The organism is Acinetobacter brisouii CIP 110357, assembly GCF_000488275.1.
GTDB lineage: Bacteria > Pseudomonadota > Gammaproteobacteria > Pseudomonadales > Moraxellaceae > Acinetobacter > Acinetobacter brisouii.
In genome coordinates, this window is record NZ_KI530762.1 from 1,219,893 (window position 1) to 1,334,870 (window position 114,978).

A 114,978-nucleotide genomic window follows, 5' to 3' on the forward strand; every position below is an offset into this window, starting at 1 on the left:
CCTGAGCCTGAGCCTGAGCCTGAGCCTGAGCCTGAGCCTGAGCCTGAGCCTGAGCCTGAGCCGATTGATGAAGAACAGTCACAAGCTGATTTGCCACAAGGGTTGGTACAGTTTGATGCACTTGATGAAAGTACCTTGATCGAAGTGGATTTACCTTCCGCTCAGCAAACTGTGATTGCCGCAGATATTTATGCTGAAGATAATCTGTTTCCGTTTGAACCTGAATATGTTGAGCCAACACCACAGTTGGCTGTAGAACAACAATCCGTTTTTCCAGATCAACATGAGGCATTGAGCTTATTTACAGAGTCTGCTCCCGAAGCAGTTATGCCTATTGAGCAGTTGACCGTGAGTGAGCCACCTGTTGCACAAAACCTGATGCCACAAGACATCTTAAAGTTGCCTAAGCAGCAACTTGAAGGGGAATGGACAGTTGAAAAATGGGAATACTGGTTTAGAAATAGTGCGTTATCACCTGCGGTGCAGGAACTGGCACAATATGGCTTAATGTATGGTCAGATTGATGGTGTGAGTACCTTTCATATTCCACAGCAATATGAGCAGCTTTTAACCCAGCAACAGCACAATTTAGAGCAGGCATTGAAAGAGCAGTGGGCAAATACCCGCTTTTCAGTCCAGTATGGTGACGTTACAGAGGTAACGCCTTATGCCATGCAGCATCTGCGCCGTGAAAAAGCACAGCAGCGAGCTGCTGAACTCATCCATCAGGATCAGGTGGTTCAGCAACTGTTACGTACTTTCGATGGGGATATTCAACAGATTGAACTCAAGCATGAATAATCTTGTTGGGTTTTAACATCATGAGATACAGCATTGTTGATTTTTTTACAAGAAATAGCATTTGTTTAAATAAAGTCTATTAAGCTGTATTTCATCGTGGAAATGAAAAGAATACAATTGATATTTAAGCCATTATTGAGGTCAGACATGTCTTCGCAACAACCTTATAAGGTTTTGTGTGTGTGCTTGGGAAATATTTGTCGTTCTCCCACTGCCGAAGCTGTATTGCGACATTTTTGCCAACAGCATCAATTGAATGTACATGTCGATTCTGCTGGAACAGCAGCCTATCATATTGGTGAAGCGCCTGATTCACGCAGCCAGCAACATGCACGTCAGCGCGGTTATGATTTGTCAGTGTTACGTGCGCGACAGTTATCTCTCAACGATTTTCTGGATTTTGATTTAATTCTGGCGATGGATGAACAAAATCTAAAAAATATTCAGAAAATTGAATACCACGCCCAACAGCAATTCGTTCAGCTTCGTGCTCAGGTTTGTATGATGACTGAACATGCAACCGAGTTGCAGCGTCAAGCCATTGCCGATCCATATTATGGTGGTGCAAAAGGGTTTGAACGGGTGCTCGATCAGTGTGAAATTGCCAGTCAGGCATGGGTCAATGTATTTAAGTCTTCACAAAAACAATAAGGTTCTGTGTCAGTGATTCAAATTCAACAAGCGTTTCAACTACAAGCATTCAATACATTGCATTTACAGGCAGTTGCTTCGCATTATGTCAAAGTTGCTTCTGTGGAGGCGTTGCAAGAAGCTTTGGACTATGCCAGTGCGCAGCAGTTAAATGTGCTGATTTTGTCTGGCGGTAGTAATATTTTATTGCCCGAATATGTACATGCCTTGATTATTCATATGGATATTCAGGGAATAGAAGTGCTTGCAGAGACAGATTCGCATGTTTCTGTACATGTCGGCGCAGGGCAAAACTGGCATGAGTTTGTATTGTATAGCACAGCGCATCACTGGTTTGGCTTACAAAACCTAGCCCTGATTCCTGGGTTGGTTGGTGCATGTCCCGTACAGAATATTGGCGCGTATGGCGTTGAGGTTGGGGAATTTATTGAGCAGGTACATGTCTATGACCGTGAGTTGCAACAGTTAACGCAACTTGCTGCCGAGCAATGTCATTTTTCTTATCGCCATAGTATTTTTAAAGAGCACCCAAACCGTTATGTGATTGTCGGTGTGACATTTAAGCTGCGTAAAACACCAGATTTACAGTTGGCATATGGTGATTTACGTCAGGCAGTTGGCGAGGAACAAACCGCAGAAAATCTGCAAAAACAGGTCATTGCCATTCGTCAAAGCAAGTTACCCGATCCTGCGGAATTTCCAAATGTCGGAAGCTTTTTTAAAAATCCGCTCATTTCACAAGCGCAATATCAGCAACTTGCTCAGTTATACCCTAACTTGCCTCATTATCCGCAAAAAAATGGTGCAGTCAAAATTGCAGCAGGCTGGCTGATTGATCAGGCAGGCTGGAAAGGTAAGCGTTTGGGCGCTGTTGGTATGTTTGCCCGTCAGGCACTGGTTTTGGTCAATTATGAATCGGCTAACTTGACTGACGTACAACAGACTTATCGTGCTGTTCAGGCAGCAGTCCAACAAAAATTTAATATTGTTCTTGAGCCAGAGCCTGTATTGTTTAATGAATCTGGTTTAATTCAATCGCATGTGAGCGTGTAGCGATGACTGATAAACAACATTGGATGATCAGCTTTGTGCGAATGGCTGCTGTGCTATTCGCTTTGCTGGCATGTCTGACAGTGTTGATATATACCCCATTTTATTCCAAATTTATTGTTTTCCTGTTGAATCGGTTTACCCCTGTTGAAGTTAATACTGTAGCAGCGCGCAGTCAGCAAATGGCGGCTTTAAGTGAGCATGATGATTTAGAACCTGGTTCTGACTTATGGGTGGCTCGACAAGCATATTTAAAAGTCATGCAAGAGGCTGCACGGCGGCAAGATGCGGCAAGCCTGAATTTGATTCAGGCACGCTATGATCTATTGCAGTCAGAGATTAAGCATAATCAGGAACACGAAGACAGTTTGCAGTCTGACCAGCAGATTGAGCAGGTCATCAAACATAAAAAACATGAGTTACGTGAGGAGCTTGAGGCGGATAATACAAAGCTTGCCAGTGAAATAGCGAGTTTGGATATGCCTGATAATTTGGCACTCATGGACAAATATATTCATTTTTTAAAAACTTTTCCTGTCAATACCAGTGTGAGCCAAGCTGTAAATCAACAGATGTATAGTGAATTACAACAGGAAAATAACAGTCAGTCTCGCCGTATCGATACAACGCGACCTTCAGCAATTGTTGTTTTGGGTGGGGGTCTGACTTTATCAAAAAACCGTAAGAATATTGTGGTGAATGATTATACGCGGTTGCGTTTAGAAACAACCTTGGCATTAGAAAAACAAAACAATTTACCGATTGTATTGAGTGGTGTAGAAGCACCGTATATGCAAAGCTGGCTCAACCAGCATGGTGTTTCTGCGAAATTGTTAGAAAATCGTAGTATGAATACCTGCGAAAACACTCGGTTTAGTTCACTATTATTACAAAAGAAAGGCGGAGCACCCAAAGTGATGCTAGTCACTGATGAATATCATATGCCGCGAACCCGGCGTTTATTTGCCATGAATGGGATTGCGACGATTCCAGTCAATGCACCCATGCCGATGCCACTAACCATGTGGAAACCATCGGTACAAAACTATGACCATAGCCGCCGTGCCAACTATGAATTACTTGCTACCATTCGTGATGCACTGTTTGGTGTGAGTGATTGTCGGGAGGTGCCTTAAATGGCTGATATTCCATTCTTAACGCCATCAATTTTAAAACAGCTCAAACTGCCTGTGCCGAGTCGTGAAGTCACATCCAGCTTATTGCCTGCACTCAATTTAAACCGCCCTTATGAGCCTTCGGATGATTTGCTGGCTTATCAGAAACTGTATGGTCTAGACCAACTACAATGTAATCACTGGCAGGGGTATATTGAAATGCCTTTGTTTAAATTACATACTCAGGTTTTTGAGCCCCAAATAACACCTGTGCGCGGTACGGTATTTTTGCTACATGGTTATTTGGAACATAGTGGAATTTATCAGCCGATTATTCAGGAAATTTTATCGCAAGGCTTTAGTGTTCTGGTGTTCGATTTACCTGGTCATGGCTTAAGTAGTGGTTCACCTGCCAGTATTCAAAATTTTGACCATTATCAGGATGTACTTAGCGCTGTTTATCATTATGTAAAAAATGCTGATCAACTTCCGAAACCATGGTTGGGTATTGGGCAAAGTACGGGCGGTGCAATTTTTATGCATCACTTACTGGTATATGCTGAGCAGCGCAAAAACCCATTTGTTGATCGAGTTCTGTTGCTGTCGCCATTGGTTCGACCTGCTAAAACGGCATGGTGGCATAACCCTGTTGGGCTAGGGATTATTCGTCGTGTGCGCCGTCAAGTGCCGCGCCATTTTCGCCGCAATAACCATAACCCTGAATTTTTGCGTTTTATCCGTTTAACTGACCCATTGCAACCACGCATCATGGGGATGGACTGGATTTTGGCCATGTCGAAATGGATGCAGGAAATGGAGGATCGCCCAGCTTGTCGTATTCCTGTATGGCTGGCACAAGGTGCGCTCGATCAGACCGTAGACTGGAAATACAATATTGAATTTGTTCGTAAAAAATTCCGCCTACAGACTTTATTGATGCTTGAAGAAGGTTCGCATCAATTAATCAATGAGCGTGCTGATATTCGTGCTGCACTCACAGGTCTAATTCCTGCATTTTTACATGCCAGTCATAGCCAACTTTACTTTGAATAATCAAAAGTGATTAATATTGATAAGATGCTGAGTCCTAAAAGGATTCGGCATTTTTTATCAAGGAACCAACATTCTGTCATGAGATAGCTTCTTAAAATTAAAAGGCGAAAGAAGGAGCTGCTGAGTCAATATATTAAATTTCTTTCATAAATCCTTTTTATTTCTCTTGCGCTGTATTGGAATATATTCCAATTTCGCTCAGGGAGGAAAATAAAGAGGGTGTAGACAATTATGAAAAAATCTATTGTGTTTTTATATTTCTATTTATGTTAATGTTTTGTAACCAATAATAACACTATATATTCATTGACTTATGCGAAATTTATTTTTAATTGTCGGCGTGATTTTTGCGATTTTTTATGGATTAAATCGTTTTTCACAATCAAAATCAGATCAAATACCTCAAAATAATCCGATTGCACAACGTGAGCAAAAGCTCGGTCAGTTGGTGCTGTTACAACCATTGAAGCAGCATGATGCTAAGTCTTATGAAGAAGCCTTACAAATTGCTAATTCGGCACAGCCAAATGAAGTTGATACGGCGGTAGCGAGTTCATTGTGGTGGTCATTACGCCGTGTGATTGAGCAACAGGCAGATGATCAGGGGCAATATCTTTGGGCACAAGCTTATGTACAACAATTATATGATGCACGACAAGCAGATCGTTGCTTTGCGATCTCATTTCCTTTGTATAGTAAAAATACACCGCAGCAATTACGTGAATTTCTTGCACAATCAACCCAAAAGCAGTCTGCTGATGCTTTGACTTATATATTGACTCATTCAGGGTCACGGTCTGTGGTTGAGCGTATGCAAGTTCCAGCTGCATGGATGGGTATTGCTCAGCATTTGCGTCAAGAATATGGTGCAGACGCAGACATGATTAATCAGGGTGAAGTGGCTACAGATAAACGCAAGCAATGTGATGTGGTAATTCGAGCCTTTGAATATAGCTTGTCTCTACCCGAACAAGACCGTGGCAAAGTACTACGCTGGTTGTTGGGTGGGCATATTAGTGTGGCTGTATTTTGATTGAACGATGAAAAAATAGAGTAACAACATGAATCTTAATATTATAAAAATACCAGTCTGCTTATGGTTATGCATGATTTTTTCTGTATTGCTTTCGGGATGTGTGCGAGTCGATCATGAGCCACATGCTGGAGAATATGGTCAGACTTTAGTGAATTCCATTCAGTTGACATCTGAACAGATTGCAGCCATTAACCGTAGTGAAATGCCCCGAATACAAGATGCATTTAAACGCCCAAATATTGCAATTGACTTCCCAACCAGTCAAGAAAACCCTTATCGTTTTGTCATTGTGGTGAAAGGACACGCATTGCAACAAGGCAAAGTGAATATGCGTTGGCTTGGCGGAATTCGCCCAAGTGAAAGTGCACAATACCATCCTCAAGTATTTGGTGATGAAGATGACCATCGTTATAAGAGCAATGAGCCAGTATTGCTGGTGATCAGTTCAGATCCATTTTCGATTGCTAAAGAAAATTTCAATGTACATTATACAGCGCTGGCAGAACTGACAGAACGTGAAAATTTGGTAGTAGACTCTATACAACTACAAGTCTGGCAGGGTAAAGGTTCACAATATTCATGGGTACGCTATGCAGGATTTTTTGTAGTGTTAATGATGGCATTATTACCGATCTACCGCATACTCAATCGCTAATTGATTTAGTGTGACCTAAAGTAAACTTAGGTCACACGGTTGACTTATTCAGCGTCTTCGTCAGGTGGCAGTAGCATCAAAATTGAATCATTTAGCAATTGTGCTAAATCCACCAAAATTTCTTCGGAAGCAAATTTCTGATTTAATTCAAAACATTGACCATCGGCAATTGCTACAAGCATTTCAGCAAATTCAGGTGAGATGCACAGTGCTTCACCATTACCCCAAAACAGTGTTTCATCGTCCTGTTGTTTGTAGAGTAAGCGTGAAGCAGGTTCGAGCTGTAATAAATAGCCTTGATCAAGCACAGCTTCTAAATCAGCCACTTCAATTTCATCAGGTTCAGGCACGTTGTCTGGGTACTTCGGCTCACTCATCAGCGACATAATCGCAGCATCGAGCAGAGGCGAATCTTGTAATTGGGCGAGAACTTGCTGTTTAAGGTAGCTGAGTTCTTCTGCATCAATTTGACCGACTCGGTGAGGAAGTGTGCGCTGAATATCTGGCAATGGATTTTTGAGTCGTGCATTGTCGGCAAACTGGTCACTGACGCGATCCATCATGTTGGCGACATTTGGCATACGGAAACCAAATGAGAAGGTTAGACAGTCATCTTCTGCGACACCGTAGTGTGACAAACCTGGTGGCACATACAACAAGTCACCCGGGGCAAGCACTTCATCAAAATTGATGTCCATATCTGGCAACAGTTTCAGCGGTTGATTGGGTACAAAAGCCGTGTCTGCATCGCACATTTGTCCAAGCTGCCAGCGGCGATGACCATAACCTTGTACCAAGAACACATCATAGAAGTCGAAGTGTTTGCCGACTGAACCGCCTTTGGGTGCATAAGACACCATAATGTCATCGCGACGCCACTGTGGAATAAAGCTGAACTGTTGCCAAAGTCCCGCCAAATCCATTGAATAGTGGTCAACGGCCTGAACCAGCAGCGTCCATAATTTTGGCATTTTCTGGAAATCGCTTTTGGCTAAAGGTGAGGATTTCACCGACCACTGGTTTGGATCACGGTCTTTTTGCTTAATCAAACGTGCGCTGACATTGTCTTCGAGTGCCAGTTCCAAAACATCATCTGGTTCTAAAATGTTGGCAATTTCAGGTAATGCACGACGAACTAGCAGTGGTTTTTTCTGCCAGTATTCATTGAGAAATTGTTCTGCGGTAATACCGCCTAAAATGGTTAAAGGTTGAGACATGCGAGTACCTTTAAAAATTAAGGAATTTGAATATTGAGTTGGCGCAGTAGTTTACACAGTTGAATCATTGGCAGCCCCATCAAAGTGGTTTGATCCTGTCCAGTCATGCTGGAAAATAGGCTAATTCCTAGACTTTCACATTTGAAACTGCCCGCGCAGTGTAATGGTTGATCTTTTTCAATATAGCGCTGAATTTCGTTGAGGCTGAGTTCTCGGAACTGAACTTGGTAGCGCTCAACCAAAGTCTGTTCAAAGCCTGAAGCCAGATGTTGCACGCTTAAACCCGTACTAAAGTAAACTGTCTTACCTGAGTTAAGTTGTAACTGCTGAGTGGCATTTTCAACAGTCAACGGTTTCCCAATAAAGTCTTGCGGTGCAGTTTCACGCCATGCCACCTGATCTGAGCCAATCACAATCGCGTCAGGGTATTGTCCAGCAATTACACGAGCCTTTTCAAAAGCCAGACGTTTTGCCAGATCATCAGCGTGTGTTTCTTGCTGACTCGATTCGTCAATATCAGGAGCAATGGCGAGATACTCCAAGCCTAACCGATCCATCAATGCTTTTCGGGTCTGACTGCTTGATGCCAAGATAATCTGAGGTTGTTTCATTAGAAGGCAAAGTCCATCAGTATGTCGAGAGGAACATAACTCAGCACAGATTGATGGCAAGCCTGTAGTTTGAGTTGGGGTGCATGACCTGCTTCATAGGCTTCCACCCAGCGGGTGACACAGATACACCAAAAATCACCAGGCTTAAGTCCAGGAAAACCAATTTCGGGCAGTGGTGTAATCAGATCATTGCCAATTTTTTGTGAAAAATTCAGAAAGTCCGCGCTCATTTTAGCGCATACCGTATGTTGCCCTAAGTCAGTCGTTGCCGTATGGCAAAAACCATTGCGAAAATAGCCCGTAATTGGGTCAAAACAGCAACTTGCCAGTGCATCACCAAAGACATTCAGGCGGTTGATTTTTGGATCTGGATGAATAGACATACATGTTAATTTTTTTTAAAGATGCTTTATCATAATCAAAACCACATATTTCTACAGCTTTTCTACTAAAGAAGCTAATTTTTTTTTGCATAATCATTTAAAATGGCGCGATTTTTAATTTCCACAAACGCAAAAGAGAGCATTCCATGAATTTTCAGCGCATGACAGACCTTGATTTAACGGAGAAACGCGTCCTTATTCGTGAAGATTTAAACGTGCCTGTAAAAAATGGTGTGATTACCAGTGATGCACGTTTGCGTGCTGCACTTCCAACAATTAAAGCTGCACTTGAAAAAGGTGCTGCGGTCATGGTGTGTTCACACCTCGGTCGACCAGTGGAAGGCGAGCCAAAACCTGAACAATCTTTAGCGCCTGTTGCAGCATATTTAACTGAAGCACTCGGTCAAAATGTACAACTGATCACTGAATACCTAGATGGCGTTGAAGTTCAAGCAGGTCAGGTGGTATTGCTTGAAAACGTTCGTTTTAATCACGGCGAAAAGAAAAATAACCCTGAACTTGCACAAAAATATGCTGCACTTTGTGATGTATTTGTGATGGATGCTTTTGGTACAGCACACCGCGCAGAAGCGTCAACTGAAGGCGTGGCACGTTTTGCTCCTGTTGCTGCTGCAGGTCCTTTACTTGCTGCTGAACTTGATGCTTTGGGTCGCGCTTTACAGACTCCTGCGAAACCGATGGTGGCAATTGTTGCGGGCTCTAAAGTATCGACTAAGCTCGATGTATTGACTTCACTTTCAACCATCTGTGATCAGTTGATCGTTGGTGGTGGTATTGCCAATACCTTCCTTGCAGCGGCAGGCTTCAATGTAGGTAAATCATTGTACGAAGCAGACTTAATTGACACTGCAAAAGCCATTGCTGCAAAAGTATCTGTACCTTTGCCAACTGACGTTGTGGTTGCTGATGCGACTCAAATTAACTTTGAAGACTTCTTGGGTTCTTTAGCCAATACGCCTGCGGTTGTGAAAAAAGTTGAAGATGTTACTGAAAACGATATGATTTTGGATGTTGGGCCAGAAACAGCAGCAACTTTTGCAACATTATTGAAACAATCCAAAACTATTTTATGGAATGGACCTGTCGGGGTGTTTGAAGTCGATCAATTTGGCGAAGGTACAAAAGCGCTATCATTGGCGATTGCGGAAAGTGAAGGCTTCTCAATTGCGGGTGGTGGTGACACATTGGCTGCGATCGATAAATATAACGTTGCATCTCAAATCAGTTATATTTCAACAGGTGGTGGTGCGTTCTTAGAATTTGTAGAAGGTAAAACTTTGCCAGCAGTTGCAGTCTTGCTTGAGCGTGCCTAAGCCTATTAGGAGCGTTTTATGAAAAAACAACTGATCATTGCATTGGTGTGTCTTGCATCACTTGCGTTCACTGCATGTTCAAAAAAGTCAGAGGAAGCCAAAACTGGGCAGGCATCTGTGATTGTATCAGAAGATGACAAACCAACGACACCTGAACAGCAAGCGCAAATCAATGCTTTAGATAAACCTGTACTGGACGAAAAAAATACAGATGTCAAAGATGCTGATGCGCCAGTTTCCGATGCAAAAGCTCAATGATTTGTTGATTTTTTAATAAAAGTCCCTGCCTATGCAGGGATTTTTTTTTAAATGATGTTTTTTGATGCTGAATTGCTATTCAGCAACATGTAGAATAAGGCCCACTACCTGGGAGGATACTATGGCACTTATTTCGTTGCGCCAGCTCTTGGATCACGCTGCAGAACATAACTACGGCGTACCAGCATTTAACGTAAACAATCTAGAACAAATGCGTGCAATTATGTTAGCTGCAGATGCAACTAACTCACCTGTTATTGTGCAAGCATCTGCGGGTGCTCGTAAATATGCAGGCGCACCATTCTTGCGTCACCTGATTTTGGCAGCAGTTGAAGAATGGCCACATATTCCAGTGGTAATGCACCAAGACCACGGGACTAGCCCTGACGTGTGCCAACGTTCAATCCAGTTGGGCTTTAGCTCAGTCATGATGGATGGTTCTTTGGGAACTGATGGTAAAACACCAACGAGCTATGACTACAACGTTGATGTAACGCGTCGTGTTGTTGCAATGGCACATGCGTGTGGCGTTTCTGTTGAAGGTGAAATCGGTTGTTTAGGTAGCCTTGAAACAGGTATGGCAGGCGAAGAAGATGGTGTGGGTGCAGAAGGCGTACTTGACCACTCTCAATTGTTAACTTCAGTTGAAGAAGCGACTCAGTTCGTTGCTGACACCAATGTTGATGCTTTGGCAATCGCAGTTGGTACTTCACACGGTGCGTACAAATTTACTCGTCCACCTACAGGTGACATTTTGGCGATTGACCGCATTAAAGAAATTCATGCGGCATTACCAAACACACATCTTGTGATGCACGGTTCAAGCTCAGTTCCTCAAGAATGGTTGAAAGTAATCAACGAATTTGGCGGTAACATTGGTGAGACTTACGGTGTGCCAGTAGAGCAGTTGGTTGAAGCAATCAAGCACGGTGTACGTAAAATCAACATCGATACCGACTTACGTTTGGCATCTACAGGTGCGATTCGCCGTTTCTTGGCAGAAAACCCTGCTGAATTTGACCCACGTAAATACTTCGCGAAAACTGTTGATGCAATGAAACAAGTGTGTATCGACCGTTATGAAGCATTTGGTACTTCGGGTAATGCTGACAAGATTCGCCCAATTTCTTTAGAGAAAATGGTTGAGCGTTATTAATTGAGTCGTTGACTTGATTCTAAAAAACCGTCTGAAAGGGCGGTTTTTTATTTTAAGGTGTACTGGCTTTAAGCAAGATACTGTATCGACACTGAAGCATGGGTCATTCAACAAAACTGATGCAAAAATTAGCACGTAAAAACTTCATGTTTCATCGGTTGATTATTCTCTATACACAGTGATTTAAAATGAAAAATCAACGATTGTAATCATGATTTTTTTATCTTGGATCATTCAGCAAACCACACCAATATTTTTCTTCCAATGTATCAAAATTCGGATGTGTATACATGAGTCTCATTTTTTTTGCTGCGCTGTGTAGCGTTGCTGTGTCTATTGTCTTGAAAAAATTTAAGCAACGAGATTACGCAGTCTTACAAATGATTGTCTGGAATTATGTCACGGCGAGTATTTTATGTTGGTTATGGTTTAAACCTGACTTTACGCATCTGAGTTTACAGGCAACACCGTGGTGGTTGATTGGCTTGTTAGGAATGTTATTGCCGACAATTTTTTTCTGTTTGGCCAAATCCTTGCAACATGCAGGCATTATCAAAACCGAAGTGGCTCAGCGTTTATCCGTGGTTCTGTCGTTAATGGCAGCCTATTTTGTTTTTCATGAGCAATTTTCTAGCCTAAAACTGCTTGGTGTGGTATTGGGTGTTGTGGCGGTGCTGAGTCTGATCGCTGCGAAAACACAGGCGATGCCACAAGAACAATCTAGCAAAGCAGGGCTGTTTCTTGCCTGTGTTTGGGCAGGTTATGCACTGGTCGATATATTATTGAAATACAATAGCAGTCTGGGACAGCAGTTTGCTTTGAGTCTCAACTTGATGTTTATGCTGGCAGGCATAACTTCAGCAGTTTTTGTGAGCTTATCTAAGCAGCAATGGCAACCGAAAAACTTCCCCGCGGGCATGTTACTTGGTGTACTGAACTTTGCCAATATTGCCTTATATGTCCAAGCCCATCAGTTACTCAAAGATGCACCTGCGGTGGTGTTTGTGGTGATGAATGTCAGTGTGGTGACATTGGGCGTACTGAGCGGTTTGCTGTACTTCAAGGAAAAGCCAAATCTAATGACTGTTGTGGGCTTGCTGTTGAGCCTCGTCGGCGTGGCGTGTTTAGCGATGAGCATGGCTTAAACGTGATTTTGGTAATTTTGCATTAAAGTCTTGCTCACTGCGATAGCCCAAAGTGAACATGACTGAACAATCATAACCCAGATTGACTAAATTAAACTCTTAGTTCAATTGCATCATCAAAACCGCCAATCGGAAAGGCTAAATTCCTCAAAATCTGCGTGGGCAAAAGCAATTCATTGAATACAATAAAGGTCTGGGTTTCCATTCAGTTAATTTTTAATGCCGAATGAATATAAGTATTTTTATAAATTTAAATTATTAAATTTATTTACTATTTTATTTATCATGCGATAAATTTTTGTTTGAAAATTCTCCAGTTTAACTATGTTTTGCTACACAGATAATGCTATTCTTTGCACCAATTATTACGTGAAATTTATTTAATTTATGTATACGGGACTAGATCAGATGATTGATAAGGATCTTGAACGTCAACGCTTAGAGCGAAAGCTAAATTTTCTGAGAAATGTGGTCATCCAGCGGGGTGATAAAATTCAATCATTAAGGGTTTTGATTAAGAAAAAAAATATCATCTTAAGCGATGAGGAACTTCTGGAAAGGGTTGAATTTTTGCAAGAGCAAGTAAAATATCAAGAGTTTTTAGAAAAAAAGCTCGTTGAAATTATTAAACTTATTCCATAAACCATATTCACATTCTTTTTGTTTTTCCTATATGGAGAAATAATAAAATGGATTAATTGCGATTTATCTATAAGGTTGAGATAAATTTTAAAAAATATAATCAGGCTAAGAATCGGTAAAGATTGTTGCATCGATGCAACAAACCGTTTTATCTATAACAGTGTAATTTTTGGATGAAAGTTTAGAATATCTCTCATATAGTTTATCACGAGACAAACAAAATGAATTTCAAAGCATTATCCCTTGGTTTAGCAGTTGCAGTTGCGAGCTCATTGACTGTAGCAGCACCTGTAGCTTATAAAATTGACCCTACACATACAGCAACAGTTTTCTCTTGGAATCACTTTGGCTTTTCTACACCAAGCGCAAACTTTTCTGCTATTCAAGGTGTGATTAATGTTGATAACGCAAAACCTGCTAATTCTTCAGTAAACGTAACTATTCCTGTAAGCAGCGTAAACACTAACGTTCCTGCTTTGGATAAAGAGTTTCAGGAAGAAGGCTGGTTTAATGCAGCAAAATATCCAAACATCACTTTTGTAAGTACAAAAGTTGAAACTAAAGATAAAAAGCACTTTAACATCACAGGTAACCTGACTGTTAAAGGCATTACTAAACCAGTGGTTTTAAAAGCTGTTTTAAACAAACAAGGCATTCACCCAATGACTAAAGCAGAAGCGGTTGGCTTTAATGCAACAACCAGCTTTAAACGTTCAGACTTTGGCATCGCGAACTATGTGCCAAACGTTGGTGATTTGATTACTGTAAATATTACAACTGAAGCACAAGCTGCTAAGTAATCGCTTAAAATACAGTGATGTCATTTAAAAAAGCCCTTGAGATAAGGGCTTTTTTATTGCTGAAAAATTTCAAACTATTTTTATATTAGAAATATTTAATACAGTCGATAGCTTCCATTCAAAACAGCTTTTATATGTTTAAATGGGTAAGATAATGTTTCAACACTTCTGCCGATTTCGACATAAGCTCTGGTGCATAACGATGATTATCTTGTCGTAACTGTGGAATATTGATATTGGCTTTGCGCAGTTCACAAGTGTGCCCGATTAACCATTTTTCCAGATCTTCTTCTGCCACTTCAATATGAAACTGAAATGCCAGAATATTTTGTCCAATCTTAAATGCTTGATTCGGATACAGTTCAGAACTTGCCAGTAATTCTGCTTGGGCAGGCAAATCAAAAGTATCACCATGCCAATGTAATACAGCAGTATTTCCAAGTGCTGCCAAAGGATTATGGCTTGCTTCGGATAGACTGAGTGAACTCCAGCCGATTTCTTTGGCGTGACCTGCATAGACTTGAGCACCTAAAGCATAGGCAATTAGTTGGGCGCCAAGACAAATTCCTAAAGTTGGTTTGTTATCGGCAAGGCGCTGTTTTAAGCCTGAAATTTCATCGACTAAAAATGGATAATCATCCTGCTCATAAACCCCGATAGGGCCACCCAAAATGATGACTAGACCATCGTAGGCAAGCGCGGCTGATAAATCATCAACTCCCGCATCAAAATAGCGGACGCGAAAACCATATTGATAAAATACGTCTTCTAGTGCGCCTAAATCTTCAAAGGCAAGATGCTGAATGGCGTAAACTGTTTTGGGTAAATTGGGATGAAGTATTGTTGTCATAATCATAAAAACAGGCGAAGTAAAATAAAAACATAAACAATCAGTGGAAAAAATCAAGTCCATCAAATGTTATTTTTAAAATGCATTTTATAGGTTATAGGAAAAGACAGGACATAAAAAAGCTGATCTAAATTAAACAATCGTGAATTGTTACATCTAGATCAGCTTGGAATAAAAAATACAGCGAATCGAGGTTCGCTGTAGAGTGTAGCAAATTTGCTACAAAAGGCTAAAACTAAATTAGAAGAAACCCATTGCCTTAGTTGAATAGCTTACCAACAAGTTTTTAGTTTGTTGATAATGGTTCAACATGTCTTTGTGGTTTTCACGTCCGATACCTGAACGTTTGTAACCGCCGAACGCTGCGTGAGCAGGGTAGATATGGTAACAGTTGGTCCATACACGACCCGCTTCAATTGCGCGACCTGCACGGTAAGACGTGTGTGCTGAACGTGACCATACACCTGCACCTAAACCATAGATAGTGTCGTTTGCAATTTTCATTGCATCGTCAAAGTCTTTGAATGTAGTTACAGACAATACAGGTCCGAAGATTTCTTCTTGGAAGATCTTCATGTTGTTTTCGCCTTTGAAGATTGTTGGCTCGATATAGAAACCACCTTCAACGTCATGGCGAGGAGAACCACCTGTCAATAATTGAGCGCCTTCGCTGCGACCTGTTTCGATGCAACCCAAGATTTTATTTTGCTGTTGAACAGAGGCTTGAGCACCGATCATGGTATCTGTGTCAAGTGGGTGACCTGTTTTGATACGTTTTACACGCTCGATTGCTTTTTCAAGGAATTTGTCAGCAATGCTTTCTTGAACAAGTGCGCGAGAAGGACAAGTACAAACTTCACCTTGGTTAAGCGCAAACATTGCAAAACCTTCAAGCGCTTTGTCTAGGTAGTCATCGTCTTGATCCATAACGTCTTCAAAGAAGATGTTTGGTGATTTACCACCAAGCTCAAGTGTTACAGGAATAATGTTTTCTGTTGCATACTGCATGATCAATTGACCAACAGCAGTTGAACCTGTAAATGCAACTTTTGCAATACGTGGGCTAGTTGCAAGTGGGCGACCTACTTCAGCACCAAAGCCGCTTACAATGTTTAAGATCCCTGGTGGGAGAAGATCTTGAATCAATTCAATGAGAACCAAAATACTTGCTGGTGTTTGCTCAGCTGGCTTCATAACGATACAGTTACCTGCAGCCAATGCTGGTGCAATTTTCCATGCCGCCATCAAGATCGGGAAGTTCCAAGGAATGATTTGACCCACAACGCCTAGTGGTTCATGGAAGTGATACGCGATGGTATCTTCATCGATTTCAGAAATGCCGCCTTCTTGTGCACGGATACAGCCTGCAAAATAACGGAAATGGTCAATTGCAAGAGGGATATCTGCAGCAAGTGTTTCACGAATTGGCTTACCATTGTCCCAAGTTTCTGCTACCGCAAGAACTTCCAGATTTTCTTCTAAACGGTCAGCAATTTTAAGTAATAAGTTAGAACGAGTTGTAGGAGATGATTTGTTCCATGAAGCTTTTGCTTTATGTGCAGCATCTAACGCAAGCTCGACATCTTCAGCACTTGAGCGTGCAACAGTTGTAAAAACTTTACCATCAACTGGAGAGCTATTTTCAAAATACACGCCTTTTACAGGTGGAACCCATTCACCACCAATAAAGTTCTCATATTGAGATTTGAATTGAACTTTTGAACCAGGTTGATTCGGATCAAGATAGCGCATGTGAAAATTCCTTTGCTTTATTTTATATCATCTAACAAAAGCATACTGCTTCTGATAAAGTACTTCTGGTACATTACGGATATAATAATAATCATAAATTAGGTTGGAAAAAGGTTGGAATTTGCCAGCTATACAAGGGATATACAAATGTTTACGAAGAAAGATTTATCGCACCACCGAGGTGCGGTAGAGCAGTTAAGGCAGAGCATCTCCTGGTCGCCTCAACAAGCTCAAGAAGTAGGTCAGAGCATTATGAGCTCCTGGCAACGAAGTATTTCTGCATGCATTCCAAAAGAGCGCATGGCTGCGCCATTGGTAGACAATACTGCATTTAAGGGCAACACCCTAGCTTCAGCGCTACAACGCTGTGAGGCTGAATTAAGGCACGTTGCACAGCAATCCTCAATGGTTCTGGCAATTGGTGACGTTGGTAGTACCATTGTCTGGACAGCCGCAAGCCGTGAAATGCAGGCTCAGGCTGAGCAGGTACATTTTGTGTCTGGTGGCAAATGGAGTGAAGATGCGGTAGGTACCAATGCCTTGGCACTGTCGCTGAAAACTCGACAATCATGCTGTGTTTTTTCCAGTGAACACTATATGGAATCGGTGCATGACTGGGTTTGTTATGCGACACCAATTGTTGATCCATATTCAAATCAGTTGCTTGGCGTAGTAGATTTATCCACCACATGGAAAAATCATAATACTTTAGGCGTACTCGCGGTTGAGCGTTGTGCTTCGATCATTCAAACCGCACTGCTCGAACAGCAAAAACAACGTTTGTATATTCGTGCTTTTTCTGTTTCGCAAGTGTTGTTTAATGGCAAAGTGTTGGTGCTGACTCCACGCCAATTCGAAATTATGACCATTTTGGCACTTTGCCCACAAGGGATGAATCTCGACAAGTTGCACAGCGCACTCTATGGCGAACGTAAGGTCAGTATGGGGACGTTAAAGGCAGAAATGTCACAGCTACGTGATTTGCTCGGTGGAATGCTAGGTTCGCGCCCATATCGCTTGTTAGCGCAAGTGGAGGCGGATTTTTTACAGGCAGAGCAAGCACTGGATGCAGGCTATCTGGAATCAGCTTTACGCTTGTATACAGGCGTCTTTTTAGCGAAAACCGAAAGTCCATTTTTATGCGCTTGGCGTGATTGTTTAGAGTCTCGTTTAAGTGATGCGATTTTTAAAGCCAAAGATACGGATACGCTACTGAAACATATTGCACATGTGCCCGATGCCATTGATGCGGTTGAGCGCCTGATCGAGTTGTTGCCAGAAACTCATCCTGCTCATCAGGTCTTAGAAAAGTATAAAGATGCGTAAGTCATATAAAACCAAATCGAAAAATTTAAACAATAAATAATAAAAACAAAAAGTTAAATAAATAACAATAATAATTTTTGCGTTGCTCAGGCATCGCATTGTCTTCTTTTGTTTTTTAAAATAAAAAAAGCCCCTCACAAAGCGAACTTTGTGAGAAGCCTATCTGGAGAAAACTTACAGCATTTAAAAGAGATTACAAAGCAGCTTTAAAAATATCTACAACTTGAGCATGTGTTGCTTTACGTGGGTTAGTTAACATACAAGCATCTTTCTGAGCGTTTTCAGCCATCACATCAAGATCTTCAGTTTTTACACCAAGCTCAGTCAAGCCTGAAGGAATACCGATAGAAGAAGACAATTCGCGAATGGCAGTGATTGCAGCATAAGCAGCTTCAGTCACAGTTAGACCATGAGTATTTACACCCATCAAGTGCGCAATACGTGCATAACGGTCAGGACAAGCAATCAGGTTAAACTCACAAACGTGTGGTAGAAGTACCGCATTACATACACCGTGTGGCAAGTTATAGAAACCGCCTAACTGGTGAGCCATTGCATGTACATAACCTAAAGATGCATTGTTGAATGCCATACCTGCAAGGTACTGTGCATAGCTCATTGCATCACGCGCTTCAAGGTTTTGACCATTGGCAACCGCAGGGCGTAACCATTCACTGATCATGGTAATGGCTTTTTCAGCACATGCATCTGTAATTGGGTTTGCAGCAGTAGAAACATAAGCTTCAACAGCATGCGTCAAGGCATCCATACCTGTTGCAGCAGTCAAGCTTGCTGGCTTAGCAATCATGAGTTTAGGATCGTCGATTGCAATCAGTGGAGTACAACGCCAGTCTACAATTGCCATTTTAACGTGAGTATCAGTGTTGGTAATGATACAGAAACGAGTCATTTCTGAAGCAGTACCTGCAGTTGTGTTGACTGCGATTAACGGTGTCATTGGAACTGTACTTTTGTCAATGCCTTCGTAATCACGAATATGACCGCCACCTGCAGTAACAAGGCCAATACCTTTTGCACAGTCATGTGAAGAACCGCCACCGAGTGAAACGATAAAATCACAACCATTGTCAACGTATTCTTTTACACCATTGTGTACGTTAATGTCGGTTGGGTTTGGCTCTGCGCCTGGGAAAATATGGCTCTCTACACCAGCATCTGTTAAGTATTGAGCAATTGTGTCTGCTACACCAAACTTAAATAAACCTTGGTCAGTAACAATCAGTGCTTTTTTTGCACCTAGATTTTGCGCTTTAGTTCCGATTTCTTTTGCACAACCTGGTCCAAATAAAGACACGCAAGGGATGTAAAAACCGTTAGTTTGGTCAGCAATATTTTTAAAAGCCATGGAGCGATTCCTTCTTCCATTATTCCATTGTGTTCTTTTGTAGGCGATTAACTTCACCATGTCGCTAGTATTGTTAGCTGCTCTAAAATTTCCTACCTACCAAATACCTACCAACATTTTATTTGGTAGGTTGTCTAATTATATCTTTAATTTTGAATGATTTTATTTTTATTTGTTGCAAAAATCTGAGTAAAAAACTCAGATTTTTACTGGATTTATAAAGTAAAAAAATAACACTTCAAACAGGAAATTTCCCTTATGTTTAGAAACTGGTTAAGCTATGCAAGATTGTTGAGATTTTGATGGGCTTATGAAACAAGAGACAGCGCTGAAACTTTTAAAAGCAGGCGAAAATGTTTTTTTAACGGGTTCGGCTGGTGCAGGTAAAACTTATACACTTAATCAATATATTCAATATCTTAAAATAAGAAAAGTACCTGTTGCGATTACTGCATCGACAGGTATTGCAGCAACACATATGAACGGTATGACCATCCATACTTGGGCGGGTATTGGGATTAAAGATACGCTGAGCGATGATGACCTAAAGCGTATGAAAGAGCGTAAATATCTCAAAGAGCATCTGGAAAATACACAGGTGCTCATTATTGATGAAATTTCGATGCTACATGCCAAACAGTTAAATTTGGTCAATCAGGTTTTAAAATATTTTAAAGAAAGTGACGAAGCATTTGGTGGCATACAGGTCGTGGTTGCGGGAGATTTTTTCCAGTTGCCACCTGTCAGTAAAAATGAAGAACGTAACCGTGATAAATTCTGTTTTATGTCAGAGGCTTGGGTTGAAGCAAAATTTCGGGTTTGTTATTTGACCGAGCAGCATCGCCAAGATGATGAAACTTTAAACCAGATTTTAAATGCGATTCGGGCACAGGATTTACAGCATAATCATATACAAGCCTTGACCAGTGTACGCCAGCAAGATATTGGCGAAACCTTTACTCGTTTGTACACGCATAATCTGGATGTTGATAACTTGAACTTTCAACATTTAAATGCGATTGATGGCGAAAGCCACCAGTTTAATGCGGTGTTGGATGGTAATGAAAAGCTGCTGGAAACTTTAAAATCTTCTGTGCGTGCTCCAGAAGAACTGACCTTGAAAAAACATGCCAAGGTCATGTTTGTTAAAAATAATTTTGACATGGGATATATCAATGGCAGCTTGGGTGAAGTCATTGGTTTTGAAGAAGATGATGAACATGGCTTATTGCCCAAAGTTCAACTGAGCGATGGTTCGGTGCTTTTGGTCGAACCAGAAACTTGGTCAGTTGAAAATGATGCAGGTAAGGCGATTGCCAGTTTTCAGCAAATTCCACTGCGTTTGGCATGGGCAATTACCATTCACAAAAGTCAGGGCATGACCTTGGAAGCTGCGGAAATTAACCTGAGCCATACCTTTGAGAAAGGTCAGGGTTATGTGGCACTGTCCCGTTTAAAATCTTTAGAAGGGTTACGTTTGACTGGATTTAACGATCAGGCATTGGAGCTAGACAGTTTAGCCATAAAAGCTGATCGCCGTTTTCAGGAACTTTCGGAAGAAGCTGAGCAGCATTTTGCCAATATTGATTTGACTGCCCAACATCAAACATTTATCCGCCACTGTGGTGGGACGCTCAACGCCAGTGAAATTGCACGAAATGAACGCAAGTTCGCCAAAAATGCCGATAAAAATAGTTATGCAAGCAGTACTCTGGATGAAACCAAAGAGCTGTTTGAAAATGGCTATGAAATTATGGATATTGCACAGGAACGTGGCTTGACACCTGCCACGATTATTAACCACTTGGCAAGATTACATAAAGAACAGGGGCTTGATATTTCTGTGGCACATCCTGGAGATGAAGTGGTTGAGCAAGTTCGCAAGATTTATAAGCGCTTGAAAAAAGGACAACGTTCTGAAAACTTTAATGAAGATGGTTCGATTAAGTTGCGTCCAATTGTTGAAGCAACCCAACCGAAAATGGGCTATGATCAAGTAAGATTAGCCTTACTCTTTATCGAATAAAAAGGACAAGCGTATGCCACATTTAGTGATTGGATATTCACGTAACATTCATAACTTGAGTCAGGAAAAACTCCTTAAACATGTAAATCATCAACTGATCGCAACAGGGTTATTTCAAGCGAAAGACCTTAAATCACGTATTCATAAAGACGAAGTGTTTGTGATCGGGGACAATGATGATACTCAAGGTTATATTCATGCACAATTATCGGTGTTAAGTGGGCGAACAGAGGAACAAAAGCAGCAACTGAGTCAGATTTTGCTACAGGCTTTATTGAGTTTTAAAGATTATGAAGCCTATACACTGTCAGTGCAGGTGTGTGCAGAAATCTTGGAAATGCCACAAAATCAGTATGCGAAACAAAGTATTCAATATTAACCAATAGGGTGGAGGGCAGTCTCCACCCTTTATTTTTTAGTCTTTATACAATCCTAAACGTAGCCCTAACATAATAAAAATACTGCCGCTCAAATAACGAAATATATGTTGTCCACGTCCTGAAGTTTTTAATTTTTTCAGAATCAAATCTGCACAAAACACACAAACTACATCTGCTGAACTAAAAGCCAAATTGACGATTGTGCCAAGGATCAAAAACTGTAACCAAATCGGAAATGTGGCTTGAGCATCAATGAATTGAGGTAAAAAAGCGAGATAGAAAATAGCAGTTTTGGGGTTAAGGATTTCAACCCAAATACTTTCAGAAAAGGCACGTTGTTGCTGATGGTTCTGTAAATCTGAAGACGGTTTTGAGTTACGGGCAATCAGCAGTTTTAACCCAAGCCAAATGAGCCAAAGAGCACCACAGATTTTGACCAGTGTATAGGCGACGGGAATAGCATGAAATAAAATTGTCAAACCTGTTGCAGCAATAACGATATGAGCATATCCCCCAAAATGAATCCCTAAAGATGCCATGAGCCCTGCCTTGCGTCCGCGAGCAAGAGTTTGTGCTGCGGTATATAGCATGGCAGGGCCTGGTAGATAGGCAAAAATTAAGGTGGTGAGCAGAAATGTACTGAGTAATTGGAATGAGGGCATGTTATTGTTCCTGTTATTTTTGCCCAAATTCTACACATAAATGTTTGGTTTTCTAGCCCAGCAACTCAATATCTGCATATTGCACGATTTTCTCGGCATTCAAACTGAACAATTCATCCATAAATGCCACGGAAAACTGTCCAATCAGTGGTGCGCGTTCAGCTGCTAGTTGTCCTGCAATCGCAAAATGTACATGTGCTGTAACGCACGCAAGCATTGGTGAGGTCACAGAACAATAAGCCGCGATCAATGCACCTAAAGCGCAACCTGTTGCCGTCACTTTAGGTTGTAGTGCTGAACCACCATTGATTTTAATCACTTGACGGATTTCATCACTCAAAATGTAGTCACTTGCCCCCGAGATTGCAACACAGTCACAATGCTGCAATAAATTCTGTGCCTGTGCATAAACAGCATCACTGCTGAGCGTGCTATCTACACCTTTGGATGAACTTTGATTTCCTGCCAAAGTGCTGATTTCAGAAGCATTACCACGAATAACTGTCGGGTGATATTGCAGTAGAACATCAACCATGTCACTACGCCATTTTAAAACTGAGCTATAGCCGACAGGGTCAAGTACCCACGGTTTTTGATATTGCTGAGCGGTTTGTGCCGAAATTTGCATGGCTTGCATTTGTTGTTCAGTCGGTGTGCCCAAATTAATACTAAGCGCTGAACTAATGTGGGTAAAACTTTGTGCTTCAAACGGGTTATCAATCATGGCAGGCGATGCGCCGCAAGCGAGCAAGACATTTGCAGCATAGTTGCTGGCAACCTGATTGGTTATACATTGTACCAGTGGCGTATTTGCCTGTAATTTTTGCCAAGCTTCAATCACTTGTTCAATCAAAAATGAACGTTCAAGCATAAAAATGTCCTGTGAATTTCTTGGTGTTTAATGGGTAAAATAATGATCCTGATGCTGGCATTTGCGGCAAGTCAGAGTCACATAATCTCCTGCATCGTATTCGACATCCAGTTCATTTGAACCGCAGTGCATACAGCGTTTGTCAGAGTAAAAATTTAGGCGAGGCTGGATTTTTTTCCAGAGATGCCAGATAGGTTGGCTAAAAATACGTTGGTCATAATTGAGAAAACGGAAATATAAAATCTGACTCATTTTGCTCATCGGCAAATGTTCAGGTCGTGGGAAACTTGGCGTTTCCCATTTTTCAGCAATGGCACGTTCACGATATTGAGTGATGGTTTTTTTCAAACGGTGTGTATTAATAAACCCATCATTGCGTGCTTCCAAAGCTTTTTGTTCATGTAAATACAAGAGTGCCGTATGTGCCAAATAGAAAATCTGTTCAACAGAAAGGCTTTCTAACAAGCGATAACATAACTGTTGAAAAGACGCATGTGAAGTAAACTGTACTTTCCACATCTTACAGATGGACTGAATAAATTGTATAACTTCTTGATATAACAAATCATAAAGCACAGCTTTCACTTCATCGCTGCTTTTAAATGGAATGCCCAGCGTCAAATTAAAATAGAACCAATTGCGCAGTTGCTGAGTAATACTAAACAGGCTTGGTTCGCTATAACCATCTAAACGAACATTTAAATAAAATGTAGTTGGCTCATCACAGGCAGTTGTGGCACAGAAGATTTGCTCTTTTTGTAGTTGCTTCGCCAGTTGTTGTTGAAAATGATAATTTGGCGAAATATTGGAAAACTTGATTTTTTCCCAGTGAATATATTCATCGTGTTGAGAATCTTCACGTACATAGTCATCGAGCAGTGCAAGTAAAAAGAGTTTTTGTAGCAAACTCAACTGTTCTAGAGAGGGAGCAACCAGATCTTTTTTTCGGTATTTTTGCAGTTCTTGTTGACGCGTTTCTTTTAGAATTTTTTTACGTTGCTGGCTACAGCGAGCACAGTGACAAGTAAAGTTACCTGTTGGGAATACTCTATGTTCACAGTGACTGCATTGATAAAATTGAATGTCTTGATCAAATTGTTCCGCATCTACCCAAAACATGGCAGCATGACAAAGCGGGCAAAGTGTGCTGGCATCGAGTTGTTTATTTAAAACCTGAAACAAGGCAATGACCCATTCAAATAATAGCTGAACCCAAAATTATACACCGCCTGCCATAAAAAATATGCGAAAAAAAGCCAGTCATAGACTGGCTCTAGAGAAGAGGGGTTATACAGGGCAAGGGAAACGGTCGTCATATTGTCCAAGTTTTTTGGCAACAATCATGGCTTGAACTTTTTTTTGCGGTATTTTGACTTTGCCACAGTCATCGTACAGATTGATAAGTAGAGTCACATCTTGCTCGTTGAGAGAAAGCCCTTCACTGGTCATGAATAGGGCGATCACTTGATGCTGAATACCTGCTTTATGCAAGCAGTGTAAGGCTTTGAGGTTTTCAGCACGGTAGATTTGGTCTTTAATCGTCATTGTCGCTGACCTCCTTAAAGAGAACCTTATTCTACTTTGACATAAATTATCTGATTGCCGCGTGAAGAAATGTAAGAATGCGAAAAGTATAGTAATGACAAATGTCAAGATTATTTTTTGAATGTAACGAAATATATTGCATGGTTTTTATTCTTCAGTTTCATTTCATTGGCATAAATTTTAATTTTGCTTAGGGTGTTAAAATAAGGTCTGAATCGTGATACAAGAAGCCGATTAATTTTTTTTGTATATTTTTTATTATAAATAAATATAAATTTCAATTGGTTATTTTATGGTAGTTAAAATATATATAATATCTATTATGATAGGCAACCGAATGCTTAACAATAAAATAGGATTGAATCTATGTTGACTACTTTAAAAAAAATGACGTGTGGAATGATGATTTTATTCTGCTGTAAAAGTAGTTATGCGGAATTAAATGCTGAATTGAAACAAAGTATTGGGAAAAACTGTCAAGAAAAATCTGAAATAGCAGCTCAAGTGATGACTGAGCGTCAGAGTGGAAAAGAGTTTGTTGAGATGGTACAAACGGCTGCTGCTATACAAAAAAATGCTGTAACGAATGATCAACACGCGCTTGCTCAACTTTATGCAGCACTCGCTTTAAAAGTATCACGTCAGCCTGTGGAAAGTAGTAATTCTGCCAAACAAGAAAAAATTGGAGAATTGCGTCAACTGGTTTTAAGTTCTTGTCAGAACAATCAGATCTAATGATTTGATTCCTTCGTTTTAATCTAGCCTGCTTTAATTAAGATTAAAGTAGGTTTGGTTTTGCATATAGTGTTCTAAAGTATTTATATTCAGCGAGTGAACCGATCTTTTAAATGAGAAATTGCAGGTTTAGAGCTTAAAGGCTTTTTAATTTACTTGTACCAAGTTGCTACACCATGATGTCGTGAACATGTTCCACGATGGTGTTTGCTAAAGCTATATGAGCCATCACGACATTTTGCAGAAGCTCCATTTGGACGTTTACCATTTTTACTATGTGCTGGTGAATGGACAATACGACCATTTACATTACGGTAGTGATGATGTTCAACGAGGTTTTGCTCATTGGGTTCGCTATAAGGAAAATTTTTAGAAAATGCTGTTGTCGTGAATAATACGATGAATAATAAAGAAATATATTTCATAATAAGGATGTAGGTCTTTGTCAGGACTCTAAAAATAATCTTCCTTATTTTAAAGTTTGTAAACAAAAAAATGGTCGTAATTTATACAAAATGAAATAAATGCACATAAGTAAAAAAATCAGTTCTTTTTTTCTGTGGGGATACTTATATCAGTGGATTTTTAAGCTGCCTATCTATATGGTAGTGAACCGACCATAAGTAGTGATGCTTCCTAATTTTGAGTCTTCACTGGCTGCGATTAGGTCTAACATCGTTCTAACATTTGGATTTGCATATGTTTGCTGAAACTGTGCGAATGTTGTCATATTTTCACCTGACCATAACAAACCGACCTCAATGGGTCAGTTCTATTAGTTAGTACTTTATTTCAAATCATCTTTAGTAGCTTTGTTGGGTTAATTAATCCAAGAGTTATAAAATCAATAATTAATAAAAATATCGAAAATGCTACTCCAAAGAAAACAACCTTATCTATAAGCTATAAGCGGTGGGTAATCCTGAAATGGAATTGAAAAAAGTGTAAAAATTGTTCCAAAAACAATCAAAACCCAGCATAAGATTAAAAATCTGATATAGATTGTTTAATTTTATTTTCCAATGAGTTGATCGACTAAAGGATTTATTTTTGATTCATTGCTTTTGTATTTGGTTGGGTTTAGCAAACCACCTGCATGCAATTTGTATTCAGCATCAGCTATTTTGCTATCTCTTTTATAAAGTCTAAGCTCCGCTTGAGTGAGTACCATTGAAAAATCCCATTTTTGGTATGCAACATATTTTATTGAATACTCACAGTACGATGGCTTATTTCCTTTGATATATGTTTCTGTAGATATTCCATTATCTTCTAAGCGATTAATAACAATATCCTCAAATCCATTTACAACTACTCTAGAATTATGCTCAATACAAATTCTTTTTATTTTCTCATTTGCATTTAGATTCAAAGGGCTAACTTGTGTTGTTGCGCAACCTGACAATATTAAAGCAGTTAAAATTATGAATTTTTTCATTATAAATCCCTCATTGAAACAATGGATTTATAGCATAATTAATGATCAAATAGAATGTTGTTTAGTTTGACAGTATTTGTCTGAGATTGTGGTTGGTTTTGACGGGCAGCCATAGCTTTATACTTGTTATTCAGATTGCTGATAGATTGAAGTGTAGCCATCCGAGTCTGAATTTTTCTAAGCTGCCTATATGGCAGTGAACAATAAAAATATTACAACAAGATCAGAAATAACAGTAGCTTAAATCCTAAAAGTAAAGAAATACCCAAGTTTTTTAGCTAGGTTATAACTGTTTGATTTTATTAAACTGTTAAAGAGTATGAAAAATATTGGGTCAAAATCATTCATCTGTCAAAGCAAAAAAGATGCAAAATCCTTTTCTATTCAAATCTGAAAAGGTTTAAACATGGTACAGGCATTAAAAATCAAGCTAAAACAGGGTAGAATACCGAGCATATAAATTTATAGATTTGGAGTTCTGAGTGGAGCGATTGACGATTAGCCCTGAAAGTTTGAATGAAGCGGCTGAAAACTTAAGCACGATTCGTGATTTTATTCGCTTTGGGGTCACAGCACTGCGTCAATACGATGCTCATTTAGGGCAAGGTACAGAAGACTTTTTTGCAGAAAGCTCGGCTTTGGTACTGCAAACATTGTCTTTAGATTGGGCGGCAGACAGCGAAATTCTCGATGCAAAACTACTCCCAAGTGAAAAAGCAGAATTTTTAAGCCTTTTGGAACGCCGTATTAATGAACGCGTCCCAACTTCTTATTTATTAAACCTTTCTTATTTTTGTGGTAAGCCATTTTATGTCGATGAACGTGTGCTTATCCCACGCTCACCAATTGCAGAACTCATCGAACAACGCTTTGCACCATACTGTTTGGATGAAAATGGGCAAATGCGTGAAGCATTAAACAACTTGCCTGAAAATGCAAACCCACAAACTCCACGCCGTATTCTAGATATGTGTACAGGTTCAGGCTGTATCGCAATTGCACTGGCCTATGCTTATCCAGAAGCGGAAGTGGATGCAACCGATATTTCTCGTGAAGCACTTGAAGTAGCTGCAATTAATGCTGAACATCACAACATGCAATATCAGGTTGCGTTATTAGAGTCAGATTTATTCTCTAAAATTCCTTCAGAAAATAAATACGATCTCATCATCAGCAATCCGCCATATGTGGATGCTGAGGATATGGCGGATTTGCCAGAAGAATTTTTGCATGAGCCAGAACTAGCGCTTGCTGCTGGTCAAGATGGTTTAGATTTAGTACGTAAAATGTTGGCACAAGCGGCAGACTATTTGACTGAAGATGGTCTCATTGTGATTGAAGTGGGTAATTCTGAATGGGCAATGCGCCAGAATTTCAATACAGTTGACTTCCACTGGTTAAAATTCCAAAAAGGTGGTTCGGGTATTTTTGCTTTGACTGCTGCACAATGTCGTCAATATCAACAATTATTTCAAGATTCAGTAAATGCATAAGGAATTGTCATTATGGCAGGAAATAGTATTGGGCAACTTTTTCGTGTGACGACTTGTGGTGAGTCGCATGGCGTTGGCTTAATGGCAATTGTTGATGGTGTACCACCAGGTCTTGAATTGGTTGAAGAAGATTTACAAAAAGATCTTGATCGCCGTAAACCAGGTACATCTAAATTTGCGACTCAACGTAAAGAGCCTGACCAAGTTGAAATTATTTCAGGTGTTTTTGAGGGTAAAACCACAGGTACACCTATTGGTTTATTGATTCGAAATACAGACCAGAAATCAAAAGATTACGGTAATATTGCGCAAACTTTCCGCCCTGGGCATGCTGATTATACTTACACACAAAAATATGGTTTCCGTGACTACCGTGGTGGTGGACGTTCAAGCGCCCGCGAAACTGCAATGCGTGTCGCCGCAGGTGCAATTGCTAAAAAATATTTGGCAGAGAAGTTTGGTATTGTGATTCGTGGGCATGTCACCCAAATCGGGACAGAAGTTGCAGAAAAACTGGACTGGAATGAAGTTCCAAATAACCCGTTTTTCTGTGGCGATGTCGATGCTGTTCCTCGCTTTGAACAGCTTGTCACGTCACTGCGTGAACAAGGAACAAGCTGTGGTGCAAAACTGGAAATTTTAGCTGAAAATGTACCAGTCGGTTGGGGGGAGCCTGTATTTGACCGTTTAGATGCCGACATTGCGCATGCCATGATGGGTATTAATGCTGTCAAAGGTGTAGAGATCGGTGATGGTTTTGCCGTTGCAGGGCAGTTTGGTCATGAAACGCGGGATGAATTGACTTCACAAGGTTTCTTGGCAAATCATGCAGGCGGTATTTTGGGTGGGATTTCAAGTGGTCAAAACATTCGTGTGGCGATTGCACTCAAGCCAACGGCGAGTATTACCACTTCAGGAAAAACCATCAACTTAAACCGTGAAGACACGGACGTATTAACCAAAGGTCGACATGACCCTTGTGTTGGTGTTCGTGCTACACCGATTGCAGAAGCAATGCTTGCAATTGTGTTGATGGATCATTTCTTACGACATCGTGCGCAAAATGCCGATGTAGTTGCGCCATTTGCGCCAATAGCACCTTAAAAAATCAGCAAAATCTGGATGGCTTCATGAATATGAGGCCATTTTTTTTAAGTGCTATTTATTCAGGCGATTTATACATAAATAGCGTTTCATTTCTTATTTAAACCTGTTAAAACAAAAATAAAGCCTAAAGGAAATGAGTTGAAGACAATGAAAACTATAGTGAAATATATTGCGTTAAAAAATAAAGATTATCAGTTAGGTCATGCACTTTTTGAAGAAGAGCTTGAGGAAACAGGCGATTATTTTGATCGTATTCCAAGCCATATTCAGTTTCAAAATCTACAGTTCAAAGTAAAATCTAAAGAATTGACACGTAAGCAAGTATTCGATGACGTTGAGGAATCTCAAACGATTATTGTCAAGGTGATCGCGGTGACTGAAGCCTAAGTTAGTGCTGATTTAAACAGTCAAAATACATAATGCGACACGATTCAAATCAAAACAGGCTTATTACTGATTTATCGCGCTGAATTCAACTTTAAAGTGTTGTGAAAATGCGATGTAGGGTTGGATAACTTTAAATCCGCGATGAAAAACAATATCTTAGACATATATAGTTTTGCAATAAGTGATACAGTCTAATCTTGCGGTATCGGGTGAAGGGTAAGTGGAAATGAAATCTTAGAGTTTTTTAACGCAGTTTAAGAGCTTTATTGATACTTAAAATAAAACGCCCGATGAACTTCATCAGGCGTTTTTAACTGAAATAAGAATAAACTTATTAAGCAGGTTTCTTTTCTTCTGTTGCAGGCTCAAGTTGCTTTAACAAATGAGTCTCAAGATAGTGAATATCCATCGCTGTTTCACAGAAATCTTTATCTTGTAAGATCAGATCTTTATGCAATGGAATATTGGTTTTCACGCCTGTGAGAATCATTTCATCTAGCGCTTGTCTCATACGTGCAATTGCAGTACTACGATCTTTACCATGCGCAATCAATTTTGCAATCATCGAATCATAATACGGCGGAATGCTGTAACCTGAGTAGATATGGGAATCTAGACGGATACCTGCACCACCTGGCGCATAAAAAGTCTCAATGCGACCTGGAGATGGTAAGAACGTTGTTGGATCTTCAGCATTGATACGGCATTCAATCGCATGACCACGAACTTCAATATCTTTTTGCTCAAGGTTCAGACCTAAACCAGATGCAATACGGATTTGCTGTTCGATAATGTCAACACCTGTGACCATTTCAGTGACAGGATGCTCTACCTGAACACGTGTATTCATCTCAATAAAGAAGAACTCACCATCTTCAAACAAGAATTCGAATGTTCCTGCACCACGGTATTGCATGAGTTTACATGCATGTACACATGCTTCAAGAATGTCTGCACGTGCTTGTTCTGGCAAGTCTGGTGCTGGCGCTTCTTCAAGAACTTTTTGGTGACGACGCTGTAAAGAACAGTCGCGGTCATAGAGGTGAATGGCATGACCATTACCATCTGCCAAGACTTGAACTTCAACGTGACGAGGTGTTTGTAAGAAACGTTCCATATAGACCGTATCGTCACCAAACCACATTTCGGCATCACGTTGAGCTGCTTGTACAGACTCAAGCAAAGTGTCGATGCGTTCAACAATACGCATACCACGACCACCACCACCTGAAGCTGCTTTAACAATCAGTGGAAAACCGATTTTTGCTGCTTCTTCTTTGGCATTCGCTGGAGTTACCGCATGTTGTGAACCTGGTACAGTAGGTACACCAGCTTTACGCATTGCTGTAATTGCAGAAACTTTGTTCCCCATGAGACGAATATGCTCTGGGCGTGGGCCGATAAACACATAGCCCGAAGTTTCGACCATTTCGGCAAATTCAGCATTTTCAGACAAGAAACCATAACCTGGGTGGATGGCATCTGCACCTGTAATTTCAGCAGCAGTTAATAATGCTGGAATATTTAAATAACTTTCGCTTGTTGAACCAGGACCAATACATACAGCTTCATCGACAAAACGCAAATGCATCAAGTCTTTATCAGCGCTAGAATACACGCCAACGGTTTTAATCCCTAGGGCCTTACAAGCGCGGGTGATTCGCAAGGCGATCTCACCACGGTTTGCAATCAGTACTTTTTGCAACATTGTGAGTCCCTGTAATTATGCGCGGTAACGGAATAATGGTTGACCAAACTCAATCACTTCACCATTTTTTACCAAGATTTCTTCAATCACGCCGCTTTGAGTTGCTTCAATCGGGTTCATAATTTTCATTGCTTCGATAATACCAAGTGTATCACCTGCAGAAATGGTTTGACCGACTTGAACAAATGGTGCTTCACCTGGGCTTGGAGCAGCATAGTACACGCCAACCATTGGAGCTGTTTCAACCACGCCACGTGGAGCTTTTGCTTTTGGAGCACTTGCTTCAGCAGGAGCTGGCATTGCAGCTACACCCATTTGAATTGGTGCTGGGCTACGGCGAGTTAAAGCAATCGATTGATCACCTTCTTTTACTTCAATCGCGTGAAGATCAGATTCAATCATCAAATCGATGAGCTTTTTGATTTTACGAATATCCATGGTGTTCGTATTCCTTATGAAGATTAATGAGAAGGTTGAAGCTTAGAAACAGCATAATTGAGTGCAAAGTGATAGCCTTGTGCACCTAGACCACAAATCACACCCACAGCTTTGTCGCTGAGATAAGAATGGTGGCGAAAGGTTTCACGGGCATGCACATTAGATAAATGCACTTCAATAAATGGGATATTGACTCCAAGCAATGCATCACGGAGTGCCACAGAAGTGTGGGTGTATGCCGCAGGGTTAATGATAATAAATTGTATAGCTTGTTCTTGTGCTAAATGAATTCGGTCGACAATGGCGCCTTCATGATTGCTTTGAAAAGTATCTAAATCGCAATCGTGTTGTTTGGCTTGTTCAATCAGGCTTTGGTTAATGTCATTTAAGGTGAGGTGCCCATATACTTCAGGTTCGCGCTTTCCGAGCAAATTTAAATTTGGTCCATGAATGACCAAAATACGTGAAGTCATATAGTTCACTCCAATCTGAAATTACAGTCATTTTCTGCAAGATCTTTACAAAGTTTGCGGATTTTTGCTTTGAATTCTGTAATTATTTTGCAAGTTGTACTTATCTATACAGAATAAACAAATCAAATTATGCGTATATCTTGTAAATTTTTGGGAAAATTAACAATGTTAAAAAGTTCCATTTTCAAAACTTAAAACTTGCTTGAATTGATAGTTTTTCTTAAATTTCACCGAGTCTGGTTGCTGCTTACACTATCATTAAACAGAAGCAATTGGAATGGACGGTTTTACAAAAAAACCATAAAAACATCGAGGGTAAAGATCGTTGTCAGATCTCTTGTTATTTTTATTTAATTATATGAATTTAAACAATTATATTGGTTGTAAATAAAGGAAAATTTTGAAATATTATCTCAGTAAATTATGGTTGTTACATGATATATACATCTTAAATAGCCTAAGTATTACTATGTTGTACGCTCATAGACTCAATAAAAAGAAGCTTATGGTTTTGTTTTCTCTGACTGAAATTTGCAAAGAACAGTAAAAGGCATTGACCATTTTGTTCAGATTGGCAGGTATTGTAAAATAAAGACATGAATTAAGTGTTTATAGAATGTGCAATAGGTTGTTACATCTTATAGATTGTCTTGCTTGTTGATTTGAATAATTGATATTTGATGTTGATATAACAGTGATTTTCTGATGATTTCTTCTGATCTATATTGATAAACGATTCTGTTAAGTTATCGGTAGAAGATAATTTTTATCTGCTCACTACGCGAGATGGTTACATGATACTTGTAGTGAGCCACTTTTTAACTGACTGAGAATTTTTTGGCATAGCTTACACAGCCAACCACCAACAAACTGGTGAGAAACATCGACCAGCCTACAGGCTCATGCAAAAGAATTGCCGATAAACCCAGACCCAAAAAAGGCTGTAACAACTGTAACTGACCAACAGCAACCACGCCACCTGTGGCTAAACCGTGATACCAAAAAATAAAACCGATAAACATGCTAAACAGTGAAACATAAAGCAATCCTAAAGATGCGCTCAATGTGACATGGCTAAAGTCTTCAGGGAAATAATAAAAGCTAGCCAATAGCATGAAGGGTAGGGTTAAGATAAGTGCCCATGAAATCACCTGTAAACCGCCCAAATCTCTCGATAATCGCCCACCTTCGGCATAGCCTAAACCGCAGAGCAAAATCGCAGCCAGCATATATAAATCCGCAGAAAGAGGATGTTGCTCCTGAGGTGACATGTAAATAAAAGCAATAATGCTGCTGCTCCCTAGCACGGCAAATAGCCAAAATTTATGCTGTGGTCGTTTTTCACCGCGTAAGATTGCAAAAATAGCCGTCGCTAAAGGCAGCAAGCCAATAAATACAATGGAATAGGCAGCACTCATCTGCTTGAGTGCCAATGCTGTAAATAAAGGAAAACCCAGTACGACCCCAACCGCAACCAGAATCAATGATTTGAACTGAGCAATAGAAGGTAAGCGCTGCTTCATGCAGAGTACCGTGCATAAAGCCAATATGCCTGCAATTAGGGCACGAATTGAGGTTAGGAATTCAGGGCTAAAGCCTGTTACTGCCAAACGGGTTGCAGGCAAAGAACCTGCAAAAATACAGACACCGCATAAACCACTTAACCAGCCACGTGAAATATTCAACATGTTTACTCTCCCCATAGACTTATTTCATTTATAGAGAGTAGAGGCCACTGACTTGTTGAAACAGCTACAAAGCAATACAATTTAACCAAACTGTTAGGGTGTGAAAAATAAAACTGTTATGGAAAAATTAGCACCATCAAGCAAAATTGAACGTGTGATTACTTTTATTCAGCAACAAATTGATGATCGCGTCTTGGTTGCAGGCGCGCGTTTACCTTCACTTCGTCAGCTTGCGCAGCAGTTAGGAGTATCTATTTCAACCGTGATCGAAGCCTATGCGCGTTTGGTCACTGCACAGCGTATTGAGGCAAGAGCAGGTGCAGGCTATTTTGTCACAGGTATTCGGGCATCATATGCTTTTACAGCCATTGCGCCACGTTTAGACCGAGAGGTCGATCCATTATGGATTTCTCGGCAGTCTTTGGAAGCCAATTCAACCCATTTAAAACCAGGTTGTGGTTGGTTGCCTGAGCACTGGATGCCAGAAGATTTAATCCGAAAAGCGTTAAGAACTGTTTCGCGCTCCGCAACGTCACATCTGGTTGGGTATGGTCAGCCTTTGGGTTTTACTGAACTTCGGCATTTGATCGCGCAGCGTATGCAAATGACAGATGTTATGGCACATCCAGATCAAATCTTACTCACCGATAGTGGCACACATGCCATTGATTTGGTTTGTCGGTTATTTTTAAATCCAAATGATGTAGTGCTGATTGATGATCCTTGTTATTTCAATTTTCATGCCTTACTCAAAACGCATCAGGTCAAGACAATTTCGATTCCTTGGACAACGACAGGACCAGATCTTGAGCAGTTTTCTGCAGCTTTGGCACATAAACCTCGACTGTATATTACCAATTCAGGCATTCATAACCCAACAGGCGGGCAGTTGTCGTTAGCGATAGCGTATCAAATTTTAAAAATGGTCGAGCAAACTGATTTAGTGATTGTTGAAGATGATATTTTTGCTGATCTGGAATATGTGCCTGCACCGCGTTATGCAGCACTCAACGGTTTTGCTCAGGTGATTCAGATCGGGAGTTTTTCTAAAACACTTTCTGCTTCAATGCGTTGTGGTTATATAGCGACTCAAAATCAATGGGTTGAGCAACTAATTGATCTAAAAATAGCAACCTGTTTTAACAATAACCAGTTGAATACAGAGCTGATTTATCATGCATTAACTGACCATGCTTATCGTAAACATGTGGAATGGCTCAAGCAGCAATTGGCATTGGCAATGAGTAAAACCATACAAAATTTACAACCACTGGGAATTGCTCCTTGGATTATTCCTCAGGCTGGTATGTTTTTGTGGTGCCGATTGCCTGATGGATATAGCGCCAAAGAAATTTCCAAAATATGTTTATCCCAAGGTGTGATTTTGGCACCTGGAAATGCTTTTAGTACCCATCAATCTGCTGAACAGTTCTTACGTTTTAATGTGGCGCAGTCTGCAGATCAGCGTATTTATCAAGCATTGCAACGTGCGATGCAACAATTAAACTGATGTAAATCATCAAGTCATACAAAATATTAGCGTAAAAATAAACAGAAAATCAGTTTCTGTAGCCATGTACCATACGGTGGGTAAATCAGTTTCATTAAACTGAATTTTGGACGGACAAAGACTGATTTGGCATGGCTAAATGTCAAGAAACCTTCATGTCCATGATAGTGCCCAAGTCCCGAAGCGCCGATCCCACCAAATGGCAAATCATCCTGTGCGACATGTACCAAGGTTTCATTTAAGCAAATACCACCACTATGTGTATGCTGTAAAAAATGCTGTTGTTCCTGTTGGTCATAACCAAAATAATACAGTGCCAATGGGCGATGCTGCTGATTGATGTAGGTCATGACTTCATCAATATTTTGGTAAGTCAAAATCGGTAAAATTGAACCAAAAATCTCATTTTGCATCAGAAGCATATCATCATTTACATCGCAAACTAGATAATGCCCAAAATGCGTCTCATCTTCAGGGTAAATACAAATCACTCGTGCGCCTTTGGCCTGAGCGTCATCTAAATACAACTTTAAGCGTTGTTCTTGCCGTTGGTTAATGATTTGAGTGTAATCAGGATTGTTGGATAATTCGGGGTAAAATTGACGAATGGTTTTGATATAACAATCAACAAATTGCTGTAATAAATCTTGCGGCACAAAAACATAGTCGGGCGCGACACAGGTTTGTCCCGAGTTAATGGTCTTACCAAAAACAATACGACGTACAGACTCTGCTAACGGTGCATCTTTACCAATCACACTTGGAGATTTTCCGCCAAGTTCCAGCGTTACAGGTGTTAAATGCTCCGATGCCGAACGCATCACTTGTCGACCAATCGATGTTGCCCCTGTAAAAAGTAAATGATCAAAGGGCAGTGCAGAAAACTGCTGTGCGACGTTATGATCGCCTGTTACGACGCTAACTAAATCTTCAGGAAAAACCTGTGCAATTATTTTTTGGAAAAGCGCAGAAAAATGCGGGGTAAATTCACTCATTTTTAGCATGACCCGATTGCCTGCGGCCAATGCTTGGCATAACGGACCAACGGCTAAAAATAATGGGTAATTCCACGGTACAATAATACCGACAACACCGAGTGGTTGATACATGACATAGGCTTGAGCAGGTTGAAAGAGAATACTGACTTGACGGCGACTAGGTTTCATCCATTTTTTTAAGTGTTTGAGCGTATGTTGAATCCCCATCACACTCGGTAAGAGTTCAACCAAACGAGTCTCATCTGCACTACGATGCCCAAAATCTGCTGAAATCGCATCAATAATGTATTGCTGATGTTCAATCAATAGCGTTTTTAACTGTTTAAGCCACATACGGCGTTGTTGCAAACTTGGATATTGGGTGGTTAAAAAAGCCTGTTTTTGTTGTTGTAGCAGGTGATTTAAATACTCGGCAGAATCAGTCATTAGTTTGTGTATTGTTCCTTCAACGTTCAGACGTCATGTTAACTGAAAATTCTGAACTGCAAAATTTAAGTTGTGCATTTCACGGTCAATGATTTTGTTTGTAATAAAAAATACAGGTCTTTGGTTTGCAAACATGATTTTAGACTAAAGTCGCAAAGCACTCGCAGTTTCATCGTAACACGTTTCATTCATTTTATATGTTTCTGATATATCAGTGTTATTTAAAAGATACAAGGCTGTATAGCTGTAGAAAATGCAGGAAAATTAAAATAATATTGGTATGACCATTATTAAAATATTCAGACCAATATTGATCTTTAAGTTAGCATTATTTACTATTTGGTGACAAATAGGTGCTTTTTGATTTAAATTGGTATGACCAATATGTGAAAAAGCATTCTGGAATTCACGAAATAAGTACCGCCGAAGCATTTCAAGGAGAAGAGAATGCTACAACAATGGCAACAAATTTATGACCCTATTGGTAATATCTGGCTATCTAGTTTGGTAGCTCTGATCCCAATTATTTTCTTCTTTCTTGCGCTCGCTGTATTTCGCCTAAAAGGTAGCGTGGCAGGAACGATTACTGTTGGACTGGCATTATTGGTATCGCTGTTTGCCTATCACATGCCAACCAGTATGGCTTTCGCATCAATTGTTTATGGATTCTTTTATGGGCTCTGGCCAATTTCATGGATCATCATTGGTGCAGTATTCCTGTATAAAGTCTCTGTAAAAACAGGGCAGTTCGATGTCATTCGTTCGAGTATCTTATCGATTACGGAAGATCAGCGTCTGCAAATGCTATTGGTCGGCTTTGCTTTTGGTACTTTCCTTGAAGGTGCTGCAGGCTTTGGTGCACCTGTTGCAATTACCGCAGCGTTGCTTGTGGGTTTAGGCTTTAAACCACTCTATGCAGCAGGTTTGTGCTTGATTGTGAACACGGCACCAGTTGCGTTTGGTGCAATGGGAATCCCGATTATTGTGGCGGGTCAGGTTTCAGGTGTTGAAACGCATGAAATTAGCCAAATGGTTGGTCGTCAATTACCGTTTGTTGTGCCAATCGTATTGATCTGGATCATGGCGATTATGGATGGCTGGCGTGGTGTCAAAGAAACTTGGCCTGCAATTTTGGTCGGTGGTGGTGCATTCTCATTGGCACAATACCTGACTTCAAATTTTGTTGGTCCTGAGCTTCCAGATATTACTGCGGCAATTGCTTCTTTGATCAGTTTAACTGTTTTACTTAAGTTCTGGAAACCAAAACATATTTTCCGTTTCTCAAATGAAGATGGCACGGTTATTGATGCTGCAGTTCTAGAGCAACAAAAGCAAAAACATACAGCGGGTCAAATCTTTAAGGCATGGTCTCCATTTATGATTTTGACTGCAATGGTCACTATTTGGAGTATCAAGCCATTCAAGAGCTTGTTTGCCAAAGATGGTGCTTTGCATGACTGGATCATTGCGATCAAAGTGCCTTACTTGCATCAAATGGTACAGAAAATGCCACCTGTGGTTGGAAAACCAACTGATTATGATGCCATTTTTAAATTTGACTGGTTCTCTGCAACAGGTACAGCGATTATTTTCGCGGCAATTATTTCAATTATTGTCTTAAAAATGCGTCCTTCGGCAGCAGTTGCAACCTTTGCGGAAACTGTCAAAGAGCTAAAAACACCAATTTACTCAATTGGTATGGTCTTGGCATTCGCGTTTATTGCGAACTATTCGGGCATGTCGGCAACATTGGCATTGGCATTGGCGCATACAGGTCAGGCATTTACCTTCTTCTCGCCATTTTTGGGCTGGATGGGTGTGTTCCTTACTGGTTCTGATACTTCTGCAAATGCGTTGTTTAGTGCATTACAAGCTACTACAGCACATCAGATTGGTGTACCAGATGTGTTACTTGTCGCAGCCAATACTTCTGGTGGTGTAACAGGTAAAATGATTTCGCCACAGTCGATCGCAATTGCGTGTGCTGCCGTTGGTCTGGTGGGCAAAGAGTCAGATTTATTCCGCTTCACAGTGAAGCACAGTATCGCATTTACTGTGATGATTGGTATTATCATTACCCTTCAAGCCTATGTTTTTCCATGGATGATTCCATGATTGCAGATTGACCGAAGGAAAATGAGATGAAAATAGCCGATCGCGTAGTACAAAGTTTGTATGATTTGATAGAACAGCAAAGCATGCAGGTGGGTGATCGGCTGCCTTCGGAGCGTCAACTGTGTGAACAACTGAGTGTTTCGCGTTCATCGCTACGTGAAGCATTGCAAAAGCTCTCAAGTCTGGGTGTGGTTTCCAGCCGTGTAGGTGCTGGAACTTACCTTGCAAAGCGTCCACAGAGTGACTGGTCAGACCAGTTTATCCTTCAACCGTTAAGCGACTTGATTGATCAAGACCCTTTATATCGTTTTGATGTTCAGGAAGCGCGTCTGATTTTAGAAGGTGGTACAGCATGGTACGCTGCCCAGCGCTCAACGGAAGAAGATCGTGCCAAGATTCATCATTTCTATGATCAGGTTTTGTATTTCCAGTCGATTGGCGATGCAGATAAGGCTTCGGCATCGGATGCTAACTTTCATTTGGCGATTGCAGAAGCTTCTCACAATATTGTGCTGACGCAAATGATGCGCAGCCTGTTTGATTTACTGCAATACAATGTCGTACTCGGTCGACGCAAAATCTATACCGACGTGCATCAGTTTGAGCAACTCCATTTACAACACTTTCAGGTGATGGATGCGATTGATCGGCAAGATCCAGAATTGGCACGTTCATCGGTGTGTGACCATATCGAATTTATTATTCAACAAGTGCGTGCGATTGACGAAGCAGAAGCTCGTCTAAAACGCTCGTCTCGCTTAAAAAGGATCGATTTAAAATGATCATTTCTTCTTCTAATGACTATCGTGAAGCAGCACGCCGTCGTCTACCGCCATTTTTGTTTCACTATATCGATGGTGGTGCTTATGCAGAATATACTTTAAAGCGAAATGTAGAAGATTTATCGCAAATTGCGCTGCGTCAGCGTGTATTAAACGACATGTCGCAGTTGAGTCTTGAAACCAAGATTTTTGATGAAACACTTTCTATGCCTGTTGCATTGTCACCTGTCGGTTTGACGGGTATGTATGCGCGTCGTGGTGAAGTGCAAGCTGCCGTTGCTGCAGACAAAAAAGGCATTCCATTTACCTTGTCTACCGTATCGGTATGCCCAATTGAAGAAGTGACACCTGCCATTCAGCGCCCTATGTGGTTCCAGTTGTATGTGTTACGTGACCGTGGCTTTATGAAAAATGCGTTGGAACGTGCCAAGGCAGCAGGTTGTTCAACTTTAGTGTTTACGGTGGATATGCCAGTACCAGGGGCGCGTTACCGTGATGCACACTCAGGTATGAGTGGCCCAAATGCGGCAATGCGCCGTTATTTGCAGGCTTTTGCACATCCACATTGGGCATGGAATGTGGGCTTGCTCGGTCGTCCACATGACTTGGGCAATATCTCTAAATACTTAGGTAAACCGACAGGCTTGGAAGATTATATTGGCTGGTTAGGTGCGAACTTTGATCCATCTATCTCATGGAAAGATTTGGAATGGATTCGTGATTTCTGGGATGGCCCAATGGTCATTAAAGGTATTTTAGACCCTGAAGATGCTAAAGATGCTGTACGTTTTGGTGCAGATGGCATTGTGGTGTCCAACCACGGTGGTCGCCAGCTTGATGGTGTGTTATCAACCACGCGTGCTTTGCCTGCAATCGCCGATGCGGTTAAAGGTGATCTGAAAATCTTGGTCGATTCAGGTATTCGTAATGGTTTAGATGTTGTACGTATGCTGGCAATGGGTGCTGACCTGTGTATGTTAGGGCGCGCTTTTGTCTATGCATTGGGTGCAGAAGGTGGGCAGGGCGTATCGAACTTACTGGAGCTGATTGATAAGGAAATGCGAGTTGCCATGACGTTGACGGGCGCGAAAAGCATTCAGGATATTAACTCAGACTGTCTTGTTCATTTAGATCATCTAGCCAAATAAAGTAAGAGAGCTCCCATGTCACAGGCAAAGCATAACAATACGATTCAGCAGTTAAAAAACATTGTTGGTGAACAGCACGTATTGACGGATGATCAGCATACTCGCATGTACCGTCAGGGGCGTCGTTTTGGTGAAGGTAAGGTCTTAGCCGTAGTTGTGCCAGGAAACTTGCTAGAACAGTGGCAGGTTTTGCAAGCCGCGGTCGGTGCCGATTGTATTGTGATTATGCAGGCGGCCAATACGGGGCTAACAGGGGGCTCAACGCCTTATGGGGCAGATTATGATCGTCCTGTGGTGCTTATTAGTACGCGGCGCTTGGCAGGGATTCAGGTGATTAATCAGGGTAAGCAGGTGATTTGTTTACCTGGTGCAACCCTTGACGCTCTGGAACGTGAACTGGCGCAATATGACCGTGAGCCTCACTCGGTGATTGGCTCATCGTGTATTGGTGCTTCGGTGCTAGGTGGTGTGTGTAATAACTCGGGTGGTGCACTGGTACGCCGTGGGCCTGCCTATACGGAGCTGGCACTGTATGCGCGGGTGAATGAACAGGGAAAACTTGAACTGGTCAACCACTTGGGCGTCAATCTGGGGCAAACTCCTGAAGAAATTCTGACACGGTTACAGCAAAACAATTATCAGGCAACAGATGTTGAAAACTCGGAGCATCGCTGTGCTTCTGACCAGCATTATGTTCATGATGTATGTCAGGTCGATGAAGAAACTCCTGCACGTTTTAATGCTGACCCAAGTCGTTTGTTTGAAGCTTCAGGTTCGGCAGGCAAAGTTTGTGTCTTTGCAGTGCGTTTGGACACTTTTGAAAAAATTAAAAGTCAGGTGTTTTATATCGGTTCCAATTCAATCCATGACTTGACTGAAATTCGCCGTTATTTGTTGCAAGATTTACCTCGTATTCCAATTGCAGGTGAATATATTCACCGTGTTGCTTATGATATCGGGGCAAAATACGGTAAAGATACCTTTGTCTTTATTGAAAAATTTGGAACAGCCAAAGTTCCTCAAGCCTTTGCCATGAAAGACAAGGTTGATGGCTTTTTGGAAAAATTCGGTGTGCGCGGCTTGACCGATAAAGTCTTGCAAATGATGACGCATTTTTTACCAGATCATTTGCCGAAACGCATGAACCAGTTCCGTGACCTGTATGAACATCATCTGATTTTACGTATTGAAGATCAGGATGTGGCTCAGGTTCAGCAATTTCTGGCTGACTACTTTAATCAAAATACTTCAGGTAATTATTTCTTGTGTGATGCCGATGAAGGTCGCAAGGCATTTTTACATCGTTTCGCAGTAGCAGGTGCAGCAATCCGTTATCGGGATACACATCGTAGTGAAGTGGAAGATATCGTGGCTTTAGATATTGCACTGCGTCGTAATGACCGTGAATGGCTAGAAACCTTGCCTGAGGAAATGGATCAGCAAATTATTCATAAACTGTACTATGGGCATTTTTTGTGTCATGTGTTCCATCAGGACTATATCGTGAAGAAAGGTGTTGACCCTTTAGATATGGAACATCAGATGTGGAAACTGCTTGATCATCGCGGGGCAGAGTATCCTGCAGAACACAATGTCGGGCATTTGTATGTGGCTAAACCTGCACTGAAACAGCATTACCAAAAACTAGATCCGACCAATAGTTTCAATGTCGGGATTGGACATACCTCTAAGTTGAAATATTGGAAATCTTAAGTCTGAGAGAATAAAAAACCGAGTCAAGACTCGGTTTTTATTATTAGGGCTTTTTGAGATAACCCGCTTCTACGGATTTTGGATATTGTTTCAGTAGTTGCTGGCGATATAGGTTGGCAGAAACGCTATTGTGATCAACATTCTTGGCAATACTGTAAAGCTGATACAGTGCCCGTGGTGCTTTGGCAGATTGTGGATATTGCTTATTTACAACTTCGTAATTTTTCTTGGCTTCTGCATAATTGGCTGGTTCAATTGCTAAATAAAACTCGGCAAGCCAAAAGTGCGCATTACCAATATAGATGCTATTGGGATACTTTTTAATAAAATCCTGCATAGGCTTGATCGCCTGTTTAGCACCACCTTGTTTGTAAGCATCGAGTGCTAAGGTATAGGCATCCTTCTCATTTAACGGCTTTTTTGCTGGGGGCGCTCCCGTAGACGAGCTGGTTGTATCATTAGCAGGGGCAGGCGGTGGTGTCGTATTGGTTGCTGTTCCAGACTTACTTGAAGCATCGTCACTACTTGCAGTATCGGATGCTGCCGAGCCATCATCACCATCCACTTTTTGTTGAAGTAGCTGTAAACGCTGGTCTAGGTCGTTGTAGTGATTGTCTAGATCTTGGCGCTGCTGGTCAATGGTATGTTGCTGTTCTTCAATGACGCCACGCAGACTACGCACCTGATTTTCAAGTTGATCAACACGTTGCATCAGTTCCCAGTTGACATTGGTTGGAATGTTGCTACTCGGCGAATTGGTTGTTGTATTGTTGCTTGATCCGCTATTGTTTTGGCTAAGTGATACATTTTCAATGGGTGCAGCCAACACAGCATATGTGGTCGTACATGCCAGCAATCCAAGCGCTAACTTTTTAAGCTTCATAATGAAGAACCTGAAGAAATCGAAATGAGAATGACAAGCCGAAGAGGTTTGTACAAGATTCTAGCGTTTATTTATCAACTTTACTTTGTTGAAAGCAAGCAAGCTTTACAATATTTCAGCATTTCTTCTGTAAATTTTCAAAGAAATTTTGTTGTAAGTGTCATGAATTGATCAAAATGTTTCTTTAATAATCAAACGCATCGCTTTTTATAGAAATCCACAGTTTTAGTCTTGCATGTTAAATAAAAATCTCTATACTTGTCCTTGCAATGGTAGCCCTGCTGGTAGCCTCGCAATTATACTCTGTGAACCCCGCCAGGACCGGAAGGTAGCAACGGTAGCAGATCTATGATGTGCCGAAGTTTCGCTAGTAGGGTTACCACCATTATTCTTCTTGCGCTTCTCGACGCACTGCTTTTAAAATCACATCCATATCAAAACCCCGATACTGCAAAAAACGAATTTGTTTTGCCTGTAATTTTGGGTCTCTTGTTACTTCTATTCCATATTTTTTGACTTTTAACTGATAGGCTTGCTCTAGCCAGTCAACTTCCTGTACCTGTTCCTGAATATAATCCTGATCTACCTGTTTTTGTTGCAAGGTTTGATAAATTCGCCGTGGTCCTTTGCCTTTACGCATCTGGCTCGCAAGAACAAGTTCAGCAACGCGTTGATCACTCTGGTATTGATACTGACTAAATTCTTCAAGTAACTTTTCTACTTCTTCCGAGTCTAAAGCATAGCGATTGAGTTTTTCGCGTAGCTCGGCTTTTGAGTATTCACGTTTGCAGAGTAGGGCATAGGCATAACTACGCAAACGTGCGCCTGTTAATGTCTTTTTTACTTGTTGATCGGTATCAATATTTTGCATATGGGCTTCCATAAAAATCAAAAAACGCCCCGTAGGGCGTTCTATTGTTAGGTGAATTAGCTTTCTAAAAATTCTGCTGGTTCTTCATTGTCCTGACTTACAGGTGCATTAGAAGTCGTTAGTAACTGTTCGCGAATCATACGTTCAATTTCTTGAGCAATTGCTGTATTTTCTTCTAAATAACGGATCACGTTATTTTTACCCTGACCAATTTTATTGCCCTGATAAGAATACCAAGCACCTGCTTTTTGAATGATTTCTTGTTGCACGGCAAGGTCAATGAGTTCACCAAGCTGGTTCACGCCTTTACCATATAGAATCTGGAATAGCGCTTCTTTAAATGGAGGCGCCATTTTATTTTTGACGACTTTGACTTTGGTTTCAGAACCAATAATCTCATCACCTTCTTTGACCTGACCAATACGGCGAATGTCTAAACGTACAGAAGCGTAGAATTTCAGTGCATTACCGCCTGTTGTAGTTTCTGGGCTACCAAACATGACCCCGATCTTCATACGAATCTGGTTAATGAAAATCACCATGCAGTTTGAGCGTTTGGCATTACCTGTGATTTTACGCAAGGCTTGGCTCATTAAACGTGCCTGTAAGCCCATGTGCGAGTCACCCATTTCGCCCTCAATTTCAGCGCGTGGTGTAAGTGCAGCAACGGAGTCGACAACGATGAGGTCGATTGCGCCTGAACGAACCAGCATATCTGCAATTTCAAGGGCTTGTTCGCCATTGTCAGGTTGAGAAACCAAAAGATTGTCAATATCTACCCCAAGCTTACGGGCATATTGCGGGTCAAGAGCATGCTCGGCATCAATGAAGGCACAAGTGCCACCTGCACGTTGACATTGCGCAATTGCTTGCAAGGTCATGGTAGTTTTACCAGAAGATTCTGGCCCGTAAATCTCGACAATACGTCCTTTAGGTAAACCGCCAATGCCTAGTGCAATATCTAAAGTCAGTGAACCTGTTGAAATTGCTTCTACTGCCTGTACGGTGTTGTCACCAAGGCGCATTACAGTATTTTTACCGAACTGTTTTTCAATTTGGCTTAAAGCTGCATTGAGCGCTTTACTTTTATTCTCATCCATCTTACAACCTCAAAACGATGCAAATGTCACTATATACTCAAAGTGGATGTCTTTCATCAATCTCGTTTCCACAGGGTGCATAGTGACAGAAATAATCTGCATTTTCTATGTTAAATTACGATGCCGCGACATAGTATGTCGTACTAGACACCATCCTGATATGACCAGTATTCATCATAATGTTGATCATTTTCTTGTTTAAATTTACCAATTTGTCGCCGATCTTTTTTGTTGGGACGATGATCTGGTCTTGCTAAGTTATTCATTTTTCGCTGGGTTGCAATCAGTTCCCGACGAGCAACACTCACAACTGTCTCTTCATAGAGTTGCTGTGCAATCGGTGCAGAACCACGTGTTCCTGAAAGAGCAACAACGACAACGGTTTTTTTATCAAAGCCTTGTTGAATGGTGAGTTCCATACCAGCTCTGATTTCTTTAGAGACTTTGACGCGCTCGCCTTGATGGTGAACTTTACCACCTTCAATGGCAGCTTTGGCTAAAGAACGGGTTTTAAAAAAGCGTGCGACCCAAAGCCACTTGTCAACACGCATGCTGTCAGCAGGAGCAGTTTCATGCTGTTTTGTCATGGATATCCTTGTATGCATTGAATGAAAACAAACCCAGTAAATCAGGCAGGTGTTGAATGACTGGATAACCTAGTGTAGCACTCTCTCTTGCAGGCTCAAGGCTAGAGGGTTGAGCAATGCTATACAGATGTTGAATTCCAAAGCGTTTAGCACTGTCGAGGACGCGGACGGTATCATCAATAAATACGGCATGCTCTGGCGTAAAAGGATAGCGTTGTTGTAGCGTTGACCAAAATTCAGGATGCTCTTTTGGGAAGCCGATACTTTCACTACTGATAATGTGTTGAAAATATTCACTTAATCCTGTCATTTGCATTTTAAGGGCAAGGCTTGAGCAATCTGCATTGGTCACAATCCAGCATTTTTGCTGATGCTGTTTTAAGGCTTTCAGTAGTTCATGGCAACCAGATCGTGGCTGAATTTTATGGCGAAACTGATGCTGTAATTGCATAACGTCACTGCCGACCACTTCAGACCAGAATTTGGATGAATACCAGTTGAGCGTATGCTGATGCTGCTCATAAAATTCATATAACCGCGTTTTACTTTCGATCAACGAACATTGATGTTGTGTCGCATAATGCTGTGGTAAATGCTCATTCCAGATAAATTGATCAAAAGCTAAATCCAGTAAAGTGCCATCCATGTCGAACATGAAGACTGTGTCAGTCATTGAGTGATCCTCAAAATATTTCAAAATTCAGTAACTCTCCATAAAAATACCTTTAGCTGTTTGAATCATAAGAAAATTATTTTCAAATTTAACGCTCAAAATTCAACTAAGAATTTCATGTTCCGAAGGTTATGTATGTGTATTTAAGCAGATATATACCTGAATTAAAATTATATATCATTTCATTATGACAAAATTAATATGGCAATACTGCAGAGTAAAGGTGTTGGATAGGTTCTGAAGTTATCACAGAAGATTGGGGATTTGGTGGGTAAAGGAACTCAAGGGGAGTTGTTGTGATGCTCAGTGAATAACATCACACATATTTCTTCAATTGTTAAAATGAAGTTGTAATCATTGTTAAAAAACAGGATATAAATTTATGTCATCAATAAGAAACTATTTGGGAAAAATAGATACTTCAACATCAGAAGGTATGGCTCAAAAAGAAACCTTGGATATACTTGTTCAGTTGGGGAATGCAAAAGCGGACTTTTTTCAATCTAAAATTGAAATGAATTTACAGTATGCTCAAGATAAGAGTGATTCATTTCCTATTCAGAAAGTTATTTATAATTTTAATTCAGTACGCTGCTTTTCAGCGAATGAATTTGCTGAGCTACGCAGCACGATCAATTCTGAAGTAAAAATGTTTCTTTCAGGTGTTCGTGAAGCTGCTCTATCAGCTATAAGTTCTCTAGTCTATTTTGAGTTAGATATGTTGCTTAATAGACCAGAACATAGTTATGAGATTGAAGCTCGTTATCTTGCATTTGAAGGAGAATCAGCCATTCGAATAGATATGGTAGTGTGGTACCAAAATATTAATATTTATAATTTAAAAGATAAACCTGAAAAAATTTTAACAGTTGTTGCGCTGGTATCTGCTATTGATACTAAAAAAATGAATCTTTTAGCTTTTCTAAACATGTATCAAGCAGAACTATCTCAAGGTGGTGCGAGTCAAGAAGTTATTGCAAACGAAATTGCATTTGCAAAGGATGTGCTGGATAAACCCACCCTCTAAGGTCTGACCAGTAGAGCATGCATAAAAATAATCTTGGTATAGCTTAAGCCAGCGTCAATGATGTTGGCTTTTTAAATTTAACAGCTTGAAATTTTTTCAAAATATCTGTATGTAATATATACAACATATATTTTTAAAAAATTTTATTTAATAGGAAATAACATGAATATTAACGATATAAAAGCATTGCTTGAGCAATCTGAATGGTATCAACCAAATGATGATGATTCATCTATCTATTTAGCTAAAGATGATATTTTTTTAAAATTTAAAGTAGAAAAAGAAGAAGATGGTGATTTTAATGTTGGAAATCTTCCTCCAAATATACAATCTTTTTACAGAATTCTTGATCAAGATATTAAGATTTCAGAAGTTTCTTTAAATAAGGTACATTTTTATTATCAAAAACAGGTGATTAGAGCTTTTGATATATACAAATTCGGGTCTTCACATAATAATGAAAAAATATATTTCGCAAAGCCTACGAATCAATCTACTCATGTAAACATTATAGATGACATATTCTATAAAGTTATAATTAAGAAGTTAAATACAGAATTTTCATTAGGAAAAATAATCTTTGCGAATGGAAATTTTGAATAAATCGGTATTGAATAGAAAGCGACCAACAGGTCGCTTTTTTTCTTCCCTGTAAGGCGAACGGTTCCTTTATCAAATCTTTGAAACTTTCCTTATGTTGGGCAATCAGCAGCTAAATGCTAAATAACTCTAACCATTCAGACCTTAGCGGCTACAGTGATAAGCAGTAGGAAAGGTATGGATATCACAAAGCAACAAAATAAGTTGATTGAAGCGAACGGTAGTAAATTACACCTGAACTTGGATTGCAATTGTTAGAAGAGGCAATGTATGGCGAAACCGCAACCCCTGCGGAAATTAGTGATCTGCCCGACACAACCCAAGTACAGACCGAAGTTACACCTCAGATGATTCCTCTCTCTTTAAAAAAGATTTTATGCGTTGGATTGGTGTCGATTGAATTTAGTCTGCGCTGATTTTTTATATGATTATATTTTTTAAAATTATTTTTTAAGAGTTAAATTATGAGATATATATTGTTTTTTTTCTTAAATTTCTAAAGCACACTAAATGCTGTCTTTAATTGATTTAGAGTATAAAAATATGATTTTTTACGTTAAATAACTAAATTTAATTTTTAAAAAATGAATGATTTGTATACTATTATTTGAAATTGCTTTCTAGGTTTTTAACATGAATAAGATACTAATTGAATTGATTCAGCCCATCAAACATGAAAAGCAAGGCTATGAACCAAAACTTTATAATGAAGGAACACTTTTAAAAGTGGTTCATGAGGCACACGATGCTTATCTCGTTCGAGCTGATGATGAATTTTCATTTTCTGTACGTAAGTCCGATGAAAATGTGACTTGGGTAAAAATTTAAAATAGCCCAATATTGAATACTTCCAACCCCTTATCTTTAAATGAGACAAGGGGTTTTTTATTGTGGCTGTTTCTTTTAATGGAAAACAGATTGTCGACAATCTTGGTTTTTAGATTGAATAAAATAAGAAAAAATCGTGTTTTATAGCACATTAGTCGTAGATAAAATTTATATTGTTGACAATAGTTTAATTTTTGCTAAAAAATAAGCATTATTCAGTGATCTTTGATAAGAATTGTCAACACTATGCAGAATTTGCTCGAAAATAATACAGCAAAAGTATATCAAACGCTTACAGATCAGATTTTTTATAAAATCCAGTCTGCCATTATCTGCGGTGATCTTCCCGCAGGGAGTAAGATTTCTGAGCCTGAACTGGCGCGCGTTTATGGCATCAGCCGCGGGCCATTGCGTGAAGCCATTCATCGTCTGGAAGGACAAAAACTGGTAGAACGCACGGCGCATGTAGGCGCGCGCGTGGTGTCATTGTCTCATCAGCAGCTTTATGAGCTGTATCAAATCCGAGAAAGCCTTGAGGGTCTGGCTTGTCGTTTGGCGGCACAGCATATCGATAAAAAACAAATCCTGATTTTACGGGACATTTTAAAGCGCCATGCCGAAGATGATGCTTTTAAAGCAGGTAAGGGCTATTTTTTACAAGAAGGTGAAGATGATTTTCACTATTGCATTATCAAAACCAGTTGCAATAAAACCTTGGAAAAAATGCTCTGTGATGAGCTATATCACCTGATTCGAATGTATCGCATTCAGTTTTCAAAAACCCCAAATCGTCCGCATCAGGCATTTAACGAACATATTCGTATATTAGATGCAATTGCCGATGGCGATGCCGAACTTGCCGAATTACTGATGCGACGACATATCGCTGCATCTTATAAAAATATTGAATCCAACTGGATACAAGCACAAGGAGAATCACATGTCTAATTTATCTGCGGGTCAGCGTTTCCGTGATGCCGTCGCGGCTGAAAAACCGTTACAGGTTGTCGGAACCATTAACGCTAACCACGCTTTACTGGCAAAACGAGCAGGCTATAAAGCCATCTATTTATCAGGAGGTGGGGTTGCCGCAGGCTCATTAGGTTTGCCTGATTTAGGCATTAGTAACCTCGATGACGTTTTGACTGATGTTCGCCGTATTACTGACGTATGCGACTTACCGTTATTGGTTGATGCTGATACAGGTTTTGGTGCATCAGCATTTAATATTGCGCGTACGACCAAGTCTTTAATTAAGTTTGGTGCAGCAGCCATGCATATTGAAGATCAGGTTGGGGCAAAACGTTGTGGACACCGCCCAAACAAAGCCATTGTTTCTCAACAGGAAATGGTAGATCGCATTAAAGCCGCAGTCGATGCTCGTGGCGACGACAAATTTGTGATTATGGCGCGTACCGATGCTTTGGCAGTGGAAGGTTTGCAAGCAGCAATTGACCGTGCAAGTGCTTATATTGAAGCGGGTGCAGACATGCTGTTCCCTGAAGCCATTACTGAGTTGTCAATGTACAAACAGTTTGCCGATGCCGTGCATGTGCCAATTTTAGCCAACATTACCGAATTTGGTTCTACGCCGTTATTTACCACTGAAGAACTGGCTTCTGCCGACGTGAGCATTGCTTTGTATCCACTGTCAGCATTCCGCGCCATGAATAAAGCTGCGGAAAATGTTTACCAGACCTTGCGTAAAGAAGGCACGCAAAAAAATGTGGTCGATACCATGCAGACTCGTCAGGAATTGTATGACCGTATCAACTACCATCAGTTTGAACAGTATTTAGATGCCTCATTCGAGAAAAATAAATAAGCATTTTACTGCTGAACTGGTTCAATAATTTTTACAACAATATGAAATAGACAAAAGGAAACTGTCATGAATACACAAGTTGAAAAAACAGAATTCAAACCAAAAAAATCAGTTGCGCTCAGCGGTCAAGTCGCTGGGAGCACAGCACTATGTACCGTAGGACGCAGTGGTAATGATCTGCATTACCGTGGTTACGACATTCTTGACTTGGCGGTACATTGCCAGTTTGAAGAAGTGGCGTATTTACTGGTACATGGAAAATTGCCCAATACAGCAGAGTTAAGCGCTTATAAAGCCAAGCTCAAATCACTGCGTGGTTTGCCAGCAAGCTTAAAGACTGCATTGGAGCAACTACCACCATCTGCTCACCCAATGGATGTCATGCGTACAGGTGTTTCGGTTTTGGGCTGCTTAACGCCAGAACATGATGACCATAACTATGCAGGTGCGCGTGATATTGCTGACAAGTTGATGGCAAGTTTGGGTTCAATGTTGCTGTACTGGTATCACTTAAGCCATAACGGAAAACGTATTGAAGTTGAAACTGACGATGACTCGATTGGTGCGCACTTCCTGCATTTGTTGCATGGTGAAAAACCGTGTGAACAATGGATTCAAGCCATGCATACATCTTTGATTTTGTATGCTGAGCATGAATTTAACGCGTCAACATTTACTTCACGTGTGATTTCGGGTACAGGTTCAGACATGTATTCGAGCATTGCAGGGGCGATTGGTGCATTGCGTGGGCCGAAACACGGTGGCGCAAACGAAGTTGCATTTGTGATTCAGCAGCGTTACAACACTGCCGATGAAGCTGAAGCCGATATTCGTAAGCGTGTCGAAAACAAAGAAGTCGTGATCGGTTTCGGGCATCCAGTCTATACCATCGCTGATCCGCGTAATGAAGTGATCAAGAAAATCGCTTCTGAACTTGCCGATGTACAGCAGAACAAAAAAATGTATCTGATCGCGGAGCGTCTAGAAGCCGTGATGAAAGAAGTTAAAAACATGTTCCCGAACCTTGACTGGTTTAGTGCAGTGAGCTATCACCTGATGGGTGTGCCAACAGCAATGTTTACCCCATTGTTTGTAATTGCACGTACAGCAGGCTGGTCGGCACATGTGATTGAACAACGCCAAGATGGCAAGATTATTCGACCAAGCGCACATTATACAGGTCCAGAGAACCTTAAATTTGTGCCACTTGCGGAGCGTGATGCATGAACACCCAGTACCGTAAAAAGTTGCCGCATAGCAACTTAGATTATTTTGATGTGGTACAGGCAGTTGAAGACCTGCAAGCAGGTGCTTGGGCAAAACTGCCATATATCAGCCGTGTGCATGCTGAAAATATTGTACGCTGTGCTGAACCTGAAAAAATTAAAGACTATTTGCTCCAAATTATACAAGGTAAGCAGGAACTCGATTTCCCGTGGTTTCCTGCACGTGTCGTGTGTCATGATATTTTAGGGCAAACTGCACTGGTTGACCTTGCAGGGCTGCGTGACGCGATTGCAGATAAAGGCGGTGACCCTTCTAAAGTTAACCCAGTTGTACCAACCCAGTTGATTGTCGATCACTCTTTGGCAGTGGAATATGGTGGTTTCGACCCTGATGCTTTTGCCAAAAACCGCGCTGTGGAAGATCGCCGTAACGAAGACCGTTTTCACTTTATTGAGTGGACAAAAACTGCTTTTAAAAATGTCGATGTAATTCCTGCGGGCAACGGCATCATGCACCAGATCAATCTGGAAAAAATGTCGCCTGTGATTCAAGTGCGTGATGGTGTGGCATTTCCAGATACCTGTGTCGGCACAGATTCGCATACGCCACATACCGATGCTTTGGGTGTGATTTCGGTCGGTGTCGGTGGCTTAGAAGCTGAAAATGTCATGCTTGGTCGCGCTTCTTGGATGCGCCTGCCTGACATTATTGGAGTTGAGCTGATTGGTCAGCGCCAAGCGGGCATTACTGCAACCGACATCGTTTTGGCACTCACTGAGTTTTTGCGTAAAGAGCGTGTGGTTGGTGCATATTTGGAGTTCTTTGGTGAAGGTGCTGACAGCATGTCTGTTGGTGATCGCGCCACCATTTCCAATATGACGCCGGAATATGGCGCAACTGCGGCAATGTTCTATATCGACCAAAACACGATTGATTATTTACGTCTGACTGGTCGTGAAGATGCACAAGTTGAGTTGGTCGAAACCTACGCGAAACAAGTAGGTTTGTGGTCAAGCAGCCTAAAACAAGCTGAATATCCACGCGTTTTACGCTTCGACTTGTCTAAAGTGACCCGTAATATTGCAGGGCCATCTAACCCACATGCGCGTGTGTCTACGAGCGATTTGAAAGAAAAAGGCATTGCAGGTGTAGTTGAGCATCGTACCGATGGTTTAATGCCAGATGGTGCAATTATCATTGCCGCGATTACCTCATGTACCAATACCTCGAATCCACGTAACACGGTTGCTGCTGGTTTGTTGGCACGTAAAGCCAATGAATTGGGTTTAACCCGTAAACCGTGGGTGAAATCTTCTTTTGCTCCTGGTTCAAAAGCGGCTGCACTGTACTTGGAAGAAGCAGGCGTGTTGCATGACCTTGAAAAGCTCGGTTTCGGCATCGTGGCATATGCATGTACGACCTGTAACGGTATGTCTGGTGCATTAGACCCTGTTATTCAACGCGAAATTATTGACCGTGATTTGTACGCTACAGCAGTACTTTCAGGTAACCGTAATTTTGATGGTCGTATTCATCCGTATGCAAAACAGGCGTTCTTAGCATCGCCACCGTTGGTTGTTGCATATGCGATTGCAGGAACGATTCGTTTTGACATTGAAAAAGATGCTTTGGGTACAGACAAAGACGGCAACCCGATTTACCTGAAAGATATCTGGCCGAGCGATGCTGAAATTGATGCCTTAGTCAAAGAATCGGTAAAACCTGAACAGTTCCGTAAAGTCTATATTCCAATGTTTGACTTAGGTGAAATTGAGCAGGCGAAAAGCCCGCTGTATGAATGGCGTGCGCAAAGTACCTATATCCGCCGTCCACCGTATTGGGAAGGCGCTTTGGCTGCACCGCGTACTTTGACTCACATGCGTCCGTTGGCAATTTTGCCTGACAACATCACCACTGATCATTTGTCTCCGTCTAATGCGATTGTGAAAAAATCGGCAGCAGGCGAGTACTTGGCAAAAATGGGTGTACCAGAGGAAGATTTCAACTCTTATGCAACCCACCGCGGAGATCACCTCACTGCACAGCGCGCGACTTTAGCCAATCCGAAACTGTTTAATGAAATGGTGCTCAATGAAGATGGCTCGGTGAAACAAGGTTCTCTTGCCCGTGTTGAGCCTGATGGCAAGGTCATGCGCATGTGGGAAGCGATTGAAACTTACATGAACCGCAAACAGCCACTTATCATTATTGCGGGTGCGGATTATGGTCAGGGTTCTAGCCGTGACTGGGCAGCCAAAGGTGTGCGTCTTGCAGGTGTTGAAGCGATTGTTGCCGAAGGTTTTGAGCGTATTCACCGTACTAACCTGATTGGTATGGGCGTGTTGCCATTGCAGTTTAAGGCAGGCACAACTCGCAAGACTTTAGCGCTTGATGGTACTGAAATGTATAGCGTGATTGGTAATATTGCGCCGCGTGCGACTGTGACTTTGGTGATTGAACGTATTAACGGTGAAATCGTTGAAGTGCCTGTAACCTGTCGTCTGGATACCGAAGAAGAAGTGCATGTGTATGAGGCGGGCGGTGTGTTGCAGCGTTTTGCACAGGACTTTTTGGAAGGTGAAGGTCAGGCAGCGTAATTGCCCAGTTTTAGTTAAAGTTTATTGATATTGTTCAAAAAAAGCCCTACTGTGAAGTGGGGTTTTTATTTTGCATCTGAGGGCACATGAGAGATTTGGGACAACTAGGCGAAAGTACATTTGAAATGTGGTGTGCTCAGGTTGGTTTGATTGCTAATGGCTCAGCTATAGATAAAACAGGATGGGATTATTATGTTGAATTCCCAATATCTTCAAATGTAACTACTAAAGAATTACATAAATCAGCGTTTGAATGTAAGGTTCAAGTTAAGGCGACTGACAAACAAGATAGAAAACTTCCAATAACTATTTCTAATCTTAGAAGAATGGCAACAGCGCAAATGCCCACATTCTATGCTTTTTTAGAATTTGATGGAAAAAATGAAGTGCAAAATGCATTTATTTTGCATATAGATAATGATCTGGTTTTTAAAATTCTTAAAAAAATTCATGAAATAGAGCAGAGTGAAAGTGAGAAAGATAAAAATTTAAATAAAAGGAAAATGACACTTTTCTATAATGAACAACATAAGCTTGAAAAATTAGACGGTAATAATCTTAAAGAAACTATATTAAAATATATAGGTGAAAATTATTCGGAATATATAGTTGGTAAAAATAAATACTTACAAGACTGTGGTTTCGAAGATGAATCTATAACGATGAAATTCTCTATTGAAGGTGAAGATGGCATTCAGAAAATTATTGATGTTTCATTGGGGTTGGAGAAGGAATTTAATGTAAAAAATCTTATAAGTATTGAAAAACGATTTGGTATCCCAGATAAAAAATCCCAAGTTGAATTATCAAATGCAAAATTGAGTCTGGATATGTTACCTCCTAAAAGAGGTAAAATTCGATTTAAGGAAGATAATTTATCATATGGTTTAGTTTTTGATATAGATTTTTATAATTCACCCTTTAATAGTTCTAAAGAGTTTAAGAGATTTTTAAAATTTAGACTTATTAATGATTTATTTGATATTATTTTTGAACCATATGCAGGAAAAGTTAATTATAAATTTAATTTATGGGATAAAAATAGAAGATTTGAATTAAAAATATTAAAAGATGCTATTGCTTTAATAAATATAATGAGCAGGGATAATCAAAAGATTATAGTTGAATTAGAAATAGAAAATTTAAATACCTTGACCTTTGATTTTAAAAGTAAGTATGTAAAAAGAGATTTAGGTGTTTTTGATGAATTATTAAGTAAGGTATTGCAAATATGTTTTCAAGCAAAAATTTATGAAGAAATAACTATTTCGATACAAGAATTATATCATTATAAGCAAGAAATTGAGCAGTTTCATACATTAATCACTAAGTCTGATCGCTGTGATTTTATGGCTGAATTTGAATTGAAAGAGAAATTAACTTTTAATAAAGCAGCTTTTATTGCTGTAATTACATGTCGACTAGGTAGCCATACTCTGGGGATGATTTATACAATATTTGGAGAAATAAAAGAAACATCAAAGTATAAATTTAGAATTGAAAGTGTTGAATCAGTAATAGAAAAAACTTTTATTTATATATCAAATACAGATGATGTAAATTTACTAGAGCAAGATCTATTAAAGTCAATAAATCATATAAGTTCAAAATATGAAGATAAATATAATGTTATTTATAATTGGAACTAATTTCATAGACAGCTGTCTATTGTCTTAAATCAAAGCTCCATCTCACGGGGCTTATTTGTATCAAAATTTAAGACTTTCATCTTATAACAAAAAAACAGCATCAAATTTCCATCACCCAAGGAAAATAGTTTTTGCGCATAAGTACATTAAAAGTAAGAAGAATTTTATAAAACAGGTAGGCTTGGTTGTTCAAATTTATTAATCATTCATTTATTTAAATTATGTAGTCATTTTAATTGGAAATAATGTGTAGACAAGCCACTCATTTTGTCTATACTTTGAACACCATTTCTAAAATCTATGGAGAACAAAGATGGTAACTGCTGGCTCTCAACCTGGAACAGGCTTCTATTTTTGTGTCCAATGCGGACATCGCGTTTACTTAGAAATTGGTACAGACCGTTTACCCCAGTGTACCAAATGCCTTGGCAATAAATTTAACAATAAAATTGCTTAAGGCTGCACTTATAAAAACAGCTACTCTCTGTTTTTAAAAAAGCCCTATCGTGTGATAGGGCTTTTTACGTTTGTGTATGTATCAGTAAATATTTAAGTTTTTGAAATTTAAGTGTCGATTTACAGATTGAGCATGAAACGATTAACACTCAATCGAATTGACTGCTAAACCACCTTTTGATGTTTCCTTATATTTGTCTGACATATCTTTGCCTGTTTCTTTCATGGTCTGAATCACTTTATCGAGTGAAATAAAATGCTCATCTTCATCATGCAACGCCATCTGTGCAGCATTAATCGCTTTCACCGCCGCAATCGCATTTCGTTCAATACATGGAACTTGTACCAATCCACCCACAGGGTCGCAGGTGAGCCCCAAATTATGTTCCAATCCAATTTCAGCTGCATGTTCAACCTGATCTGGCGTACCACCTAAAATTTCGGTCAATCCCGCAGATGCCATCGAACACGCTGAACCGACTTCACCCTGACAACCGACTTCAGCGCCTGAGATTGATGCTTTTAATTTGCATAAAATACCCACTGCCGCAGCACTCAAGAAAAAGCGAACAATTTTGTCTTCGGACAAATCTTGTGAGAAAGTGACGTAATAATATAAAACCGCAGGAATAATGCCTGCTGCACCGTTGGTTGGGGCAGTCACGACACGACCACCTGCAGCATTTTCTTCATTGACTGCGAGCGCAAATAAATTGACCCATTCCATGGCCGTAAATGTTGTATCAATTAAATTAGAGTTTTTCTTTTGCAATAACTGTTGATGAATCTTTTTAGCGCGGCGTTTGATGTTTAACCCGCCAGGGAGAATGCCTTCATTGTGCAGACCATTTTGAATGCACTCTTGCATAACCTGCCAAATGCTCATAATTTTTGCCTGAATTTCAGCTTCGCTGCGCCAGCTTTTTTCATTTTCCAGCATCAGTTGACCGACACTCAGGTTGTGCTGTTTACACAGTGCCAATAATTCTTTTGCACTACTAAACGGATACGGAATCTGAGTGTCGTCTGCGACCAATGAATCTTGCTGGATATGGCTTTCATCGACAATAAAACCACCACCAACTGAATAATAGGTGTTTTTGTAGAGCACATTACCTTGACCATCATGGCCTTCTAAGGTCATGGCGTTGGGATGGTAGGCTAAAGGCTCATCGGTAAACATCACATCGGTCATATAGTCAAAAGCGACAGGGTGAGTTCCATTTATGGTCAGAGTTTTTTGTGCTAATGCTGTTTTTAATAAACTATCGCTCTGTTGGGTATCAATGCTTTCAGGTTCAAAACCCATTAAACCTAAAATTGTGGCTTTGTCGGTATTGTGACCAATCCCTGTCGATGACAATGACCCATAAAGATGAATAGAGACTTTTGAAACCGATGTTAAAAGATGGTGCTTTTCGAGATATTGACTAAAGCTGTATGCTGCCCGCATGGGCCCAACCGTATGTGAACTCGATGGCCCTACGCCAATTTTAAATAAATCAAATACACTAAGCGCCATATATTACGTCCTTGCTGGCTTAAAATTGGGGAGAAAAATTGACTTTAAAAATAGATTGTTAGCATGATTGTGATATGAAATCTATAGCATAAATATGAATATTTTATTTATCTTAACTAAAGATTTTGCAGCTTATAAATTTTGAACTTTGTAAAGAAAATATTCTTAATCTTTTGGAGTTTTGATTATTTTAGGGCTGTGGTGTTGCACTGATCTTCAAGCGGAGTTTGTCTTGTTAAATTGGAGGTCTAAGCAGAGTATGTTTGATCTAATATAAGTAATATTAGTGGTAAAAAAATGATAAATCAGGCTGAAATATGCAATGAAATGAAGGTTAATTTTTATAAGATAATAATAATTTCTTTAAATGGTTTATTCTTCGGTAAAAATTTTCAAAAAATCCAAAAATGCGTTTATCTTAGAAAAACAATCCCATCATGATCTGACTAAACTATATTTCAAGGGTGTGATGGGGATCGAAAAGAGTAGCATGCACCGAAGCGTATAACGCAAGTGTGTACTCACCCAAAAGGTCTCGATTCGGCTTAGGACGCTATAAATCAAGAGTTTATAGGCATAAGGTCATCATTTACCAAGTCATGATTGTTGAAGTAAACCATAGAGTTTTCCCTTGACACCCTAAAAAATTCTCACATTCTCATAAAATTTCTATAGTTCATTTTTCTTCATCACATTGCAATTCTTTCGATATTCCATCTCTCGCATCTCTGTTTCTCATCACTCTAAATATCCAAACACGGCTAAATTCTGAATATTGAGCCGATCCATACTCAGATCATCATGGCATGTACATATCTAAAACCACAAAACAGTGACTCAGTTACAAAAAAGTTTGGGCAAAAAGGCAAATTTTACCGTCCAGAGAAACGTTAATTTTTAGAAAAACTGTCTAATTTGTAGTCAATCTAATCAATGATCAAGAAACAACCTGTTATTATAATTATTTCTAAATGATACCATCATGAAATTTGATACTTGGATCGTATAAAAGCAATAAAGTCATTACGACTATCGCATGGCTTTTTTTTAATAATAAAAACAGTAGATTAGAAAACGGCAGAATTTTTTGTTTAAAAAAACGACAACAATCTGCTTTTTATTTTTGGTATTCAAAGGATTAGAATATGAAGTTTTTAACAAATAGCGCACTTGCTATTGCCGTTTATTTAAGTTTGAGCCATGCCTATGCTGTCGATTTGGACGCGGGGGATTATGACTATGCGCCAACAGGTACAAACCTCGCAATTTTGTATTATCAGCACGCCACCCGAGATGCTTTATATAGTGGTAGTGACAAAGTTGCAGGAAACTATAGTCTGACTTCCGATGTGGGTATTGCGCGTTATGTGCATTACACCGACATTGCAGGGATTCATGTTGCACCACAAATTTTGATTCCTTTCGGGCGTTTGGATGCAGGTAAAGATATTTCAGATCTAGGCTCAAGTAGTGGTTTGGGGGATATTATTTTAGCCAACACATTCTTTTTATATAACAATGCCAGCACACACAGCACTTTTGGTATTACGCCGTATTTGTTTTTGCCAACGGGTCAGTATTCTTCAGACAAAGTACTTAACCTTGGGGAAAATCGCTACAAGTTGAATATACAGGCAGCTTATACCACACGGTTAACGCCAAAACTGGCATGGGATGTGTCTGCGGATATGACGATTTATGGTAAAAACACCGATGCAATCGGCGGTGACAAGAAGCAGGATATTGGCTATCAGGTACAAACCAATGCGCGTTACTTCCTCAATGATAAAGTCGATTTGCGTGCAGGTCTTTCCTATAGTGATGCGGGCGATACCAAGCAGGCAGGTGTGACAACCAACGGTACACAGCAAACCAAATTTTGGTTAGGAACTGGAATTAGCCCAACACCGACTACGCAAGTTATTGTGGCATATGGACGTGATCTAAAAGTTGAAAATGGCTTTAAAGAAGACAATCGTATTAATTTACGCTTCTTAAAGGCTTTTTAAAAAACAATTTAGCCTAAGCAAAATGGCATTTCATATTTAGTATAAATTCTCATCAAATATGGAATGCTAAAGAAATGATAATTTTTTGATATTTTTATTTAAAATTTTGTTTTTAATGGTTTTATTTTTTTGAAATTAAATTTGTATTTTAATTTTTTGCTGATTTTTTTGCGCTATGATATTTAGCATAGTCCATAAAAATAAGGCACGCTCATGAGCTATGAAGCCATACGGCAAGTTTTACTTTATGCCACCTTGATTAACTATGCCATTTTAATCATTTGGTTTGTGCTATTTGTTTTTGCGCGCCAGTTCTTGAAACGTTTACAGGGCAGTTGGTTTAATTTGTCAGACAATACGTTTGATGTGATTCATTATTCAGGTATCGCTTTTTATAAAATCGCAATTATCATGTTTAATCTGGTGCCGTGGATTGCGATGACGCTTGCAAGAAACTCATGATTTCAATGAAATAAAGAAGGATCGGGTAAGCAAGTAACAGTTGCCATAAAATAGTCAAATCTTACTCCCACCATGGAGATAAGATTAACAATATCGGGGAATTATGGACAATAATAGAAACTCAATGCATCAATGCACAGTATGCAAAAAACTTTTTCCCTTAAAAGATTTGATTCCGAGTGATGGCATTCGTGATGTGATTGCCGAGGCGATTCTTAAAGACTCTCCAGAATGGTCTGAGCAGAGCTTTATTTGCCGTTCGGATCTAACGCACTATCGTATCCAATACGTACATTCGTTACTCAAGTCGGAAAAAGGTGAACTGACCGATTTGGAGCAAGAAGTCGTTCTTAGCATGCAGAATCATGAACTCATTACTAAAAATGTCGAGGTTGAACTCGATGAAAACTGGACATTTGGAGAAAGATTAGCTGATAAAATTGCCAGTTTTGGTGGGAGCTGGACGTTTCTGATTTGTTTTTTTGTGTTCTTGGTTGTATGGATTGTCGTGAATACTTCGGTGGTGATGCTGCATCCTGCCGACCCCTATCCATTTATTTTTCTGAATTTGGTATTGTCTTGTTTGGCAGCCATTCAGGCACCGATTATTATGATGAGTCAAAACCGTCAGGAAGCTAAAGATCGGTTGCGTTCCCTGCATGATTATCAGATTAATTTAAAGGCAGAGCTGGAAATTCGACATTTACATGAAAAGATTGACCATTTACTGTCGCATCAATGGGAACGTCTGGCGCAAATTCAGGAGATTCAACTCGATTTGCTGAGTGAAATGAATAAAAGGCGCTAGTTGTCAGTTGAGTTGACCCCGCAAAATTGACAGGTGAAAGTGTCATTGTTATGTTGTCCGCATTGTTTTTTGTTTGAATTGTATTATGTCTGCCGATGTTGCGTTTGTGTATTGCCCGCCACAAGAACCATTACATACCATTTATGAAGATGATGATTTGCTCGTGATTAATAAGCCTGCGGGATTATTGTCGGTGATGGGGCGTTTACCAGAACATCAGGACAGCGCATATTTGCGGATTTTGCAGCAATATCCACAAGCCAAAGTCACACATCGCTTAGATATGGCAACTTCAGGGCTTTTGATGTTTGCTAAACACCGTGACGCTGAAGTTGCAGTGAGTAAAATGTTTCAAGCACGTCAGGTCACTAAACATTATGTGGCATTGCTTCAAGGGGAAATTACAGCAGAAGGTTGTGTTGAAGTTCCTCTAATCACCGATTGGCCCAATCGCCCGAAACAAAAAGTTGATTTTGATATAGGTAAAGCTGCCAAAACATTGTATCAACGTCTAGATTATGACTTTGAGCTAGATATCAGTCGTGTAAAGCTCACGCCAATTACAGGACGGTCTCATCAGTTACGTGTGCATATGGCACATATTGGACATCCAATTATGGGAGATAACTTATATCACCCTAAACCGAGACAATTCTCTTTGCCACGTATGGCTCTTCATGCAGCATATTTGGCATTCACACAACCTTTAACTCAGCATGAAATTGAGCTGGATTTACCTGCACCATTCTAGTCTGCTTATTCATGCTTAATCGTCATATTGTCGACAATATTTTTTGTTTGACATATCGTTAAACTGCAATAAAAATGGGTTAAGCTGTATTTTATAAAAATAGCCAGTAGACAATAAGGACACAACAATGACACGTGATTATCAGCAATTCCCAGACGATGAAAATGGCAACTTGCTTTGGCAGATGGTTGAAGACGGCGGCGATCTTACCGAGCCTTATGAAGTCGAATTTTCAATGGCTTTTGAACACAAGGAACAAGCAGAAAAATGTGCTTTGAATTTGTTGCATCAAGAGCAAAAAATCTCGTTATATCAGGAGGATCAGCATACTGATCAAGAAAATCTATGGATATTAAATGTACATATCAACATGATTTTGGAATATCAGGACGTGGTAGATCTAGAAGAATGGTTTACTAAAATTGCCAAAGAATTTGGTGGCCAATATGATGGTTGGGGATGTATGAGTTACTTGTTTGAATATGAAGAAGATGAAGAGTAACCCATCTGATTTAAACATCTAAACAGATAAAAAAAGCCCAAGGTAAGTTAAAACTTGGGCTTTTTTATTGAAAAATTAAATATCAAAGAGATTTTTTAAAAAACCGAATTCCCCCATAGTCGAATAGAATTGTCGACAATTTTGATTCATGATGCTATTTAGATTCATGCAAGGTGAGTCGTTTTTAAATATAGAGAAGATAGGAAAATAAGGAAATGGCTGCCCAAAAACAAATGACAGTTCCAGCAACGTATATGCGTGGTGGAACCAGTAAAGGCGTATTTTTTAACCTGAATGATCTGCCTGAAGCTGCACAGGTCGCGGGCGCGGCACGTGACAAAATTTTACTGAGAGTCATTGGAAGTCCAGACCCGTATGGTAAACAAATTGATGGCATGGGTGGTGCAACTTCAAGTACCAGTAAAACTGTGATTGTGGCAAAAAGCCAGCAGCCTGAACATGACGTTGATTATTTGTTTGGGCAGGTTTCAATTGATCAGGCTTTTGTCGACTGGAGTGGGAACTGTGGCAATTTATCTGCGGCAGTAGGCCCTTTTGCCATTCGTCATGGCTTGGTCGATGCTAACCGAATTCCTGAAAATGGAATTTGTACGGTACGCATTTGGCAGGCGAATATTCAGCAAACCATTATTGCCGAAGTACCAATTGTTGACGGTGAAGTGCAGGAACTGGGTGATTTTGAGCTCGATGGTGTCACTTTTCCTGCGGCTGAAATTTCACTGGCATTTTGTGAAGCAGTTGACCCTGAAGCAACCACAGGAATTTTTCCGACAGGAAAACTCAAAGAACAGCTTGATGTGCCTGAAATTGGTTCATTTGAAGTGACTATGGTTCAAGCAGGAATTCCAACAGTATTTTTACATGCTGAAGATTTGGGCTATCGCGGAACCGAGTTGCAAGATGATATTAACAATGATCCAAAAGCCTTGGCCAAACTTGAAAAAATCCGTGCCTATGCCGCAGTAAAAATGGGTTTAATTACTGATATTGCAGAAGCTGCAACGCGTCAGCATACACCTAAAATTGCATTTGCAGCTCAAGCTCAAGACTATGTCAGCTCAAGCGGAAAAACTGTTGCTGCGACAGATATTGACTTGCTTGTTCGCGCAGTGTCTATGGGAAAATTGCACCACGCCATGATGGGAACCGCCGCTATTGCCATTGCAGCCGCAGCTTGCGTTCCAGGCACGATTTTATATGAAAAGCGTAGCTCAAAAACAGGCAATAAAGTCTGTTTTGGTCATCCATCGGGGACTTTAACTGTTGGTGCTGAACTCATTGAAAAACAAGGGGTATGGCAAATGCAACAAGCGATTATGAGCCGTAGCGCACGTATTTTAATGAAAGGTGAAGTGTATTTGCCTGCCAATACATTTTAATCTGTTGAACTAAGCTCAAGGCAAGCATCAGAAATATGCTCTCATGCTTGCTTATGAGATTATTTTGCAGTTGGGGCTTGGTACAAACCATGCTGAATTAAATGCAAACGTAAAATCCGCCGTAACTCTAACACCGCTTCAGGTGTTTCCTGAATAGAGTGTCCCCCGTGAATAATTTTCTCTGACGCAGCACCATCTAAATGCGCGCTGCTATAAGGAACGATTCCATCCGTTATTTTTTGTGGATCATTGCTTTTGGTGTCATTACCAATAATTGAATGAAAAATAAACCCTTTGGGTGGATTTACATTTTTAGTGAGTGCAATGAATTTGGATTTGTAACTGAGATCACTAGGGCCATTTTGAATAATACTTTGATTGAGCTGTTTGATGGTGCCTTTTACATTCAGATCACCCTCTAAAGTATCGCCAATCGCGCCCATAAAAACACTTGGCACACGAATAATTCGACGTGCCATTTTCGTAAACCACAATTCAGCAAAAGCAGTGCCTTTGTTTGGAGAAGACAGGAAAATCGCCCGGTTGAAATTGGTGATGGGCTGGATATTGAAGCGCTCAAGTATGACAGGGTCAGTTTTGTGTGCAAGCAAACTGCGGCTATTGTAAATTTTAAATGCAGGAGTGCTCAAGTTCTGATTGCTGACCAGTAAGCGTGCAATAATTCCACCCATAGAATGACCGATCAGCACGGCATCACTATACGCAGGTGCTTTAGGATCGACCAATGCAAAGGATTGTTTGAGTAAAGCATAAATTTGAAAGCGACTTTCAATGATCGGCATGTTGGTTGAATAAAATACCTGCCAAACCTGATAATGCTCACGTAAAACAGGATCGCTCATAATATCATTCGTCAGGCGTACCCATGCTTCGGGGCTGCTGGCAAGACCATGAATCAGTACAATAACTTTTTTGTTCGGGTTGAATGGTTCCAGCATATATAAATGCGGCATCACGATGTTTTTGTCGCGGTCAATCAGACTTAAATAAGCTGATTTGCCTAGATTATTTTGTGCTAGCCATAATCCATAGGGCACAGAGAAATTGGCAGCCAGTGGGTAAGTGCTATGCTCAATCTTGATTCGGTCATAACGATACGGGTCATGTATCTTGACGACCATAGGTGAATTGTTCAGTAAACTTTGTAAACTGGTGTTTTTTTCAGGTTCGATGGTAATGGTGCTTGCAAGGTAACGCGGAGCATGAATATTTGGATTACTTCCAGTGTTAAACTGGTAGCGTAGAGGATCTAAAATATACTGATTTTCTTCATTGCGTTGCTTTTTGGGCAAGACCACCACAAATTCTGAGCCAAAGCCATCCCGTCGGTTAATGGAACGTAGCCCTGAAAAATTCATATTGTAACTTGAAAGATAGCTCGCAATTGGCTGATGCGCTAAATCTGGATAGTCACTAAAGTCAATTTGATAAGTGCTATTGCCAATCTTGATGCTAGCAGGTTGGTTAGTAGTTTGTTGTTCTATTGATTGGGCAGGGTATGCAGAGGCAAGTTTGGCAATTGCCTGATTATAAAAGTCACGAACCTGAACTTGTCGGTTATCGAAAATGCGTTGTGCAGGTTCTCGAGTAGAGTGAAACAAGTAGGCATAACTGTAACGAATACTTTTGTCGAGCATTTCACCTTCTTCTGTAATACAGCTAGAAAACAATTGCTGCTGCTGTTGATATTTTTCAGAAAGGTGCTGCTTTGGTTTAGGTCTTTTCTTACAGGCCGATGAGTTTTCTAATAATTTGGCTTTTGCTAGATATAGCTCACTAGCAGTGGAAAATAATTGCTCTTGTGGAATTTGTTGCATATTTTTTAAACATGCCACGGGGCTTTCAACACAACTTTTGGCTTCACGTCCTGTCATGGACAAGACATTTAAACTGGCTTCGCTCAGTTGGTCGCGGGTGAGAATACTGTCACGCTCATTGGAAATTGTTACATTTAAGGCTTGGCGTTTGACATTGACGACCTGACAGCCACTTAACATGAGGCTGGATAGACCAATCAACACAAATGTAGATTTCAACAGTTTTACATGCATAGTGCCTAAATCTGCAACAAAGAAAAGAGTTAAAGGAAGCATACGAAATTACGGACGTTTTTCAATGCAAAAAATATAAAAGGCGACTAAAACAGTCACCTTTTATATTTTTTAATAGTATCCCGTCCTGACATGCATTTATATTGGAGTTTTATTTCAAGACGAAGAAAATCTGGATTTAAAGTAGAGCGATAAAGATCCCTGCAAAAATAATCATACCTACCCAGCGATTATGCAAGAATGTTTTGAAACAACGCTGTGGGTCACGCTGACGAGTTTGCATCCATTGATAAACATAGTCCGCAATGACAGCACACAGTGCAATCATGCCATAAGGATAGAATAAGTCTTCTCGATATAATGCTGCGCCAATCAATACGACACTGGCCGCCTGTAATAAATTAATAATCTCAATATCATACCGACCAAATAAAATTGCGGTGGATTTCACACCAATTTTTAGGTCATATTCACGGTCGGTAATTGCATACTGTGTGTCGTATGCGACGGTCCAAGCCAAATTTCCGAAGTACAGTAACCAACACGTTAAATCCAGTGGGCGTCCCATTGCTGTAAATGCCATAGGGATTGCCCATGAAAATGCTGCGCCTAAAAATACCTGTGGTAAATGGGTATAGCGTTTCATAAATGGATAAATGAACGCCAAAATGAGAGCGCCAAAAGAACAATAAAAGGTTGCGATTGGTAAAAAGAACAGCAGGCAGGCGCTGGCAGCGACCAAAGCTAAAAATACCATTACGGCTTCAATCGGTTGAATGATACCTGTTGCTAGTGGACGTTGTTTGGTACGAGCAACATGACCATCGACTTTACGGTCGGCGAAGTCATTAATCGCGCAGCCTGCGGCACGCATAAAGATCACGCCGAGAAACATCACAATAAAGGTTTTTAAATCAGGGAAACCTTTTGCTGCAATCCACAGTGCCCACATGGTTGGCCAAAGCACCAGCTCTGTGCCAATCGGTTTATCAAAACGGCACAGGTAATAATATGCTTGTAAGCGCTGTTGCCAGTTGGTATGTTGTACAGTTGCCATGCCAGTCCTTCATCGCAATGTTTGAATAAAGCGTTCAAATGCAGGTAAAAAAGTTTCTTGAACAATAAACTTGCAGCCGTGCCAAGTATAACAACTTTGCCGTGTCCAGCCCTCATTCAAATGCAGGATCCGCCGTTCGCAGTGCGGTGTCGTGCGTTGAAATAAGTAATGCCCAATGGGACGTTGACCTAAATGCCGAAAGCGCCGTGCTTTACCCTGCAGGCTTAAAATCGGAAAAATACTTTTGGCACGTACCCACGGCTCGGCTTCACAGCCATATAAAAAGACTTCTCGTACCCATGCAGTATGTTGATGTGGCATATTCAACCATAAACTGTCTTGACGCTGCATGCGCTGAAAAGATTCTTGAAGTGGCTCTACCCGAAACTGCCCACCTGCAAGCTGAGTGAGTTGCTGAGTCAGTGAGCCTGAGGCATATAGCCAAGATTTTAAATGGGAATCAAGCCCTTGTGGATAATGCTGAGTCATATGCCGTGTCTTGTTGCGTGGTCAGTCGTGCAAATTGTTCGAAAGCCATTCACGTGGAGCAAACATTGTAATGTACCGATGTAAATTGATGAAGTCATAAATTTTAACTTGTTATAAATTATCATTATTTTATTTGAATTTTCCTGTAATTTGACGGCGTTTTTTCATGCTAAGCATTGAATTTAAAAGTGTCGTACTGCTTGAAATCGAGCATATTGGCATGAGATTAAAATTGGATTACGAAAGCAGGGCAATAAACTTTACATAAACAAATGTTATTTGTGATGTTTAAAAATCAGAATAATGAATGGCTTAAAGTGGCTTGATCTGTAGTATCCAGTGATTGCGTACTGCAATGTATAATCCTATAGCATGATGGGTCGGTAAGAAAATTATACCGATTTTGCAATGCTTACTAGAAACTGCTTTATTAGTAATTTTCGGTAGTGAGCGTGCAGGAAGGTTATAATTTATTAGATACACAAATTATAAGTGCTTGGTTAGCATGGTTTATTAAAATTTATAATGCTTAAACTGCTGCTGACCTTGCTCATCAATCTCTAAAATCATGGCCTCGCCTGTTTTTTCGCGCCAGTCACCCAGTACAATACGCTGTTTATGATTGATTTCTGTGTGAATCATAGGGCGGTGCGTGTGACCATGAATGAGAACATCTACATCTTTGAGTGCAGCATCAACAGCTTGCTGATTGACATCCATGATATCGTAATGCTTTTCTTGTTTGGATTCGTGGCTTTTTTGTCGAAAGCCATCAGCCAGTTTTTTACGGAAACTCAGTGGCGTACGCCGCAAAATAAACAGTAAAACCGGATTGCGAATAATTTTTTTAAAGCGTTGATATGCAACATCATCGGTACACAGCGCATCACCATGTTCAAGGCGATATAACTGGTTGTGAATCTTTAATGTCGCAATCTCAGGTAACAAATGACCTGAAAACTGATTTAGGAACTTCTGGCTTAATGCAAAATCACGGTTGCCGACTTGGAAATAAACCTGATTGCCCTGTGCAGTAAACTCTTGTAGCGCTTGCACAATTTCATCAAGCCATGCTGAGCGGTTATCATCCCCAATCCATGCATTGAACCAGTCACCCAAAATATAAAGTTGGGTTTGCTTTTGCTGATAGTCTTGCAATAAAGCTAAAAACCCTCGAACGAGTCGAGGGTGATTAGGTGACAAATGTAAATCAGAGATAAACAGGTAGGTCACAAATGTATCCTAAAATTACTCAGCGATAATTTTAGCAGTTTCAATCACAACATTTTCAAGAGGAACGTCAGCGTGGTAACCACGGTTGCCTGTACGTACGCCTTTAATTTGTTCAACAACGTCCATACCTTCAACAACTTTACCAAATACGGCATAACCCCAACCTTGGGTAGTTTTGCCAGTGTGGTTTAGGAAAGAGTTGCTTTTTACATTGATAAAGAACTGTGCAGAAGCAGAGTGAGGTGCTTGTGTACGAGCCATAGCAATAGTACCAGCATCGTTGCTTAAACCATTGTCAGCTTCGTTTTCAATTGCATCACGAGTTGCTTTTTCTTTAAAGTTTTCGTCGAAACCGCCACCTTGGATCATGAAACCATCGATTACACGGTGGAAAATTACACCATCATAGAAACCATCACGCACATATTCTAAAAAGTTTGCCACTGTTTTAGGCGCTTTTTCGCTGTTAAGCTCAAGAACAATACGACCTTTATTGGTGTTTAATTCGACTTGAGGAAAACTCATTACATAATCTCCTAGGCATGGCAAAAAAAGCCACGGGTTTTTTTGTTGAGAGAAGCATAAGCAAACTGTAAACTAGATAGCAAGTATAAACGTTATTTTGTTTGAGAAAAGAGCCTGATAGCGTTTAAATTATCCTAAATTTTTAACCAAGAAGTGATTTATCCATTATGAAGCCGAATGATGCTGTTTCAAATCTGCCAAATATACCGACACCGAATAGCCAAGCCACTGTCGATGCTGCGCAGCAAGAACAACAGCCCGGCTTAGACTTTATCCGTCAAGTCATTACCGATGATGTTGCAGCAGGACGCACTGCTACAGTTGTAACCCGTTTCCCACCTGAACCTAATGGTTATTTGCATATTGGTCACGTAAAAGCCATTTGCTTGAACTTTGGTGTTGCTGAAGAATTTGGTGGCTATTGTAATTTACGTTTTGACGATACTAACCCAGATGCAGAAGAACAAGAATATGTTGATGGTATTGCCAATGATGTGAAATGGCTCGGATTTAACTGGAAAGGCGAGCCATGCTACGCTTCGAGCTATTTTGATCAATTATATGCATGGGCTGTACAGTTGATTGAACAAGGCGATGCTTATGTTGATTTGCAAACGCCTGAAGAAATTAAGTTAAACCGCGGTAACTTTGTTGAACCTGGTAAAAATTCACCTTACCGTGATGCAACTGTACAAGAAAATCTTGAACGTTTTGAAAAAATGAAAGATGGTACTTTTGCCGAAGGTCAGGCTGTTTTACGTGCCAAAATTGACATGGCTAGCCCAAATGTCCATATGCGTGATCCGATTTTGTATCGTATTTTGCATTCTGAGCATCACCAAACTGGCGACAAATGGAAAATCTATCCAATGTATGACTATGCGCATCCATTGTCAGATGCCATTGAAGCCGTTACGCATTCACTCTGTACTTTAGAATTCCAAGATCACCGCGCGTTTTATGACTGGGTGATTGAGAAAGTTCATTCTGTTGCTGTACCGCGTCAGTACGAATCTTCGCGTTTAAACATTGATTACACCATCACCTCAAAACGTAAATTACGCCGTTTGGTTGAAGGTAACTTTGTCAATGGTTGGGATGACCCACGTATGCCAACCGTAGTCGGTATGCGCCGTCGTGGTTTCACTGCTGAAGGTTTACGTGATTTCTGTAAGCGTGTAGGCGTGTCAAAAACTGACGGTGTGGTGGATGTTGCCATGCTGGAGTTCTGTATTCGCCAGTCGCTTGAAAATAGCGCAGCGCGTGGTATGGCCGTGCTTAACCCACTCAAAGTAACGTTAACCAACTTGCCTGAAGCTATGGACTTGGCTCATGCACGTCATCCGAACGTATACATGGGGGAGCGTATCATTCCACTCAGCAAAGAAATTTACATTGATCGTAAAGACTTTGAAGAAGTGCCACCAAAAGGTTTCAAACGTTTAGTACCTGAAGGCGAAGTGCGTTTACGTCATGCTTATGTGATCAAGTGTGATGAAGTGATTAAAGATGAAAATGGTGAAGTGGTTGAACTAAAATGTTCAATTGATCCTGCAACTTTAGGTAAAAATCCTGAAGGTCGTAAGGTGAAAGGCGTGATTCACTGGGTATCTGCATCTAAAGGTATTCCTGCTGAAGTACGCATTTATGACCGCCTATTTAGTGTTGCAGATCCTGAGCAAGGCGAAGATTTCTTAGAAAATCTCAATCCAAATTCACTGACTGTATTACAAGCGGTGATTGAGCCTGCTTTGGCACAAGCCAACCCTGAAGATCGCTTCCAGTTTGAACGTGAAGGTTATTTCGTTGCAGATCGTTATGATCACAGTGCGGAAAAACCAGTGTTTAACCGTATTTTGGATTTAAAAGATAGCTTTAAGCCTGAGAAAAAATAATTGATTTAAGATCAATGCTTTTTGAAATATAGATCAGTTTGTCAGTCAAGCCCTTAGAGAAATCTGAGGGCTTTTCTTTGGCTGAAGGTTGTTATTTGTTTGTATATAAATTTCTTCATAAACTTGAAAATAAGATAATTAAATTGGTTAAAAAACAATTAAAAAGAAAAAAATAAGTTTTTTTGTTTTATATGTGAAAAAAAATTCCAAAAAGATGTTAAATTAGAATTAATCAGGAAAATAATTCGAAATGACCGTTGCTATAGTACGAATCAGGGTGTGATGGGGATCGAGAAGATTGGTTAGCCAATATTGGGAGATAAGTGCTAACCTCGCTCACAAAGTATCGACTCGGCTTTTAGACACAATCAACCACAAGTTGCTTGCCAAAGGCTTAATGTTAGCATCATTAAGTTGTCAAAAGTAAACATAAGTTTTCCCTTGACCCTTAAAAATTCTAGCCTGCAATGATAAAAATACATTTCTTATTATTTTTCCAAAATTAAATTATGGAAAAATCTCATGCAATTAGACCGTTATGACAAGCAAATTCTTGAAATTTTGACTCATGAAGATTTAAACCTTAATGAGTTGTCCGAGCGTATTAATTTATCTGTCAGTTCAGTACATCGCCGTATCAAACATTTGATCGAATCCAAGATTATGACCAATTTGAAGCGGGAAATTAATTACGCCAAATTGGGTTTTACCTTGCATATCTTACTGCAAGTCTCTCTGAACAAACATGACAGTGAAACATTTGACAGTTTTTTAGAGCAAATTGAAGCTATTCCCGAAGTTATCAATGCCTATCTGGTTACAGGACAAAGTGCAGATTTTATTGTTGAGCTTGTGGCAAAAAATATGGAAGACTATAGCGAGATTTTATTGCGCCGTATTGCAAAAATCGAAAATGTGGTCGCACTGCATTCGAGCTTTGTAATTAAAAAATATGATGTTTTTAACTGTTATAATATGTTGAGCCGTGTTTAAGGCTCAACATAATCTGATTTTAAATGTGGTTAAAAACTGGCTTCAATCGCATGAATCATATTGACCAGAACCTGATTGACAGGTGTTGCTACATGGTACTTTAAACCCAGTTGAATCACCGTTTCCCCAAAAATCGCCACTTCAGTTTTGCGTTTGGCTAAAATGTCCTGACACATTGATGTATAGGCCTGATCATTGAGCTGAAGCATCGGTATAAGAATCTCTTTATGGTCTTGCTCTGTTAACGCAATGCCTGCGACATGGGCAATATCAAGCACTTCTTGTGCAGCAGAAAACATGAGTTGCTGTACATACTGATTTGTTTTGACTTCGCCATATGGGATTTTCAAAATTGCTGTGACCTGATTGGCAGCGACATTCAGCATAAACTTTTTCCAAAGCGCATATTGCATATCGACAGGGGTTTGATAGGGAATCTGTGCCTGTTCAAATAAATGCTGTACTTGTTGTACATCGGAGCTTGGTGTTTGGTTATTCTGCTCACCAAATACCAAGAACCCCGCTTTAGAGTAGCTGACATGGGTATCTTGGCGAGTTGCATCCATTGCCACGCCATAAGCATAAAAAGGATGTTGTGGCCCTAAATGTTCGGCAATCATATTTTCGCTGCTAATACCATTGAGCAATGAAATAATACGGGTTTTAGGCTGAAGGATTTCACGACATAATTCAATGGCTTCATGCAATTGTGCAGCTTTAACCCCGATAATAATCAGGTCGGCTTTGGGTGTGTGTCTACTCTGCTCAGGAGTAACATAATCAAAATCATATTTTTTATTGTTGACCCAGAAACCATCGTGTTCATAGCGCATTTTGCGCTGTTCATCTAAGATGACATGTACAAGTTTGGGGTTATAGTCATAAAGTTTAGATGCGTAAAGTGCACCCATTGCACCCAGTCCAATCACATAAATATGTTGAATTTGATCTAGCATGACAATTCCATTTTTAAGTTCAATATTTTATGGAATAGTGTATAAAAAAAGCCAAATAAATGCCTGATAAAAATGCATTAAGGATGTGCTTTGCTCAGTTAGCAAGAGGGTGTAGTAAAAAAAGAGGTCAGTCACATGAAGTGACTGACCTTTAAAAGCGCGGGAGAGTTACGCAGAAGCTTTTGGTTGAATCATATTTTCAATTGCAAGGATTTCAGAAAGTTGTTCTTCAGATAACAACTTTTCTGCACGGATTAAATCCAGTACATTGCGGTTTTCAACATTTGCAGTTTTTGCAATACGTGTTGTATTTTCATAACCAAGGTACGGGTTCAATGCAGTCACGATACCGATTGAATTTTCTACCAAGTTTTTGCAATGTTCAGGGTTTGCAGTCACGGTGTTGATACATTTATCTGTAAACATCAACATTGCTTTTGCAAGTAAATCAATTGATTCAAACAATTTGAAAGCAATTAATGGTTCCATTGCGTTAAGTTGAAGCTGACCTGCATCGGCTGCCAAAGTAACTGCCAAGTCGTTTGCAATCACTTGGAAAGAAGCCAAGTTAACTGCTTCAGGAATCACAGGGTTCACTTTACCTGGCATGATTGAGCTACCTGGTTGGCGTGGCTCAAGGTTAATTTCATTTAGACCTGTACGTGGGCCACTTGAAAGTAAACGTAAGTCGTTTGCAATTTTTGACAACTTAGTTGCAGTACGTTTAAGCAAACCTGAGAATAAAACAAAGTCGCCCATGTCTGAAGTTGCTTCAACAAAATCAGGTGCAGCTTGGATGTTTTCTTTGGTGATTGCAGCCAATGCAGAAATTGCATACGGTGCATATGCCGCTTCAGTGTTAATCCCTGTACCAATTGCAGTACCACCAAGGTTTACATAGCCAAGCATGTCTGGTGAAATCGCATTGATTTTGTCGAGGTCTTTTTTCAAAGTGGTTGCAAAAGCTGCAAATTCCTGACCTAAAGTCATTGGTACAGCATCTTGTAGCTGGGTACGACCCATTTTCAATACATCTTTAAATTCAACAGCCTTGTTTGAGAATGCTTGAATCAAGGTTGCAAATGCAGTTTGTAAGCCTTTCAAACTCAACAATAAACCAACACGAATCGCAGTTGGGTAAACGTCATTGGTTGATTGAGACATGTTCACGTCATTGTTTGGGTGTAGGTGTTTGTATTCACCTTTTGCAAAACCCATGTGCTCTAACGCCACGTTTGCAATTACTTCATTGGCATTCATGTTGGTTGAAGTACCGGCACCACCTTGAAGCATGTCGATAGGGAACTGGTCGTGATAATGACCATTGATTAACTGTTGGCAAGCAAACTCAATCGCTTGATATTTTTCTTCGCTAAGTTTGCCAAGTTTGTGGTTGGCTTGTGCACAAGCCTGTTTAACCATTGCAAGAGCAATAATAAAATTTGGATGATTACTAATTTTGCTGTGTGTTAAGTTAAAGTTTTCAATAGCTCTAAGTGTCTGAACACCAAAGTAAAATTGGTTAGGAATATCACGATAGCCTAAAAGATCTTTTTCTGAGCGAACTGAAACATTAGTATTCATATTTGGTAACAATCAAGAGGAGATAGCCAAATCATAGAAACAAAAAAGCCAAATTGATAATGCATAAAATTCTTGAGATATGTATTTTTTGCATAGTATTCATCAAAAAATGGATATGTATTTTCCTCATAATCTATGCGTATAATTCAGCGCTTTAACATAGCAACCAATCAAAGTGATCTATGAATCTTGAAATTCGTTGGGCTCTTGATCTGATTACCCTCGATCAGGAACGTTCAATTTCAAAAGCTGCACAAAAAAGATATATTTCACAATCTGCGTTTAGTCGAAGATTACAACATCTCGAAGAAACTGTAGGTTTTTCGATTATTGATCGAAACAGCAAGGAAGTAAGTTTTACAGAATTAGGACAGGTTTTATTATCCACAGCAAATACGTTACAAGCGCAATTAAATGAAAGTATGCAACTCATTTATGAGATTAAAAACACCAAAGATAATACTCTAAGATTTGCAGTTGTTCATTCTCTGGTAAATAGTTTCTTTGCCGATTATTTAAGATTTGTTCCGATTGAGGAACAAGCCATAAAATTTGAAATTATGGCCATTAATACAGGTGAAGGATTAAAACTTTTAAAAGAAGGGAAAATCGATTTTCTGGTTTCTTATGCTTCTAAACATGAAATGAATCAGGGTAAGTTCGATGCGTTATCTTCTGTTCGGGTTGGAGAGACTGAGATTATTCCAGTTTATGCAAAAACAACCAATAAAACATATGATTTAAATCAACATTTTCCATTGCTGACCTATAGTAAAAATGCGTATTTGAGAAATTTGGTTGATCATGTGATTCAAACTAATAATTTAGATTGTCATATTTTGTATGAGACTGATAATGCTGAAAATTTAAAGCAATTGGTGTTGCAAGGTGTTGGAGTTGCATGGTTGCCAAGAATTACCATTATGGATGAACTGGCAGAAAACAAACTGATTGAACTATCAACCTCGCAATATGTGGTGAATCAAAGTATTTATATTTATAAAAGTAAATTAAATAATAATCCATTAACTCAATTTGTTTTTGAGCATTTTAAAGAGCTTAAAAATAAATAAAATAAAAACGATGCTGATATTTAAATATCAGCATCGTGATTTGATTTAAACCAATCTAAGTTAATATAACAATGAAATTAAAGAATACGCTTTAAACGTTCAATAACTTGTTCACACTGAGCAATATCGGCAACGAGCGCCATACGCACATGATTTTCACCTGGGTTACCTTGTTTTGTATCGCGAGATAAATAGCGCCCTGGTAAAACTTTAATATGCGCTTTTTCCATCAGCATGCGTGCGAATTGCTCGTCATTATCGACTTTTAACCAGTAATAAAACCCTGCATCTGGTTTTTGTAATGGCAATAAATGCCCAAGCTCAGACTGAAATAAATCAAATTTAGCACGGTAGAGTCTACGGTTTTCTTCAACGTGCTGCTCATCATTCCATGCAGAGATAGAGGCAATTTGATGTTGTACTGGCATTGCCGCACCATGATAGGTACGGTATTGCAAATACGGTTTGAGCAAACTTGCATCACCTGCAACAAAACCTGAACGCATGCCCGGCAGGTTTGAACGCTTAGACAACGAGTGGAAGACCACACAATTTTTGTAATCGTGACGACCGATTTCTGCACAAACTTCCAATAAACCCGTTGGTGCTTCATCAAACCAAAGCTCCGAATAACATTCATCTGAAGCGATTACAAAGCCATATTGGTCAGAGAGCGCAATTAACTTTTTAAATTGTTCTTTAGAAAGTACAGCACCTGTTGGGTTACCTGGTGTACAAACAAACAATAATGCAGTTTTTTCCCAAACTTCAGCAGGAACAGCATCGAAGTCGCCCAAATAACCATTTTCTTCAGTACAGTTAATGAAGTACGGTTTTGCGCCAGCCAAGATGGCTGCACCTTCATAAATTTGGTAAAACGGGTTTGGCATAACCACATATGGTGCATCTTCACGGCGTACCAAAGCTTGCACAAATGAAAATAAAGCTTCACGTGTCCCTGAAACAGGTAAAATTTCATGCTCTGCACTGATTTGTTGAAGCTTAAAACGCTGGGTCAGCCAGTGAGCGATACTTTGGCGTAACTCAGGCACACCTTTACTGTTCGGGTAGGTCGACAAATGTGCAAAATTGTCAATGATGGATTGTTTGACAAACTCAGGGGCAGGGTGCTTTGGTTCACCAATTGAAAGTGGAATCAGTGGTAAATCAGCAGGCTGAATGTCCTGAAAAAGACGATTCAGCTTTTCAAAAGGGTAAGGATGTAAAAGAGATAAACTCGAGTTCATTGGGTTAACTACCAAAATTAATGTTGCACAATCACTTGACTAGAGGCTTCATCTAAAGCCGCTTTGAGCTGTTGTGCTAAGGTTGAAGCTTCTGTATCCGACATCGGGATATTATTTTTCTTTGTCACAAAGAAAATATCTTCTGCACGTTCACCTAAAGTGGCAATTTTTGCAGAGTGAATGTCCAAGCCCTGCATCATAAACAAACCACCCACTCGCGCCAGTAGACCAGGCTGGTCAAGGGTTGAGATTTCCACCATGTTTTGGTTGAGTACAGGATTAAGACTAATATCGACCGTATTTTCAATATCAAAGTGACGTAACTGGCGTGGAATACGGCGTTGCATCAGACCAGGATATTTGTCTGAATGACTCAATGCATCTACCAGAGACTCCTTCACGTTGGTTTCACGTTCAGGATCGGTCAATAGTGTGCCAAAACGATCTAGGACAATATAGGTGTCGAGGCTAAATGCTTTGGTCGCTGTGATAATACGTGCATCTTGTACATCGAGATTCATACGGTCAAGAATGGCAACTGTCGTTGCAAACAGATTAGGTTTGTCTTGTGTATAAATAAAGATCTGAATGGCATCGGGTGCAGATTTACGATGTGCACGCAACTTGACCAATGGCGCTGGGTTTTCACCATGTTCCAAGATTGCACGGGTATGCCATGCAATATCTTCGGCAGATTCTTTCAGGAAGTAATCATCACCAAGTTCTTGCCACACCCGTTCTACATCTGTTAATGAAAATTCATTGACCAGTAGTTCACTTGCGGCAAACTTGGTGTCTTCAATCAGCATCTTATAGTCAACAGGGCGATCAAGCCCTAAGCGGATGACATCACGCGCCTGAGTATAAAGCTGACGCATCAGTGATGAACGCCATGTATTCCAGAGATTTGGATTGGTCGCGTTAATATCAGCAACGGTCAGGGTATATAAATAATCCAGATGCTCCATGTCACCTAATTTTTCAGCAAAATCTTTAATGACGGTTGGGTCTGAAATATCTTTTTTCTGTGCAGTCAGTGACATGAGCAAGTGGTTTTGGATTAACCATGCAATGAGTTTTCCTTCACGCTCGGTAAAACCGTGCATACGACAGAACTCGATTGCATCTTCAGCACCCAGTTCACTATGATCACCACCACGACCTTTGGCAATGTCATGGAATAATGCAGCAATCATGACAATGTCACGGCGTTGCAAACGCTGATATACTGAACTGACTACAGGGAACTGTTTGGCAAATTCAGGTTCTTTAAAGCGGCTGAGATTGCGCAGTAACAGTAAAGTATGTTGATCAACGGTGTAAATATGGAACAGATCATATTGCATCAGCCCCATAATGTGCCCAAACGCAGGTAAATAGTTACCTAAAATGCCATAGCGTTTCATTGCAGCCAGTGTTTCGTACAAACGTCCTGATGTACGAATAATTTCCATAAACAATGCCTGATGTTCAGGTTTATTACGGAACGTCTGGTCAATTCCTTTTGCAGCAAGTGTGAGCAAACGTAAGGTACGGGCGCGAATACCCTCAATTTCAGGGCGGGTCGCTAATAAATAGAAAATTTCTAGAATGGCACTTGGATTTTCAGCAAAGACCTTGTGGTGCTGCACCGCAATTTTATGATCGACCAGCTTAAAATGCGTATTGATCTGTTCGATTTCACGTTCATAATGTGGCAATCTTGGCGTGATGACTGATTCATTGAAATATGCCAATAAAATTTCATTGAGCGTTGAAACCTGTTGCGCAGTACGATAATAACGCCTCATGAACTGTTCGATTGGATAGTTCGGTGATTTACCTTCTTCACGTTCATAGCCAAACTTAGCGGCAATTTCACGTTGGTAGTCAAATAACAAACGGTTTTCATCGCGCTTGGTCAAACGGTGCAAATGATGGCGAATTTCCCAGTAAAAACTTTCAGCTTCTTCTAAAACTTTAAGCTCAAACTCTGAAATAAAGCCTAAATGTACCAAATCATAGACTCGATTGACTCGAAAGTGCCGCTTGGCAATCCAGCCAATTTGGTTCATATCACGAATGCCACCTGGAGCATTTTTAATATCTGGCTCTAAATTGCTTTCAGTATTGTTGTGTTGAGCATAACGTTTACTTTGTTCCTGCATTTTTGCATCGAAAAAAGTCTGATCTGTCCATGTTTCAGAAACAATACGGCGTGGCCATTTACTTAGCTGGACGTTGCCAATCAGTAGACGAGCTTCGATCAGCGTGGTGGCGATCGTCAAGTCATGACGAGCCTGATCGATACAACTAGCAATCGAACGAACACTTACCCCTGGTTTAAAATTACCCACATCCCAAAGTGATGCGATAAAACGAGACACCTGTTTTTCCTGTTCTTCCGTTAACTCATGCTCTGACAAAATCATGATATCAACATCAGAATATGGCAGCATTTCACGGCGACCATAACCACCGACAGCAAACAGACCCAATTCGCTCTGTTCTAGACCTGCATGCTTCCATAAAAAAGTCAGTGCTTCATCAATCATGTTAGAACGTGCCAGTACGATTTGACGAATGCTATAGCCTTCGGCAAAAAACTGTTCGAGTTGCTGTTCAACATCATTGCGCCATTGATTAATTGCGCGAATGTCTTGGTTATCTTTCACATAATCCAACAGGGGCAAGGTTTCAATCATGGTTTTTTGGCCTATGTGTCAAGTTTACTTTAATGGTTTTGTTGCACAGCTACGCTTTGTGCTGCCTGTTGTGCAATATCACGTGCCTGATCAGTGCTTTCTGCACGTGCAGTGACAACCCCCATGCGGCGGCGTTTAAAGCCTTCTGGTTTGCCAAAGAGGCGAAGGTCGGTATTTGGCTGAGCCAATACATTTTGTAAGTTACCAAAAGACAGGTTGGTATCATCAACCCCTGCGTAAATGACTGCACTTGCAGCAATGCTATGGCGAGTTGTGTTGACAGGCAAGCCTAAAATCGCGCGGGCATGTAGTTCAAACTCACTTTGGAACTGTGATGCCAAGGTCACTAGACCTGTGTCATGTGGGCGAGGTGAAACTTCACTAAACCACACTTGATCACCTTTGACAAATAACTCAACGCCGAAAATGCCACAACCACCCAAGGCTGTTGTTACTTTATCGGCAATTTGCTGAGAGGTTGCTAAGGCAACAGTAGACATTGGTTGAGGCTGCCAGCTTTCAACATAGTCACCCGAGTCTTGGCGGTGTCCAATTGGATCACAGAAATGCGTTTCAATAATGCCAGTTTCAGGATTTTTGGCACGGACAGTCAGTAGTGTAATTTCAAAATCAAAATCGATTTGTGATTCTACAATTACTTTACCCTGATTGACACGGCCTGCCTGCATTGCGTATTCCCATGCAGCATCGACTTCAGCAAAGCTTTTCACGCGTGACTGACCTTTACCTGATGACGACATGACAGGTTTTACAAAGTTTGGATAACCAATATCGTCACATGCGGCACGGAAACTTTCTAAAGAATCGGCAAAACGATAAGTTGAGGTTGGTAGACCTAACTCTTCAGCCGCTAAACGACGAATACCTTCACGGTTCATGGTCAGGTTTACGGCTTTCGCTGAAGGAATAATCGTGGTTTGTTGTTTTTGTTCAATCGCAACCAAGACTTCAGTTGCAATCGCTTCAATTTCAGGAACAATTAAATGTGGTTGAACTTGATCAATGAGTTGTTGTAGCTCTTGGGCATTTGCCATATTGAGCGTGTATGAGAAGTGTGCAACTTGCATGGCTGGTGCGTGGTCATATCGGTCTGCGGCATGTACTTCTACACCTAGGCGTTGCAAAGAGATGACGACTTCTTTACCCAGTTCACCAGAGCCTAAAAGCAACACTTTAAATGCTGAAGATTGAAGCGGAGTACCGATAGAGACGTGCATGCAATTCATCCTTATTTCAGGTGGACTTTTAGCATAACAGAACTCGGAGAGCTGTTATGCTGATCAGAGAATAAAAATCAAATTTTATTTAAAAATAAGCAAATGGACATGATTTATTTTATAGCACAGCAGGTAAATAAGTGTAGCTGATGCCATAAATCAGTGCAGCACACAAGGTTGCCAGTACCATACGCCGAGTTTTTACATAGAGCACAGTCAAGGTAATAAAACCTAAACTCATAGCAATGATTTTGTCGGGTGTGGCGATTAAGGGTGGTAAGGTCGCAACCATGAGCATGGCACTAATCGCCGAAATTCCAATACAACTTAAAGCAATTCTCAGCCAGACTGCGCCACGTCTTTGTTCGTGTTGCTGGTATTTTTGAATAAACCACAGCGGCATAAAGCGTGAGCTAAAGTTGGCAATTCCGACAATAATCCCAATCAGGATAATGGATAAATTCATAAATGATGCTCATCCTGCTGCTTCAAAATATAATGTTTAAACAGTCCTACACCAATCCCTGCCAATATTCCCAAGAAAATTGCCGCAGAGAGATTGATCAGATAACAAGCCAAACCCGCCACAATCAGCGTTACTGCAACGACCAGCGTATGACGTTTTTCAAAGGCAGCCAGTAAAAAGCTTAAAAACAGGGCAGGTAATAAGAAATCGAGAGAAGCCTGTAGAAATTTGGGAAGAAGATGCATTTGGTTAGCAAATAAGCCACCTAAAAAGCTGCCCAGCGCCCAAGAGAACCAGCTCGACAGACTTACGCCTAGCATCCATGATTCGCTCCAGTCCTGACGGCGCTGTGACAGTTGAATCATAGCGCGGGCAAATACTTCGTCAGTGAGTCCCCAACCCCAAATTGCAGTCTTTTTAAGATTCAGTTTTTGTTGAATAAGATGCTGTAAAGCAGGGCCATACAATACATGGCGAATATCTAAAGCAATCACGGTAATGGCTGCTAGCCAAATCGAAGAACCACTCGCAAGTAATGCGACCACCAAAAACTGGCTGGCTCCTGCATACATGGTGCAAGACAAAAATAAGGCTTCAAAGGCAGAAAACCCAAATTTGGTAGCAGAGACACCAAAAGCAAAAGAAACAGGCAAATAAGTCAGCATAATGGCTTGACTGTCTTTAAAACCTTGCCAAAAACTTGCATGAGATTGAGACATATTTTTCAGTTTGGGTGCATTGCACCAAAATATCTACTAAAATTCTAAAAATGTTATTGTAAATGAAATCATGCAGCTCAGCGCTGAAATATTTTGAATGAGGCAACCTTATGCTGTTGAAAAAACATCAAGTCGCTTATCTAATGACGGCATGCTTATGTTTAGGCTTGGAAGGTTGTGACCGATCTTCTTCGGAGAAGAAAGTAGAAATTAAACCCGCACCAAAACTCACCAATGATGCAACTACCTATGCACATAAAGCATGGGCACTGATCAATCAAGTTGAACCGATTGTTGAACAAAAGCAACTCACCAAAATTGAAACAGATGTTCGTAAACCCTTACGCGAGCTAGGTGTTGCGTGGCGGATCAATGTAAAAATGACGGACTCTGTGACTGAAGGTAAATATGCATTATGTCGTAAAGCCATGACTAGCCTAGATTCATGGGCAAGGGCAACAGCAAATCAGGATTCAGATATTGCGCAAACTTATGCAGACTACACACGTGATAAAGCCTTGTGTAAAGATGCGATTGATCACCCAAATCTAGGCAATACGCCAGCCAATTAAAATAAAAAAGCGGTATAAACCGCTTTTTTTATGTCTAAAGATTATGCTTTAGGTTTGTTTGTTGGTGCTGGAGTATTTGTCATTTTTTTCTCTGGTGCTTTAGCTGGTGCAGCTTTAGCAGGAGTTTTCTTATCAACTTTGTGTACTAGCACACATTTACCACCTTTATGTTTTGGGCCTGTACCACCTTGTAAAGTTGTACCTTTAGGGCAAGCCATAGCATTGGCACTTAAAACTGCAAAAGTTAAAGCAACAGCAGAAGTTAGAATTTTTTTCATCATGAACCTTTATCATTAATCTAGGTAAAATTACCTATACATCATCATACTGAATTTAATTGGTTAAATAATGTAGTGAATTTGAATCTTTTTTTTATTATTTTGATATACGTTTTTTTGATTAAGTTTTTAGTCAGAATATTGAGATTAAGTGGATATAAAAAAACTGGATATCAATCCAGTTTTTTTTGAATTATTGCTTACGGAACTTATGATCAATGACTGCCCACAGCGCAAAGGCGAGTGACACAACAAGTGCATATAAAAAGTATGCAGGTTTGAGATTTCCTGTAATAACGCCTTCAAATGTTAGCGTTAACATGAGTGCTAGCGTAGTAAAACAATACGTCAATGCTTGCTGATTATGTTTTACTGCATTGTTAATGAAGATTAGTTTGTTCATTGAAATCATCCTCACTTCTCCTGTCTATCACGACAAACACACTGTTTCAGTCAATTCTTACCGTTTTACTTTGAATTTTGGCTAAATTCAAGAGCTATTAACATTTTTTTGTTAAGGTAATATGACAAAAACAACTAAAAGTTATAGCCTAGTCACATTGTGTGAATTCCCAGAGTCACTCTGTAAACTACGGTAAAAATATAAGCAAAAAAAATGCCTGAATGAATCAGGCATTTTTTGAAAGTAATTAAATATCTGAAATTTAATTATCTTTAATTTAGTGTCGAGAAATTGCAAGAAACTTATCGATGACAAAGAACAGGCCAAAAATCGCAACAGATGGAATTAACCATGCCAGATTTTGTGCATCGAGTGGTAATTGTGACAAAAAGCCAGGTACAAGATTACTCAAGCTTGATGCTTTTAAGCCTTCAAAAACACCAAAAACCAGTGCAACAGCAGTCACAGGCATCACAATTAACGATGGACGATTGAAGAACTTCCATAAGAAACTCAGAAGAATGACAACAATTGCTGGCGGGTAAATTGCTGTGAGTACAGGAACTGAGAATGCAATCAGTTTGGTTAAACCCAAATTGGAAATCAACAGTGCAAATAGTACTAACACCAATACCAGTAATTTGTACGAAATTTTAGTCAGTTCATGGAAATATTCAGCACACGAACAGGTTAAACCAATCGCAGTCACTGTACAGGCAAGGAAAATCAAGACCGTTAAGAACAACGAGCCAATATCACCAAACGTATGCTGTACATAGGCGTGTAGGATTTCCGCGCCGTTGGTTGCCGTAGTGATAAATGCATAGCTTTGCAAACCAAGGCGGAATAAGCATAAATACAAAATTGTTAAACCAACGCCAGCCATAATACTTGCAATAATTGCGTAGCGCATGATCAGCTTTTTGTCAGATACACCACGAGACTGAATTGCTTGTACAATGACGATACCGAAGACCAGAGCGCCAAGCGTATCCATGGTTAAGTAACCATTTACCAGACCTTCAGACATCGGTTGCTGAATATAGTTATGTACTGCTGGTGGTGAGACTAAAATCGGGAAGACCAGCGTTGCGATACATAAAATTGCCAAAGCAACAATTTTGAGTGGTGCAAGCACATGCCCAATCGTATCGAGCAATTTGTTTGGGTACAGTGAAATAATGCCAACAATGGTGAAATAAATGCAGCTATAAATAAATAGATGCATTGGAGAATTACCAAAGTAAGAGGAGAAACCGATTTCATAAGAAACGGTTGCAGTACGGGGAGTTGCAAATAAAGGGCCCACAGCTAAATAACAGACTATGGTCAACAATAAACTTGAAAAACGACCTAAAGGAGCACTAAGCGTTTCAATAGATCCTTCTACACGAGAAAGCGCCATAATTGTTAAAACAGGTAACCCAACCGCAGTAATCAAAAAGCCTGCTGCTGCAAGCCAGACATGCTCACCAGCTTGCTGAGCAACAATGGGAGGAAAGATAATATTGCCTGCACCAATAAATAGTGCAAAGGTCATAAAACCTAAAGCAATAATATCTCTTATATTCAGCTTATTCATAAAAACAGGGAGGATGTTGAAACAAAGCGATAGATTCTAGTGCAAAAAAAAACTTTTTAAAATCCTTATGCTCTTAAATAAAGCATGATTATTTTTTATAAATTCAAATTTAAGAGATTTAAACTTTCTAAGTTTGATTTATTTACCTATTTTTCAATTTTATTAAAATATATATTTTATGTTTTATTTATTAAAATATATATTATTTATCAAATACTTAAAAATAACAAAAAGTAAATTTTTTATTTAAGCACTTGCAGTTCTATACGATGAGGATTATTTTTGAAATATTTACTATGTAAAATAGCCTAAGTATTTCAATCTATTCGTTTCAGATTTGAAATGAAATAAAGGATCCATTCTATGCGTGCCACAAAAGTTGTCATTAAAACCGAACAAGAAATCGAGAAATTAAGAATTTCTGGGCGGCTCGCTGCAGAAGTTTTGGCAATGATTGGTGAGCAGGTTAAACCTGGAGTAACAACTGAATATCTAGATGATTTATGCCATGACTTTATTGTAAATACACTCAAAGTGATTCCTGCCAATATTGGGTACTATGGTTATACAAAAACTACCTGTATTTCACCCAATGAAGTTGTTTGCCACGGCATTCCATCTAAAAAGGTCGTGTTGAAAGAAGGGGACATCATTAATATCGATGTTGCAATTATTAAAGATGGTTTTTATGGTGACACTAGCCGTATGTATTATGTGGGGCAGGTTTCACCACAAGCACAAAAACTGGTTGAAACGACTTATGCAGCAATGGTTGCAGGAATTCACGCCGTTAAACCTGATGCAACTTTAGGTGATATTGGTCATGCGATTCAAACATTGGCTGAAACATCAGGTTATAGCATCGTGCGTGAATACTGTGGTCATGGTATTGGGCGAGTCTATCATGAGCAGCCAAATGTGCTGCATTTTGGGCAAAAAGGTCAGGGCCTAAAGCTTAAAAAGGGCATGGTGTTTACCATTGAACCCATGGTAAACATGGGTAAACCTCAAGTAAAAGAACTTAATGATGGTTGGACCGTTATTACCAAAGATCATTCACTTTCCGCACAATGGGAACATATGGTTGCTGTCACTGATGATGGTTTCGAATTATTAACACCGTGGCCAGAAGGCACTGGAACTTATCCAGCAATTTAATTTTGAGGTGAAGCAATGCAGTATCAAGTTGAAAATATGTACTTTACGAGTTGTGGCGAGCGACTTGCAGCAGATGTTTATTTTCCACAAGAAATCGCATTGCCGCCCGTTATTATTATGGCAAATGGTTTTGCCTGTGAACGTAAATTCAGTTTACCTGATGTTGCAGAGCGTTTTGCAGAGCAAGGTTTCGCCGTTATTTTATTTGATTATCGGTGTTTTGGTGAAAGTACAGGTCAGCCACGCGAGTTAGTTTCACCCAAGCATCATTTGCAAGACTGGAAAAATGTAGTTGAACAAGTTAAATCTTGGTCAAATGTAAATCAGGAGCAATTGTTTTTATGGGGAGTTTCGCTTAGTGGAGGTCATGTTATGACTCTTGCAGCAGAAATTCCAAATATTAAAGCGATTATTGCGCTTGTTCCACATGTCGATGGGCTGGCAAGTGCTTGGTTATATCCCAAAAAATTCCTTCCTCAGGCACTAAAATTGGCTTTACAAGATCTTTGGGCCGCACGCTTTGGACGTGTAGTAGGAATCCCTGTCGTCTCTAAAGAGGGTATTTGTTGTTTGGCAGGAGAGGGGTGTTATGATGCCTTTATGGAGAGTGTTCCTGAAAACTCAACATGGGAAAACTGTGTTCCTGCAAGAATTTTATTAGAAATCAATACGTATCGCCCAACACATATTGCAAAAAAAATTAAGTGTCCAACTCTAATGATTGCTGCGCAGGATGATTGGCTTATTCCGATTACTGCGACGCGAAAAGCTGCTCATAAAATTCAAAATGTTCAGTTTATTGAATGGCCAATGACACATTTTGATATTGTACATAAACAAAGTGCCATCTTTGAGCAGTCTATTCAGACCCAACTGCAATTTTTAAAGCATCAGCTTCAAACCTAAATCTTTAAAGTGCTTAAATAGCCTAAGTAAATTAAAAAGCTTAAACCACCATGGAAATTTAAAACGAATAAATTGATGTGTTTATTGACTGTTATTTTTATAAATGAATCAAAATAGCCTAAGTAATACTAAAAGAAAAAAATAGCACAATCAAAAAGTCTAAAAAATAAAAAACGCAGAAAAATCTGCGCTTTTTAAAATCAAATCAAACTAAAACAAGTTCAGATTATAAGCCTGCTTCATAATCTTGAGCAGAAAGTAATTTTTCTACATCAGCCATATTGTCAGGTTTAATTTTATACATCCAGCCTGCACCATATGGATCGTTATTGACTGATTCTGGTTCATCTTCTAATGAAGTATTTACTTCAACAACTGTGCCAGCAATAGGGGAATAGATGTCTGAAGCAGTTTTTACAGACTCTACAACGCCAGCTTGCTCACCAGCATCTAAGTGACGATCAACTTCTGGAACTTCAATGTAAACTAAGTCACCTAAAGCATCTTGTGCATGGTCAGTAATACCTGTAACAACTAAATCGCCTTCAATTTTTGCCCATTCATGCGTTGCTACATATTTTAAATCATTCGGGTGGTTCATAATGACTCCATCATTAAAATCAACTATTGCAGTGAGTTATACCTGTTTTTCTTAAAAAACAAAAGTAAAAATGCTTAGTCTACTAAGAAGCCGCCAGTTTGCCTTTGCCAAAGCTGAGCATAAATTCCATGAAGCTCCAATAATTCATTATGTGAGCCTTGTTCAACAATTTTTCCTTGATCCAGTACAACGATTCTATCCATTTTAGCGATAGTTGATAGGCGGTGAGCAATTGCAATTACTGTTTTTCCTGCCATAAGGTCATTTAAACTCGACTGAATAGCAGCTTCAACTTCAGAATCTAGAGCGCTAGTGGCTTCATCTAAAATTAAAATAGGCGCATCTTTTAGAAATACTCGCGCTATTGCGATACGTTGGCGCTGTCCACCTGAAAGTTTTACACCACGTTCACCGACATAAGCATTTAAACCTTTTTGCCCACGAACATCGGATAAAGTGTCAATAAACTCTTTAACTTTCGCTTTTTCAATTGCGTAATTAAATTGTTCATCAGAAGCATCATTACGTCCATAACGGATATTTTCCGCGACTGTGCGATGTAACAACGATGTATCCTGTGTCACAAGCGCAATATGCTGGCGTAAACTGTCTTGTGTCACGTGTGCAATGTTTTGCCCGTCAATTTCAATCGAACCTTGCTGAATATCATAAAAATGTAGTAAAAGCTGGATTAGTGTTGATTTTCCTGCCCCCGAACGTCCAACAATACCAATTTTCTCACCAGGTTTGATGCTCAAATTAAAATGATCAATGACATTGCGATGCTGATTATAGGCAAAGCAAACATCTTTAAATTCAATTTTTCCACCCTGATTGAGTTGTAATGGTTGGGCATTTGGCTGGTCGGTAATTGAAACAGGTTGAGCAAGGGTGTTTTTACCGTCTTGAATCGTACCAATGTTTTCAAACAGCATAGAAATTTGCCACATGACAAATTCACTTAAACTATTGAGTTTTAAAATCATGGCTGTTGTTGCTGCAATAATTCCCAGTGCAACTTGTCCAAGTGTCCATAAATAAAGGGCTGTGCCGAGTACACCAATAAATAGTACAGCGCTTAATAACTTCAAACTTAACTCAAATAAAGTTGCAAGCCGCATTTGCGTATAAACAGTCACCATGAATTCCTGCATGGATGTTTTGGCGTAGTGGTTTTCACGCTGTGTATGTGCAAATAGTTTGACGGTTTGAATATTGGTGTAAGCATCAGTAATACGCCCCGTCATGACGGCACGGGCATCCGCTTGTTTTTTAGAAATCTGGATCATGCGTGGTACGAAAAAAATCGCTGAACTGATAAATAAAGCCAACCATACAAATAATGGAATGAGCAAACTAGGCGCAACACTGCCAAGCATTAAACTGATTGAAATAAAATAAATCAGCACATAGGCGATAATGTCACCTAAAATCACCCAAAATTCACGTACTGCAAGTGCTGTTTGCATAATTTTAGCAGCCAACCGCCCAGAAAATTCATTAGAGAAAAAGTCCAGACTTTGCTGCATCATCAAATTATGAAAACGCCATCTGAGACGCATGGGGAATGAGCTAAATAGAATTTGATGGCGGATAATGGATTGCATGGTTGCAAAGATAATATTGGCCACCAAAATAGCGACCAGCATGAGTAATTGCTGGGCATGTTGACTTAGAAATGTGTTGGGATGGCTTTGGTTCAGCCAATCAACCAAATGTCCGATTTGTGAAAAAAATAACGCTTCAAAGCTGGCGGTGGCAGCAGTTAGTAGCACCAAAATAATTAAATAATGCTTTAACCCTTCGGCACATTGCCAAACAAATGGAAAAAAATCTTTAGGCAATGGTTTGTTTAAATTTTCGGAAGGATAGGGATCTACTCGTCGTTCAAACCATTTTAATAACATACATTTTCTCCAAAACTATAGGTGTATTAAAACCGAAAAGCTGCTTTGAAGAAAATGTAATATGCAAAATTCTGCGATTAAAAATTATTTTGTGGCTAAACCCTGAAAATCAATTTGCGAAGCTGACTGATAAATTCTTAAACCAAATTCAGGCAGAATGGAAATTAGATGATCAAAAATATCTGACTGGATATTTTCATAATCGATCCAGACTGTTGTGCTAATAAAAGCATAAATTTCGATAGGCAATCCCATACTGGTTGGTTGTAGTTGACGCACAATGAGCGTTTGGTCTTGAGCAATGCCTTCATGTTGACGTAAATAGAAATTTACATAAGCACGGAAAGTCCCTAAGTTGGTTAGACGGCGCTGATTATATTCAGACTGATTGGAGAGTTTATTATTGAATTCTTCTAATTCATTTTCTTTTGAGTTGAGATAATTATTGAGTAACAAAAAGTCTTTTAACCTTTGATGTTCTTCAAAAGTCATGAAATGTACGCTGCTCTGATCGATATAAAGTGCTCGTTTCATACGGCGTACGCCAGACTGCGTCATACCACGCCAGTTGCGGAATGTATCCGTGACCAATTTATTAGTAGGAATTGTGGTAATAGTCTTATCAAAATTTTGTACGGTAATGGTATGTAATGACATATCAATGACATCGCCATCCGCATTGAGTGATGACATTTCAATCCAGTCCCCAATACGGATCATGTCATAAGAAGAAATTTGCACACTGGCAACCAGTGACAAAATGGTATTTTGAAACACCAACATGAGTACCGTTGCCATCGCACCGAAACCAGCCAGTAAGGTAAAGACATCTTTTTTCAGGAATGTTCCTAAAATCATTAATCCACAAATAATAAACAGCATTAATTTGACGAGTTGCAAATAACCCTTGATCGGCTTGTTTCGAGAGTTGGGATTACGCTGGTATATCGCATTAAAGACATTCAGAATTTCACTGATGGTGCGAGCAATACTCAGGAAAATAAATGCCTGACACAGCATTTGAACCAGATACACTAGTTTTGCAGATAGATGTGGAACCGTATCTATCCCGTTCATAATAATGAGTGCAGGAACAATATTAGAAAAACGCTGAATGACACTATGTTCAGCAAGGATAGAATTCGTTGCGAATGTCATCTTGAGTAAGATTTTACGAATGCCGCGAACAACGATTTGCTTGGTAATAAAATTAGCAACAAATGCAGAAAAAATCAGGATGCCTAAACCACTGAGCATTTCTAACCATGGGAACTTGTTTGCCCAAGCCTGGAGATCCTGAATATATTGGGAGAAATTAGACAAAATACCTAAGCCTTATACCAAAACCAACCTATATTGTACGGTTTTTTTAATATTGACTTAGGCAAGTTTAAATAAATAAACGTTTTATTATGATTGAATTACAGACTTACCACATCAGATCATCTGGAATGACATATGCTGCGTATGGATCTTCTTCATCTGTAGTTTCTTGGTTCTCTTCAGATTTTTTCCACAAAATAAAGCCCGACATTTTTTGTTCAATACGGTCTGCCAGTGCTTTAGGCAAATATGCATATTGCTCATTTTCTTTGGCAATAACTAGGCTACCTGAGACCAGTGCATTATAAATTTGCTGGTTAATGTAAACTTTCTTGATTTTGTTTTCATCAATAAACTGATAGATGCTATCGCCATCGGTGTCTTTAATTTTGTGTTGACCAATCATTTGAATAATATTGGCTTTGAGGGTTTTTTCTTCCAGTTGGCGTTGTTTTTCCGAATTGAGTTGCTGATCTCTTTCCTGTTTCTGTTGCTGATCTTGAGCAATTTTTGCTTTGATTTCAGCATCATTGCTTAGGCCTGCACGTTGTTCATGCTGTGCTTGCTTGGTCAATTTTTTCGCTTTTTTATTGTCGACTAAGCCCGCTTTCAATAACTGCGCCTGTAAAGCATTTTTAACCATAAGATAAATCCAACAAAATTAGTGATGTAGATGCTTGCGAAGATACAATGCCCAGTAAGTTAGACTCATGGTCAAACTGACGAACACTGGAATCAGAAAAGTATGTAAGTTTAAATAAGGATATAACCAAGTAACAAGTATCCCCCCACATAAAAAACCAATCAAAATCAAAAGCAGTAATATGATACGGCGTTTTTCCACAGGTAAACCACGTAGCAAATAACCAAAATTAAGCCCCAAATCCGTTAATAGTCCAGTGAGGTGCGTGGTTCGAATAATTGCGCCTTTATAGTGGCTGACCATAGCATTCTGCATACCCATGCCAACACACGCCCAAAGTAATGCATAGCGTGGATAATAAGGAATAAATAGCCAGCACAAAAAAATACACAGTGCAGAAAGGCTAAGTGGAATACCGTAACGGCGTCCAAGTTGAAAATGGCTGCTACCGAGTAAATAGCCGCTATATAAAGAACCCAGTACAAAACTTGAAATGACACAAATAATATAAATGGCATGCATGAATTGCCCATGCACAATGGCAATTGCCAGCATACTGACATTGCCTGTCATGTGCGAAACAGTTTGATGCCAAATATTCAGTAGCCCCAGTGCATTGACCATGCCTGCATTAAAAGCAAGAAAAAATGCACTGAGCTGAACCCAAACAGGTAATGTTTGAAATGGCATATCACGATCATGTGAGTAAAAAGTTATTTATCTTTATACCCTTGATCAACTGCAATTACAAATAACACATCAGTCGAAGAATTAAGAGCAGTTTCTGTCGAATCCTGCAAGACACTAATCACCATTCCAATCGCAACAACCTGCATGGCAATTTCTGAAGAAATACCAAACAGACCACATGCCACAGGGACAAGGAGCAAAGAACCACCTGCCACACCAGAAGCGCCACATGCAGAAATCGTCGCAACCACACATAAAATGATCATGGTGGTCAAATCAGTCTGAATACCCAAAGTATTCACTGTCGCCAGTGCCAATGTCGTAATGGTTACAGCTGCACCTGACATATTAATCGTGGAGCCTAAAGGAATGATCACATTTGCTGTAGATTCATCTACACCGCAACGGCGAGCGAGATCTAGGTTCACAGGAATATTCGCCGCAGAGCTACGAGTAAAAAATGCAGTAATTCCGCTTTCACGTAAACATTTAAGTACAAGCGGGTAAGGGTTACCCTTAATAACCAGCGCCACCATAATCGGATTAATGATTAGAGCAACAAAGAACATCGTGCCGAGTAAAACAGCCAATAAATGTGTATAGCTAATCAGGGTATTTATACCCGAGTTCGCAAAAGTGACGGCAACTAAACCAAAAATACCCACTGGTGCAAAGCCAATCACCAGTTTAATCACTTTTCCAATGGCTTCTGCACTGTCATGTAAGAAGGCTTTGGTTGAATTTGAGCTATGACGAAAGGCCACACCCAAAATCAATGCCCAAGCCAAAATACCAATAAAATTAGCTTCACTTAATGCAACCACAGGATTGGAGACAAAACTCAAGACCAAGTTTTTAAGCACCACACTTAAACTGTTTGGTGGCTGTAAAGACTGATCACTGGCTAAATGCAAAATAAGCGTTGTTGGAAATAAATGATCAGCGATGACAGCACTTAGGGCAGCAAGTAACATCCCTACGGTATACATGATCAAAATAGGCTTGAAATTTTTAGCGCTTTGCGCTGCCTGAAAATTCGCAATTGAGGAAATGACCAATACAAACACTAAAGTAGGTGCAACTGATTTCAATGCCTTAATGAAAATATCACCTAAAAGGCTTAAGTAAGGTGCAACGTTTGGGAAAAATAGGGCAACAGAAACCCCTAAAATAATCGCAATTACAATTCTAGTCACTAAACTAGATTGCTTAATAGCTAAAAGCATAAGAACGCCTTAAAAACCAATTAAGGTTCTAAACCTACAGAAAAGAAAGGTTGAGTATTCTATAGAAAAAAATTCAGATCTTGCATTTTTGTTGTGGCAAAAAGCCGATTATTATTGGTTAAATTAGAAAAAATATTATTTAATAATTTGATTTTTAATTATTTTCAATTAAACGGTGAGTAAAACATAACCTTATGGTTTGTTGTTAAAATAAACAAAAAAATCACCGTTTAATTCAGTACACCTTACGCTGTCATTGATAATGCAGAGGAGGTAAGATGAAAATTATAAATATTGCTTAAGATTTTGATAAAACGCTGATCTTTTATAGAGTAAAAAATTTGTTTGCCTGAACGGCGAGTGGTCACGATATTGTTTTTACGCAATATCATGAGTTGCTGAGAGAGTGTTGGTTGTAGAATTTGACTTTTAGTTTCAATTTCAGAAACATTCAGCTCTTCATTGACCAATAGGCTCAAAATCAGCAAACGATCTTTATTACCCAGTGACTTAAGTACAGTGACGATATCATCAGATAACTCACGAATTACATCAATATCTAGTGGCTCGTTCATTTTTTCCCCTTATTTAAGATTGATATAATTTATTAATAAATATACATAAAATATGTGTACAAAAAATGGATTTTGTTATTCTTTGCGTATAATTGTAACAAAAACAAATAGTAACCATGATTATCAGAAAAACATTGAATTGTCTTCTAAATTGGGTGGATATTATACAAGTTGTTGTATTACAAAGAATTGCTATCTATAAATTAACTTACTTAATAAATATCAGTAACTTATATGATTAAAAATTTCACCAATAGGAAAAAACTATCAGTATGATATTTTTATCATTTTTATAAGAGATCACACTTTTTGTAGCGACTTAGTATAATATGCGTGAAAATTTTATGTGCAACCTTTTCACTCATGTTTTCCTTTCTTTCAATTGAGTTCGCACTCTCTTTTATAGGTTTTTTTTGCCTATATTGGGGCTTACGGAAGATGCCCCAAATACAAAATATTGTGCTGATTATTGCCAGTTATTTATGTATTTTGCTGATGTCTAACTGGATTGCAGTCGCAGTCATCGCAAGTTATAGCTGTATTATTTATGCACTGTCTATTGCCATGGATCGCTGGCAGCAATATAAAAAAAAGATCTTTGTTTCAGGAATTATTATCACACTGATTCAATTGGCATTTTTTAAATATTATGACTTCTTTCGCCAAGAAACCAGTTTTTTACTCGATGCAATGCATTTAGACAGTTCATTTTTGGCTTCGAATTTATTGTTGCCTTTGGGAATTTCATATTACTCATTTCAATCGATTAGCTATTTATCTAGTCGTTATCAAAATGAAATAGAAGTCCCTCGTTTTAATTTGCCGCAGTTGCTACTGCATTTTTCATTTTTTACCACGATTACTGCAGGGCCAATTGCTCGTGCGCAGAGTGCTAAAGGTTTAACTGACATCAACCAGCAACCTTGCGGAATGAGTGCTCAAATTTGTCAAACTGAACCACGCAGGATTTTGTATCCAAGTTTGGCTTTTGCATTAATTTTACTGGCACTGATTAAAAAATGGTGGATTGCAGGCTGGCTCGCAGATCATTGGGTCAATCCAGTATTTTCAAACCCGATGCAATATCATTCGTTGGAAGTATTGTGCGCCATTTATGGCTATACCTTGCAGTTGTTTCTCGATTTCTCTGGTTATAGCGAAATGATGATTGCATTTGGTCTACTGCTTGGTTTCCGTTTACCTGTCAATTTCCGCGCGCCGCTGCTGGCGCACAATATTCGAGATTTCTGGGATAAATGGCATATCAGTTTATCGACCTGGATTCGTGATCATATTTATATTCCACTGGGGGGAAGCCGTGGTGGATTTGCACGTACACAAATCAACTTATTGATTGCTATGGTCTTGTCTGGGGTGTGGCATGGTTCAGGCTGGAACTTCTTCTTGTGGGGACTATTACACGGCGTTGGTCTGGTTTTACTGAATATCGGCGATAAAATTTATGAAAAAGTCCGTCAGGTCACGCCAAGAGAGTCTCGCAATGTATTAGCAAATACTGGCTGGTTAGGCAAAGCAGTTGGCGTATTTTTCACGATTCACTTTGTTTGTTTCTGCTTTGTATTCTTCAGAGCAAAAAGCTTAGATGAAGCACTACAAGTTTTCCATGCGCTATTTAGCAATACAGTGAATGTGTCTTGGTCAAACAACCCATTGTATTTGCTAGGTGTATTGCTGTTTGCTTGGGTACTTTATCCTTTGGTGCGAAATAACACGCACAAATTGGCTGAAATTTTTAGCCGAATTCCCAAATATGCTGTTTCAATTCCGTTATTTATCGTGTTTTTACTTGTGCTGATCTGTGCACCTTCAGGTATTCCAGGATTTATTTATGCAAACTTCTGATACGAATATTATCAGTTCATCATTAGAACAAACTCAACAACTCGAATATGTTCAGGATCATCTGGAACAGCGCCAGAATTTTTTATATGTGCTTTTCATTTTGCTGGCATTTGCCTTAACATCCATCTGGATTATGCAAAATTCGGTCAATGCTTATTTTCAGCAGACCTATCATAAAGATAGCCCGTTTGCGATGTTAGACCAGTTTCAAATCTGGCATATGGGTGGAGAAATTGGGGATTATTTATATCGTGAAAACGGGCAATACGATGAACGTGTCAATCAAATCAACAGTCATATGATTGACAGGTTTAATCAAGATTATGCCTATACTCCTGAATATAAAGCCGCAGAAGCAAAGCGTTTAAAAGAAGAACAGATAAAGCTAGCACTGCTTGAAAAACAAAAAGCCAAACAGGCTTTTGACCAGCGTTTTATGCTGACAGGACAAGATCAGGTGTTTTTTGCGGGTGACTCCATGATGCAGGGAGTTGCACCACATGTACAGAAAGTTCTGGAAGAACAAGGGATTCAGACGGTAAACCTGAGCAAACAAAGCACGGGTCTGACTTATCCAAAACTCTTTGACTGGCCAAAAACCATTCGGGATACATTAAACAGTAATCCACGTATTAAAGTGATGATTGTATTTTTAGGGCCAAATGACCCTTGGGATATGTTTAATGCAACAACTAAACATTGGCTTACCTTTAAATCACCAGAATGGGAAGCAGAATATCGTGCCCGTATTGACAGTATTTTAAATGAAGCACGTAAACATCATGTCAGTGTGATGTGGTTGACACCACCGAATATGCATAAAGATCAGCTAAATGAACAAATGATCTATTTGAATCAAGTCATTCAAAGTGAAGTAAAAAAAGCGCAAGAGTTCGTGATTGATTCACGTCCAATTATCGGTGGAAAAAATAACCATTTTACGGAAACACTCAACACCGAAAATGGCAATGTAAAAGTCCGTAGTGCGGATGGGATACATTTTACAGTTGAAGGACAGAAAATCATCGCGCACAATATTTTGCAATACTTACATTTAACAAATTAAGCGATTTTTGAATGAAAATGAAAGAATTAAAACGGTGCGGCCTGTTTCTGGCTGCATCTATTATTCACATTTCTGCTTTTGCAGGCCATCTCTCCAATTTCCAAGAACCGAATACGCCACAACTGGTTAAAAGCATTCAGCAACACAAACTCAATGTAGTTCAGTTTGGTGATTCACACACCGCTGCGGACTATATGAGTAATGCTTTAAGAACTACATTACAAAATACGTTGGGAAATGGCGGAATGGGATGGGGAATGCCCATGTATTTTTCTGGTCAGCGCCTGACCCGATTCGGTTATGACAATAGCAATTGGCAACCTATTTCAATTCGTACTCAGGTAAATGAAAATTATACCTTAGGTGGTCTGATTGCCCGTCCCGTTGCAGACGGCGCTACACTCACCATTAAAGCCAAACAGTCAGAACAACTACAAAAGATTACGGTCAGTCTCCGTCAGGGGGCTGAGGATAGCGACTTTCAGGTCACAGACAGCCGTGGGCAGCATTTTCGTTTAGGTGCGCCAATCAAAAATAACACATGGCAATTGCAAACTTTTGAAGCCTATTTGCCTTTTACCATTACAGCACCACACAACCCTCAATCTGCGTTAGGTGGTTGGTGGGCAAAAAATGCGACAGGTTCTGGCGCTGTAGTCTCCGCTCTAGGGGTGAACGGCGCACAATTGCAGTCATGGAATAACTGGAGTAACAACTGGAAGCAACAGCTTGGTCAACTCAAATTTGACTTGATTATTTTGGCGTATGGAACCAATGAAGCTTATACCTATCATGATCTTGAGCAACAAAAGCAGCTTTTACTCAGCCGAATTCATGATATTCGTGAAGCTTCACCGCATAGTGCAATTCTGATCGTTTCTGCACCTGAGAGTCTAAAAGACAAATCGGGTGAGTGTGGCATACGTCCAACGCAACTGAGCGCATTTCAAAATATGCAGCGCCAAGTTGCCAATCAGGCTCATACTTTATTTTGGGATTGGCAAGAAGCGATGGGTGGTCATTGCAGCATGAAAAACTGGATCGCACGTGGTGATGCTGCCCGAGATGGTGTGCATTTCTCTGCTTCAGGATATACCAAGTTTGGGGACATGCTTGCCAATGATATTTTGGCGCTGGCAGGTAAATCGGCTAGTGGTGGAGTAGTGGCTTCTAGTCATGTAGATGCACATTCAAGTCGATCAGCGGTATTTTCTGTAAATACTCAAGACCGCGCGATGGCACATGCAAGCATTTGTAATGTAGATGAAGCGAATGACTGTAAAATCATTCATTAAGATAAAAAATAACCCACAAATTTTGTGGGTTATTTTTTTCTAATCGGGATTACTTGTGTACAACAAGTACAGGAACAGTACTTTCAGAAAGAATAGCTTGAGTAACGCTACCCAAGAAGAGTTTTTTGATTCCTTTACGACCATGTGAACCAATAACAATCAGATCAGCACCAAGGTCTTTAGTTGCTTCAACAATCACTTTATGAATGGTTTGACCTTCAAGAATTTGGGTTTCAGCGGTCACGCCTTCTTGAGCAAACAAAGATTTTGCCTGTTCAAGAATTTCCTGAATTTCTTCTTTTGCTTTAGCCACATAATCATTAATAAACTGATCAGTGTTTACAAACTCGACAGCAACAAATGGATCAACCGCTAAAACACAAACTGCAGTCACTTTACTGCTAAATGCTTTTGCAATAGATGAAGCTTGTTTGACTGCTGCTAATGATGTTTCTGAACCATCAACTGGAACTAAAATATGTTTGTAAGCCATGTGAACTACTCCTAAGCTGTCCTTAGATACTGGATACTTTTTAAATTTTCATCGTTGTTAAATGTAAGTGTCTCATCTATAAGAATTTCTAGTAGTATTTCATCTATAAGTATTGTACAAACTAGAATTTTTTAATCCAAGAGCACGTAGCTTAAGGCTAACACATTTTATAAGCTTGAAAAAAGAGGGAATATTTTATTTTGATGAATAAAATCTATACTAATCCTTGGGTGTATCGATGAAATAAACTTGCATTTCATCGTTCTTTCACAAACGTATGCCCATAATATGCATCATTTTTTAGAGTGGGCTATCATGGATAATCAATCGGACCTCCAAAATTTAAATAATCTAATCGAGGAATTCGCAGTTAAAAATAAAAAACCTGAGAAAATCCTAATTGGCTATAAAGTTTATGCAGAGTTGATGAATGATCGTCAGTTCATGCAAGAGGTTGTTGGGTCAGCAATGAATCCAAATAAACGTAAGTATAAAAATATCAAAATTAAAGTGACTCAAGATGGTCGACAACTTGAGCTTGTTTAAATTCTAAATTGTGAGAAGTTGATAGGAGTGTGGGATGGACATGTCAGTTGATATACCACGACCATTCTCCTAACTGAGTTTTAAGATTAAAGATTCAATCAGGCCAAAAGCCTAGTTCAGAATAAACCATGTACTTGAAGGCAGATAAGATGGATATGATTTTATCGCCAAAAATTTCATCAGCTCATCTTGCGCGTTGAGTTCCACAATATGTTCGCCAATCATTATTTTTCTGGATTAAGCAAAATATTAGGAATTTTACCCAAGAAAATATCGCGGGCAATATCGCCTTGTTGTTCGATATTATAATCTGCAAATGCTTTATGCTTTTTTAGCGTGTAAGCATATGGGTTATAGCGTTTCAAACTTAAATAATAAGCCGTCTGTAAAATAGCACCTTTCACCAATACTGAGTTACCTTGTTGAAATTGCAAGACATGGGTCAACTCATGAATAAAAACTGCCTGATAAACCTGTGACTCTTGTGCATAGTCCAATGAATAATTTTCAGGGTTCACAAAGATTGCACCTATAGGCGCCATGAACATGCCAATGGGTTGCCACGGTAAAAACGGCGTATTCCAGATACGAACCTGCTGATAATCAATCAGATTGCCAAAGACTGTAGATGCAAGGGCAATTTCATTGGTTGTGAGCGGTCGGACATGCAGCGACCAGATTTTAAAATAATCCAGACAGCACAGTAAAATCCTGTTTTGAAATAATTTTTTGATCATAATAAATACTAATCTAAGCGCATTGCTTCTTTTATGACTTAATCCACGTATGCTGAGAATATAGGATGGCAATGACTCATTTAGATGAGAGCCTCAATACCTCAGCATGCTTTTCTGATGAAATAATATAAATATCCAATTTTCCCTGATTTTACTGCTGAGATGAAAATGTACTCAGCGATAAATTTTTAATATCTTCCGACGGCGGTGCGCCAAAGAAACGTTTATATTCTCGGGAAAATTGAGACAAGCTTTCATAGCCGACCTGCAAACTGGCAGAAGAAATATCACGATTTTCAGTCATAAGTAAACGCCGCGCTTCGGTTAAACGCAGGCTTTTTTGATACTGAAGCGGGCTCATACTGGTAATGTCCCGAAAATGCTGGTGAAAACTCGATACGCTCATGCCCATACGTTTGGCAAGTTCTTCTACACAGAGTGGTTGGGAAAACTGGTGTTTAATCCAGTCAATCGCGCGAATAATCCGATGTCCTGTCGTCCCCATCGTGACAATTTGCTTGAGGCGTTCCCCTTGTGGGCTGATCAGCAGGCGGTAAAAGATCTCTTTAATAATTAAAGGAGCCAATACGGCAATATCCTGAGGGGTACTGAGCAGATTGATAAGTCTAATAAAAGCACTGAGCATATCGGGTGTAAGTGTACCTACAGCAACACCTTTTCGTTCACGTGTAGACGGCTGAAAAGAAATCTGTGCTTCGAGCATGATTTGCGCCAGTAAATGCGGATCAAGTTTCAGTAACACACTGAGGTAGGGACGTTCTGGCGAGGCATCGGTAATTTGTGCAATCACAGGAAAATCCACCGCGGTAAACAGAAAATGACTGGCGTCATAGGTATAGATTTCCTGACCAAGCATGACCTGTTTCTGTCCTTGAGCAATCAGGCACAGGCTGGCATCCATCACATAACTGGTTGGTTCAGTCGGCTGCTCCCAGCGGCTTAAGCTCAAACCTGTGATTGGTGTTTGTACATGGTGCTGACCTTGCGTCCACTGTGCGATGCTACGTCCCAAAATTTCATTGAGCCCCATTTCCAAGTTTGACATTGTCCGACCTTTTACTTACCGCTGTAACTCTGCCCAACATAGCCGTAATTGATGAAGAAACCTAGAGCCTGCAATATTTTTTTGGAGAATTAGGCAAATCTGCAAGAGGAATGGAACAACTGTTTCATGCTGAAATTTCTATACTGGCTTTACGGTTCTGATAACAGACCGCTTTGAAAAAGAGGTGAAGCTCATGCAAGTGCTTAAAAATGCCCAGCATCAGTCTCAGCAAGGTTCGCCAGACTGGTTTAGTGGCACAGTCCATATTGATAGCTTATTTGCACAGCAAGAACCTGCTTATGTCAGTGGTGGGCGGGTGACCTTTCAACCCCAAGCCCGTACTGCTTGGCATACTCATCCACTGGGTCAGATTCTACTGGTCACCGCAGGTCTGGGTTATGTGCAGAAATGGGGTGACCCCCGCCAGATGATTCAACCCGGCGATATTGTAGTCATTGCACCCAATGAAAAACACTGGCATGGCGCATCGGAACAGCAGTTTATGACCCATATTGCGTTGCAGGAAGCACAACAGGGTCAGGTCGTGACTTGGTTAGAACACGTTGTAGATGAACAATATTTAGATTTAGCTTCTGGAGAACACAATGAGCATTAAAGTTTTAGGTTATGCAGCCCAATCGGCAACGAGTCCTTTAGCCCCATTTACTTTTGAACGTCGTGATTCGCGTGAAGATGATGTCACCATTCAGATCGAGTATTGTGGTGTGTGCCATTCTGACTTACATCAGGCACGTAATGACTGGGGCTTTAGCCGTTATCCGCTTGTTCCTGGGCATGAAATTGTTGGGCGTGTAACTGCAACAGGTGCAAAAGCCCACAAATTCAAAGTCGGTGATTTGGTCGGGATTGGTTGCTTGGTGGATTCTTGTCGACACTGTTCAGCCTGTGACAACGGTTTGGAACAATACTGCGAAAATGGACATGTCCAAACTTATGCAAGTGAAGATTTGCATGATCACCGTCCAACTTATGGCGGTTATTCGCAAACCATTATCTGTTCCGAAGATTTTGTATTGAAAGTCCCTGAAAACCTCGACACCAAAGCCGTTGCACCACTGTTATGTGCAGGGATTACCACATGGTCACCACTGCGTCACTGGAATGTCGGTCAGGGCAGTAAAGTCGCAGTCGTTGGACTAGGTGGCTTGGGACATATGGCAATTAAACTGGCGCATGCACTCGGTGCAGAGGTGACTTTATTCACCCGTTCAACCAGCAAAGAACAGGATGCGAAACAACTAGGTGCAGATCACGTAGTTCTATCAACTAATGCTGAACAAATGCAAGCTGTAGCTAATCAGTTTGACCTGATTATTGACACTGTACCGTATGAGCATGACCTGAACCCCTATGTTCCAACACTTGCGCTGAATGGAACACTGGTTTTGGTGGGTTATTTGGGCGAAATCAAACCGCATACCGTTCCGATGATTATGGGACGCCGCTCGGTTGCAGGTTCAGTGATTGGTGGAATTCAGGAAACCCAAGAGCTTTTGGACTTCTGTGGCGAGCATAACATCACAGCAGATGTGGAAATGATCGAAATGCAAACCATTAATGATGCGTTTGAGCGTATGTTAAAAAGCGACGTAAAATACCGTTTCGTGATTGATATGCAATCTTTCCATCAAACCAATTCAATTTAAGATTATATTTTTAAATGAATTTGCCCAGTATTTATTTTGCTACTGGATAGTATGAAAAGCATAGCGAGCCTGATCTAATGCAGGCTCGCTATTTTTATGCTGATTTTATGCTAAAACTATTCAACTTCAACGTTATTCAGCATCTGAACAAAGCATTCATATCACTCAAGACAATGACGTTAACTTCTTTTGTTCAGATTTAAAGCTTGAGAGTGACGCGACGGCCACAGCAGAGATGACTACCGTAGGCAAGCTAGCGATTAAGATCCCTGTGGTTCCCAATCCTAATGCCAAGATTTTTCCTGTTAATAGCGGTCCTGTCATAGCACCCAAGCGCCCCAGAGAAATCGCACTCCCGACACCCGTAACTTTTCCCATACCTGAATAAAAAATAGGCGAAATGCCGTAAAGAATGGATTGCCCGCCTGTAGAGAAAATCCCGCCCATAATTCCGGCAACAATTAACACAGGAATTGATGTTGTTGTGAACAGTAGGCTCAACGCAATAAATAGACCACTGTAGATAATCGCGGTTAATTGCCAAAGTTTTAGGCGATCCAGTAAAAAACCAAATGCTAAAGTTCCCACAATTGCACCGATCTGGAAGACCAGCATCACCATAAAGGCTTGTTGTTTTTCTAAGCCTTGTTCCATCAACAAGTTCGGTAACCAGCTAATTAAAATGTAATTGATCATTAGCGTGAAGAAAAAGCTAACCCAAAGCGGAAGGGTATGTCTATATTGCTTGTTTTGAAACAATACGTTCAGCGTGCTTGGCATCGCTGTAAAAGACTGCACTTCTTTGATGACTTTAAGCTTGTCTTTTAAAACAAGAGAGATGAAAGGAATCAAAAATAATGGCGTTATCCCCCCAATCAAAAACAAGCTTTGCCATTTAATCTCTGGTAAAAATATCGCAAGAATTGCAACAAAACTCGCACCAACGGGCAAACCGCAATACATCAGGCTATTTAACTTGCCCCGATTTTTTTCAGTTGCTTCATCACCGACACCTGAAATCATGGCAGGCATTGCAGCCCCTAAACCTAATCCTGTAAAAAATCGTGCGATATATAAAACTTCAACGTTTGGTGCATATGCTGTAATTACCATAAAAATGCCAAAAACTGCGATAGAAAGCATCAGAACTTTCTTTTGCCCTAAATAATCAGCAAGTCGCCCACCAAAGAATGCGCCAAATAACATGCCAGATACGCCTAAGCTAAATACGTATCCCATTTCTACTTTACTTAAGCCAAAAGTTGCGGCAATTCCCTTCGCTGCGATACCTGGTGCCTGAAGGTCATAGCCTTCAAAAAATGCGACCAAAAAACACAAAAAAATCGTTAAGATTTTTTGCACTTTCCCTGTTTGTATTTGTGCCATGATTGATCTCCATCAATAATATACAAATCGTTTTCAACTTACGATTCGGCTTGTTATTCTCTGTTTAATTATCATTTATAAATATCAAGACAATAGTCGGACATAATCACGATAAAATAATAAAGCAGGCTTATTTAAGGGTTATAAATTAAATATTATTAATAATAAAATTTAAAATATGTATTTATTTCAATAATTTAAATATGAGTAGTTATTTTTTATGAAACGATAGTAAAAATAGATCATTGCAAATCAATAAATCTAAAAGAGTCATATAATATGAGCTGTTTATTGTTTCAGGTCTTTGTCATCATAAAAATATGATCTTAATAAGGCATAAAAATGTAAGTTTTTATGCAAGCATCAATTTTTGACAGGTATGATTAAGGCGTCTAGGGAAGATCAATTAAGTTATGGAATTACGTCATTTACGGTATTTTGTTGCTGTTGCTGAAGAATTAAATTTTACTAAAGCAGCGCAAAAAATGTGTACAGTGCAACCTTCACTCAGTCAGCAAATCAGGGATTTGGAAGAAGAAGTGGGGGTGCAGCTTCTCTTGCGTTCTAATCGTAAGGTAGAACTTACAGAAGAAGGGAAGGTGTTTTTAAAGGAGGCGTTACTTTGTTTGGAGCACTCTGAAAAAGCCATACATGATGCTCGCCAAGTATCCAAATTAAATCACGATCACTTAAATATAGGTTTTGTCCCTGTCGCAGAGATGAAAGTATTTCCCTATATCATGCCGAATATTCGTGCACACTTTCCAAATTTAAATATTAATTTTCAAAGTTTAACCGATGCAGACCAATTTAAAGCACTGAAAAAAGGTGAAATTGACATTGCTTTTACACGGTATACTGATGAAACAAAGGAGTTTGAGTCATTTCACATTTTCCAAGAGCCGTTAGCCTTGATTGTACCTAAGAGCTCTCCTGCTGCACAGTTAAAACAAATCAGTATTAAAAGCTTTAACCAGCAGGATTTTATTGTCAGTGAAGAGGTAGCTTCACCACAGCTACATAAAATTATTAAGGATTTTTTTAAACAAGAAAAAATTACACCCAATATTGTTCAGTATTCGAATAATATTCTATTGAATGTAAATTTGGTGGGGATGGGCGTTGGCTGGAGTCTAGTGCCCTTGTATGTCACACCATTACTCGGTGACAAAGTGGTCGTGAAAAGTACGGTTGAGTCTTTACCAATGATCGATTTGTATGTGAGTTACCGAAAAAACCAAAAAAATGAAACGATTGACTTGATTTTAAAGATATTAAAGGAACATTTTCATATTAATCTTATATAGATGCACCGACGCTAGAAAAGGGTCGTTATACAAATAAAAAGGTCGCCTGATGAGCGACCTTTTTATTAGATGCATACATTCATTATGAATATAGTTTTGCAAATAAATCATTGCTGACGCTATTAAGCGTTTGTGGAATCGCAAGCGCTGCGACAAAACGGTCAGGGCGAAGAATCACAATCGATTGCGAGGTTTTACCAAACCAGCTGCGTATATCGACACCAGAATCACCAATTGTAATGACGCCATCAAGTTTTTTACGTTGAGGATTATCAATCTGCACGGCAGGCAGAACCTGAATGAATTTCACACCCAAAGATTTCCATTTTGCCATCGTTGCGTCATTCATTCCCCATTTAGGATCAACTCCCCATGCAATGATTGCAAAGTCATTATCAATCACGTCATCAAGTAATGCTGTTTCACCTGATTCGAGTTTGACTTGGGGTTGTATAAACATTTTACCAACGGGCGAATGTTTATGACCGTCTGTTACCAATGCACCGTCTTTGTATTGTGGCATTGGCTTAAAACGCATTTCCAATAAATATTGCTTAATTGGCTTAATATAATTGAGCGCATAGGCAATACTGTCTCGGACAAAGCCTTGCCATACTTTTGGTGGTGCAAGTACATGACCCGCCATCACAGATAAATCAATCATGGCTTTAGCATGATCTTTACGTTCAACTTGATACGAATCCAGTAAAGCAGCGCCTGATTTGCCTTGAACAACCAAGGCAAGTTTCCACGCCAGATTAAAGGCATCGCGCATACCGCTATTGTATCCCTGACCTTGCCATACAGGCATAATGTGCGCTGCATCACCTGCCAGTAAAATGCGATTAACACGAAATTTATCCGCGATACGAGCATTGTGTGTATATACACGCTGACGAATGACTTCAATCTTCTCGGTGTTTGGAAGCACTTTTGAAAGTAGTCTGTTGATATTTTCAGGTTTGCTCAGCTCTTCTTGAGTTTCGCCAGGCATAACCATAAATTCAAAACGACGGATGCCATGCGGTAGAGCGGCTGAAACATATGGTCGTACAGGGTCACAACATAAATAAATATGCGGTGTTGCAAGTGGATCATTTTCAATATCAATCACGATCCATTGATTTGGCGCTGTTTTTCCGTCAAAACCAATATTTAGTGTACGTCGAACAATCGAGTTACCACCATCACAAGCCACCAAATATTGTGCATGAACCACCTCAGATTTTTTATCTGCGGTTTCAATATTGAGTGTCACGCCATTTGCATCTTGACTAAATTTAGTCAAATCACGCGAGAAAAGAACCGTTGCAGTATCATACTGTTGTAAATTTTCGAGTAGAACTTTATCTACTTGCGGTTGAATAAATGCATTTCGACGAGACCAGCCAAATTCACGAGTCATCGGCTGAATATCGGCAAAACAGTGACCTTTAGGCGTTAAAAAGCGCATGGCATGATTTGGAGTGGTATGCGGTAAAACTTTATCAATTAGTCCAAGCGACTGAATTGTACGTAAAGCTTCATCGTCAATACCAATTGCGCGAGGGTAATCAATCAGGCTATCCAGTTTTTCTACCACAACCACTGAAATGCCTTGTTTGCTTAAATAGTTCGCGATGGTTAAACCGACAGGGCCTGCACCTAAAATTGCCACTTGGGCATTGTAATCAATTTGCTTCGTACTCACAGCAAAATCCATTCCATTGACATTCATTTAATTAACTGCCAATCCTGAAATCTGCACAACCTAGTCAATAGTCGCTAGATAGGCTAATTAAAATTATTTATCAAGAATTGAAAAATAATAAATACTTGAAATGTAAATATATTTTTAAATTTATTAAATATATTTTTGTGATCTGACGATCATTTTTTTCTATCGTTAGCAAAATTCGATTTCATTGATTCTGAATTGTTCAAAGGGTTGGTGTTTAATTTTAAAAATATTTTTACTCAATAAAAACAATTATTTATTTAATTATTTTTGATAATCTATAGAGTTTTTCATAAATTTTTATTAGCTATTAGTCGTATAAATTGACCATATTTGAAATATAAGCGCTTTACGATAGCGATAAAAGCCAATTATCTGTATGTTTTTTAATTATTTTTTTTATTAAAGCACAAATGAAAATTGTATCTATCATTTCTAACTATTATAAAAAACAAAATAACTATTGGAATAAAAATAATATTTTCCTGATTCTAAACAGGTTGTAAGTACACGTTTTTTATAGATAGCCAGATATCGTATCGCTGTAAGCATTCATTTGGCTACTGTGGAAATTTTCAGACCGCATTCAATGATTCGTTCATTGTTTGTAATAAGAAAATTACATTTCGTAGTTTAAGGAAAAAATAATGTCGAATTCTGGTGTTGTTGAAGTAGTTGCACAAGCTCTACGTACGGCTGAGCTCTCTCGAACTGCAATCGCTCCTATTCGTTCTGAACTTGGCGGTGAAAGCGCGGATGTGGATGTTGCCTATGCAGTGCAAGAGATTAATACTCAACGTGCATTATCGGAAGGACGCCGTCTAGTCGGTCGTAAAATTGGATTGACGTCTAAGGTTGTTCAAACTCAACTGGGCGTGGACCAGCCTGATTTTGGTATGCTGTTTGCCGATATGGCTTATGGCGACGGTGAAGCCATTCCTGCAGGTTTATTGATTCAACCCAAAGTTGAAGCTGAAATTGCGTTAATCATTAATCAGGATTTAACCCAAAAAGAACACACCTATGCAGACATTATTCGTGCAACCGAATATGCACTACCTGCCATAGAAGTCGTGGATAGCCGTATCGAAAACTGGAAAATCTCGTTGATTGATACTGTTGCTGATAATGCCTCTTCAGCAGCTTATGTTCTCGGTTCACGTCCTGTGAAACTCGAACAGCTAGATCTTGTAAATTGCAAAATGACCATGACTCGCGGCAATGAAGTGGTGTCTCAGGGCGTTGGCAAAGCCTGTCTTTCTAACCCGCTAAATGCCGCTGTCTGGCTGGCAGACGAAATGGTACGTCGTGGTCGTCCACTGCTTGCAGGCGATATTATTTTAACGGGTGCGCTCGGACCGATGGTGGTTGCGAACCCGGGTGATGAATTTCACGTTGAAATCGAAGGTTTTGGTTCAGTAACAGCTGCTTTTGCTGCTGAATAATCTAGTTCTTTAGGGAAGTTGTTCATGAAAAAGATTAAATGTGCATTGATTGGGCCAGGGAATATTGGTACTGACCTGCTTTACAAACTTCAACGTAGTGACATTCTTGAACCAGTATGGATGGTCGGAATTGACCCAACCTCTGAAGGTTTGGCACGTGCAGAAAAAATGGGCCTGAAAACCACCGCTGAAGGGGTTGATGGTTTATTGCCACACGTGATCGCGGATGATATCAAAATCGCTTTTGATGCGACCTCGGCTTATGTCCATGCTGAAAACAGCCGCAAGTTAAATGAACTTGGCGTACAGATGATTGACTTGACGCCTGCCGCGATTGGTCCTTTCTGTGTCCCACCTGTGAATCTGGAAACCTTGCTTGAAGCAGGCGACTTGCCAAACGTCAACATGGTGACCTGTGGCGGACAGGCGACGATTCCGATGGTGGCTGCAATTTCACGTGTTCAACCTGTTGCATATGGCGAAATCATTGCCACCGTATCGACCCGATCTGTTGGCCCTGGTACACGTAAAAATATCGACGAATTTACCCGTACCACAGCAGGTGCGATTGAAAAGGTCGGGGGTGCCAAACAAGGCAAGGCGATTATTATCATCAACCCTGCTGAGCCACCATTAATGATGCGTGACACCGTACACTGTTTAGTGGAAGGTGAACCTGATCAGGCCGCGATTACAAAATCTGTGCAGGCCATGATCAAAGAAGTTCAAAAATATGTTCCAGGTTACACACTGGTGAACGGCCCGGTCTTTGATGGCAATCGCGTATCCATGTTCCTTGAAGTTGAGGGACTCGGCGACTTCCTACCGAAATATGCGGGTAACCTTGACATTATGACTGCTGCTGCTGCGCGTACCGCAGAAATGTTTGCAGAACGTTTACTCGAAACAGTTGAAGCTTAAAAGGATCACCACATGTCTAAGATTATTATTAATGATATGACTTTACGTGATGGTATGCATCCAATGCGCCATCAAACCACACCTGAGCAAATGGTGAAAATTGCCACTGCACTGGATGACGCAGGTGTGCCTCTAATTGAAGTCACCCACGGTGACGGCTTGGGCGGTAACTCGGTCAACTATGGCTTTGCAGCAGCCAGCGATGAAGAATATCTCAAAGCAGTGATTCCACATCTGAAACAGGCCAAAGTCTCTGCACTGTTACTGCCTGGTATCGGAACGGTCGACCATCTCAAAATGGCACATGATGTGGGTGTTGCAACCATTCGTGTTGCAACCCATTCAACCGAAGCCGATGTCTCTGAACAGCATATTACCGCTGCGCGTAAACTGGGTATGGACACCGTAGGCTTCCTGATGATGGCACACATGGCCTCTCCAGAGAAATTGCTCGAAGAAGCACAGAAAATGGTGTCTTATGGTGCCAACTGTATCTATGTGACTGACTCTGCAGGTTATTTGTTGCCACAAGATGTTACAGATCGTGTGGGTATCTTGCGTGCCAACCTGCCAGCAGACGTGGAAATCGGCTTCCATGGACACCATAACTTGGGTATGGGTGTGGCGAACTCGATTACTGCGGTAAATGCAGGCGCAGTACGTGTGGACTTGGCCTCTGCAGGTTTAGGTGCAGGTGCGGGTAATACGCCACTGGAACTGTTTGTTGCCGTGGCCAATCGTATGGGACTGGAAACAGGGGTAGACCTGTTCAAGGTTCAGGATATTGCTGAAGACATTATTATTCCGATGATGACGCATCCGATTCGTGCAGACCGTGATGCAGCAACTTTGGGTTATGCAGGTGTGTATTCATCATTCTTGCTGTTTGCCAAACGCGCTGAAGCTAAATATGGTGTTTCTGCACGTGAAATCCTGCTTGAGTTAGGACGTCGTGGCACTGTCGGTGGTCAGGAAGATATGATTGAAGATCTGGCTTTAACTATGTCTAAAGCGAAAACAATCGCAGCTTCAGTTTAAAACTAATGATCTAAAAGTATCTCACAGGAGTACTTTTTAGAAAATTTTGATTGAATTCAGGAAGTATTGAAAAAAATTCTTCCGATTTATGGGTAAAGAGAAATAGTCATGACCACGGTACAAATTCCAGAATATAAAACGGATTCATTTTTTGGTTTAGAAGATAAATGGATTCAAACGGCTGAAGGCGAGTTAACGCATTATCACGAAGTGGGCGAGGGAACACCTGTTCTATTTTTACATGGTTCAGGTACAGGCGTATCTGCGGCAGCAAATTGGTGGCTAAATTTACCTCAAATTGGTGAGCAAGCACGTTGTATCGCTATTGATACCATTGGTTATGGTCAAACAATTGTTGCACCAAACACTCAATATGGTATTCGTGCATGGGTTGATCATGCTGTTCGCACATTAGATGCGTTAGGCATTGAAAAAACATGGTTAGTCGGTAACTCTTTGGGTGGCTGGCTGGCTTTTCAAATGGCATTGGATTACCCAGAACGTGTACTCGGTATTGTCTCTATGGGAACTGGTGGCGCTAAACAAACGGCAGCATTAAAAGCACATGCAAACCCAGTGTTAACAGAAGACGGCATTAAAAAAACCTTGTCGATGTTTGTCGTGAATAAAGACTTAATTACTGATGAATTGGTCAAAGTGCGATTTGAAGCGGCAAAGAACGATTATGCATTTGATCGCTTGATGGATGTTGTGACTGCTCGAGATCGAGATCGTTTTGAATTTCCACTTGATTTTGAAAAAATGAAAGACATCACTATTCCTGTACTATTGGTTCACGGTGTACAAGATGTCGTCATTCCTGTTTCACGCACTTGGGATATTTTAAATACTGTCCCTAATGCTGACGCGCATATTTTCAGCCAATGTGGTCACTGGTCACAAGTTGAAAAAGCCGATGAGTTTAATGTCGTGATTAAAAACTATTTAGCTGCTCATGGCGTTAAATAATTTATTTTGAAACGAAATTAGATTGAGCCTGAGTCTGTATCGTCAAGTATGAACTGGTGCAGATTCAGCAAATACATTATTTAGATTCGATTTCGATATAGATTTATACAGGATGATCGAAGGTAATTTTTATTATCTTCTTAAAGGAATAAACTATGCCTGTCAAACTTATCTGTGCTTCACACAGTCCATTAATGGAATTTGCTTCGCCACAAAACCATTCACAAGAACAAAAAGTACGAGAAACTTTTGCTCAGCTAGCTGAAGACGTCAAACGATATAACCCAACTTTAATTATTGCTTTTGGTTCAGACCATTTTAATGGTTTTTTTTATGACCTGATGCCAAGTTTTTGTGTGGGAATTCGGGCAAACGCTGCGGGTGATTGGAATTATGGCCCTGGAAAAATCAATGTGCCTGAAGACGTCGCATTAAACCTGATTCGTAGTGTACTTGATGAAGGTGTTGATGTTGCTTATTCGTATCGTATGCAAGCAGATCATGGGGTAACTCAGCCTTTGCATTTTTTATGTGATGGTCAGCTTGATCGTTACCCGACGATTCCTATTTTTATTAATGGGGCAGCAACTCCAATGCCAACAACCAAACGAGCAATCGCACTTGGGCATGCTGTCGGGAAATTTATCCAATCTCTGAATCTTGAGAATGAACGTGTACTGATTTTGGGAACAGGTGGGCTTTCGCACGATCCGCCAACACCGCAAATGGGTTCAGTGCCACCAGACGTAGAAGAGTTTTTAATTTGTGGCCGCAATCCTTCACCAGAATCTCGTTCTGCGCGTCAGTCTAAAATTATTTCTGTAGGGCAACGACTAGCTGCAGGTGACCAATCTGTTGCTGTTCCACTTAACCCAGAGTGGGATATTGCACTATTAGAAAAATTTAAAAATGCTGATTTTTCCTCACTTGCAGCCATGACTGAAACCGAGATACGCCAAGAAGGTGGACGCGGTGGTCAAGAAGTCCGTTCTTGGATGGCAGCATTTTCCGCATTTTCAACTTTAGGCGACTACGAGATGAAACTACACTGTTATGAAGCTATTAGTGAGTGGATTGCAGGTTTTGGTATCGTTTCAGCCGAATTAAAAGGGCAATGATCTTTTTAACGACTATAAAAAAGCCGCTTAAATACTTTTGCTTTTAAGTGGCTTTAAAAAATACATCTAAATTTAAGTATAAAAAAAGAACTATTCTTGATGCTTCATTTTGATTTTAATTCATTTTTTTTAATGTTATGACTGCTGCATTTTACGATATGAAATGATGTAGATGATGCCGTCACAATCTCACAATCATAACTTTGCATAGATGCAGAAATTTACCTTCATTCTTTAATAAAAATATTGATTTGGGCTATTGATTTCAATAAAAACTGTTTGTAATATCTAATTCCATAATTTTTTTATGGGATTTATATGGGTAAATTTATTTACCTAAAAAATCATACCTAGAAACATTTCAGCATAACAATATACAAGAGAACAGCGATGGAATGGAACGAAAGTTATAATATAGGAATAGATGTAATTGATCATCAACATCGACAAATATTGGATTATATCAATGCCTTAGAACAAATTCTAATCAACGGTCAACGCGATAAAATCAGAGAAATTTTAGATGATTTGATTGATTACACCCAGTCCCATTTTAGCTTTGAAGAAAACCTCCTTCAACAAGTCTTCTATCAATATCTGCCATCTCATAAAGGCATACACGAATTATTTGTTAAACGGTTGAATGAATATCGTCATAGATTTGAAAGGGGAGAAGCTATCGAGAATGATTTATATCGATTACTTTCAAAATGGTTGATTAATCACATTCAGCATGATGATCAAGATTATGTGAATTCTGTACGTGAAAATATGCTGCATTATTTACAGTCACAAGAAAAGAAAAAAGGAAAAAGCTGGTTTTCACGATTTTTCAAATAGAAACCATTGATTATTATGCAGATTTTTTTCAAACAACCACATACAGCGGTAAAACCTAGTTGCCGCTGTGTTTTTTATTTCGAATCAATTGTGTTGGAATAACAGGTTTGCTGATCTATATTTTGACCAGAATTTAATCATTTTAAGTGTAAATTGGCATATACGGCAGCCATAAGAACAGATGCTGTTGTCATTTTAAAACGATAGCTAAATTCTAAAGTTCATCAATATTTTATAAAAATACCAATTCAACATGTTTCCAAGTGAATCCCAAACAAATCAACTAGAGCAGCTAGCAACAAGTTCTTTAGATCGTCTTATTATGCTGATTGCAAACTCGATGTATGGACGAGATCAACAAACCAAAATTACTACTGATCAGGTTGGATCATCACATAACAAGAATGAGATAGCGCAGGATTTCCGCATCATGATGAATATTAACGTGCTTTAGTGAAGATATTAAACTTGTCCAGAATTTCTCCAGCACGAAGTTGCAGTCGCCATTTTAGCTAGATTAACTTTGAATAGGTTGCAATCACTGATATACTATTTAACATAATATACATTATACGAAATATTATCTTGTGCTAAAAGCTACCTAGAAACCTATATTTCTATCTCTTAAATGCTTTAAATGGCGCCATTATTTGTTGATATTTTTATCAATCACACATCATCATTTGATGATCCATGATTCCAATGATTCCAATGATTCCAATGATTCCAATGATTCCAATGATTCCAATGATTCCAATGATTCCAATGATTCCAATGATTCCAATGAT

The 114,978-nt window shown here is 39.8% G+C and carries 110 protein-coding genes and 1 other RNA gene; 61 read left to right on the top strand and 50 right to left on the bottom strand.

Translation table 11 applies throughout. The annotated features are described in order from the left end of the window. The 7 genes from P255_RS05725 to P255_RS05755 form a co-directional block, all read left to right on the top strand. Positions 1-801, top strand: an 801-nt coding sequence (locus P255_RS05725; protein ID WP_023274448.1) for a DNA polymerase III subunit gamma/tau C-terminal domain-containing protein, incomplete at its 5' end; no start/stop codon positions are given. 147 nt (positions 802-948) lie between these two features. Continuing rightward, on the top strand, positions 949-1,452 hold the full coding sequence (locus P255_RS05730; RefSeq protein ID WP_004901404.1) for a low molecular weight protein-tyrosine-phosphatase: 504 nt from the start codon (positions 949-951) through the stop codon (positions 1,450-1,452). A gap of 15 nt (positions 1,453-1,467) precedes the next feature. Further along, the gene (gene murB / locus P255_RS05735; protein WP_212749317.1) at positions 1,468-2,505 is read left to right on the top strand and encodes a UDP-N-acetylmuramate dehydrogenase; all 1,038 of its coding nucleotides are present in this window, start codon (positions 1,468-1,470) and stop codon (positions 2,503-2,505) included. 2 nt (positions 2,506-2,507) lie between these two features. Then, the gene (locus P255_RS05740; protein ID WP_004901409.1) at positions 2,508-3,638 is read left to right on the top strand and encodes a YdcF family protein; all 1,131 of its coding nucleotides are present in this window, start codon (positions 2,508-2,510) and stop codon (positions 3,636-3,638) included. Continuing rightward, positions 3,639-4,670, top strand: a complete 1,032-nt coding sequence (locus tag P255_RS05745; RefSeq protein ID WP_004901411.1) for an alpha/beta hydrolase — start codon at positions 3,639-3,641, stop codon at positions 4,668-4,670. Positions 4,671-4,983: 313 nt separating this feature from the next. Next, entirely contained in the window at positions 4,984-5,703 is a 720-nt protein-coding gene (locus P255_RS05750) for a hypothetical protein (RefSeq protein ID WP_004901414.1), read from the top strand. Positions 5,704-5,731: 28 nt separating this feature from the next. Beyond that, entirely contained in the window at positions 5,732-6,361 is a 630-nt protein-coding gene (locus P255_RS05755; RefSeq protein ID WP_004901417.1) for a hypothetical protein, read from the top strand. A gap of 44 nt (positions 6,362-6,405) precedes the next feature. Here P255_RS05755 and P255_RS05760 read toward each other — a convergent pair whose 3' ends face one another. The 3 genes from P255_RS05760 to P255_RS05770 are packed head-to-tail and all read right to left on the bottom strand — an operon-like array spanning position 6,406 to position 8,572. Next, positions 6,406-7,578, bottom strand: a complete 1,173-nt coding sequence (locus P255_RS05760) for a ribosomal protein uL16 3-hydroxylase (protein ID WP_004901420.1) — start codon at positions 7,576-7,578, stop codon at positions 6,406-6,408. Positions 7,579-7,595: 17 nt separating this feature from the next. Further along, positions 7,596-8,189, bottom strand: coding sequence for a Maf family protein (locus P255_RS05765; RefSeq protein WP_004901422.1), 594 nt, complete (start codon positions 8,187-8,189; stop codon positions 7,596-7,598). After that, entirely contained in the window at positions 8,189-8,572 is a 384-nt protein-coding gene (locus P255_RS05770; RefSeq protein WP_004901424.1) for a DUF2237 family protein, read from the bottom strand. Before P255_RS05770 ends, P255_RS05765 begins: the two co-directional genes overlap by 1 nt. A 146-nt stretch (positions 8,573-8,718) precedes the next feature. On the opposite strand from P255_RS05770, the gene P255_RS05775 reads away from it, so the two are divergent. The 6 genes from P255_RS05775 (at position 8,719) to P255_RS05800 (ending at position 13,907) form a co-directional block, all read left to right on the top strand. Continuing rightward, positions 8,719-9,906, top strand: a complete 1,188-nt coding sequence (locus P255_RS05775) for a phosphoglycerate kinase (RefSeq protein ID WP_004901425.1) — start codon at positions 8,719-8,721, stop codon at positions 9,904-9,906. 18 nt (positions 9,907-9,924) lie between these two features. Continuing rightward, a complete protein-coding gene (locus P255_RS05780) occupies positions 9,925-10,164 on the top strand; it encodes a hypothetical protein (RefSeq protein ID WP_004901428.1) in 240 nt (79 codons plus the stop codon). Positions 10,165-10,285: 121 nt separating this feature from the next. Then, positions 10,286-11,320 (top strand): class II fructose-bisphosphate aldolase, encoded by a 1,035-nt coding sequence (fba, locus tag P255_RS05785; protein ID WP_004752357.1) that lies wholly within the window; start codon positions 10,286-10,288, stop codon positions 11,318-11,320. A 290-nt stretch (positions 11,321-11,610) separates the two neighbouring features. After that, positions 11,611-12,465, top strand: coding sequence for an EamA family transporter (locus tag P255_RS05790; protein ID WP_004901433.1), 855 nt, complete (start codon positions 11,611-11,613; stop codon positions 12,463-12,465). Positions 12,466-12,873: 408 nt separating this feature from the next. After that, positions 12,874-13,107: a hypothetical protein gene (locus tag P255_RS05795; protein ID WP_004901434.1), complete on the top strand. Its 234-nt coding sequence runs from the start codon at positions 12,874-12,876 to the stop codon at positions 13,105-13,107. Positions 13,108-13,328: 221 nt separating this feature from the next. Further along, positions 13,329-13,907, top strand: coding sequence for a YceI family protein (locus tag P255_RS05800; protein ID WP_004901436.1), 579 nt, complete (start codon positions 13,329-13,331; stop codon positions 13,905-13,907). A gap of 130 nt (positions 13,908-14,037) precedes the next feature. On the opposite strand, the gene P255_RS05805 is transcribed toward P255_RS05800, so the two are convergent. Beyond that, positions 14,038-14,763: a glutamine amidotransferase gene (locus P255_RS05805; RefSeq protein WP_004901439.1), complete on the bottom strand. Its 726-nt coding sequence runs from the start codon at positions 14,761-14,763 to the stop codon at positions 14,038-14,040. Between the two features lie 234 nt (positions 14,764-14,997). Further along, entirely contained in the window at positions 14,998-16,509 is a 1,512-nt protein-coding gene (gene exaC, locus P255_RS05810) for an acetaldehyde dehydrogenase ExaC (RefSeq protein WP_004901443.1), read from the bottom strand. Positions 16,510-16,656: 147 nt separating this feature from the next. Between exaC and P255_RS05815 the strand changes: the two genes are divergently transcribed. After that, the gene (locus P255_RS05815) at positions 16,657-17,835 is read left to right on the top strand and encodes a helix-turn-helix domain-containing protein (protein ID WP_004901446.1); all 1,179 of its coding nucleotides are present in this window, start codon (positions 16,657-16,659) and stop codon (positions 17,833-17,835) included. 193 nt (positions 17,836-18,028) lie between these two features. Here the strand turns inward: P255_RS05815 and mdh are convergent, their stop codons facing one another. Continuing rightward, entirely contained in the window at positions 18,029-19,201 is a 1,173-nt protein-coding gene (mdh, locus tag P255_RS05820; RefSeq protein ID WP_004901449.1) for an iron-dependent methanol dehydrogenase, read from the bottom strand. Positions 19,202-19,511: 310 nt separating this feature from the next. Here mdh and P255_RS05825 point away from each other — a divergent pair, with 310 nt between their 5' ends. Together P255_RS05825 and P255_RS05830 are read left to right on the top strand one after the other, a co-directional pair. Beyond that, positions 19,512-21,227, top strand: a complete 1,716-nt coding sequence (locus tag P255_RS05825; RefSeq protein ID WP_004901453.1) for an AAA family ATPase — start codon at positions 19,512-19,514, stop codon at positions 21,225-21,227. Positions 21,228-21,240: 13 nt separating this feature from the next. Then, the gene (locus tag P255_RS05830) at positions 21,241-21,606 is read left to right on the top strand and encodes a 5-carboxymethyl-2-hydroxymuconate Delta-isomerase (protein WP_004751980.1); all 366 of its coding nucleotides are present in this window, start codon (positions 21,241-21,243) and stop codon (positions 21,604-21,606) included. Positions 21,607-21,642: 36 nt separating this feature from the next. On the opposite strand, the gene P255_RS05835 is transcribed toward P255_RS05830, so the two are convergent. From P255_RS05835 to P255_RS05850, 4 genes are all read right to left on the bottom strand, one after another. Continuing rightward, the gene (locus P255_RS05835; RefSeq protein WP_004901455.1) at positions 21,643-22,269 is read right to left on the bottom strand and encodes a LysE family translocator; all 627 of its coding nucleotides are present in this window, start codon (positions 22,267-22,269) and stop codon (positions 21,643-21,645) included. 52 nt (positions 22,270-22,321) lie between these two features. Then, positions 22,322-23,140: a hydroxyethylthiazole kinase gene (thiM, locus tag P255_RS05840; protein ID WP_004901458.1), complete on the bottom strand. Its 819-nt coding sequence runs from the start codon at positions 23,138-23,140 to the stop codon at positions 22,322-22,324. Between the two features lie 27 nt (positions 23,141-23,167). Further along, positions 23,168-24,259 carry a hypothetical protein gene (locus P255_RS05845; protein WP_004901461.1) on the bottom strand — a complete coding sequence of 364 codons (1,092 nt, stop codon included), beginning with the start codon at positions 24,257-24,259 and terminating at the stop codon, positions 23,168-23,170. Positions 24,260-24,427: 168 nt separating this feature from the next. Continuing rightward, a complete protein-coding gene (locus P255_RS05850; protein WP_004901465.1) occupies positions 24,428-24,685 on the bottom strand; it encodes a hypothetical protein in 258 nt (85 codons plus the stop codon). 366 nt (positions 24,686-25,051) lie between these two features. Between P255_RS05850 and P255_RS05855 the strand changes: the two genes are divergently transcribed. Then, on the top strand, positions 25,052-25,420 hold the full coding sequence (locus P255_RS05855) for a hypothetical protein (RefSeq protein WP_004901468.1): 369 nt from the start codon (positions 25,052-25,054) through the stop codon (positions 25,418-25,420). Between the two features lie 152 nt (positions 25,421-25,572). Here the strand turns inward: P255_RS05855 and P255_RS05860 are convergent, their stop codons facing one another. After that, the gene (locus tag P255_RS05860) at positions 25,573-25,845 is read right to left on the bottom strand and encodes a DUF3761 domain-containing protein (protein ID WP_004901471.1); all 273 of its coding nucleotides are present in this window, start codon (positions 25,843-25,845) and stop codon (positions 25,573-25,575) included. 587 nt (positions 25,846-26,432) lie between these two features. Further along, on the bottom strand, positions 26,433-26,858 hold the full coding sequence (locus P255_RS05865; protein WP_004901473.1) for an Sbal_3080 family lipoprotein: 426 nt from the start codon (positions 26,856-26,858) through the stop codon (positions 26,433-26,435). A gap of 482 nt (positions 26,859-27,340) precedes the next feature. Here P255_RS05865 and prmB point away from each other — a divergent pair, with 482 nt between their 5' ends. From prmB to P255_RS05880, 3 genes are all read left to right on the top strand, one after another. After that, positions 27,341-28,351, top strand: coding sequence for a 50S ribosomal protein L3 N(5)-glutamine methyltransferase (gene prmB, locus P255_RS05870; RefSeq protein ID WP_004901477.1), 1,011 nt, complete (start codon positions 27,341-27,343; stop codon positions 28,349-28,351). Between the two features lie 12 nt (positions 28,352-28,363). Continuing rightward, positions 28,364-29,455 (top strand): chorismate synthase, encoded by a 1,092-nt coding sequence (gene aroC, locus P255_RS05875; protein ID WP_004901479.1) that lies wholly within the window; start codon positions 28,364-28,366, stop codon positions 29,453-29,455. A 150-nt stretch (positions 29,456-29,605) separates the two neighbouring features. Next, the gene (locus P255_RS05880) at positions 29,606-29,845 is read left to right on the top strand and encodes a hypothetical protein (RefSeq protein ID WP_004901481.1); all 240 of its coding nucleotides are present in this window, start codon (positions 29,606-29,608) and stop codon (positions 29,843-29,845) included. 334 nt (positions 29,846-30,179) lie between these two features. On the opposite strand, the gene accC is transcribed toward P255_RS05880, so the two are convergent. The 4 genes from accC to P255_RS05900 all read right to left on the bottom strand — a co-directional run bounded on the left by accC (position 30,180) and on the right by P255_RS05900 (position 34,152). Then, positions 30,180-31,553, bottom strand: coding sequence for an acetyl-CoA carboxylase biotin carboxylase subunit (accC, locus tag P255_RS05885; RefSeq protein WP_004901483.1), 1,374 nt, complete (start codon positions 31,551-31,553; stop codon positions 30,180-30,182). Between the two features lie 15 nt (positions 31,554-31,568). Beyond that, positions 31,569-31,991: an acetyl-CoA carboxylase biotin carboxyl carrier protein gene (gene accB / locus P255_RS05890; RefSeq protein ID WP_004901485.1), complete on the bottom strand. Its 423-nt coding sequence runs from the start codon at positions 31,989-31,991 to the stop codon at positions 31,569-31,571. Positions 31,992-32,014: 23 nt separating this feature from the next. Next, positions 32,015-32,464 (bottom strand): type II 3-dehydroquinate dehydratase, encoded by a 450-nt coding sequence (gene aroQ, locus P255_RS05895; protein WP_004901488.1) that lies wholly within the window; start codon positions 32,462-32,464, stop codon positions 32,015-32,017. An 818-nt stretch (positions 32,465-33,282) separates the two neighbouring features. Continuing rightward, on the bottom strand, positions 33,283-34,152 hold the full coding sequence (locus tag P255_RS05900; protein ID WP_004901489.1) for a DMT family transporter: 870 nt from the start codon (positions 34,150-34,152) through the stop codon (positions 33,283-33,285). A 118-nt stretch (positions 34,153-34,270) separates the two neighbouring features. Here P255_RS05900 and P255_RS05905 point away from each other — a divergent pair, with 118 nt between their 5' ends. Then, positions 34,271-35,662, top strand: coding sequence for an aminotransferase-like domain-containing protein (locus P255_RS05905; protein ID WP_004901492.1), 1,392 nt, complete (start codon positions 34,271-34,273; stop codon positions 35,660-35,662). 26 nt (positions 35,663-35,688) lie between these two features. Here the strand turns inward: P255_RS05905 and P255_RS05910 are convergent, their stop codons facing one another. After that, on the bottom strand, positions 35,689-37,086 hold the full coding sequence (locus P255_RS05910; protein WP_004901495.1) for a coniferyl aldehyde dehydrogenase: 1,398 nt from the start codon (positions 37,084-37,086) through the stop codon (positions 35,689-35,691). Positions 37,087-37,533: 447 nt separating this feature from the next. On the opposite strand from P255_RS05910, the gene lldP reads away from it, so the two are divergent. From lldP to dld, 4 genes are read left to right on the top strand one after another with little or no spacing between them, the layout of a single operon-like run. Further along, a complete protein-coding gene (gene lldP, locus P255_RS05915) occupies positions 37,534-39,201 on the top strand; it encodes an L-lactate permease (RefSeq protein ID WP_004901497.1) in 1,668 nt (555 codons plus the stop codon). A gap of 26 nt (positions 39,202-39,227) precedes the next feature. After that, on the top strand, positions 39,228-39,983 hold the full coding sequence (lldR, locus tag P255_RS05920; protein ID WP_004901501.1) for a transcriptional regulator LldR: 756 nt from the start codon (positions 39,228-39,230) through the stop codon (positions 39,981-39,983). Next, positions 39,980-41,131 (top strand): FMN-dependent L-lactate dehydrogenase LldD, encoded by a 1,152-nt coding sequence (lldD, locus tag P255_RS05925; protein ID WP_004901502.1) that lies wholly within the window; start codon positions 39,980-39,982, stop codon positions 41,129-41,131. The genes lldR and lldD overlap by 4 nt, the downstream gene beginning before the upstream one ends. A 15-nt stretch (positions 41,132-41,146) precedes the next feature. After that, on the top strand, positions 41,147-42,844 hold the full coding sequence (dld, locus tag P255_RS05930) for a D-lactate dehydrogenase (RefSeq protein ID WP_004901504.1): 1,698 nt from the start codon (positions 41,147-41,149) through the stop codon (positions 42,842-42,844). A gap of 43 nt (positions 42,845-42,887) precedes the next feature. Here the strand turns inward: dld and P255_RS05935 are convergent, their stop codons facing one another. Then, entirely contained in the window at positions 42,888-43,727 is an 840-nt protein-coding gene (locus P255_RS05935) for a YbgF trimerization domain-containing protein (protein ID WP_004901506.1), read from the bottom strand. Between the two features lie 279 nt (positions 43,728-44,006). On the opposite strand from P255_RS05935, the gene ffs reads away from it, so the two are divergent. Then, positions 44,007-44,103, top strand: an RNA gene (gene ffs / locus P255_RS15220) — signal recognition particle sRNA small type. A 9-nt stretch (positions 44,104-44,112) separates the two neighbouring features. Here ffs and P255_RS05940 read toward each other — a convergent pair. The 4 genes from P255_RS05940 to P255_RS05955 form a co-directional block, all read right to left on the bottom strand. Next, positions 44,113-44,598 carry a regulatory protein RecX gene (locus tag P255_RS05940; RefSeq protein ID WP_004901509.1) on the bottom strand — a complete coding sequence of 162 codons (486 nt, stop codon included), beginning with the start codon at positions 44,596-44,598 and terminating at the stop codon, positions 44,113-44,115. A 56-nt stretch (positions 44,599-44,654) separates the two neighbouring features. After that, on the bottom strand, positions 44,655-45,698 hold the full coding sequence (recA, locus tag P255_RS05945; protein WP_004901511.1) for a recombinase RecA: 1,044 nt from the start codon (positions 45,696-45,698) through the stop codon (positions 44,655-44,657). 143 nt (positions 45,699-45,841) lie between these two features. After that, positions 45,842-46,285 carry an RNA-binding S4 domain-containing protein gene (locus P255_RS05950; RefSeq protein ID WP_004901513.1) on the bottom strand — a complete coding sequence of 148 codons (444 nt, stop codon included), beginning with the start codon at positions 46,283-46,285 and terminating at the stop codon, positions 45,842-45,844. Next, positions 46,269-46,958, bottom strand: a complete 690-nt coding sequence (locus P255_RS05955) for an HAD-IA family hydrolase (protein WP_004901518.1) — start codon at positions 46,956-46,958, stop codon at positions 46,269-46,271. The genes P255_RS05950 and P255_RS05955 overlap by 17 nt, the downstream gene beginning before the upstream one ends. A 382-nt stretch (positions 46,959-47,340) precedes the next feature. Here P255_RS05955 and P255_RS05960 point away from each other — a divergent pair, with 382 nt between their 5' ends. The 10 genes from P255_RS05960 (at position 47,341) to P255_RS15330 (ending at position 57,168) form a co-directional block, all read left to right on the top strand. Then, complete coding sequence (locus P255_RS05960) at positions 47,341-47,985, top strand: hypothetical protein (RefSeq protein WP_004901520.1); 645 nt, start codon at positions 47,341-47,343, stop codon at positions 47,983-47,985. A gap of 162 nt (positions 47,986-48,147) precedes the next feature. Further along, positions 48,148-48,588 carry a hypothetical protein gene (locus tag P255_RS05965; RefSeq protein ID WP_004901523.1) on the top strand — a complete coding sequence of 147 codons (441 nt, stop codon included), beginning with the start codon at positions 48,148-48,150 and terminating at the stop codon, positions 48,586-48,588. Positions 48,589-48,836: 248 nt separating this feature from the next. Further along, on the top strand, positions 48,837-49,001 hold the full coding sequence (locus P255_RS15325) for a hypothetical protein (protein ID WP_155756906.1): 165 nt from the start codon (positions 48,837-48,839) through the stop codon (positions 48,999-49,001). Positions 49,002-49,218: 217 nt separating this feature from the next. Next, positions 49,219-49,413 carry a hypothetical protein gene (locus tag P255_RS05970; RefSeq protein ID WP_004901527.1) on the top strand — a complete coding sequence of 65 codons (195 nt, stop codon included), beginning with the start codon at positions 49,219-49,221 and terminating at the stop codon, positions 49,411-49,413. Positions 49,414-49,659: 246 nt separating this feature from the next. Then, positions 49,660-50,361 carry a GntR family transcriptional regulator gene (locus P255_RS05975; protein ID WP_004752031.1) on the top strand — a complete coding sequence of 234 codons (702 nt, stop codon included), beginning with the start codon at positions 49,660-49,662 and terminating at the stop codon, positions 50,359-50,361. Further along, positions 50,354-51,238, top strand: coding sequence for a methylisocitrate lyase (prpB, locus tag P255_RS05980; protein ID WP_004901530.1), 885 nt, complete (start codon positions 50,354-50,356; stop codon positions 51,236-51,238). Before P255_RS05975 ends, prpB begins: the two co-directional genes overlap by 8 nt. Before the next feature lie 66 nt (positions 51,239-51,304). Next, positions 51,305-52,465 carry a bifunctional 2-methylcitrate synthase/citrate synthase gene (gene prpC, locus P255_RS05985; protein WP_004901532.1) on the top strand — a complete coding sequence of 387 codons (1,161 nt, stop codon included), beginning with the start codon at positions 51,305-51,307 and terminating at the stop codon, positions 52,463-52,465. Next, positions 52,462-55,062 (top strand): Fe/S-dependent 2-methylisocitrate dehydratase AcnD, encoded by a 2,601-nt coding sequence (gene acnD, locus P255_RS05990; protein WP_004901534.1) that lies wholly within the window; start codon positions 52,462-52,464, stop codon positions 55,060-55,062. The genes prpC and acnD overlap by 4 nt, the downstream gene beginning before the upstream one ends. Before the next feature lie 86 nt (positions 55,063-55,148). Then, positions 55,149-56,711 carry a hypothetical protein gene (locus P255_RS05995; RefSeq protein ID WP_004901535.1) on the top strand — a complete coding sequence of 521 codons (1,563 nt, stop codon included), beginning with the start codon at positions 55,149-55,151 and terminating at the stop codon, positions 56,709-56,711. Positions 56,712-57,024: 313 nt separating this feature from the next. Further along, complete coding sequence (locus P255_RS15330; RefSeq protein ID WP_004752043.1) at positions 57,025-57,168, top strand: zinc ribbon-containing protein; 144 nt, start codon at positions 57,025-57,027, stop codon at positions 57,166-57,168. A 141-nt stretch (positions 57,169-57,309) separates the two neighbouring features. On the opposite strand, the gene P255_RS06000 is transcribed toward P255_RS15330, so the two are convergent. After that, entirely contained in the window at positions 57,310-58,689 is a 1,380-nt protein-coding gene (locus P255_RS06000) for an L-serine ammonia-lyase (protein ID WP_004901539.1), read from the bottom strand. A gap of 1,145 nt (positions 58,690-59,834) precedes the next feature. Between P255_RS06000 and P255_RS06005 the strand changes: the two genes are divergently transcribed. The 6 genes from P255_RS06005 to prpF all read left to right on the top strand — a co-directional run bounded on the left by P255_RS06005 (position 59,835) and on the right by prpF (position 64,621). Next, positions 59,835-60,698 (top strand): transporter, encoded by an 864-nt coding sequence (locus P255_RS06005; protein WP_004901541.1) that lies wholly within the window; start codon positions 59,835-59,837, stop codon positions 60,696-60,698. A 213-nt stretch (positions 60,699-60,911) separates the two neighbouring features. After that, complete coding sequence (locus P255_RS06010; protein WP_004901543.1) at positions 60,912-61,160, top strand: DUF6868 family protein; 249 nt, start codon at positions 60,912-60,914, stop codon at positions 61,158-61,160. A gap of 103 nt (positions 61,161-61,263) precedes the next feature. Beyond that, complete coding sequence (locus P255_RS06015; RefSeq protein WP_035365052.1) at positions 61,264-61,968, top strand: DUF1003 domain-containing protein; 705 nt, start codon at positions 61,264-61,266, stop codon at positions 61,966-61,968. Between the two features lie 85 nt (positions 61,969-62,053). Further along, positions 62,054-62,719: a pseudouridine synthase gene (locus P255_RS06020; protein WP_004901548.1), complete on the top strand. Its 666-nt coding sequence runs from the start codon at positions 62,054-62,056 to the stop codon at positions 62,717-62,719. A 127-nt stretch (positions 62,720-62,846) separates the two neighbouring features. Then, positions 62,847-63,221, top strand: coding sequence for a ribonuclease E inhibitor RraB (locus tag P255_RS06025; RefSeq protein WP_004901549.1), 375 nt, complete (start codon positions 62,847-62,849; stop codon positions 63,219-63,221). Positions 63,222-63,436: 215 nt separating this feature from the next. Further along, the gene (gene prpF / locus P255_RS06030) at positions 63,437-64,621 is read left to right on the top strand and encodes a 2-methylaconitate cis-trans isomerase PrpF (RefSeq protein ID WP_004901551.1); all 1,185 of its coding nucleotides are present in this window, start codon (positions 63,437-63,439) and stop codon (positions 64,619-64,621) included. 59 nt (positions 64,622-64,680) lie between these two features. Here prpF and P255_RS06035 read toward each other — a convergent pair whose 3' ends face one another. From P255_RS06035 to P255_RS06055, 5 genes are all read right to left on the bottom strand, one after another. Next, positions 64,681-66,693 (bottom strand): esterase/lipase family protein, encoded by a 2,013-nt coding sequence (locus P255_RS06035; RefSeq protein ID WP_035365297.1) that lies wholly within the window; start codon positions 66,691-66,693, stop codon positions 64,681-64,683. Between the two features lie 178 nt (positions 66,694-66,871). After that, a complete protein-coding gene (gene ubiA, locus P255_RS06040; protein ID WP_004901555.1) occupies positions 66,872-67,750 on the bottom strand; it encodes a 4-hydroxybenzoate octaprenyltransferase in 879 nt (292 codons plus the stop codon). Between the two features lie 9 nt (positions 67,751-67,759). After that, positions 67,760-68,239, bottom strand: a complete 480-nt coding sequence (locus P255_RS06045; RefSeq protein WP_004901557.1) for a chorismate--pyruvate lyase family protein — start codon at positions 68,237-68,239, stop codon at positions 67,760-67,762. A gap of 513 nt (positions 68,240-68,752) precedes the next feature. After that, positions 68,753-69,472, bottom strand: a complete 720-nt coding sequence (locus P255_RS06050) for a UDP-2,3-diacylglucosamine diphosphatase (RefSeq protein WP_004901560.1) — start codon at positions 69,470-69,472, stop codon at positions 68,753-68,755. A 15-nt stretch (positions 69,473-69,487) separates the two neighbouring features. After that, complete coding sequence (locus P255_RS06055; RefSeq protein WP_004752066.1) at positions 69,488-69,997, bottom strand: peptidylprolyl isomerase; 510 nt, start codon at positions 69,995-69,997, stop codon at positions 69,488-69,490. Positions 69,998-70,164: 167 nt separating this feature from the next. On the opposite strand from P255_RS06055, the gene P255_RS06060 reads away from it, so the two are divergent. Next, positions 70,165-71,892 carry a glutamine--tRNA ligase/YqeY domain fusion protein gene (locus tag P255_RS06060; RefSeq protein ID WP_004901564.1) on the top strand — a complete coding sequence of 576 codons (1,728 nt, stop codon included), beginning with the start codon at positions 70,165-70,167 and terminating at the stop codon, positions 71,890-71,892. A 522-nt stretch (positions 71,893-72,414) separates the two neighbouring features. Then, positions 72,415-72,885, top strand: coding sequence for an Lrp/AsnC family transcriptional regulator (locus P255_RS06065; protein WP_004752070.1), 471 nt, complete (start codon positions 72,415-72,417; stop codon positions 72,883-72,885). A gap of 29 nt (positions 72,886-72,914) precedes the next feature. Here P255_RS06065 and P255_RS06070 read toward each other — a convergent pair whose 3' ends face one another. Both P255_RS06070 and P255_RS06075 read right to left on the bottom strand, forming a co-directional pair. Beyond that, on the bottom strand, positions 72,915-73,841 hold the full coding sequence (locus tag P255_RS06070; protein WP_004901565.1) for a ketopantoate reductase family protein: 927 nt from the start codon (positions 73,839-73,841) through the stop codon (positions 72,915-72,917). Between the two features lie 168 nt (positions 73,842-74,009). Next, positions 74,010-75,425, bottom strand: a complete 1,416-nt coding sequence (locus P255_RS06075) for an aspartate ammonia-lyase (protein ID WP_004901567.1) — start codon at positions 75,423-75,425, stop codon at positions 74,010-74,012. A gap of 182 nt (positions 75,426-75,607) precedes the next feature. On the opposite strand from P255_RS06075, the gene P255_RS06080 reads away from it, so the two are divergent. After that, positions 75,608-76,498: a LysR substrate-binding domain-containing protein gene (locus P255_RS06080; RefSeq protein ID WP_004901569.1), complete on the top strand. Its 891-nt coding sequence runs from the start codon at positions 75,608-75,610 to the stop codon at positions 76,496-76,498. 77 nt (positions 76,499-76,575) lie between these two features. On the opposite strand, the gene dapC is transcribed toward P255_RS06080, so the two are convergent. The 5 genes from dapC to P255_RS06105 all read right to left on the bottom strand — a co-directional run bounded on the left by dapC (position 76,576) and on the right by P255_RS06105 (position 82,852). Beyond that, positions 76,576-77,745, bottom strand: coding sequence for a succinyldiaminopimelate transaminase (dapC, locus tag P255_RS06085; protein ID WP_004901570.1), 1,170 nt, complete (start codon positions 77,743-77,745; stop codon positions 76,576-76,578). A 17-nt stretch (positions 77,746-77,762) separates the two neighbouring features. Then, a complete protein-coding gene (gene glnD, locus P255_RS06090; RefSeq protein WP_004901572.1) occupies positions 77,763-80,429 on the bottom strand; it encodes a [protein-PII] uridylyltransferase in 2,667 nt (888 codons plus the stop codon). Positions 80,430-80,458: 29 nt separating this feature from the next. Continuing rightward, positions 80,459-81,667, bottom strand: coding sequence for a formate-dependent phosphoribosylglycinamide formyltransferase (gene purT / locus P255_RS06095; protein WP_004901573.1), 1,209 nt, complete (start codon positions 81,665-81,667; stop codon positions 80,459-80,461). A gap of 118 nt (positions 81,668-81,785) precedes the next feature. Continuing rightward, positions 81,786-82,133 (bottom strand): L-valine transporter subunit YgaH, encoded by a 348-nt coding sequence (ygaH, locus tag P255_RS06100; RefSeq protein WP_004901574.1) that lies wholly within the window; start codon positions 82,131-82,133, stop codon positions 81,786-81,788. Further along, positions 82,130-82,852 carry an AzlC family ABC transporter permease gene (locus P255_RS06105; protein WP_004901575.1) on the bottom strand — a complete coding sequence of 241 codons (723 nt, stop codon included), beginning with the start codon at positions 82,850-82,852 and terminating at the stop codon, positions 82,130-82,132. The genes ygaH and P255_RS06105 overlap by 4 nt, the downstream gene beginning before the upstream one ends. Positions 82,853-82,962: 110 nt before the next feature. Here P255_RS06105 and P255_RS06110 point away from each other — a divergent pair, with 110 nt between their 5' ends. Next, the gene (locus P255_RS06110; protein ID WP_004901576.1) at positions 82,963-83,424 is read left to right on the top strand and encodes a hypothetical protein; all 462 of its coding nucleotides are present in this window, start codon (positions 82,963-82,965) and stop codon (positions 83,422-83,424) included. A 41-nt stretch (positions 83,425-83,465) separates the two neighbouring features. On the opposite strand, the gene P255_RS06115 is transcribed toward P255_RS06110, so the two are convergent. From P255_RS06115 to brnQ, 3 genes are all read right to left on the bottom strand, one after another. Beyond that, a complete protein-coding gene (locus P255_RS06115; protein ID WP_228127512.1) occupies positions 83,466-83,705 on the bottom strand; it encodes a hypothetical protein in 240 nt (79 codons plus the stop codon). 190 nt (positions 83,706-83,895) lie between these two features. After that, positions 83,896-84,114 carry a hypothetical protein gene (locus P255_RS06120; protein WP_004901580.1) on the bottom strand — a complete coding sequence of 73 codons (219 nt, stop codon included), beginning with the start codon at positions 84,112-84,114 and terminating at the stop codon, positions 83,896-83,898. A gap of 268 nt (positions 84,115-84,382) precedes the next feature. Continuing rightward, positions 84,383-85,687 (bottom strand): branched-chain amino acid transport system II carrier protein, encoded by a 1,305-nt coding sequence (gene brnQ, locus P255_RS06125; RefSeq protein ID WP_004901583.1) that lies wholly within the window; start codon positions 85,685-85,687, stop codon positions 84,383-84,385. A 363-nt stretch (positions 85,688-86,050) separates the two neighbouring features. On the opposite strand from brnQ, the gene map reads away from it, so the two are divergent. Next, a complete protein-coding gene (gene map / locus P255_RS06130; RefSeq protein WP_004901587.1) occupies positions 86,051-86,845 on the top strand; it encodes a type I methionyl aminopeptidase in 795 nt (264 codons plus the stop codon). A 15-nt stretch (positions 86,846-86,860) separates the two neighbouring features. Then, positions 86,861-87,751, top strand: coding sequence for an alpha/beta hydrolase (locus tag P255_RS06135; RefSeq protein ID WP_004901589.1), 891 nt, complete (start codon positions 86,861-86,863; stop codon positions 87,749-87,751). A 226-nt stretch (positions 87,752-87,977) separates the two neighbouring features. Here the strand turns inward: P255_RS06135 and gcvH are convergent, their stop codons facing one another. From gcvH to P255_RS06170, 7 genes are all read right to left on the bottom strand, one after another. Beyond that, positions 87,978-88,352, bottom strand: coding sequence for a glycine cleavage system protein GcvH (gene gcvH / locus P255_RS06140; RefSeq protein ID WP_004901591.1), 375 nt, complete (start codon positions 88,350-88,352; stop codon positions 87,978-87,980). 74 nt (positions 88,353-88,426) lie between these two features. Then, positions 88,427-90,259, bottom strand: a complete 1,833-nt coding sequence (locus tag P255_RS06145; RefSeq protein ID WP_004901593.1) for an ABC transporter ATP-binding protein — start codon at positions 90,257-90,259, stop codon at positions 88,427-88,429. Positions 90,260-90,343: 84 nt separating this feature from the next. Next, positions 90,344-91,582 carry a mechanosensitive ion channel family protein gene (locus tag P255_RS06150; RefSeq protein ID WP_004901595.1) on the bottom strand — a complete coding sequence of 413 codons (1,239 nt, stop codon included), beginning with the start codon at positions 91,580-91,582 and terminating at the stop codon, positions 90,344-90,346. 106 nt (positions 91,583-91,688) lie between these two features. Then, positions 91,689-92,225: a DUF2058 domain-containing protein gene (locus P255_RS06155; protein WP_004901597.1), complete on the bottom strand. Its 537-nt coding sequence runs from the start codon at positions 92,223-92,225 to the stop codon at positions 91,689-91,691. A gap of 18 nt (positions 92,226-92,243) precedes the next feature. Beyond that, entirely contained in the window at positions 92,244-92,915 is a 672-nt protein-coding gene (locus P255_RS06160) for a YoaK family protein (RefSeq protein ID WP_004901600.1), read from the bottom strand. 23 nt (positions 92,916-92,938) lie between these two features. Then, entirely contained in the window at positions 92,939-94,141 is a 1,203-nt protein-coding gene (sstT, locus tag P255_RS06165; RefSeq protein ID WP_004901603.1) for a serine/threonine transporter SstT, read from the bottom strand. A 245-nt stretch (positions 94,142-94,386) separates the two neighbouring features. Then, positions 94,387-94,716, bottom strand: coding sequence for an ArsR/SmtB family transcription factor (locus P255_RS06170; protein ID WP_004901607.1), 330 nt, complete (start codon positions 94,714-94,716; stop codon positions 94,387-94,389). A 438-nt stretch (positions 94,717-95,154) separates the two neighbouring features. Here P255_RS06170 and P255_RS06175 point away from each other — a divergent pair, with 438 nt between their 5' ends. The 3 genes from P255_RS06175 to P255_RS06185 are packed head-to-tail and all read left to right on the top strand — an operon-like array spanning position 95,155 to position 98,940. Continuing rightward, positions 95,155-96,579, top strand: a complete 1,425-nt coding sequence (locus tag P255_RS06175) for an MBOAT family O-acyltransferase (RefSeq protein WP_004901609.1) — start codon at positions 95,155-95,157, stop codon at positions 96,577-96,579. Then, complete coding sequence (locus P255_RS06180) at positions 96,566-97,645, top strand: SGNH/GDSL hydrolase family protein (RefSeq protein WP_004901612.1); 1,080 nt, start codon at positions 96,566-96,568, stop codon at positions 97,643-97,645. Before P255_RS06175 ends, P255_RS06180 begins: the two co-directional genes overlap by 14 nt. A 17-nt stretch (positions 97,646-97,662) precedes the next feature. After that, entirely contained in the window at positions 97,663-98,940 is a 1,278-nt protein-coding gene (locus P255_RS06185) for a GDSL-type esterase/lipase family protein (protein ID WP_035365057.1), read from the top strand. Between the two features lie 49 nt (positions 98,941-98,989). Here P255_RS06185 and P255_RS06190 read toward each other — a convergent pair whose 3' ends face one another. Continuing rightward, positions 98,990-99,433: a universal stress protein gene (locus tag P255_RS06190; protein WP_004901618.1), complete on the bottom strand. Its 444-nt coding sequence runs from the start codon at positions 99,431-99,433 to the stop codon at positions 98,990-98,992. 315 nt (positions 99,434-99,748) lie between these two features. Between P255_RS06190 and P255_RS06195 the strand changes: the two genes are divergently transcribed. Further along, positions 99,749-99,979, top strand: coding sequence for a hypothetical protein (locus P255_RS06195; RefSeq protein WP_004901620.1), 231 nt, complete (start codon positions 99,749-99,751; stop codon positions 99,977-99,979). 224 nt (positions 99,980-100,203) lie between these two features. On the opposite strand, the gene P255_RS06200 is transcribed toward P255_RS06195, so the two are convergent. Both P255_RS06200 and P255_RS06205 read right to left on the bottom strand, forming a co-directional pair. Beyond that, on the bottom strand, positions 100,204-100,716 hold the full coding sequence (locus P255_RS06200; RefSeq protein ID WP_004901625.1) for a hypothetical protein: 513 nt from the start codon (positions 100,714-100,716) through the stop codon (positions 100,204-100,206). A gap of 151 nt (positions 100,717-100,867) precedes the next feature. Continuing rightward, positions 100,868-101,782: an AraC family transcriptional regulator gene (locus P255_RS06205; protein ID WP_004901627.1), complete on the bottom strand. Its 915-nt coding sequence runs from the start codon at positions 101,780-101,782 to the stop codon at positions 100,868-100,870. Positions 101,783-101,975: 193 nt separating this feature from the next. Between P255_RS06205 and P255_RS06210 the strand changes: the two genes are divergently transcribed. Then, positions 101,976-102,398, top strand: coding sequence for a (R)-mandelonitrile lyase (locus P255_RS06210; protein WP_004901630.1), 423 nt, complete (start codon positions 101,976-101,978; stop codon positions 102,396-102,398). Continuing rightward, a complete protein-coding gene (locus tag P255_RS06215; RefSeq protein ID WP_004901632.1) occupies positions 102,388-103,449 on the top strand; it encodes an NAD(P)-dependent alcohol dehydrogenase in 1,062 nt (353 codons plus the stop codon). Before P255_RS06210 ends, P255_RS06215 begins: the two co-directional genes overlap by 11 nt. A gap of 165 nt (positions 103,450-103,614) precedes the next feature. On the opposite strand, the gene mhpT is transcribed toward P255_RS06215, so the two are convergent. Beyond that, positions 103,615-104,835 carry a 3-(3-hydroxy-phenyl)propionate transporter MhpT gene (gene mhpT, locus P255_RS06220; protein ID WP_004901634.1) on the bottom strand — a complete coding sequence of 407 codons (1,221 nt, stop codon included), beginning with the start codon at positions 104,833-104,835 and terminating at the stop codon, positions 103,615-103,617. 413 nt (positions 104,836-105,248) lie between these two features. On the opposite strand from mhpT, the gene hcaR reads away from it, so the two are divergent. Then, positions 105,249-106,142, top strand: coding sequence for a DNA-binding transcriptional regulator HcaR (gene hcaR / locus P255_RS06225; RefSeq protein WP_004901636.1), 894 nt, complete (start codon positions 105,249-105,251; stop codon positions 106,140-106,142). 82 nt (positions 106,143-106,224) lie between these two features. On the opposite strand, the gene P255_RS06230 is transcribed toward hcaR, so the two are convergent. Beyond that, positions 106,225-107,859: a bifunctional 3-(3-hydroxy-phenyl)propionate/3-hydroxycinnamic acid hydroxylase gene (locus tag P255_RS06230; RefSeq protein WP_004901638.1), complete on the bottom strand. Its 1,635-nt coding sequence runs from the start codon at positions 107,857-107,859 to the stop codon at positions 106,225-106,227. Between the two features lie 647 nt (positions 107,860-108,506). Here P255_RS06230 and mhpD point away from each other — a divergent pair. From mhpD to P255_RS06260, 6 genes are all read left to right on the top strand, one after another. Then, positions 108,507-109,304, top strand: coding sequence for a 2-keto-4-pentenoate hydratase (mhpD, locus tag P255_RS06235; RefSeq protein ID WP_004901639.1), 798 nt, complete (start codon positions 108,507-108,509; stop codon positions 109,302-109,304). 24 nt (positions 109,305-109,328) lie between these two features. After that, entirely contained in the window at positions 109,329-110,225 is an 897-nt protein-coding gene (locus tag P255_RS06240) for an acetaldehyde dehydrogenase (acetylating) (RefSeq protein WP_004900856.1), read from the top strand. 12 nt (positions 110,226-110,237) lie between these two features. Beyond that, on the top strand, positions 110,238-111,263 hold the full coding sequence (dmpG, locus tag P255_RS06245; RefSeq protein WP_004901641.1) for a 4-hydroxy-2-oxovalerate aldolase: 1,026 nt from the start codon (positions 110,238-110,240) through the stop codon (positions 111,261-111,263). 108 nt (positions 111,264-111,371) lie between these two features. Next, on the top strand, positions 111,372-112,232 hold the full coding sequence (locus tag P255_RS06250) for an alpha/beta fold hydrolase (RefSeq protein ID WP_004901643.1): 861 nt from the start codon (positions 111,372-111,374) through the stop codon (positions 112,230-112,232). 155 nt (positions 112,233-112,387) lie between these two features. Next, complete coding sequence (locus tag P255_RS06255; RefSeq protein WP_004901645.1) at positions 112,388-113,350, top strand: 3-carboxyethylcatechol 2,3-dioxygenase; 963 nt, start codon at positions 112,388-112,390, stop codon at positions 113,348-113,350. Positions 113,351-113,740: 390 nt separating this feature from the next. Further along, on the top strand, positions 113,741-114,190 hold the full coding sequence (locus P255_RS06260) for a bacteriohemerythrin (protein ID WP_004901647.1): 450 nt from the start codon (positions 113,741-113,743) through the stop codon (positions 114,188-114,190). Positions 114,191-114,978: the final 788 nt, after the last annotated feature.

Excerpts from the sequence above, each read along its gene's own strand:
- P255_RS06045 (WP_004901557.1), bottom strand. The coding sequence starts at position 68,239 with ATGACTCAGCATTATCCACAAGGGCTTGATTCCCATTTAAAATCTTGG.
- P255_RS06055 (WP_004752066.1), bottom strand. The coding sequence starts at position 69,997 with ATGAGTTTTCCTCAAGTCGAATTAAACACCAATAAAGGTCGTATTGTT.
- P255_RS06195 (WP_004901620.1), top strand. The coding sequence starts at position 99,749 with ATGGATAATCAATCGGACCTCCAAAATTTAAATAATCTAATCGAGGAA.
- glnD (WP_004901572.1), bottom strand. The coding sequence starts at position 80,429 with ATGATTGAAACCTTGCCCCTGTTGGATTATGTGAAAGATAACCAAGAC.
- map (WP_004901587.1), top strand. The coding sequence starts at position 86,051 with ATGCGTGCCACAAAAGTTGTCATTAAAACCGAACAAGAAATCGAGAAA.
- sstT (WP_004901603.1), bottom strand. The coding sequence starts at position 94,141 with ATGCTTTTAGCTATTAAGCAATCTAGTTTAGTGACTAGAATTGTAATT.
- P255_RS06255 (WP_004901645.1), top strand. The coding sequence starts at position 112,388 with ATGCCTGTCAAACTTATCTGTGCTTCACACAGTCCATTAATGGAATTT.
- P255_RS06065 (WP_004752070.1), top strand. The coding sequence starts at position 72,415 with ATGCAATTAGACCGTTATGACAAGCAAATTCTTGAAATTTTGACTCAT.
- P255_RS05770 (WP_004901424.1), bottom strand. The coding sequence starts at position 8,572 with ATGTCTATTCATCCAGATCCAAAAATCAACCGCCTGAATGTCTTTGGT.
- P255_RS06205 (WP_004901627.1), bottom strand. The coding sequence starts at position 101,782 with ATGTCAAACTTGGAAATGGGGCTCAATGAAATTTTGGGACGTAGCATC.
- P255_RS05775 (WP_004901425.1), top strand. The coding sequence starts at position 8,719 with ATGAATTTTCAGCGCATGACAGACCTTGATTTAACGGAGAAACGCGTC.
- P255_RS06025 (WP_004901549.1), top strand. The coding sequence starts at position 62,847 with ATGACACGTGATTATCAGCAATTCCCAGACGATGAAAATGGCAACTTG.
- P255_RS05880 (WP_004901481.1), top strand. The coding sequence starts at position 29,606 with ATGAAAACTATAGTGAAATATATTGCGTTAAAAAATAAAGATTATCAG.
- P255_RS06180 (WP_004901612.1), top strand. The coding sequence starts at position 96,566 with ATGCAAACTTCTGATACGAATATTATCAGTTCATCATTAGAACAAACT.
- fba (WP_004752357.1), top strand. The coding sequence starts at position 10,286 with ATGGCACTTATTTCGTTGCGCCAGCTCTTGGATCACGCTGCAGAACAT.
- P255_RS05935 (WP_004901506.1), bottom strand. The coding sequence starts at position 43,727 with ATGAAGCTTAAAAAGTTAGCGCTTGGATTGCTGGCATGTACGACCACA.
- dapC (WP_004901570.1), bottom strand. The coding sequence starts at position 77,745 with ATGAACTCGAGTTTATCTCTTTTACATCCTTACCCTTTTGAAAAGCTG.
- accC (WP_004901483.1), bottom strand. The coding sequence starts at position 31,553 with ATGTTGCAAAAAGTACTGATTGCAAACCGTGGTGAGATCGCCTTGCGA.
- lldP (WP_004901497.1), top strand. The coding sequence starts at position 37,534 with ATGCTACAACAATGGCAACAAATTTATGACCCTATTGGTAATATCTGG.
- P255_RS05815 (WP_004901446.1), top strand. The coding sequence starts at position 16,657 with ATGTTTACGAAGAAAGATTTATCGCACCACCGAGGTGCGGTAGAGCAG.
- P255_RS06240 (WP_004900856.1), top strand. The coding sequence starts at position 109,329 with ATGAAAAAGATTAAATGTGCATTGATTGGGCCAGGGAATATTGGTACT.
- P255_RS06105 (WP_004901575.1), bottom strand. The coding sequence starts at position 82,852 with ATGTCTCAATCTCATGCAAGTTTTTGGCAAGGTTTTAAAGACAGTCAA.
- P255_RS05955 (WP_004901518.1), bottom strand. The coding sequence starts at position 46,958 with ATGACTGACACAGTCTTCATGTTCGACATGGATGGCACTTTACTGGAT.
- P255_RS06075 (WP_004901567.1), bottom strand. The coding sequence starts at position 75,425 with ATGAATACTAATGTTTCAGTTCGCTCAGAAAAAGATCTTTTAGGCTAT.
- P255_RS05965 (WP_004901523.1), top strand. The coding sequence starts at position 48,148 with ATGAATATTAACGATATAAAAGCATTGCTTGAGCAATCTGAATGGTAT.
- P255_RS06190 (WP_004901618.1), bottom strand. The coding sequence starts at position 99,433 with ATGGCTTACAAACATATTTTAGTTCCAGTTGATGGTTCAGAAACATCA.
- P255_RS06250 (WP_004901643.1), top strand. The coding sequence starts at position 111,372 with ATGACCACGGTACAAATTCCAGAATATAAAACGGATTCATTTTTTGGT.
- P255_RS06175 (WP_004901609.1), top strand. The coding sequence starts at position 95,155 with ATGCCCCAAATACAAAATATTGTGCTGATTATTGCCAGTTATTTATGT.
- P255_RS06110 (WP_004901576.1), top strand. The coding sequence starts at position 82,963 with ATGCTGTTGAAAAAACATCAAGTCGCTTATCTAATGACGGCATGCTTA.
- P255_RS05960 (WP_004901520.1), top strand. The coding sequence starts at position 47,341 with ATGTCATCAATAAGAAACTATTTGGGAAAAATAGATACTTCAACATCA.
- P255_RS06010 (WP_004901543.1), top strand. The coding sequence starts at position 60,912 with ATGAGCTATGAAGCCATACGGCAAGTTTTACTTTATGCCACCTTGATT.
- P255_RS06080 (WP_004901569.1), top strand. The coding sequence starts at position 75,608 with ATGAATCTTGAAATTCGTTGGGCTCTTGATCTGATTACCCTCGATCAG.
- lldD (WP_004901502.1), top strand. The coding sequence starts at position 39,980 with ATGATCATTTCTTCTTCTAATGACTATCGTGAAGCAGCACGCCGTCGT.
- P255_RS05860 (WP_004901471.1), bottom strand. The coding sequence starts at position 25,845 with ATGAAATATATTTCTTTATTATTCATCGTATTATTCACGACAACAGCA.
- P255_RS05790 (WP_004901433.1), top strand. The coding sequence starts at position 11,611 with ATGAGTCTCATTTTTTTTGCTGCGCTGTGTAGCGTTGCTGTGTCTATT.
- P255_RS05780 (WP_004901428.1), top strand. The coding sequence starts at position 9,925 with ATGAAAAAACAACTGATCATTGCATTGGTGTGTCTTGCATCACTTGCG.
- P255_RS05995 (WP_004901535.1), top strand. The coding sequence starts at position 55,149 with ATGAGAGATTTGGGACAACTAGGCGAAAGTACATTTGAAATGTGGTGT.
- ubiA (WP_004901555.1), bottom strand. The coding sequence starts at position 67,750 with ATGGCAACTGTACAACATACCAACTGGCAACAGCGCTTACAAGCATAT.
- lldR (WP_004901501.1), top strand. The coding sequence starts at position 39,228 with ATGAAAATAGCCGATCGCGTAGTACAAAGTTTGTATGATTTGATAGAA.
- P255_RS05795 (WP_004901434.1), top strand. The coding sequence starts at position 12,874 with ATGATTGATAAGGATCTTGAACGTCAACGCTTAGAGCGAAAGCTAAAT.
- P255_RS05755 (WP_004901417.1), top strand. The coding sequence starts at position 5,732 with ATGAATCTTAATATTATAAAAATACCAGTCTGCTTATGGTTATGCATG.
- P255_RS06005 (WP_004901541.1), top strand. The coding sequence starts at position 59,835 with ATGAAGTTTTTAACAAATAGCGCACTTGCTATTGCCGTTTATTTAAGT.
- P255_RS06035 (WP_035365297.1), bottom strand. The coding sequence starts at position 66,693 with ATGCATGTAAAACTGTTGAAATCTACATTTGTGTTGATTGGTCTATCC.
- P255_RS05825 (WP_004901453.1), top strand. The coding sequence starts at position 19,512 with ATGAAACAAGAGACAGCGCTGAAACTTTTAAAAGCAGGCGAAAATGTT.
- P255_RS06020 (WP_004901548.1), top strand. The coding sequence starts at position 62,054 with ATGTCTGCCGATGTTGCGTTTGTGTATTGCCCGCCACAAGAACCATTA.
- P255_RS06000 (WP_004901539.1), bottom strand. The coding sequence starts at position 58,689 with ATGGCGCTTAGTGTATTTGATTTATTTAAAATTGGCGTAGGGCCATCG.
- ygaH (WP_004901574.1), bottom strand. The coding sequence starts at position 82,133 with ATGAATTTATCCATTATCCTGATTGGGATTATTGTCGGAATTGCCAAC.
- P255_RS05745 (WP_004901411.1), top strand. The coding sequence starts at position 3,639 with ATGGCTGATATTCCATTCTTAACGCCATCAATTTTAAAACAGCTCAAA.
- P255_RS06155 (WP_004901597.1), bottom strand. The coding sequence starts at position 92,225 with ATGGTTAAAAATGCTTTACAGGCGCAGTTATTGAAAGCGGGCTTAGTC.
- P255_RS05835 (WP_004901455.1), bottom strand. The coding sequence starts at position 22,269 with ATGCCCTCATTCCAATTACTCAGTACATTTCTGCTCACCACCTTAATT.
- P255_RS06170 (WP_004901607.1), bottom strand. The coding sequence starts at position 94,716 with ATGAACGAGCCACTAGATATTGATGTAATTCGTGAGTTATCTGATGAT.
- prpB (WP_004901530.1), top strand. The coding sequence starts at position 50,354 with ATGTCTAATTTATCTGCGGGTCAGCGTTTCCGTGATGCCGTCGCGGCT.
- dmpG (WP_004901641.1), top strand. The coding sequence starts at position 110,238 with ATGTCTAAGATTATTATTAATGATATGACTTTACGTGATGGTATGCAT.
- P255_RS05865 (WP_004901473.1), bottom strand. The coding sequence starts at position 26,858 with ATGAAAAAATTCATAATTTTAACTGCTTTAATATTGTCAGGTTGCGCA.
- P255_RS05940 (WP_004901509.1), bottom strand. The coding sequence starts at position 44,598 with ATGCAAAATATTGATACCGATCAACAAGTAAAAAAGACATTAACAGGC.
- P255_RS06135 (WP_004901589.1), top strand. The coding sequence starts at position 86,861 with ATGCAGTATCAAGTTGAAAATATGTACTTTACGAGTTGTGGCGAGCGA.
- P255_RS05975 (WP_004752031.1), top strand. The coding sequence starts at position 49,660 with ATGCAGAATTTGCTCGAAAATAATACAGCAAAAGTATATCAAACGCTT.
- dld (WP_004901504.1), top strand. The coding sequence starts at position 41,147 with ATGTCACAGGCAAAGCATAACAATACGATTCAGCAGTTAAAAAACATT.
- P255_RS06145 (WP_004901593.1), bottom strand. The coding sequence starts at position 90,259 with ATGTTATTAAAATGGTTTGAACGACGAGTAGATCCCTATCCTTCCGAA.
- P255_RS06115 (WP_228127512.1), bottom strand. The coding sequence starts at position 83,705 with ATGATGAAAAAAATTCTAACTTCTGCTGTTGCTTTAACTTTTGCAGTT.
- P255_RS05970 (WP_004901527.1), top strand. The coding sequence starts at position 49,219 with ATGAATAAGATACTAATTGAATTGATTCAGCCCATCAAACATGAAAAG.
- mhpT (WP_004901634.1), bottom strand. The coding sequence starts at position 104,835 with ATGGCACAAATACAAACAGGGAAAGTGCAAAAAATCTTAACGATTTTT.
- P255_RS05830 (WP_004751980.1), top strand. The coding sequence starts at position 21,241 with ATGCCACATTTAGTGATTGGATATTCACGTAACATTCATAACTTGAGT.
- P255_RS06070 (WP_004901565.1), bottom strand. The coding sequence starts at position 73,841 with ATGCTAGATCAAATTCAACATATTTATGTGATTGGACTGGGTGCAATG.
- P255_RS15330 (WP_004752043.1), top strand. The coding sequence starts at position 57,025 with ATGGTAACTGCTGGCTCTCAACCTGGAACAGGCTTCTATTTTTGTGTC.
- P255_RS05800 (WP_004901436.1), top strand. The coding sequence starts at position 13,329 with ATGAATTTCAAAGCATTATCCCTTGGTTTAGCAGTTGCAGTTGCGAGC.
- P255_RS05730 (WP_004901404.1), top strand. The coding sequence starts at position 949 with ATGTCTTCGCAACAACCTTATAAGGTTTTGTGTGTGTGCTTGGGAAAT.
- P255_RS06060 (WP_004901564.1), top strand. The coding sequence starts at position 70,165 with ATGAAGCCGAATGATGCTGTTTCAAATCTGCCAAATATACCGACACCG.
- hcaR (WP_004901636.1), top strand. The coding sequence starts at position 105,249 with ATGGAATTACGTCATTTACGGTATTTTGTTGCTGTTGCTGAAGAATTA.
- accB (WP_004901485.1), bottom strand. The coding sequence starts at position 31,991 with ATGGATATTCGTAAAATCAAAAAGCTCATCGATTTGATGATTGAATCT.
- P255_RS06185 (WP_035365057.1), top strand. The coding sequence starts at position 97,663 with ATGAAAGAATTAAAACGGTGCGGCCTGTTTCTGGCTGCATCTATTATT.
- prpF (WP_004901551.1), top strand. The coding sequence starts at position 63,437 with ATGGCTGCCCAAAAACAAATGACAGTTCCAGCAACGTATATGCGTGGT.
- brnQ (WP_004901583.1), bottom strand. The coding sequence starts at position 85,687 with ATGAATAAGCTGAATATAAGAGATATTATTGCTTTAGGTTTTATGACC.
- P255_RS05845 (WP_004901461.1), bottom strand. The coding sequence starts at position 24,259 with ATGTTTTGGGTAGATGCGGAACAATTTGATCAAGACATTCAATTTTAT.
- mhpD (WP_004901639.1), top strand. The coding sequence starts at position 108,507 with ATGTCGAATTCTGGTGTTGTTGAAGTAGTTGCACAAGCTCTACGTACG.
- P255_RS05910 (WP_004901495.1), bottom strand. The coding sequence starts at position 37,086 with ATGACTGATTCTGCCGAGTATTTAAATCACCTGCTACAACAACAAAAA.
- acnD (WP_004901534.1), top strand. The coding sequence starts at position 52,462 with ATGAACACCCAGTACCGTAAAAAGTTGCCGCATAGCAACTTAGATTAT.
- mdh (WP_004901449.1), bottom strand. The coding sequence starts at position 19,201 with ATGGCTTTTAAAAATATTGCTGACCAAACTAACGGTTTTTACATCCCT.
- P255_RS05740 (WP_004901409.1), top strand. The coding sequence starts at position 2,508 with ATGACTGATAAACAACATTGGATGATCAGCTTTGTGCGAATGGCTGCT.
- P255_RS05805 (WP_004901439.1), bottom strand. The coding sequence starts at position 14,763 with ATGATTATGACAACAATACTTCATCCCAATTTACCCAAAACAGTTTAC.
- exaC (WP_004901443.1), bottom strand. The coding sequence starts at position 16,509 with ATGCGCTATCTTGATCCGAATCAACCTGGTTCAAAAGTTCAATTCAAA.
- recA (WP_004901511.1), bottom strand. The coding sequence starts at position 45,698 with ATGGATGAGAATAAAAGTAAAGCGCTCAATGCAGCTTTAAGCCAAATT.
- P255_RS05750 (WP_004901414.1), top strand. The coding sequence starts at position 4,984 with ATGCGAAATTTATTTTTAATTGTCGGCGTGATTTTTGCGATTTTTTAT.
- prpC (WP_004901532.1), top strand. The coding sequence starts at position 51,305 with ATGAATACACAAGTTGAAAAAACAGAATTCAAACCAAAAAAATCAGTT.
- P255_RS06215 (WP_004901632.1), top strand. The coding sequence starts at position 102,388 with ATGAGCATTAAAGTTTTAGGTTATGCAGCCCAATCGGCAACGAGTCCT.
- P255_RS06160 (WP_004901600.1), bottom strand. The coding sequence starts at position 92,915 with ATGCCATTTCAAACATTACCTGTTTGGGTTCAGCTCAGTGCATTTTTT.
- P255_RS06200 (WP_004901625.1), bottom strand. The coding sequence starts at position 100,716 with ATGATCAAAAAATTATTTCAAAACAGGATTTTACTGTGCTGTCTGGAT.
- P255_RS06120 (WP_004901580.1), bottom strand. The coding sequence starts at position 84,114 with ATGATTTCAATGAACAAACTAATCTTCATTAACAATGCAGTAAAACAT.
- P255_RS05765 (WP_004901422.1), bottom strand. The coding sequence starts at position 8,189 with ATGAAACAACCTCAGATTATCTTGGCATCAAGCAGTCAGACCCGAAAA.
- P255_RS05905 (WP_004901492.1), top strand. The coding sequence starts at position 34,271 with ATGGAAAAATTAGCACCATCAAGCAAAATTGAACGTGTGATTACTTTT.
- aroQ (WP_004901488.1), bottom strand. The coding sequence starts at position 32,464 with ATGACTTCACGTATTTTGGTCATTCATGGACCAAATTTAAATTTGCTC.
- thiM (WP_004901458.1), bottom strand. The coding sequence starts at position 23,140 with ATGCTTGAACGTTCATTTTTGATTGAACAAGTGATTGAAGCTTGGCAA.
- gcvH (WP_004901591.1), bottom strand. The coding sequence starts at position 88,352 with ATGAACCACCCGAATGATTTAAAATATGTAGCAACGCATGAATGGGCA.
- aroC (WP_004901479.1), top strand. The coding sequence starts at position 28,364 with ATGGCAGGAAATAGTATTGGGCAACTTTTTCGTGTGACGACTTGTGGT.
- P255_RS05850 (WP_004901465.1), bottom strand. The coding sequence starts at position 24,685 with ATGACGATTAAAGACCAAATCTACCGTGCTGAAAACCTCAAAGCCTTA.
- P255_RS05950 (WP_004901513.1), bottom strand. The coding sequence starts at position 46,285 with ATGACAAAACAGCATGAAACTGCTCCTGCTGACAGCATGCGTGTTGAC.
- P255_RS06210 (WP_004901630.1), top strand. The coding sequence starts at position 101,976 with ATGCAAGTGCTTAAAAATGCCCAGCATCAGTCTCAGCAAGGTTCGCCA.
- purT (WP_004901573.1), bottom strand. The coding sequence starts at position 81,667 with ATGCACGTCTCTATCGGTACTCCGCTTCAATCTTCAGCATTTAAAGTG.
- P255_RS06230 (WP_004901638.1), bottom strand. The coding sequence starts at position 107,859 with ATGAATGTCAATGGAATGGATTTTGCTGTGAGTACGAAGCAAATTGAT.
- P255_RS06015 (WP_035365052.1), top strand. The coding sequence starts at position 61,264 with ATGGACAATAATAGAAACTCAATGCATCAATGCACAGTATGCAAAAAA.
- P255_RS05855 (WP_004901468.1), top strand. The coding sequence starts at position 25,052 with ATGTTGACTACTTTAAAAAAAATGACGTGTGGAATGATGATTTTATTC.
- P255_RS06260 (WP_004901647.1), top strand. The coding sequence starts at position 113,741 with ATGGAATGGAACGAAAGTTATAATATAGGAATAGATGTAATTGATCAT.
- P255_RS05760 (WP_004901420.1), bottom strand. The coding sequence starts at position 7,578 with ATGTCTCAACCTTTAACCATTTTAGGCGGTATTACCGCAGAACAATTT.
- P255_RS05900 (WP_004901489.1), bottom strand. The coding sequence starts at position 34,152 with ATGTTGAATATTTCACGTGGCTGGTTAAGTGGTTTATGCGGTGTCTGT.